General features: G+C 67.0%; 114 protein-coding genes and 1 pseudogene (2 of these 115 running past the window's edge). 54 read left to right on the top strand and 61 right to left on the bottom strand.

The genetic code is table 11. The annotated features are described in order from the left end of the window. A protein-coding gene (locus NRB20_RS06370) for an alpha/beta hydrolase family protein (protein ID WP_153408336.1) crosses the window boundary here: on the top strand, positions 1-694 show its 3' portion. 476 nt of this gene lie to the left of the window's left edge; only the last 694 of its 1170 coding nucleotides appear in the window; its start codon lies off the left edge, out of view; the stop codon is at positions 692-694. A 140-nt stretch (positions 695-834) separates the two neighbouring features. Beyond that, positions 835-1107, top strand: coding sequence for a hypothetical protein (locus NRB20_RS06365; protein ID WP_319944542.1), 273 nt, complete (start codon positions 835-837; stop codon positions 1105-1107). A 202-nt stretch (positions 1108-1309) separates the two neighbouring features. Here the strand turns inward: NRB20_RS06365 and NRB20_RS06360 are convergent, their stop codons facing one another. From NRB20_RS06360 to NRB20_RS06345, 4 genes are all read right to left on the bottom strand, one after another. Continuing rightward, a complete protein-coding gene (locus tag NRB20_RS06360; RefSeq protein ID WP_153408334.1) occupies positions 1310-2875 on the bottom strand; it encodes a bifunctional uroporphyrinogen-III C-methyltransferase/uroporphyrinogen-III synthase in 1566 nt (521 codons plus the stop codon). Further along, positions 2872-3891 carry a hydroxymethylbilane synthase gene (gene hemC / locus NRB20_RS06355; protein ID WP_153408784.1) on the bottom strand — a complete coding sequence of 340 codons (1020 nt, stop codon included), beginning with the start codon at positions 3889-3891 and terminating at the stop codon, positions 2872-2874. The genes NRB20_RS06360 and hemC overlap by 4 nt, the downstream gene beginning before the upstream one ends. A gap of 88 nt (positions 3892-3979) precedes the next feature. Further along, positions 3980-5344, bottom strand: coding sequence for a glutamyl-tRNA reductase (locus NRB20_RS06350; RefSeq protein ID WP_153408332.1), 1365 nt, complete (start codon positions 5342-5344; stop codon positions 3980-3982). Beyond that, entirely contained in the window at positions 5341-6189 is an 849-nt protein-coding gene (locus NRB20_RS06345; RefSeq protein ID WP_406603786.1) for a redox-sensing transcriptional repressor Rex, read from the bottom strand. Before NRB20_RS06345 ends, NRB20_RS06350 begins: the two co-directional genes overlap by 4 nt. An 891-nt stretch (positions 6190-7080) precedes the next feature. On the opposite strand from NRB20_RS06345, the gene NRB20_RS06340 reads away from it, so the two are divergent. Together NRB20_RS06340 and NRB20_RS06335 are read left to right on the top strand one after the other, a co-directional pair. Next, positions 7081-7338, top strand: a complete 258-nt coding sequence (locus NRB20_RS06340; protein WP_153408328.1) for a glutaredoxin family protein — start codon at positions 7081-7083, stop codon at positions 7336-7338. 94 nt (positions 7339-7432) lie between these two features. Beyond that, positions 7433-8473 (top strand): HAD family hydrolase, encoded by a 1041-nt coding sequence (locus NRB20_RS06335; protein ID WP_406603785.1) that lies wholly within the window; start codon positions 7433-7435, stop codon positions 8471-8473. Positions 8474-8484: 11 nt separating this feature from the next. Here NRB20_RS06335 and NRB20_RS06330 read toward each other — a convergent pair whose 3' ends face one another. The 9 genes from NRB20_RS06330 to NRB20_RS06290 all read right to left on the bottom strand — a co-directional run bounded on the left by NRB20_RS06330 (position 8485) and on the right by NRB20_RS06290 (position 17388). Further along, a complete protein-coding gene (locus tag NRB20_RS06330) occupies positions 8485-9501 on the bottom strand; it encodes a lysophospholipid acyltransferase family protein (protein ID WP_153408324.1) in 1017 nt (338 codons plus the stop codon). Further along, the gene (locus NRB20_RS06325; protein WP_319944541.1) at positions 9498-10565 is read right to left on the bottom strand and encodes an NAD-dependent epimerase/dehydratase family protein; all 1068 of its coding nucleotides are present in this window, start codon (positions 10563-10565) and stop codon (positions 9498-9500) included. The genes NRB20_RS06330 and NRB20_RS06325 overlap by 4 nt, the downstream gene beginning before the upstream one ends. A gap of 180 nt (positions 10566-10745) precedes the next feature. Beyond that, complete coding sequence (locus NRB20_RS06320; protein WP_003402602.1) at positions 10746-10847, bottom strand: 30S ribosomal protein bS22; 102 nt, start codon at positions 10845-10847, stop codon at positions 10746-10748. A 338-nt stretch (positions 10848-11185) separates the two neighbouring features. After that, the gene (locus NRB20_RS06315; RefSeq protein WP_051193761.1) at positions 11186-11410 is read right to left on the bottom strand and encodes a helix-turn-helix domain-containing protein; all 225 of its coding nucleotides are present in this window, start codon (positions 11408-11410) and stop codon (positions 11186-11188) included. 192 nt (positions 11411-11602) lie between these two features. After that, a complete protein-coding gene (gene proC / locus NRB20_RS06310) occupies positions 11603-12412 on the bottom strand; it encodes a pyrroline-5-carboxylate reductase (RefSeq protein ID WP_153408322.1) in 810 nt (269 codons plus the stop codon). 52 nt (positions 12413-12464) lie between these two features. Then, positions 12465-13289: a thioesterase family protein gene (locus NRB20_RS06305; RefSeq protein ID WP_406603790.1), complete on the bottom strand. Its 825-nt coding sequence runs from the start codon at positions 13287-13289 to the stop codon at positions 12465-12467. Between the two features lie 188 nt (positions 13290-13477). After that, complete coding sequence (locus NRB20_RS06300; protein WP_319944540.1) at positions 13478-14374, bottom strand: sugar phosphate isomerase/epimerase family protein; 897 nt, start codon at positions 14372-14374, stop codon at positions 13478-13480. A 15-nt stretch (positions 14375-14389) separates the two neighbouring features. Continuing rightward, complete coding sequence (locus NRB20_RS37910; protein WP_227833322.1) at positions 14390-16396, bottom strand: hypothetical protein; 2007 nt, start codon at positions 16394-16396, stop codon at positions 14390-14392. After that, positions 16393-17388 (bottom strand): Ppx/GppA phosphatase family protein, encoded by a 996-nt coding sequence (locus NRB20_RS06290; RefSeq protein ID WP_319944539.1) that lies wholly within the window; start codon positions 17386-17388, stop codon positions 16393-16395. Before NRB20_RS06290 ends, NRB20_RS37910 begins: the two co-directional genes overlap by 4 nt. Positions 17389-17491: 103 nt before the next feature. On the opposite strand from NRB20_RS06290, the gene NRB20_RS06285 reads away from it, so the two are divergent. The 5 genes from NRB20_RS06285 (at position 17492) to NRB20_RS06265 (ending at position 21696) form a co-directional block, all read left to right on the top strand. Next, positions 17492-18352, top strand: coding sequence for a hypothetical protein (locus tag NRB20_RS06285; RefSeq protein ID WP_319944538.1), 861 nt, complete (start codon positions 17492-17494; stop codon positions 18350-18352). A 201-nt stretch (positions 18353-18553) separates the two neighbouring features. Continuing rightward, positions 18554-18880 carry a hypothetical protein gene (locus NRB20_RS06280; RefSeq protein WP_153408316.1) on the top strand — a complete coding sequence of 109 codons (327 nt, stop codon included), beginning with the start codon at positions 18554-18556 and terminating at the stop codon, positions 18878-18880. Positions 18881-19095: 215 nt separating this feature from the next. Next, positions 19096-19449, top strand: a complete 354-nt coding sequence (locus NRB20_RS06275; RefSeq protein ID WP_153408315.1) for a hypothetical protein — start codon at positions 19096-19098, stop codon at positions 19447-19449. A gap of 13 nt (positions 19450-19462) precedes the next feature. Further along, complete coding sequence (locus tag NRB20_RS06270; RefSeq protein WP_153408313.1) at positions 19463-20395, top strand: SGNH/GDSL hydrolase family protein; 933 nt, start codon at positions 19463-19465, stop codon at positions 20393-20395. Further along, entirely contained in the window at positions 20392-21696 is a 1305-nt protein-coding gene (locus tag NRB20_RS06265; RefSeq protein WP_319944537.1) for an acyltransferase family protein, read from the top strand. Before NRB20_RS06270 ends, NRB20_RS06265 begins: the two co-directional genes overlap by 4 nt. Here the strand turns inward: NRB20_RS06265 and NRB20_RS06260 are convergent. Then, a complete protein-coding gene (locus NRB20_RS06260; protein WP_153408311.1) occupies positions 21685-22263 on the bottom strand; it encodes a TetR/AcrR family transcriptional regulator in 579 nt (192 codons plus the stop codon). The two genes, NRB20_RS06265 and NRB20_RS06260, sit on opposite strands and share 12 nt — an antisense overlap. Positions 22264-22374: 111 nt before the next feature. On the opposite strand from NRB20_RS06260, the gene NRB20_RS06255 reads away from it, so the two are divergent. Then, entirely contained in the window at positions 22375-23256 is an 882-nt protein-coding gene (locus tag NRB20_RS06255; protein WP_153408309.1) for an SDR family oxidoreductase, read from the top strand. Positions 23257-23325: 69 nt separating this feature from the next. On the opposite strand, the gene NRB20_RS06250 is transcribed toward NRB20_RS06255, so the two are convergent. The 5 genes from NRB20_RS06250 to NRB20_RS06230 all read right to left on the bottom strand — a co-directional run bounded on the left by NRB20_RS06250 (position 23326) and on the right by NRB20_RS06230 (position 29264). After that, on the bottom strand, positions 23326-24015 hold the full coding sequence (locus NRB20_RS06250; protein ID WP_153408305.1) for a response regulator transcription factor: 690 nt from the start codon (positions 24013-24015) through the stop codon (positions 23326-23328). Beyond that, positions 24012-25250: a sensor histidine kinase gene (locus tag NRB20_RS06245; RefSeq protein WP_319944536.1), complete on the bottom strand. Its 1239-nt coding sequence runs from the start codon at positions 25248-25250 to the stop codon at positions 24012-24014. Before NRB20_RS06245 ends, NRB20_RS06250 begins: the two co-directional genes overlap by 4 nt. Positions 25251-25567: 317 nt before the next feature. Next, positions 25568-27619: a CocE/NonD family hydrolase gene (locus NRB20_RS06240; protein WP_153408302.1), complete on the bottom strand. Its 2052-nt coding sequence runs from the start codon at positions 27617-27619 to the stop codon at positions 25568-25570. A gap of 115 nt (positions 27620-27734) precedes the next feature. Continuing rightward, a complete protein-coding gene (locus NRB20_RS06235; RefSeq protein ID WP_153408299.1) occupies positions 27735-28475 on the bottom strand; it encodes a phosphoglyceromutase in 741 nt (246 codons plus the stop codon). A gap of 42 nt (positions 28476-28517) precedes the next feature. Beyond that, the gene (locus NRB20_RS06230; protein ID WP_153408773.1) at positions 28518-29264 is read right to left on the bottom strand and encodes an SDR family NAD(P)-dependent oxidoreductase; all 747 of its coding nucleotides are present in this window, start codon (positions 29262-29264) and stop codon (positions 28518-28520) included. Between the two features lie 187 nt (positions 29265-29451). Between NRB20_RS06230 and NRB20_RS06225 the strand changes: the two genes are divergently transcribed. Continuing rightward, the gene (locus NRB20_RS06225; protein ID WP_153408297.1) at positions 29452-30303 is read left to right on the top strand and encodes a helix-turn-helix domain-containing protein; all 852 of its coding nucleotides are present in this window, start codon (positions 29452-29454) and stop codon (positions 30301-30303) included. 85 nt (positions 30304-30388) lie between these two features. On the opposite strand, the gene NRB20_RS06220 is transcribed toward NRB20_RS06225, so the two are convergent. The 8 genes from NRB20_RS06220 to NRB20_RS06185 form a co-directional block, all read right to left on the bottom strand. Continuing rightward, a complete protein-coding gene (locus tag NRB20_RS06220) occupies positions 30389-31282 on the bottom strand; it encodes an ROK family protein (protein ID WP_319944535.1) in 894 nt (297 codons plus the stop codon). Between the two features lie 57 nt (positions 31283-31339). Further along, positions 31340-32011, bottom strand: coding sequence for a nitroreductase family protein (locus NRB20_RS06215; protein ID WP_153408293.1), 672 nt, complete (start codon positions 32009-32011; stop codon positions 31340-31342). Between the two features lie 390 nt (positions 32012-32401). Beyond that, a complete protein-coding gene (locus tag NRB20_RS37905; RefSeq protein ID WP_227833232.1) occupies positions 32402-33076 on the bottom strand; it encodes a cupin domain-containing protein in 675 nt (224 codons plus the stop codon). A gap of 94 nt (positions 33077-33170) precedes the next feature. Further along, complete coding sequence (locus NRB20_RS06205; protein ID WP_319944534.1) at positions 33171-33677, bottom strand: type III secretion system chaperone family protein; 507 nt, start codon at positions 33675-33677, stop codon at positions 33171-33173. Further along, complete coding sequence (mshA, locus tag NRB20_RS06200) at positions 33674-35026, bottom strand: D-inositol-3-phosphate glycosyltransferase (protein ID WP_406603789.1); 1353 nt, start codon at positions 35024-35026, stop codon at positions 33674-33676. The genes NRB20_RS06205 and mshA overlap by 4 nt, the downstream gene beginning before the upstream one ends. A gap of 135 nt (positions 35027-35161) precedes the next feature. Then, the gene (locus NRB20_RS06195) at positions 35162-35986 is read right to left on the bottom strand and encodes an alpha/beta fold hydrolase (protein WP_153408290.1); all 825 of its coding nucleotides are present in this window, start codon (positions 35984-35986) and stop codon (positions 35162-35164) included. A gap of 355 nt (positions 35987-36341) precedes the next feature. Next, complete coding sequence (locus NRB20_RS06190) at positions 36342-37268, bottom strand: nucleotidyl transferase AbiEii/AbiGii toxin family protein (RefSeq protein WP_319944532.1); 927 nt, start codon at positions 37266-37268, stop codon at positions 36342-36344. Continuing rightward, the gene (locus NRB20_RS06185) at positions 37265-38002 is read right to left on the bottom strand and encodes a type IV toxin-antitoxin system AbiEi family antitoxin domain-containing protein (protein ID WP_153408288.1); all 738 of its coding nucleotides are present in this window, start codon (positions 38000-38002) and stop codon (positions 37265-37267) included. The genes NRB20_RS06190 and NRB20_RS06185 overlap by 4 nt, the downstream gene beginning before the upstream one ends. Positions 38003-38243: 241 nt before the next feature. On the opposite strand from NRB20_RS06185, the gene NRB20_RS06180 reads away from it, so the two are divergent. Then, positions 38244-38978 carry an SDR family NAD(P)-dependent oxidoreductase gene (locus NRB20_RS06180; RefSeq protein WP_153408286.1) on the top strand — a complete coding sequence of 245 codons (735 nt, stop codon included), beginning with the start codon at positions 38244-38246 and terminating at the stop codon, positions 38976-38978. 245 nt (positions 38979-39223) lie between these two features. Here NRB20_RS06180 and NRB20_RS06175 read toward each other — a convergent pair whose 3' ends face one another. The 3 genes from NRB20_RS06175 to NRB20_RS06165 all read right to left on the bottom strand — a co-directional run bounded on the left by NRB20_RS06175 (position 39224) and on the right by NRB20_RS06165 (position 41323). Continuing rightward, entirely contained in the window at positions 39224-39958 is a 735-nt protein-coding gene (locus NRB20_RS06175) for a class I SAM-dependent methyltransferase (protein ID WP_319944587.1), read from the bottom strand. Between the two features lie 335 nt (positions 39959-40293). After that, positions 40294-40809, bottom strand: coding sequence for a DUF2505 domain-containing protein (locus NRB20_RS06170; protein ID WP_153408284.1), 516 nt, complete (start codon positions 40807-40809; stop codon positions 40294-40296). A gap of 22 nt (positions 40810-40831) precedes the next feature. Beyond that, a complete protein-coding gene (locus tag NRB20_RS06165) occupies positions 40832-41323 on the bottom strand; it encodes a DUF2505 domain-containing protein (RefSeq protein ID WP_153408282.1) in 492 nt (163 codons plus the stop codon). A 41-nt stretch (positions 41324-41364) separates the two neighbouring features. On the opposite strand from NRB20_RS06165, the gene NRB20_RS06160 reads away from it, so the two are divergent. Further along, positions 41365-42456 carry a UDP-N-acetylmuramate dehydrogenase gene (locus tag NRB20_RS06160; RefSeq protein WP_319944586.1) on the top strand — a complete coding sequence of 364 codons (1092 nt, stop codon included), beginning with the start codon at positions 41365-41367 and terminating at the stop codon, positions 42454-42456. 110 nt (positions 42457-42566) lie between these two features. Further along, positions 42567-43763, top strand: a complete 1197-nt coding sequence (locus NRB20_RS06155) for a L,D-transpeptidase (RefSeq protein WP_153408760.1) — start codon at positions 42567-42569, stop codon at positions 43761-43763. Positions 43764-43847: 84 nt separating this feature from the next. On the opposite strand, the gene NRB20_RS06150 is transcribed toward NRB20_RS06155, so the two are convergent. Further along, positions 43848-45215 (bottom strand): helix-turn-helix domain-containing protein, encoded by a 1368-nt coding sequence (locus NRB20_RS06150; RefSeq protein WP_194289743.1) that lies wholly within the window; start codon positions 45213-45215, stop codon positions 43848-43850. Between the two features lie 197 nt (positions 45216-45412). Here NRB20_RS06150 and NRB20_RS06145 point away from each other — a divergent pair, with 197 nt between their 5' ends. From NRB20_RS06145 to NRB20_RS06130, 4 genes are all read left to right on the top strand, one after another. Then, complete coding sequence (locus NRB20_RS06145; RefSeq protein WP_153408278.1) at positions 45413-45871, top strand: DUF4254 domain-containing protein; 459 nt, start codon at positions 45413-45415, stop codon at positions 45869-45871. 78 nt (positions 45872-45949) lie between these two features. Then, complete coding sequence (locus NRB20_RS06140; protein WP_153408276.1) at positions 45950-46279, top strand: hypothetical protein; 330 nt, start codon at positions 45950-45952, stop codon at positions 46277-46279. Next, a complete protein-coding gene (locus NRB20_RS06135) occupies positions 46276-48642 on the top strand; it encodes a TPR repeat region-containing protein (RefSeq protein ID WP_153408274.1) in 2367 nt (788 codons plus the stop codon). The genes NRB20_RS06140 and NRB20_RS06135 overlap by 4 nt, the downstream gene beginning before the upstream one ends. A 296-nt stretch (positions 48643-48938) precedes the next feature. After that, the gene (locus NRB20_RS06130; protein WP_153408272.1) at positions 48939-49361 is read left to right on the top strand and encodes a hypothetical protein; all 423 of its coding nucleotides are present in this window, start codon (positions 48939-48941) and stop codon (positions 49359-49361) included. 18 nt (positions 49362-49379) lie between these two features. On the opposite strand, the gene NRB20_RS06125 is transcribed toward NRB20_RS06130, so the two are convergent. Both NRB20_RS06125 and NRB20_RS06120 read right to left on the bottom strand, forming a co-directional pair. After that, entirely contained in the window at positions 49380-49982 is a 603-nt protein-coding gene (locus tag NRB20_RS06125) for a DUF3558 domain-containing protein (RefSeq protein ID WP_153408270.1), read from the bottom strand. Next, complete coding sequence (locus tag NRB20_RS06120; protein WP_153408268.1) at positions 49979-50377, bottom strand: hypothetical protein; 399 nt, start codon at positions 50375-50377, stop codon at positions 49979-49981. Before NRB20_RS06120 ends, NRB20_RS06125 begins: the two co-directional genes overlap by 4 nt. Before the next feature lie 255 nt (positions 50378-50632). Between NRB20_RS06120 and NRB20_RS06115 the strand changes: the two genes are divergently transcribed. Both NRB20_RS06115 and NRB20_RS06110 read left to right on the top strand, forming a co-directional pair. Beyond that, positions 50633-52321, top strand: coding sequence for a hypothetical protein (locus tag NRB20_RS06115; RefSeq protein WP_153408266.1), 1689 nt, complete (start codon positions 50633-50635; stop codon positions 52319-52321). Next, the gene (locus NRB20_RS06110) at positions 52318-53061 is read left to right on the top strand and encodes an ESX secretion-associated protein EspG (protein WP_194289742.1); all 744 of its coding nucleotides are present in this window, start codon (positions 52318-52320) and stop codon (positions 53059-53061) included. Before NRB20_RS06115 ends, NRB20_RS06110 begins: the two co-directional genes overlap by 4 nt. 291 nt (positions 53062-53352) lie before the next feature. Here the strand turns inward: NRB20_RS06110 and NRB20_RS06105 are convergent, their stop codons facing one another. Next, the gene (locus tag NRB20_RS06105) at positions 53353-54036 is read right to left on the bottom strand and encodes a hypothetical protein (RefSeq protein WP_227833230.1); all 684 of its coding nucleotides are present in this window, start codon (positions 54034-54036) and stop codon (positions 53353-53355) included. Between the two features lie 115 nt (positions 54037-54151). Between NRB20_RS06105 and NRB20_RS06100 the strand changes: the two genes are divergently transcribed. Beyond that, positions 54152-54889, top strand: coding sequence for an LmeA family phospholipid-binding protein (locus NRB20_RS06100; protein ID WP_153408262.1), 738 nt, complete (start codon positions 54152-54154; stop codon positions 54887-54889). Positions 54890-54898: 9 nt separating this feature from the next. Here the strand turns inward: NRB20_RS06100 and deoC are convergent, their stop codons facing one another. Further along, positions 54899-55585, bottom strand: a complete 687-nt coding sequence (gene deoC, locus NRB20_RS06095) for a deoxyribose-phosphate aldolase (RefSeq protein ID WP_153408260.1) — start codon at positions 55583-55585, stop codon at positions 54899-54901. Positions 55586-56207: 622 nt separating this feature from the next. Here deoC and NRB20_RS06090 point away from each other — a divergent pair. The 3 genes and pseudogenes from NRB20_RS06090 to purU form a co-directional block, all read left to right on the top strand. After that, positions 56208-56633, top strand: a pseudogene (locus NRB20_RS06090) (GNAT family N-acetyltransferase); the annotation flags it as partial. A gap of 36 nt (positions 56634-56669) precedes the next feature. Beyond that, the gene (locus NRB20_RS06085) at positions 56670-57050 is read left to right on the top strand and encodes a hypothetical protein (protein WP_153408258.1); all 381 of its coding nucleotides are present in this window, start codon (positions 56670-56672) and stop codon (positions 57048-57050) included. Further along, positions 57047-57925 (top strand): formyltetrahydrofolate deformylase, encoded by an 879-nt coding sequence (gene purU, locus NRB20_RS06080; protein ID WP_319944531.1) that lies wholly within the window; start codon positions 57047-57049, stop codon positions 57923-57925. Before NRB20_RS06085 ends, purU begins: the two co-directional genes overlap by 4 nt. Before the next feature lie 476 nt (positions 57926-58401). On the opposite strand, the gene NRB20_RS06075 is transcribed toward purU, so the two are convergent. From NRB20_RS06075 to NRB20_RS06050, 6 genes are all read right to left on the bottom strand, one after another. Further along, positions 58402-59415: an alpha/beta fold hydrolase gene (locus tag NRB20_RS06075; protein WP_153408256.1), complete on the bottom strand. Its 1014-nt coding sequence runs from the start codon at positions 59413-59415 to the stop codon at positions 58402-58404. Between the two features lie 340 nt (positions 59416-59755). Then, on the bottom strand, positions 59756-60775 hold the full coding sequence (locus NRB20_RS06070; protein ID WP_153408254.1) for an alpha/beta fold hydrolase: 1020 nt from the start codon (positions 60773-60775) through the stop codon (positions 59756-59758). A gap of 95 nt (positions 60776-60870) precedes the next feature. Next, a complete protein-coding gene (locus tag NRB20_RS06065; protein WP_153408752.1) occupies positions 60871-61152 on the bottom strand; it encodes a DUF2516 family protein in 282 nt (93 codons plus the stop codon). A 94-nt stretch (positions 61153-61246) separates the two neighbouring features. After that, positions 61247-61921, bottom strand: a complete 675-nt coding sequence (locus NRB20_RS06060; protein ID WP_153408253.1) for a heparin-binding hemagglutinin — start codon at positions 61919-61921, stop codon at positions 61247-61249. Continuing rightward, positions 61918-62454 carry a helix-turn-helix domain-containing protein gene (locus NRB20_RS06055; protein ID WP_153408251.1) on the bottom strand — a complete coding sequence of 179 codons (537 nt, stop codon included), beginning with the start codon at positions 62452-62454 and terminating at the stop codon, positions 61918-61920. Before NRB20_RS06055 ends, NRB20_RS06060 begins: the two co-directional genes overlap by 4 nt. A 96-nt stretch (positions 62455-62550) precedes the next feature. Next, on the bottom strand, positions 62551-63813 hold the full coding sequence (locus NRB20_RS06050) for a DUF445 domain-containing protein (RefSeq protein ID WP_153408750.1): 1263 nt from the start codon (positions 63811-63813) through the stop codon (positions 62551-62553). 357 nt (positions 63814-64170) lie between these two features. Here NRB20_RS06050 and NRB20_RS06045 point away from each other — a divergent pair, with 357 nt between their 5' ends. The 8 genes from NRB20_RS06045 to NRB20_RS06010 all read left to right on the top strand — a co-directional run bounded on the left by NRB20_RS06045 (position 64171) and on the right by NRB20_RS06010 (position 72409). Beyond that, complete coding sequence (locus NRB20_RS06045; RefSeq protein ID WP_153408748.1) at positions 64171-64881, top strand: TetR/AcrR family transcriptional regulator; 711 nt, start codon at positions 64171-64173, stop codon at positions 64879-64881. A 268-nt stretch (positions 64882-65149) separates the two neighbouring features. Continuing rightward, the gene (locus tag NRB20_RS06040; protein ID WP_153408249.1) at positions 65150-66724 is read left to right on the top strand and encodes an ABC1 kinase family protein; all 1575 of its coding nucleotides are present in this window, start codon (positions 65150-65152) and stop codon (positions 66722-66724) included. 25 nt (positions 66725-66749) lie between these two features. Beyond that, positions 66750-68195 (top strand): saccharopine dehydrogenase family protein, encoded by a 1446-nt coding sequence (locus tag NRB20_RS06035; protein ID WP_227833229.1) that lies wholly within the window; start codon positions 66750-66752, stop codon positions 68193-68195. Between the two features lie 33 nt (positions 68196-68228). Continuing rightward, on the top strand, positions 68229-68861 hold the full coding sequence (locus NRB20_RS06030; RefSeq protein ID WP_153408247.1) for a class I SAM-dependent methyltransferase: 633 nt from the start codon (positions 68229-68231) through the stop codon (positions 68859-68861). Positions 68862-69035: 174 nt separating this feature from the next. Then, positions 69036-69704 (top strand): ESX secretion-associated protein EspG, encoded by a 669-nt coding sequence (locus NRB20_RS06025; protein ID WP_194289741.1) that lies wholly within the window; start codon positions 69036-69038, stop codon positions 69702-69704. A 333-nt stretch (positions 69705-70037) separates the two neighbouring features. Continuing rightward, the gene (locus tag NRB20_RS06020) at positions 70038-70886 is read left to right on the top strand and encodes a polyphosphate kinase 2 family protein (RefSeq protein WP_153408245.1); all 849 of its coding nucleotides are present in this window, start codon (positions 70038-70040) and stop codon (positions 70884-70886) included. Between the two features lie 171 nt (positions 70887-71057). Then, a complete protein-coding gene (locus tag NRB20_RS06015; protein WP_319944529.1) occupies positions 71058-71846 on the top strand; it encodes a DsbA family protein in 789 nt (262 codons plus the stop codon). After that, positions 71843-72409 (top strand): vitamin K epoxide reductase family protein, encoded by a 567-nt coding sequence (locus NRB20_RS06010; protein ID WP_319944528.1) that lies wholly within the window; start codon positions 71843-71845, stop codon positions 72407-72409. The genes NRB20_RS06015 and NRB20_RS06010 overlap by 4 nt, the downstream gene beginning before the upstream one ends. Before the next feature lie 19 nt (positions 72410-72428). On the opposite strand, the gene NRB20_RS06005 is transcribed toward NRB20_RS06010, so the two are convergent. Continuing rightward, the gene (locus NRB20_RS06005; protein ID WP_153408243.1) at positions 72429-73559 is read right to left on the bottom strand and encodes a S1C family serine protease; all 1131 of its coding nucleotides are present in this window, start codon (positions 73557-73559) and stop codon (positions 72429-72431) included. Positions 73560-73712: 153 nt separating this feature from the next. After that, the gene (locus NRB20_RS06000; RefSeq protein WP_153408241.1) at positions 73713-74447 is read right to left on the bottom strand and encodes a ZIP family metal transporter; all 735 of its coding nucleotides are present in this window, start codon (positions 74445-74447) and stop codon (positions 73713-73715) included. A 101-nt stretch (positions 74448-74548) separates the two neighbouring features. Between NRB20_RS06000 and NRB20_RS05995 the strand changes: the two genes are divergently transcribed. Together NRB20_RS05995 and NRB20_RS05990 are read left to right on the top strand one after the other, a co-directional pair. Beyond that, positions 74549-75601, top strand: a complete 1053-nt coding sequence (locus NRB20_RS05995) for an NAD(P)-dependent alcohol dehydrogenase (protein WP_153408239.1) — start codon at positions 74549-74551, stop codon at positions 75599-75601. A gap of 307 nt (positions 75602-75908) precedes the next feature. Beyond that, the gene (locus NRB20_RS05990) at positions 75909-76535 is read left to right on the top strand and encodes a hypothetical protein (RefSeq protein WP_153408237.1); all 627 of its coding nucleotides are present in this window, start codon (positions 75909-75911) and stop codon (positions 76533-76535) included. A 209-nt stretch (positions 76536-76744) separates the two neighbouring features. Here NRB20_RS05990 and NRB20_RS05985 read toward each other — a convergent pair whose 3' ends face one another. The 5 genes from NRB20_RS05985 to aceA form a co-directional block, all read right to left on the bottom strand. Continuing rightward, a complete protein-coding gene (locus tag NRB20_RS05985; RefSeq protein ID WP_153408235.1) occupies positions 76745-77650 on the bottom strand; it encodes an esterase/lipase family protein in 906 nt (301 codons plus the stop codon). 140 nt (positions 77651-77790) lie between these two features. Then, a complete protein-coding gene (locus NRB20_RS05980) occupies positions 77791-77988 on the bottom strand; it encodes an antitoxin (protein ID WP_153408233.1) in 198 nt (65 codons plus the stop codon). 97 nt (positions 77989-78085) lie between these two features. After that, entirely contained in the window at positions 78086-80413 is a 2328-nt protein-coding gene (gene metE / locus NRB20_RS05975) for a 5-methyltetrahydropteroyltriglutamate--homocysteine S-methyltransferase (RefSeq protein WP_153408231.1), read from the bottom strand. 378 nt (positions 80414-80791) lie between these two features. Continuing rightward, positions 80792-81655, bottom strand: coding sequence for a 3-hydroxybutyryl-CoA dehydrogenase (locus NRB20_RS05970; protein ID WP_319944527.1), 864 nt, complete (start codon positions 81653-81655; stop codon positions 80792-80794). A 385-nt stretch (positions 81656-82040) separates the two neighbouring features. Then, on the bottom strand, positions 82041-83333 hold the full coding sequence (gene aceA, locus NRB20_RS05965) for an isocitrate lyase (RefSeq protein ID WP_153408227.1): 1293 nt from the start codon (positions 83331-83333) through the stop codon (positions 82041-82043). Between the two features lie 527 nt (positions 83334-83860). Between aceA and NRB20_RS05960 the strand changes: the two genes are divergently transcribed. From NRB20_RS05960 to NRB20_RS05945, 4 genes are all read left to right on the top strand, one after another. Beyond that, a complete protein-coding gene (locus tag NRB20_RS05960) occupies positions 83861-84994 on the top strand; it encodes an alpha/beta hydrolase family protein (RefSeq protein ID WP_153408225.1) in 1134 nt (377 codons plus the stop codon). 137 nt (positions 84995-85131) lie between these two features. Next, a complete protein-coding gene (locus tag NRB20_RS05955) occupies positions 85132-85650 on the top strand; it encodes a hypothetical protein (protein WP_153408224.1) in 519 nt (172 codons plus the stop codon). 661 nt (positions 85651-86311) lie between these two features. Continuing rightward, positions 86312-86995, top strand: a complete 684-nt coding sequence (locus NRB20_RS05950) for a nucleotidyltransferase family protein (protein WP_319944526.1) — start codon at positions 86312-86314, stop codon at positions 86993-86995. Between the two features lie 13 nt (positions 86996-87008). Beyond that, positions 87009-88004 carry an XdhC family protein gene (locus tag NRB20_RS05945; protein WP_153408221.1) on the top strand — a complete coding sequence of 332 codons (996 nt, stop codon included), beginning with the start codon at positions 87009-87011 and terminating at the stop codon, positions 88002-88004. Between the two features lie 23 nt (positions 88005-88027). Here NRB20_RS05945 and NRB20_RS05940 read toward each other — a convergent pair whose 3' ends face one another. Then, on the bottom strand, positions 88028-88411 hold the full coding sequence (locus NRB20_RS05940; RefSeq protein ID WP_153408220.1) for a hypothetical protein: 384 nt from the start codon (positions 88409-88411) through the stop codon (positions 88028-88030). Between the two features lie 339 nt (positions 88412-88750). Here NRB20_RS05940 and NRB20_RS05935 point away from each other — a divergent pair, with 339 nt between their 5' ends. Further along, a complete protein-coding gene (locus tag NRB20_RS05935; RefSeq protein ID WP_153408738.1) occupies positions 88751-89587 on the top strand; it encodes a COG4705 family protein in 837 nt (278 codons plus the stop codon). A 207-nt stretch (positions 89588-89794) separates the two neighbouring features. On the opposite strand, the gene NRB20_RS05930 is transcribed toward NRB20_RS05935, so the two are convergent. The 5 genes from NRB20_RS05930 to NRB20_RS05910 form a co-directional block, all read right to left on the bottom strand. Then, positions 89795-90628: a class II fructose-bisphosphate aldolase gene (locus NRB20_RS05930; protein WP_153408218.1), complete on the bottom strand. Its 834-nt coding sequence runs from the start codon at positions 90626-90628 to the stop codon at positions 89795-89797. Beyond that, positions 90625-91560, bottom strand: coding sequence for a hexose kinase (locus NRB20_RS05925; RefSeq protein WP_319944525.1), 936 nt, complete (start codon positions 91558-91560; stop codon positions 90625-90627). The genes NRB20_RS05930 and NRB20_RS05925 overlap by 4 nt, the downstream gene beginning before the upstream one ends. A gap of 5 nt (positions 91561-91565) precedes the next feature. Then, entirely contained in the window at positions 91566-92717 is a 1152-nt protein-coding gene (locus NRB20_RS05920; protein WP_319944524.1) for an N-acetylglucosamine-6-phosphate deacetylase, read from the bottom strand. Positions 92718-92844: 127 nt separating this feature from the next. Then, positions 92845-93768, bottom strand: a complete 924-nt coding sequence (locus tag NRB20_RS05915; protein WP_319944523.1) for an ROK family protein — start codon at positions 93766-93768, stop codon at positions 92845-92847. 2 nt (positions 93769-93770) lie between these two features. Beyond that, positions 93771-94727 carry an SIS domain-containing protein gene (locus tag NRB20_RS05910; protein ID WP_153408214.1) on the bottom strand — a complete coding sequence of 319 codons (957 nt, stop codon included), beginning with the start codon at positions 94725-94727 and terminating at the stop codon, positions 93771-93773. Between the two features lie 123 nt (positions 94728-94850). Between NRB20_RS05910 and NRB20_RS05905 the strand changes: the two genes are divergently transcribed. The 5 genes from NRB20_RS05905 to NRB20_RS05885 all read left to right on the top strand — a co-directional run bounded on the left by NRB20_RS05905 (position 94851) and on the right by NRB20_RS05885 (position 99730). Further along, a complete protein-coding gene (locus NRB20_RS05905) occupies positions 94851-96095 on the top strand; it encodes an extracellular solute-binding protein (protein WP_319944522.1) in 1245 nt (414 codons plus the stop codon). Further along, a complete protein-coding gene (locus NRB20_RS05900; RefSeq protein ID WP_227833227.1) occupies positions 96092-97003 on the top strand; it encodes a carbohydrate ABC transporter permease in 912 nt (303 codons plus the stop codon). Before NRB20_RS05905 ends, NRB20_RS05900 begins: the two co-directional genes overlap by 4 nt. Next, positions 97000-97905 carry a carbohydrate ABC transporter permease gene (locus NRB20_RS05895; RefSeq protein ID WP_153408212.1) on the top strand — a complete coding sequence of 302 codons (906 nt, stop codon included), beginning with the start codon at positions 97000-97002 and terminating at the stop codon, positions 97903-97905. Before NRB20_RS05900 ends, NRB20_RS05895 begins: the two co-directional genes overlap by 4 nt. After that, entirely contained in the window at positions 97902-98693 is a 792-nt protein-coding gene (locus tag NRB20_RS05890; RefSeq protein ID WP_153408210.1) for a DeoR/GlpR family DNA-binding transcription regulator, read from the top strand. Before NRB20_RS05895 ends, NRB20_RS05890 begins: the two co-directional genes overlap by 4 nt. Before the next feature lie 593 nt (positions 98694-99286). After that, the gene (locus tag NRB20_RS05885) at positions 99287-99730 is read left to right on the top strand and encodes a DUF4254 domain-containing protein (RefSeq protein WP_319944521.1); all 444 of its coding nucleotides are present in this window, start codon (positions 99287-99289) and stop codon (positions 99728-99730) included. Between the two features lie 390 nt (positions 99731-100120). On the opposite strand, the gene NRB20_RS05880 is transcribed toward NRB20_RS05885, so the two are convergent. After that, positions 100121-101662 (bottom strand): ATP-dependent DNA ligase, encoded by a 1542-nt coding sequence (locus NRB20_RS05880; RefSeq protein WP_319944520.1) that lies wholly within the window; start codon positions 101660-101662, stop codon positions 100121-100123. A gap of 93 nt (positions 101663-101755) precedes the next feature. Between NRB20_RS05880 and ramB the strand changes: the two genes are divergently transcribed. The 4 genes from ramB to NRB20_RS05860 all read left to right on the top strand — a co-directional run bounded on the left by ramB (position 101756) and on the right by NRB20_RS05860 (position 107245). After that, on the top strand, positions 101756-103165 hold the full coding sequence (gene ramB / locus NRB20_RS05875; protein ID WP_153408204.1) for an acetate metabolism transcriptional regulator RamB: 1410 nt from the start codon (positions 101756-101758) through the stop codon (positions 103163-103165). 322 nt (positions 103166-103487) lie between these two features. After that, the gene (locus NRB20_RS05870; protein WP_153408202.1) at positions 103488-103946 is read left to right on the top strand and encodes a MarR family winged helix-turn-helix transcriptional regulator; all 459 of its coding nucleotides are present in this window, start codon (positions 103488-103490) and stop codon (positions 103944-103946) included. Between the two features lie 26 nt (positions 103947-103972). Beyond that, positions 103973-105385, top strand: coding sequence for an MFS transporter (locus tag NRB20_RS05865; RefSeq protein WP_319944519.1), 1413 nt, complete (start codon positions 103973-103975; stop codon positions 105383-105385). Positions 105386-105601: 216 nt separating this feature from the next. Next, positions 105602-107245 (top strand): serine/threonine-protein kinase, encoded by a 1644-nt coding sequence (locus tag NRB20_RS05860; protein ID WP_194289740.1) that lies wholly within the window; start codon positions 105602-105604, stop codon positions 107243-107245. Positions 107246-107258: 13 nt separating this feature from the next. Here NRB20_RS05860 and NRB20_RS05855 read toward each other — a convergent pair whose 3' ends face one another. From NRB20_RS05855 to NRB20_RS05845, 3 genes are read right to left on the bottom strand one after another with little or no spacing between them, the layout of a single operon-like run. Then, positions 107259-107708, bottom strand: coding sequence for a DUF4189 domain-containing protein (locus NRB20_RS05855; protein WP_194289739.1), 450 nt, complete (start codon positions 107706-107708; stop codon positions 107259-107261). A 20-nt stretch (positions 107709-107728) separates the two neighbouring features. Then, positions 107729-108184: a DUF4189 domain-containing protein gene (locus NRB20_RS05850; protein ID WP_194289738.1), complete on the bottom strand. Its 456-nt coding sequence runs from the start codon at positions 108182-108184 to the stop codon at positions 107729-107731. 11 nt (positions 108185-108195) lie between these two features. Continuing rightward, positions 108196-108645 carry a DUF4189 domain-containing protein gene (locus NRB20_RS05845; RefSeq protein ID WP_153408195.1) on the bottom strand — a complete coding sequence of 150 codons (450 nt, stop codon included), beginning with the start codon at positions 108643-108645 and terminating at the stop codon, positions 108196-108198. A 205-nt stretch (positions 108646-108850) separates the two neighbouring features. Between NRB20_RS05845 and NRB20_RS05840 the strand changes: the two genes are divergently transcribed. The 3 genes from NRB20_RS05840 to NRB20_RS05830 all read left to right on the top strand — a co-directional run bounded on the left by NRB20_RS05840 (position 108851) and on the right by NRB20_RS05830 (position 110285). Next, entirely contained in the window at positions 108851-109390 is a 540-nt protein-coding gene (locus NRB20_RS05840) for a carboxymuconolactone decarboxylase family protein (RefSeq protein WP_153408194.1), read from the top strand. A gap of 122 nt (positions 109391-109512) precedes the next feature. Then, the gene (locus NRB20_RS05835; protein ID WP_153408191.1) at positions 109513-109782 is read left to right on the top strand and encodes a type II toxin-antitoxin system TacA family antitoxin; all 270 of its coding nucleotides are present in this window, start codon (positions 109513-109515) and stop codon (positions 109780-109782) included. Next, the gene (locus NRB20_RS05830) at positions 109779-110285 is read left to right on the top strand and encodes a GNAT family N-acetyltransferase (protein ID WP_319944518.1); all 507 of its coding nucleotides are present in this window, start codon (positions 109779-109781) and stop codon (positions 110283-110285) included. Before NRB20_RS05835 ends, NRB20_RS05830 begins: the two co-directional genes overlap by 4 nt. Positions 110286-110361: 76 nt before the next feature. On the opposite strand, the gene NRB20_RS05825 is transcribed toward NRB20_RS05830, so the two are convergent. Next, entirely contained in the window at positions 110362-111219 is an 858-nt protein-coding gene (locus tag NRB20_RS05825) for an SDR family oxidoreductase (RefSeq protein ID WP_153408190.1), read from the bottom strand. A gap of 112 nt (positions 111220-111331) precedes the next feature. Here NRB20_RS05825 and NRB20_RS05820 point away from each other — a divergent pair, with 112 nt between their 5' ends. Beyond that, positions 111332-111739 (top strand): winged helix-turn-helix transcriptional regulator, encoded by a 408-nt coding sequence (locus NRB20_RS05820; protein WP_227833226.1) that lies wholly within the window; start codon positions 111332-111334, stop codon positions 111737-111739. Positions 111740-112046: 307 nt separating this feature from the next. Here the strand turns inward: NRB20_RS05820 and NRB20_RS05815 are convergent, their stop codons facing one another. Then, positions 112047-112706, bottom strand: coding sequence for a Uma2 family endonuclease (locus NRB20_RS05815; RefSeq protein ID WP_153408188.1), 660 nt, complete (start codon positions 112704-112706; stop codon positions 112047-112049). A gap of 197 nt (positions 112707-112903) precedes the next feature. Between NRB20_RS05815 and NRB20_RS05810 the strand changes: the two genes are divergently transcribed. Then, complete coding sequence (locus NRB20_RS05810; protein WP_153408186.1) at positions 112904-113095, top strand: hypothetical protein; 192 nt, start codon at positions 112904-112906, stop codon at positions 113093-113095. A 99-nt stretch (positions 113096-113194) separates the two neighbouring features. On the opposite strand, the gene lpdA is transcribed toward NRB20_RS05810, so the two are convergent. Next, a complete protein-coding gene (gene lpdA, locus NRB20_RS05805) occupies positions 113195-114598 on the bottom strand; it encodes a dihydrolipoyl dehydrogenase (protein WP_319944517.1) in 1404 nt (467 codons plus the stop codon). Between the two features lie 102 nt (positions 114599-114700). Here lpdA and NRB20_RS05800 point away from each other — a divergent pair, with 102 nt between their 5' ends. Beyond that, positions 114701-115343, top strand: the start of a protein-coding gene (locus NRB20_RS05800; RefSeq protein WP_406603784.1) for a prolyl oligopeptidase family serine peptidase. It continues 1439 nt past the right edge of the window; 643 of the gene's 2082 nt are visible here — the first part of the coding sequence; the start codon lies at positions 114701-114703; its stop codon lies off the right edge, out of view.

Raw genomic sequence — 115343 nt, 5'->3', positions numbered from 1 at the left:
CTCCACGCTGGAGGAGGACTACTTCGCGCTCGCCGCGGGCGCACTGCGGCGCGGCTATCACGTCCTGGCATTCGACGGGCCGGGCCAGGGCAGCACCGTGCGTGATCAGGGCCTGCACTTCCGGCCGGACTGGGAGGCCGTGGTCACGCCCGTCGTGGATTTCGCGCTCGGCCTGCCCGGGGTGGACGCCGACCGGCTCGCACTCGTCGGCACCAGCCTGGGCGGCTACCTCGCCGCGCGGGCCGCCGCCTTCGAACACCGGATCGCCGCCTGCGTCCTGCACGACGGGGTCTTCGAATGCCACGGCCCGTTCGCGGCCATCGACGAGATCGCGGCGCGGCTACCCGGCGGACTCGAGGCGCTCATGGCACAGAACACCCAGGCGCGCTGGATAATTCGCAACGGCCTGTGGACGTTCGGACTGTCCGCTCCCGAGGAGATGGGGAAGGCGATCGAGCCCTACACGATGGCGGGCCTCGCCGACCGGATCACCTGCCCGACCCTGGTCCTCGAGGCCGAGAACGACCAGTTCTTCACCGGCCAACCGCGGCAGATCTTCGACGCACTGACCTGCCCCAAGGAATTCATCACCTTCCGCGAGGACGAGGGCGGCGGCGAACACTGCCACGAGGGCGCGACCGCCCTGTTCCACCAGCGCACCTTCGACTGGCTGGACGGCATCCTGGGCCGCTGACCCGACACCCGCCGAACCGCCGGTCGCGCACCTCGCGCGACCGGCGGTTTCTGTCGGCGCCGGACGCTATAATCGAAGATGTGTTCGAGAGCGATTCGCGCCCTCGATCATTCGTTTCCACCACAGCCGGGGAGGGTCTCGTGGCCACCGATTCGCCGATCATCATCGACCAGCCGTACGTTCCGCTGCTCAAGCGCCGCCTGCCCGCGGGCCGCCCGCGCTCCTGGTACGTCACCCACAACCGCCGCCTCAAGGCGATGCGCCTGGCCATCGCCCTGCTCGACTCCGGCGTCTACCGAGCCGACCTGGCGGACAACGAAAAGATCCGCCGCACAGCCGATCTCGTGGGCATCCACCCGCCCTCGGACAAAACCTGCCGCCTCGTCCGAGACCTCATGCGCACCCGCCGCTGAGAAATCGAACCACGCCCTCAGCGTGACTCGTCCTCACCTCACCAAGGCGAAGACGAATCACGCTGAGGCACAAGCAATCTCAGACTCGCCAACCAGGCTCAGGCACAGACGAACCGCGCCGACACCCGGAAGGCCCCGTTCCAACACGTTGAACAACGCCCACCTGCTCGCGGCCCATCTCGCCGATGAGACGCGGAGGCAATCAAGCCCTGCCGCGGCGGCTCTTCTTGCGCGGCGGGGGCAGCAGGCCCTCGGCGCGGAGGTGGGCGGCGTGTTCGGCGAGGGCCTCGACCAGCGGGCCGACCTGGGCGAGTTCGGGCTGCACGTCCACGCGCAGGCCGAATTCGATGGCGGTTTCGGCGGTCTTGGGGCCGATGCAGGCGACGATGGTGCGGGCGTGGGGCTTGCCCGCGATGCCGACCAGGTTCCGCACCGTGGAGGAGGAGGTGAACAGGACCGCGTCGAAACCGCCGGTCTTGATCATCTCGCGGGTCTCCGCGGGCGGCGGCGAGGCGCGCACCGTGCGGTACGCGGTGACGTCGTCGATTTCCCAGCCGCGGTCGCGTAGACCCTCGGCGAGAGTTTCGGTCGCGATGTCCGCGCGCGGCAACAGGACCCGGTTGACCGGGTCGAACACGTCGTCGTAGGGCGGGAAGTCGGCCAGCAGACCTTCCGAGGACTGCTCACCGCTGGGCACCAGTTCCGGATTGATGCCGAACGACCGCACCCGCTCCGCGGTGGCCTCGCCGACGCAGGCGATCTTCACCCCGGAGAACGCCCGCGCGTCCAGACCGAACTCGGCGAACTTCTCCCACACCGCGCGCACCGCGTTCGTGGAGGTGAACACCACCCACTGGTACCGGCCGTCGACCAGGCCCTTCACCGCGCGCTCCATCTGCGCGGGACTGCGTGGCGGCTCGACCGCGATGGTCGGCACCTCCATCGGAATCGCGCCGTGCGTGACGAGCTTCTCGCTCATCTCACCGGCCTGCTCCTTGGTCCGCGGCACCAGCACCGTCCAGCCGTACAGCGACCGCGACTCCCACCAGGACATCTTCGACCGCTTCTCGACCTCCTTGCCGACCGTGACCACCAGCGGCCCGACCAGCTCGGACGCGGCGCTGTTCAACGTCGCCAGCGTCGCCTCGATGGTCCGCTGCTGCCGGGTCGTGCCGCGCACGGTGACCGCGACCGGCGTCTGCGGCGCGAGCCCGTGCTCGGTCAGCGCGCTGGCCGTCTCCGCCAGATGCCCGGACGTCGCGTGCAGCACCAGCGGACCGGGTGCGGCCGCGACCGACGCCCAATCCACCTCGCCGCGCACATCGACCTCGGTATGACTCGAGCCCAGCGCGATCCCCGCGTACGCGGGCACCGTCGCCCCGGACGGCAGCCCCGGCAGCACCTCGAACACCATGTGCGAGCGCGTCACCGCGCCGACCTCGGCGATCACCGAATCGGTGGTCAGCGGATCACCGGACACCAGCCGCACCACGTCGTGACCGTTCCGCGCCTCCGCGACCAGCGTCTTGGCCACCTCGGCGGGTTCGCCCAGGGCCGGACGCACGTCGACCGGACGTTCCCCGTCCGGGTTCGGCTCCACCTCGACACCGATCAGGGCGAGCACACCCTTGTCCACATCGGGGTCGGTGAACGCCAGCGTCGCCCGGCCGAGCACCTCGCGGGCCCGAACGGTCAGCAGCGCCGGGTCACCGGGGCCGGACCCGACAAAGAGAATCCGACCAGGATGCTTCTTAGTGGCTCGGCTCATTTATCGTTCTCCATTGGGCTGGGATGGGTGAAAGTCTGTGCGGCCTCGCGGTTGGCGCCGAGCAGCTCGCGCGCCCCCAGCTCCAGCAGCTCACGGGCCAGTGCACGGCCGAGTTCCTCGGCCCGGTCGGGCGAACCGACCACCGATGCCCGGAGCACGTCCGAGCCGTCGATCGCCGCCACGCAACCGCGCAGCGACAGTTCCTCTACCACCCGGCCGTCGTCGTCGAGCGATTCGACGACCTCGGCCAGCGCACCGATCGGAGCGGTGCAACCGGCCTCGAGATAGGCCAGCAACGCCCGTTCGGCGTCGATCGCGGCACGGGTGGCCGCATCGTCCAGGGCGGACAGGATGGTCACGAGATCCGGGTCGTCGGTGCGGCATTCGACCGCGAGCGCACCCTGGGCCGGGGCGGGCAGCATCTGCACCGGCTCGAGCGATTCGGTGACCTCGTCGAGGCGGTCGATGCGGGCCACACCGGCCCTCGCGATGACCACCGCGTCGAGTTCGCCATCGGCGACCTTACGAATTCGGGTGTCGATATTGCCACGCAACGGCAGGATCTCGAGGCCGAGACCGAGCGCGCGCAACTGTGCCGCGCGACGTGCGGCGGACGTGCCGACCCGCGACCCCGCGGGCAACTCGCCCAGCACCATGCCGTCGCGGGCGACGAGCGCGTCCCGCGGGTCCTCGCGCGGCGGAATGGCGGCGATGACGAACTGCGGATCCGGCGCGGTCGGCAGATCCTTGTAGGAGTGCACGGCGATGTCGACGGCGCCGATGGCGAGTTCGTGGCGCAACGCGGCGGTGAACACCCCGACGCCGATCTTCTCCACCGGCTCCGAGGATTTGTCCCCGGCGGTCTTCACCACGACGAGTTCGGCCTGCTGTCCGCCCGCGATCAACGCGTCCCGGATCGTGCCGGCCTGGGTCAGCGCCAGCAGGCTGCCGCGGGTGCCGATCCGCCACGGCGCGTCGGCGGTCCCCCGACGTGTCGTGTGATCCTCGTGCACCATGGCGTCGGTAGCGGTCACGCTGCGTCCTTTCGGGCATGAACGGGGCGCTCCGTGGTTACGCTCCGCTGCCGCCTACGCGCCTGGCCGTTCATGCCGACGCCCCTTCATTACCGGAAGTGAGGTCGTCACCGAGTCCGGCGACCTCCATGGGTGCCGCAACTGCTTGTGCCGCACCGGGTTTGAGTTCGAACAGTTCGCGCAGCGCCTCGGCGTAGGTGCCGCCGCCGGGCGCGGAGGCCAGCTGTTTGACCCGTACCGTCGGCGCGTGCAGCAGTTTGTCCACCACGCGGCGCACGGTGCGCGCGACCTCGGCGCGTTCGGGATCGGCCAGATCCGGCAGCCGCGACTCGAGCCGCATCAGCTCGGCCTCGACCACGTCCGCGGCGCGCTGCCGCAGCGCGGCGACGGTCGGGGTGACCTCCGCAACACGTTGGCTCGCAAGGTATTTGGAGAGTTCCTCGGCGACGATCGCACGCGCGGCAGTGGTGTCGTCGGCGGCCGCGCCGGCCGCCGGATCACGCTGCAAGGTCTCCATGTCGATCACCGTCACGTCGGGCAGTCCGGCGACGGCAGGATCCACATCGCGCGGCAACCCCAAGTCACAGACCACCATCCGGTGCCCGGCCGGAGCCGAGTTCAACGCCCGATGCGCGTCGGCGAGCGTCACGACCGCACCGACCGCACCCGTACTCGTGATCACGATGTCCGCGGCGGCCAGCGCACCGACCAGATCGGTCAGATCCCGCGCGCTCGCCGTGACACCGTGCATGCTCACGGCGGTGTTCGCCAGCCGCTGCGCGCGCTCGAGGGTCCGGTTCACCACGATGATGTGCCCGATCCCGGCGCGCGCCAGATGCGCCACCGACAGCCCGCCCATCGCGCCCGCGCCGACCACCACGGCCGTGCGGCCGGTCAGATCGCCGATCTCCGCGCGCGCCCGATCCAGCGCGACCGACACCACCGACGCGCCCGCGCGGTCGATCCCGGTCTCCGAATGCACCCGCTTGCCCACGCGCAACGCGTTCTGCGCCAGCTCGTGCAGGGTGCGTCCGGCGGCCTGCTGCGCGTCCGAGGCGGCGTAGGCGGCGCGGATCTGGCTCAGCACCTGCTGCTCGCCGACCACCATCGAATCCAGCCCGCTGGCCACCGCGAACAGGTGCTCGGCGGCGGCCTCGCTGTAGCGGACGTAGGCGTGCCGGGTGAGTTCGGGCAGCGACAGATCCGCGTGCGTGGCGAGCAGATCGCCGATCTCGGCCAGACCGCCGTGGAAGGCGTCGACCACCGCGTAGACCTCCACGCGGTTGCAGGTCGAGACGATCATGACCTCCGAGACGTGCTGGGACTTCAGCATCCGGTCCATCAGCTTGGGACGATCGTCCTCGGTGACCGCAACCTTCTCCAGCACCGCGACCGGAGCACTGCGATGCGAAATTCCGACTAGAAGGATGCTCATTGCGCGACCACCGATCCGTTGCTCATATGCGGTGCGTCCGAGGAGCCTGCGTGTTTACGCAGGCTGCCGCCCCCGGACCCGCCGCGGCTGGTTGGCTCCATTGCCGAAACCACGACCCCCGCTGGGCGGATCGCGGACGATGACGAGGTGTGCGGAGCCGACGCGCTGCGCGCCCGCTCGAACGAGAGCATCTGCATCTCCACCGCCAGATCGACCCGGCGCACGTCCACCGACGACGGCGCGTCCAGAGCGATCGGCGAGAAACTCAATACGCACCGCAACCCGGCGGCGACCAGTCGATCGCACACCGCCTGCGCGGCCTGATCCGGAACGGTGATGACCGCGATGGTCGGTTCGAGTTCGATGACGGCCGCGTCGAGCTCGGCGACGTCGCGTACCGGCAACCCGCTGACCATCGCGCCGATCACCTGCGGATCCCGGTCGAACACACCGACCATGGCGAACCCGCGCCGCCGGAAACCGCCGTATCCGGCCAGCGCACGACCCAGATTTCCGGCCCCGACCAGGATCACCCGATGTCCCTCGGACAATCCGAGCACATCCTCGATGCGGGCGCGCAACTTCGCCACGTCGTAGCCGACGCCGCGCACCCCGTTGGGCCCGAGGAAGGACAGGTCCTTGCGCAGTTTCGCGGAACCGACACCCGCCGCGACAGCCAGTTCCTCACTCGATACGATGAGCACGCCCTCGTCGGCCAGGATGGCGAGGACCCGGAGATAGGTCGCCAACCGCGTGACCGTAGCCTGCGGAATGTCCTTGTACGGTGCGTTCGACCGCAGAGCCCTGCCGGAGACGCCTTCGGGCGTCTCATGCTGCTCTGTCACGTCGTTCGGCTCCTCGTCCGGCCGGGGGTCAGGTATCCGGTTGCTCTCCGCTGCCAACACCCGGGGCCAGCGCCACCTGGCGTCCATCGGATTGTTGCTGCTCCCGCTACGGGAAAGCGAGCGGCTTGCGTGCCACCACCGTAACCGCTTGTGAAGCCCTGCACAAAGTCGGTGAATTCAGTCACTGTGTTCAATTGCCTCCGCTCCGCTCCGGCGGGGCCGGGGCCCCCTGAGGCTCGATTCTTCCCTCCTCCGCTCCTCCGCTTCGCTCCCCCGCTCCGTCAGTCCAGAATCGAGCCGGGCCCCGACCCTTGCTGTCGGCGTTATTTGGAGTTGGCGGAACTGGGTGACCTCGGAGTTGGCGTTATCGGTGGCTGGCGAAACTGGGTGACCTTGCTGTCGGCGTTATCGACGGCTGGCGGAACTAGGTGACCTCGGGGTTGGCGTTGTCGGTGGCTGGCGGAACCGGGTGACCTCGGGGTTGGCGTTGTCGGTGGCTGGCGGAACCGGGTGACCTCGGGGTTGGCGTTGTCGATGGTTGGCGGAACCAGGTGACCCTGATGTCGCCGTTATCCAGACTGGAAGAACCACGCGACCCCGGGCGTGGCGTCTCGCAAGGTCGGTACGCGATGCGACCTGCACCGATCCGCCGTACCAGCCCAACGCAACCACCAACGTGCCCAGCGGCGAATCGTCTCCGTCCCGCCGGAAATCGCCCGCGAAGCGAAAGGCTCAACAAGCCCAACCCCAAAGGTTTTCGGCGCGGCTCGTCGTTCAGCCCTCGAAGCGCATGGCCGAAGGCCGAGTCTCGAGGGGTGAACGACGAGCCACACGGGCGCCGAAAACCTGCCGGAGCGAAGCGGAGGCCAAAAATACAGCTTTAATGACCTCATGAGCGATCGACATGCGGTTACATTGCTGACTCGGGCGGGGTGCGGGTTGTGTGTCACGGCGTTGGAGCAGTTGCGTTCGATTTGTGCGGATTTCGGGATCGAGCCGGGGACCGTGGATGTGGATCAGGCCGCGGCGACGGATCCGGGGTTGCGGGCGGAATTCGGGGATCGGTTGCCGGTGGTGCTGCTCGACGGCAAGGAGCACAGCTACTTCGATGTGGACGAGAAGCGGTTGCGGGCCGACCTGACGCGGTGAGCGCGGGTGTGGGCAGCGCCTCGTCGTTCGCACGGCACCACCTGACCCCACTCGGTTAATGTTGGGATGTTCGCGCGACGGGCGGAGGTTAGCGGTGCCGGAACGATCCAAAGATGCGAGGACAGGTTTCATCGCGGGCAGATTCGGCGAGTTCCCGGCACGGTGGGGGCAGGGTCTGTCCGATCAGCTGACCCGCATCACGCGCAGCCCGTTCGGGCCCAGCGAGGAGGAACTGCGCGCCAATCTCGCCGGTGAGGCCAGCGCCGACGCGGCCCTCGCCCTGCACGATGCCGAACTCGCGGAATCCGTTGCGGCGGAAGATGATTCGCAAACTCCCGAACAGGCGCGCCCGCCCCGCGACCTGACCGCGGCGGCGTTCTTCGACGTGGACAACACCATGGTCCAGGGCGCGTCGATCGTGCACTTCGCCCGCGGCCTGGCGGCCCGCAAGTACTTCAAGACCTCGGATCTGGCCGATATGGCCTGGAAGCAGGTCAAGTTCCGGATCACCGGCAAGGAGAACCAGGGCGACATGGCCAGCGGCAAGGAGAAGGCCCTGGCCTTCATCGCGGGCCGCTCCACCGCCGAACTGGCCGAACTCGGCGAGGAGATCTACGACGAGATCATCGCCGACAAGATCTGGCCCGGCACCCGCGCGCTGGCGCAGATGCACCTGGACGCCGGTCAGCAGGTCTGGCTGGTCACCGCGACCCCGGTCGAACTCGCCCAGGTCATCGCGAAACGCCTCGGCCTGACCGGCGCGCTGGGCACCGTCGCCGAGAGCGAGGACGGCGTGTTCACCGGCCGCCTGGTCGGCGACATCCTGCACGGCCTCGGCAAGGCGCACGCGGTCCGCACCCTGGCCATCCGCGAGGGCCTGAACCTCAAGCGCTGCACGGCGTATTCCGACAGCCACAACGACGTCCCGATGCTCTCGCTCACCGGCACCGCCGTCGCCATCAACCCCGACTCGGACCTACGCGAGGTCGCGAAGAACCGCGGCTGGGAGATCCGCGACTTCCGCACCGGCCGCAAGGCCGCCAAGATCGGCGTCCCCACGGCGCTGGCCCTGGGCGCGGCCGGTGGCGCGGCCGCGGCGATACTCACCCGCAAACGCGACGCCGCCAAGCACTGACCGGAACGCGGCTACCCGCTGAAAGCGTTGCGCCGCTTGGCGAGCCGCTTGTACAGCGACTGCTGGATGTTCTCCCGCACCTGATCGGTGATGTCGAACATGGTCATCGCGTCGTCGGCGGCCTCGGGCTCGTACGCGCCGGTCTCGATCGGCTCGCCGAACTCGATGTACCACTTGGCGGGCAGCGGCACCATGCCCAGCAGCCCGAGATGCGGAAACAGCGGCGTCACAGGGAAATACGGCAATCCGAGTAGTCGCGCCAGCGGTTCGAGGTTGGCGAGCTTGGGGTAGATCTCCTCCGAACCCACGATCGAGCACGGAATGATCGGCACCCCGGTGCGCACCGCGGCGGACACGAAACCCCCGCGCCCGAACCGCTGCAACTTGTACCGATCCCCGTACGCCTTGCCGATTCCCTTGTAGCCCTCGGGAAACACCCCGGCCAGCTCCCCGGTCCGCAGCAGCCGCTCGGCGTCGGCGGGGCAGGCCAGGGTGTGCCCGGCCTTGCGCGCGAGCCCGCCGATGACGGGCGTCTCGAAGACCAGATCCGCGGCCAGCAGCCGCACCACGCGCTGCGCGCGATGCCGATCGTGCACCGCCAGCTGCAACATCAGCCCGTCCAGCGGCAGCACGCCCGCGTGATTGGCGACGATCAGCGCACCGCCGGATTCGGGCAGGTGCTCGAGCCCGTTGACCTCCACCCGGAACCACTGTTCGGCCAGCGGCCGCAGCGCGGGCAGCAGCACCGATTCCAGCAGGTGTTCGTCCAGGCCGAACTCGTCGACCTGGTAGTCGCCGGTGAGCCGCCGGCGCGCGAAATCGGCGGTGCCGCGGATGCCCTCGGCGACCGTGTCGCGCACCAGGTCACCCAGGCTGCGCGGCGGCGGCGGAGTGGTCTCGGCGAGCCGGTCGGTGAGCGAGGTCACCGGGCTCGCGGCGCTCTGTCCGGGCCAGCGCCGCGGGGCGGGCCGGGACCGGGCCTCGAAGTCGATGTCGTGTAGTTGGATGACCTTGGCCACGTCGTTCATCGATGTACTTCCTCTCCGGCCCCTACCAGGCCGAGAAGTCTCGTTTCGGCGGCGTCGATCCAGCGCGGATCGATGACGGGCCGCAACGCTGCGCCCCCGATGAAATCGTCGAAGGCCTGCATCGTGGTCCAGCGCGGCTCGAATCCGAGTTCGGCGCGCATTCGGGTGGTATCCAGGCCGCACCCGAAATGAAAGTAGTCGATCTGCTCGGACGTGAACTCCTGCATCACCGGGCCCATGAAACTCCGGCCCACGGTGCGGAACAGCGAGAACGGAATCGGCAACGCGACCCGCCCGGCGCGGCGGATCGCCTGGGACAGCGTCAACGCGCCGTCACCCGCGATATTGAACGTCCCGCCCGGTGCGACCAACGCGGCATGCACCAGCGCGGCGATCGAATCCTGTTCGTGCAACACCTGCATCCGCGGATCGCGGCCGAGCACCGTCGGCGTCACCGGGGATCGGAAATACTGCACACCACGTTCGGCGAGCCGGGATCCGACGATCGGCGGAAAACGCAGAATCGCCGTCGCGATATCCGGGCGGCGTCGCGCCAGCCCGCGCACATAACCTTCCATCTCGATCATGTCGCGCGCGAAACAACCGCTCGGCGGGGTCCGGGCGCCCATTTCCTCGGTGAATTTCGCCGGATCCTTCGCACTGCACCCGTAGACCGCCGAGGACGAACGCACCACCACCCGCCGCACGCTCGGCGACTTCTGGCACACCGCCAGCAGCTGCATCGCGCCCAGCACGTTGAAATCCTTCATCGCCGCGCGTCCACCACTGGACGGCGGCCGGGACAGCACTGCGGGATGCACCACGGTATCGACCTCGTTGCCGTCGACGACCTTGCGTATCAACGGATTTCGAATATCGGCCCGGACGAATTCGGCGCGGCCCATGCGCCGCAGCAGTTCCCGGTTGGGCTGGCGCGCGTCGACCGCGATGATCCGCTCGACGCTGGGCTCGGCGGCGAGGGCGGCAACCACGTTGCCGCCGAAGAATCGGCTGGCACCGGTGACCAGGACAACTCTCGGTCGGTGCCCGTCCCGCTCGTTCACGCCGAAAATCCCAACTGAACCCCTTTACCGGCTGTCCCCGCGGCTCCAGCGTAACGGGTCGCGCACGCACCTGGAGAGGCTATTTACCAGGTTCTAACGAGGACTTTCGTCACTGGCAACGCAAGAGCCCGTCACCGTGACGATGACGGGCCCCTCGACGGCTGCGGCTACCTGCCGGGCCTACTTGCCGAGTTTGCGCCGCTGCACCCGAGTACGACGAAGCAGCTTGCGGTGCTTCTTCTTCGACATCCGCTTACGACGCTTCTTGATCACAGAACCCATAGGGTTGTTCCTCGCGTTCTCTCTCTACTCGGCACGCACGCCGGTTCACGTACGCCTGGTGTTCTCCGGGTCGCCCGGCCCGCATGGCTCCCGGTTTCCGCGCTCCCAATGTTCGCGCGGTCGCCGCGGCGCGGAGCACCGCCTGGCGAAACACGACGGTCATCCATGTTACCGGGCTGCCACCCAGCAAACGAAACGGGGAGCTGGATCTTCGGCCTCCGCTTCGCTGCGGCGGTTCGCGGCCCCCGAAGCCTCACCGCTCGGCCCCGTGTCGGGCACTCGTTCCTCGCACCCGCCACGCGTCCGACCGGCGAGCCGGGCCGCGAACTCTGTTGTTCTCAGCCCGCGTCGAAATACGAGGTCTGCAGATAGTCGTGCACGGCTTTCGCGTGCACTCGGAACGATCTGCCGACTCGCACCGCGGGCAATTCACCCGAGTGCACCAACCGGTACACCGTCATCTTCGACACCCGCATCAGATTCGCCACTTCGGCGACGGTGAGGAACTGCGTCCCTCCACCAACCACGGGTCCCGTACTCGCAGAGCTGTTTCCAGACATCATTGCGTCACCGACCTCCGGCACGTCCGCGCCGCCGGCTTCCCCACCGGCGGAACAGACACGCACGTGCTCCTTGAAGCTTAGCGGGACCAGTGGGATTGCTGCGACGGGTGTGAGAAATCGGATTTGCCGGGCGGATAACCGGCCGGTCAGGCAACGGACGCGCGCCGTTCAATTACCGCCCGGATCGGAGCGTCACGCGTCGTGTGCCGCCGAACGGTCGCGCGCCGCGTTCAGACCCTCGATGAACGCCGAACGCACCCCGGCGCGTTCGAGCTCGCGCACCGCCGCGGCCGTGGTGCCCGCGGGCGAGGTCACCGCGGCGCGCAGTTCGGCCGCGTCCTGACCGGATTCGTCCAGCAGCGCCGCCGAACCGAGCATCGTCTGCACCACCAGCTTGGTGGCCACATCGCGGCTCAGGCCCAGCCCGACGCCCGCCTCGACCATGGCCTCGACCACCAGGAAGAAGTACGCCGGACCCGAACCGGACACCGCGGTCACCGCGTCCATCTGCGATTCGCGCACGGTGACCACCTTGCCGACCGAGGCGAGCAGTTCGGAGACCTGCTCGAGCTGCGCCGGATCGGCGTGGCGGCCGCCCGCGATCGCGCTCATCCCCTGGCCTACCAGCATCGGGGTATTCGGCATCACCCGCACCACCGGGAATCCGGCGGGCAGTTTGGCCTCCAGGCGCGCGGTGGTCACCCCGGCGGCCAGCGACACCAGCACGCGGTCGCGCGCGTCGTCCTGATCGACCTTGCTCACCTCGACGAGGACGGCGTCCACATCGCCCGGTTTGACGGCGACGACCAGCAGATCCGCACCCGTCGCGGCATCGGTGACGTCGTCGGTGACGCGGATGCCCAGGCGCTCGCTCAATACTTCCGCCCGCGCCGCCACCATCTCGACAACGACCAGATCCTTACTCGCCCAGCCGGATTCGAGCAGTCCGGCGAGCAACGCCTCACCGATCCGCCCGCCACCGATCACCGCAATTCTCGTCATGGTGTCCAAGGCTAACGGTGCGGCGCGGACGGGTTCACCGCACGCCGACCGATCAACGCGGGATGAGCGCGAGCTGGCGCGATTGCGCCACCACCGCACCGGTGGAGTCCAGCACCAACTGATCCTCGTCGAACATCCGCTCACCGATCTCGTGCGCGGTGGCGATCACGCGCAGCCAGCCCGGGGCCGGACGACGCCGCAGGTATGTGGTCATCTGCACGGTCGGGGCCCAGCCGAAGCGGCCCATGTTGGTCGGCACCGGCGGGCTCATGTCCCCGGCCATCATCGCGAAGTAGGCCGCGACGTCCGGGTCCTGCTGGTCGCCCTCGCGCGCCCGGATCCACAGCCGCAGCCGCGGTTCGCCCTGTTCCTGCTCGAGGAAGCGGGCCCAGCGCGGATCCAGCGCGACCGACGCGCCCTCGGAGACGTGCACGAGTTGACCCATCGGCGAGTCCGGGGTGTAGAACACGGCGTCGGCGGTGGGTTCGGCGGGCATGTCACCGGCGTTGTCGGCCGCGTAGGCGGGGGCCTGGTCGTTGAGGTGGCCGAAGGTGAACACGGTGTGCACCAGCGTCCGGCCGCCCTGCACCAGACCGGTGTCGATCAGGCAGATCTGACGGCCGGTCTTGCGGATGCGGACCTCGTACTCGACCTCGCCCGCCTCGGGCGCGCCGAGGAAATCGGTGCTCGCGGAGATCGGGAACATCCCGGCCAGCTCGGGCGCGGCGGCGCGCAACCGCCGGGACGCGGCCGCGGCGCTGCCGGCGACCATGGTGCCGCCGTGCAGTTTGTGCCCGATGGTCCAGGTCGGCTCGATCGTGCCGCGATAACGGCCGACCGCCGGATCCTCGCCGGGCAGTTCGGTCAGTGCGCACACCCGGGCGAAGGGTGCGTCGTCCGGTTCCGGCGCGGCTTCGCGCTCACCTGCTACCGCGTCATCGATGGCCAATTCCGTCACCGCCGCTCCTTCCTGCCGCATGGCTCGTACACCGTATAAGTGTTACCGCAGGCATCGCGATTCCCGAACCAGGTGTGACCAACGCACCATCCCGGACGAGATGTGGGTCAACTCCCGCCGACGCCCGACGGCTCCGGAGACGCCGGTTCGTGCCGATCCAGATGGGTGCGCGCGAACTCCAGCGCACGCGCCAGCATGGCCGCCCGCGCCATCGTGGTGCGGGCGTTCTGGGTGTTCGCCTCGATCACGACCTGACCGCGAAAACCGTTGCGCGCCAAGGATTCACAGACCTGCGCGCACGGCTGCGTACCGTCGCCCGGAATCAGGTGCTCATCGTGCGCGGCGCCGCGGCCGTCGGCCAGGTGCAGATGCGTCAGGCCCTCGCCCATGCGCGCGGCCAGCAGCGTCGCGTCCATCCCCGCGGTCGCGGTGTGCGACAGGTCGAGGGTGTAGTGCCGGAATCCGGTATCGGTCGGATCGTAGGACGGGCTGAACGCCGTCACCGACAATCCGGGCCCGCCGCGCCGCTCCAGCCGCCGCACCGCGCCCTCGTGCCGCCCGAACAGCGTGTCCGCGCGCATCGGGAACATGTTCTCCACCGCCACGGCCACCGGACTGTCCCGCTCCAACTCGGCGACCTGCGCGGCGAAACCGTCCGCGTACCGACGCTGCCAGCGGAACGGCGGATGCACCACCACGGTCGCCGCGCCCAGCGCCTCGGCGGTCCGCACGCTGCGCTCGAGTTTCGCGACCGGATCCGCGCCCCAGACCCGCTGCGAGATCAGCAGACACGGCGCGTGCACGGCCAGCACCGGCATCTCGTACCGTCGCGCATACTCCTGCACGGTGGCGATACTCTGACTGGCCGGTTCCGCCCAGACCATCAATTCCACACCGTCGTAACCGATTTCGGCCGCGTAGCGGAACGCCGCCTCGGTGTTCTCCGGATAGACCGACGCGCTCGACAGGCCGACCTTGATCTCCGCCGCGCCGATGTTCCCCACGTGCCCGCTCCCGGATCAGTTCGTACTGAGCAGGAACGCCAGTGGTCCGAGCGTCACGAAGATGCCGACGACGACCGCGATGACCGTGCTGTACATATCGTCGGTGCGGCGCAGCACCCGCACCAGCGCCACCAGACCCAGGATGACCACCACCGCCAGCGCCAGCGCGACGAACGGCAGCAGATCCCACATCTTCTCGAAGCCCTTGAACAGCAGCATGCCCGCCACCGCCGCGCCGACGACCTGACCGGCCAGCACCAGCCACTGCCGACGCCCGGTCTCCTGGCCACCGCCGAAACTCAGCCAGCTCGGGCGGTCGCTCTGCAACAGCGCCTTCGAGCGGGCGCTGATCGAGGTGTCGCGACCGGAACGCTTGGGGGCGCGGCGGTTCCGGCGGGCCGGGGGCTCGTCGAAATCGTCGTCGTCCTCGTCTTCGTCCTCGTCGAAGTCGAGCAGATCGTCGTCGTCCTCGTCGTAGTCCAGATCCAGGTCGTCCTGGTCGGGATCGAAATCGGGGCCGACGGCGGGATAGATCTCGGTGCGGCCGTTCACGTCCACGGCCAGCAGATCGGTGACCGGACGCGCGTCGCGGGACAGCATCGGATCCGAGGGCAGCGGGCGGCCGCCGCGGGGGTCGAGGTCGTCGCGCGGATCGCCGCCGGGAGCCGGGCCGGGCTTGCCCTGATTGCCCGGGGACCACATCGCGGTCGGGGGCTCCATGCCGTTGCGGGGTGGTTCCGCGCCGTTGCGTGGCGGTTCGGCAGCGTTGCGATCGGGTGCGCCCGGACCACGCCGACGCGCCGACCAGGCCGGAAGTCCACCGGGCGGCGGCGGACCGTCGGCACCGTTGCGGCGGCCCATCCGCGAGGGCGGGCCGTCGCCACGATCGGGATTCTGGGGACCGGGTTGCGCCATCGGCTCGGGGCCGCGCGGCGACCCCCACCCGGAGGGTCCGGCCGGATCCGGTCCCGGAGAGAACGAATTACCGCCCGGGGCAAGGGGATTCGGGGCGGGCATGAATGCGGTGGCACCCGCGCCGCGCGAATCCGCGCCGAAGGAATCCGCACCCGGCGCGCGAGTGCCCGACCCGAAGGGATTCGCACCCGGCCGACGGGAATCGGGTCCCGGCCCGAAACCGTTCGCACCACGCGAATCCGGCTCCGGCGCATAACCGTTCGCACCTCGGGAATCGACCCCGGGCTCGAAACCATTGGCACCGCGTGAATCGGGAGCGAAACCGTTGGCACCACGTGAATCGGGAGCGAAACCGTTGGCCCCGCGTGAATCGGGAGCGAAACCGTTGGCCCCGCGCGAATCGGGAGCGAAACCGTTGGCCCCGCGCGAATCGGGAGCGAAACCATTGGCACCACGCGAATCAGGGGCGAAACCGTTCGCGCCCCGCGAGTCTGGAGCGAAGCCGTTCGCGCCACGCGAATCCGGGCCCGGCGCGTAACTGTCCAGCCCCTGCGGCCGGAACGGCTGCACCTCGGTCATCTGCTCATCGGGGTCGCGGCGGCGTCTGCGCCCGCCCCCACCCGGCGACGGCACCTCCGGAACGGGTGCCGAACCGAACGGATCTGCGGCCGAATCATCTTGCGCGGCAAGCGATTCGGCAAGCTCACGCCGGGCCCGGCGACCACCCGAGGTCGGCGGCGCGCTCGGCGGACCGAAGGAATCCACCCCGGAACCGGACGACGCGTATCCGGGCGATTCGCTCGGCGAGGAACTCGGCGCGAGCGGGTTGTAGAACGTGATCGGCCCGGACAACGGCGAGTTGTCCGGCTCCGGCGCGGGCGAATAGGCCAGCGCGGGATCGGGAGCCGGGTCGTACCCGCTGGGCTCCTCGGGCGCGGCGTGTGACGAACCGCCCTCCCGCACCACGGGCATATCGCCGGTGAACTCGTTGACCGCGATACCGCGACCACTGCGCCGCCGCCGACCGCCGCCCCCGGACGCGGGCGCGCCCTGGCCGTTGCGGGCCAGCAGCTCGGCGACCGAGAGCTGAGTCGAATCTTCACTCATCGCAAAACCGTTTCCGTCGGGCCCGGCACACCCGAGGACCGGCCGTTACCGGTCGACGGATCGCTGTCCAGGTCGGTATCTAGTTTGCGCAGGATCAAGCCCTCCCGCAGCGCCCATGGGCAAATCTCGAGAGTATCCAGCGATAACGCACGCATACTCGCCTCCGCGACCAGTGCGCCGGCCACCAGTTGCTGGGACCGATCGGAACTGACGCCCTCCAACTCTGCCCGATCCGCGGCGGTCATTCTGGAAATGAACGCGATCAGTTGCCGCAGACCGGAGATGGTGAGGATACGCCGTTCGCGGGGTCCGGCGGCGGAGGGGGCCGCGCCGGTGAGCCGGGCCAGCGAGCGGAACGTCTTGGACGTGCCCACCGCCAGATCGGGGCGACCGGGCTCGAGCAGCTGTTTCGCCGGGGCCACCATCTCGGCCTCGAGCCAGTCGCGCAGCACCGCGACGCGGCGCTTGCCGGGCGGGTCCTCGCGCAGCCAGTCCCGGGTGAGCCGGCCCGCGCCCAGTTGCAGCGACAGCGCGGCATCGGGTGCCTCGTCCGCGCCGTTGCTCAGCTCCAGCGAGCCGCCGCCGATGTCGAGATTCAGGATCCGTCCGGCGCTCCAGCCGTACCAGCGGCGCACCGCCAGGAACGTCAGCCGGGCCTCGTCGACCCCCGAGAGCACCCGCAGTTCGACGCCGGTCTCCCGGCGCACCCGCGCGAGCACCTCCTCGGAGTTGGTCGCCTCGCGCACCGCCGAGGTGGCGAACGGCATCAGCTGGATGCATCCGGAAGTCTTTGCGATGCTGGCGAATTCGGCCACCGTGGCGATCAGCCGGTCCGACCCCTCGGTCGTGATCCGGCCGTTGTCGTCCATGCTCTCGGACAGGCGCAACGCCGCCTTCGTCGAGCTCATCGGCATCGGGTGCCCACCCCGATGAGCGTCCACCACTAGCAGGTGGACGGTATTACTTCCCACATCGAGCACACCGAGCCGCACAACAACACGGTACTGGGTGCCGCTGTGACGTGTTGGAATACGGTTCGTACTCACCGCGCGGCCGGTCCACTCCCCCGGTCGCGGGAGCAATACACTCGACGCTGTGACCGCAGGAGCTTCCGCGAGCGCCCCCACCGGGCTGCGACCAGCGACGAAGATCGATCCCAGCCCCGAGGTCGGGCTCGACTTCCCGCGTGAATGGATCGAGTTCGTCGATCCGGCGAACGACGAGCACACCATCTCCGCCGACCTGACGTGGCTGCTGTCCCGCTGGACGTGCGTTTTCGGCACCCCGGCCTGCCAGGGCATCATCGAGGGCCGCCCGGACGACGGCTGCTGTTCGCACGGCGCGTTCCTGTGCGACGACGACGACCGCAAGAAGCTCGCCAAGGCTGTGAAAAAACTCACACCGCAGGACTGGCAGCTGATGGGCGAGGCCACCGACGCCGAGGGCAAGGTGCGCAAGCGGCTGTACCTGGAAGAGGACGACCTGGACGACGAGCCCGCGCTGCGGACCCGCCGCTACGACGGCGCGTGCATCTTCCTGAACCGGCCCGGATTCGAGGGCGGCATCGGCTGCGCGCTGCATTCGATGGCGTTGCGCACGGGCCTCGAACCGCTCACGGTCAAGCCGGAAGTGTGCTGGCAGTTGCCGATTCGCCGCACCCAGGACTGGGTGGACCGCCCCGACGGCGTGCAGATCCTGCGCACCACGCTCACCGAATACGATCGGCGCGGCTGGGGTCCCGGCGGCGAGGATCTGAACTGGTACTGCTCCGGCTCCCCCGACGCGCACGTCGGTTCGCGGCCCGTATGGCAGTCGTACGCACCGGAATTGATCGAGTTGATCGGTCAGCCCGCGTACGACGAGCTGGCGCGGCACTGCAAGCGACGCGAGGGACTGGGCCTGATCGCGGTGCATCCGGCCACCGAGGCCGCGGAGCACAAGGCGCACACCTCCTGAGGCACGCGCGCGAATTGTGACCCACAACATCGAATCGGTCACAGTGCATCAGAGTGAGCAACCCATCAGCAAAACAGACCCGCTGAGCGGCCGATCAGCGGTTCCCACCCGCCGCGAGCCGATCCGCGAGGCCCGGAGCGAACCCTGCGCGACACCGGCTCGCCATGCGCGCGTCACCTTTCGATGTTAGAAACCACCGCCATGATGAGGAAACTGATCACCACCGCCATGCTGTCCGTTGCCGCCGCCGCGATCCTCGCCCCGGCCGCGCAAGCCGAGGACTTCCACGACTACAACGACGCCACCTCGAACTTCGTGCTCTACACCGATCCGGCCGCGATCAACGCCAAGACCAACGGCAAGCAGGTCGTCGCGAGCATCTACGGGACCACCCACCCGATCTACTGCAAGGGCGCGACCCCCAAGGGCCCCTTCACCGACTGCATGCAGCACGACGACTTCGGCTGGTTCCACCTGAGCCAGACCCAGCTGCCGCAGATCGGCACCGTCTGGGTCCACCTGACCTAGGACGCCGCCGCACCGGACAGCTCCGCGCCGGACGGACACCATCGCGCGATATGTGAACACCCGACGGTCCCCGTGGTCCGGGAACGCCGGGTGTTTGCGTATCGCCCCGGCTCGAATCAGCGTTACCGACAACACATTCCATGATCGAACGAGGTCGCGAACCATGGAACCGCCGTCTTGTAGCGATCATGGTTCTGAGCTTCGATATATGGACTATGAGCACGTTGAAAAAGGTTTCCGGCGCATTGTCGTGCGCTACTGCGGTCGCGATCGGACTGGGTGCGCTCACAGGTTGCGACAACTCCGGTAGCGGCGCCACCACCACGTCGAGCAGCACGACGACCGCGGCCCCGACCACGACCGCGACGCCCACCAACGACACCGCGACCACCACGCCCGCACCCCCGGCCACCTCGGCTCCGGCCGTCGCGCCGCCGCCGCAGGTCACCCAGGCACCGCAGCCGCCGGTGACGCAATACCAAGCGCCGCAGACGCATCCGCAGACCACCGCGCCGAAACCCGCACCGACACTGTCGGATCCCGGCTTCACCCCGCGTGCCGGTTACTGAGGTACCAGCCAGGATGCGAACGAATATTCTCACCGCGGCCCGGAGCCGCCTGGCAGGTGTCGTAGTGGCCGCCTGCGCGACGTTGCTCACCGTCACCGTGACCGGTCCGGCCCACGCCGACAACCCCCAGCGATCGGGCAGCGAACTGGTCGTCCTGGGCGACTCGTACACCGCGAACGGCATTCGGCTGGACGGTGATTCGCGGGACTGCAATCACGGCCCGACCGCGTGGCCGGTGCAGCTGAGCAAGCTGTTGAAGATCGCGGGCACCTCGGATTTCGAGGACGTCTCGTGTTCCGGCGCGTCCCTGGAGAGCCACACCGCGTACGACATCGTGTCCGAGGCCCGGATCGCCGCCGTCGCGGGCGCGTTCGGCCCGCGCACGAAGACCGTGGCCCTCCAGTTCGGCATGAACGACACCTGGGGCGACAGCAAGACGATGCTGTGGACCTCGTTGGGCCCGTGCGTGTTCAACTTCCGCGACGGCTGCGGACCCGAGGCCGCGGCGCAGGGGCGGCTCGCGGACTTCCGGGCGCTGACCGGGCAGGCGTACGCCGATCGGCTCCGCGAGGTGGTCGACTACGTCCGCTACTACGCGCCGAACGCGCGCATCGTCCTGGTCGGCTATCCCGAACTGTTCCCGGCGCATTCGTCGACGGTCTGCACCAGCGTGCTCGGTGTGGGAAATATCATCCAGGACCGCGGCGCGGGTCTGGTGGACTACCTCGATCGGTTGCAGCAGGCGCAGATCGAGGCGGCGAAACTGCTGGATCTGCACTTCTTCGACCTGCGCGCGCTCACCGCCGGGCACGGACTGTGCTCGTCGCAGCCCTGGCTGAACGGGTTCTTCGACCCGCGCGCGGATTTCGCCGGCATCCCGTTCCACCCCAGCGCGCAAGGGGATTCGGTGACGGCGCAGGCGCTGAATCGCTGGATCTCGCAGTGACACAAGTGCACTCGCCGCCCTCGCGCAGCCCGGAGACGCCGGACACCCCGGCGGCGGATCAGCGACGGCATTCGGGGCGTCTGCCGTCGCTGACCGCCGCCCGGTGGTGGGCCGCGCTCGCGGTGTTCGCGACGCACGCGCTGATCCTGTTGCCCGTCTACCCCTTCCAGAAGTCCGAGCTGTTCCGGCGGATCCATCAGGACTTCGTGCCGATGCAGTTCGGCGCGGCCGGGGTGACGTTCTTCTTCGTGCTGTCCGGCTTCATCATCTACTGGTCCGCCGGACGCGGCGGGTCGGCGCTGGGCTTCTACCGCCGCCGGGTGCTCAAGATCTATCCGACGCATCTGGTCGCCGCGGCGGTGTTCGTCCTGGCCGCGAGCGTGCCGCTGCACCGGCTAGTGGTGTGGTTGCCGAACCTGCTGCTGATCCACAACTGGGTGCCGAAGTGGAGTACGGTCGGCGGGCTCAACGTGCCGTCCTGGTCGCTGTGCTCGGAAATGCTGTTCTACCTGAGCTTTCCGCTGCTGTTGCCGCTGGTGCGGCGGATTCCCGGGGCGCGGCTGCTGTGGTGGATCGCGGGTCTGCTGGTGCTCGTGCTCGGGCTGCACGCGGCGTATCTGATCGCCTTCGACGGTCCGACCGCGATCGGCAATGCCTTCGCGCCGCGGCTGGTCGGCGGTGACGTGTCGCCGCACGCGGAACTGCACGCGGCGCGAATCTGGTTCGAGCAGAGCGATATTCCGGTGTTGCGTTCGTACTGGTTCAGTTACGACTTTCCGCTCTCGCGGCTGCCCGAGTTCTACGTCGGCGTGCTGACCGCTCGCATGGTGATCGAGAAACGTTGGCGCAACACGCGTTTGACGCTGCCGGTGCTCGCGGTGGCGCTGTCCTACCTGGCGACCTGGGTGGTGCCGGTGGACTTCAAGATGTCGGCGCTGGAGGTCGGTCCGATGGCGGCGTTGATCGCCACGATGGCCGTGCGCGATCAACGCGGATCGCCCGCGCGCACACCGTCCAGGCCGATGGTGTGGCTCGGCGAGATCTCGTACGCGTTCTATCTGATCCAGTTTCCGATCATGGTGCTGGTGACGCGATTCGTGATCGGCGGGCATCAGTTCGGGTTCTGGGGATGGCTGGGGTGTTCGGCGCTGTGCCTGGTCGGTGCGGTGCTCGCGGCCGCGGCGATCTATCAGCTGGTCGATCTGCCGTTGATGCGGCGTTTCGCGCGGCCGCGGCCGAAGACCTCGGCCCGTTCCGCCGAACCGGACTCGCCCGAGGAGCCATCGCACCTAGCGCAATAACGTTGCCGCCGTGCGCAATTCGTCGAGGGCGGCCAGCATGTGCGGGGCGAGACCGTCGTCATCCCGGCGGTCCTGTCCGCACCACGCCGCGTAGCCGCGCTTGAACGCGAGCAGTCCGATCTCGGCGGCGAGGTGCGCGCTCGGATCCTCGATACCGCGCTCGATCAGCGCGGTTCGCATCGCGGCGGCGAGGCCGACGCTCTTGAGCGCGTCCCGTTCCTGAAGTTCACTGCTGGCGGCCACGGCCGCCTTGAGGCGCGGGCCCAGTTCGCGATTCAGCGGCCCCATCTCGTCCGCCGCGCGCGCCAGCCCGGCGGCGACCGCGTCGAGCGGGCCCACCCCCTCCGGGGCCTGCGCGATGCCCTCGGCCAGCAACCGGCTCAACGTCTCCTGCCCGGCGACCAGCACCTCACGTTTGTCGGTGAAGTGCCGGAAGAACGTGCTCCGGGTGACTCCGGCCCGGGCGGCGATCTCGGCGACGGTGGTGTCGTCGTAGCCCTGCTCGGTGAACAGGTCGACCGCGGCCACGACGAGCCGTTCGCGCGCGCCGGGTTCCCATCGAGCCATGGCTGCACGATACCAGGTGATGCGACACTTATCCCGACGTGATGCGACACTTGTCCCGTTACCGTGTTACGGTGATGAGACACTTATCCCATCACTGTGGAGGACAGCCACATGCAGGTCTTCGTCACCGGAGGCACCGGCACCATCGGATCCGCCGTCGTCGCCGAACTGTCGGCCAACGGTCACAAGGTTCTCGCGCTCGCCCGCTCGGAGGATTCGGCGCGCACCCTCGCCGACGCCGGAGCCGAACCACTCCGGGGCGGACTCGACGACCTCGACGTCCTACGCGCCGGGGCCGCGCGATCCGACGGGGTGATCAGCCTGGCCTTCAGCCACGACTTCGGCGGCCCCGACGGGCTCGCGACGGCCATCGCGCAGGAGAGCGCCGCGATGGCGACACTCGGCGACGCACTGCTCGGCTCGGACCGGCCCATCGTCACGGTCTCCGGCACGCCCTGGGTGGCGGGCCGCGCCGCCACCGAACAGGACCCGCTGCCCCTCGAAGGACCGGTGGCCGGTCGAGCCCGCTCGGTCAACGCACTGCTCGCGCTGGCCGCCCAGGGCGTGCGGGCCACCGCCGTGCGCATGCCCCGCACCGTCCACAACCAGGGCAGGGGCGGCTTCGCCGGAATGCTGACCGAACGCGCGCGCAGCAGCGGCATCGCGGGCTACCCGGGCGACGGCAGCCAGCGCTGGCCCGCCGTGCACGCCGTCGACGCGGCCGTACTCTTCCGGCTGGCACTGGAATCGGCCCCGGCCGGAACGGCCTGGCACGCCGTCGCCGACGAAGGCGACCGGGTGCGCGATATCGCCGCCGTCATCGGCCGCCGCCTGGACCTGCCGGTCGAACAGGTCCCGGTCGAGAACTTCGGCCCCTTCGGCCCCGTCTTCGTCACCGACCAGCCCGCCTCCAGCGCCCACACCCGCGAAACCCTCGGCTGGACGCCCACCCACCCCGGACTCCTGGCCGACCTGGAGAACATCGGTAAATGAGACACCGCACCCGGCGCTCCCGAACCCTCGGGAACGCCGGGTGCCGCTGTGTCACAACCTGATTCGAGCTCAGGCTTCGAGCTTGTACCCCAACCCGCGCACGGTCACCAGATGTTCCGGCTTGGCCGGATCCATCTCGATCTTCGACCGCAGCCGCTTGACGTGCACGTCCAGCGTCTTGGTGTCGCCGACGTAGTCCGCACCCCACACCCGGTCGATGAGCTGCCCGCGGGTGAGCACGCGACCGGAGTTGCGCAGCAGGTACTCCAGCAGATCGAATTCCTTGAGCGGCAACGTGACCGGCTTGCCGTTGACCTGCACCGTGTGCCGATCCACATCCATCCGCACCGGACCCGCCTCGAGTACGGCGTTCTCGCTGTTGCCGTCCATCTCCTCGCCCGCGCCGCGCCGCAGCACCGCACGGATCCGGGCGATCAACTCCCGGGACGAATACGGCTTGGTCACATAGTCGTCCGCGCCCAGCTCGAGACCGACGACCTTGTCGATCTCACTGTCCCGCGCGGTCACCATGATCACCGGCACGCTGCTGCGGATGCGCAACTGCTTGCAGACGTCGGTGCCGCTCATCCCGGGCAGCATCAGATCCAGCAGGACGATATCCGCACCGGAACGGTCGAACTCGGCCAGCGCGGAGGGACCGTCGCCGACCACGGTGACCTCGAACCCCTCCTTACGCAGCAGAAAGGCGAGCGGATCGGCCAGCGACTCCTCGTCCTCGACGATCAGCACACTCGTCATCGGGTTGCCTCCACACCGTTTGGTCTGGCCCGCCCCGCGGGGCGTGAGCCGTTTTCCTTCTTACCCACCGGAGTTCCGGGGGGTGTTCTCTTGTCCGGATCCTCGGTCTCGACCGCGGGTATGCGCAGCGTGAACGTCGAACCCGTGCCCAGTTTGCTCCACAGGGTGATCTCGCCGTTGTGGTTGGCGGCCACGTGCTTGACGATAGCCAAGCCCAGCCCGGTGCCGCCCGTGGCGCGCGAACGGGCCTTGTCGGCGCGGAAGAACCGCTCGAAGACCCGTTCCTGATCCTCCTTGGCGATGCCGATGCCGCGATCGGTGACCGCGATGTTGACATGCCCGTTGCGCACCGCGCGGCTCACCGATACGTGCGAGCCGCGCGGGGAGTAGTTGATGGCGTTCTCCACCAGGTTCGACAGCGCCGTGACCAGCAGCGGTTCGTCGCCGAAGATCTCCAGGCCGCTGTTGGAGTCGGTGCTGACGGTGATTCCGGCGGCCTCGGCGGCGGTGCGGGAACGTTCGATCGCGGCGTTCACCACGACGTCCACCTCCACGGCCTCGAGCTGCGGCAGCTTCTCCGCGCCCTGCAGCCGCGAGAGCGCGATCAGCTCGGTCACCATCTTGCCCATCCGCCCGGATTCGGCCAGCAGCCGATTACCGAAGTGCCGCACCGAATCCGGATCGTCGGCCGATTCCAGCAATGCCTCGGCGAGCAGGCTCATCGCGCCGACGGGAGTTTTGAGTTCGTGACTCACATTCGCCACGAAATCCCGGCGGGTGGCCTCCATGCGGGCGGTTTCGGAATCGTCGTCGGCGAACAGCACGACGAAATTGGATTCCCCGCGCGAAAGCGGCCGGGCCACGCCGCGCACGGCGATGCGGCCGCGGCCGGGCACCGGATTCTTCAGCGTCAGATCGAATTCGACGTCCTCGCCCTCGGCGATGACCTTCTCCACCGCCGCCCAGGCACGCTCGTCCAGCAGGCGATTGCGAACCACACCCAATTCCTCGGCGCGCGGATTCACCAACACCACGTCGCGATATTCGTCCACGACCGCGATACCGCTCTCGGAGGTGAGCACGATCAGATCGAGCACCTGGGACATGGTCAGGCCGCTCTCGGCCTCTCGCCGCTGGGCCTGGCGCGCATTCACGTACGGAATGAGCAACCCGCCCACGGCCAACCCGACGATGGCCGCGAGAACTGCCAGCAGCACGGCCTGGGGAACGCTCACACGTGAATCGTACGATCGCAAACCGACGGAACGAGTGTCGGACGGCGAAGTTTCACGCAGGTCGCAGGCCATTACGACGGTGTTATCCGGGTGTTTACGCGTTGTTCGTCGTAGCGCCCGCTATCACCGGGCAGGCGGGTTCCCGGGCGTGTTCGACGATCCCGCGCGCACATTGCGTTGCGGCACCGCACATCTGGAGAACACGCGAAACCCGCGTGAACTCGTCCGGCGGTGGCGACACCGCTGTGACAAGTTCCGCGCGGGCCGTCGGCTGTGAGGTCTACCGCAATTTTTCCGCGTGGTCCGGGGACCTCGGATCACCAGCCGTCGTCGCCGCGCACCGGGATGTTCACGAAACTCGGATTCCGCGGATCGAGCTGCACGTGTTCGGGCCGGAGACCGGTGTCGACCAGCATCGGCAGGATCGGCAGGCCCTTGGGGAAGTTACCGGCGAATACGTCCACGCGCAGGCGATGGCCCGGGGCCAGCACCGCGCGGGTGGCGGGCAGGGCGATGTCCAGGGTGGTCGGGACGCCCGGCACGGTCGGCTGTCGACGGTCCAGCGAGGTGTAGGCGCGGGGGTCGGTGTAGTCGCCGTTGGCCGAACGGGAGCTGTGCGCGTCGTCGATCTGGCGGAGCGAGGCCATCAGCTGGCCCGAGGACAGCACCGTCGATTGGCCGTCGGGGGCGACGTCGTTCACCGTCGCGACCCAGTAGCCGTCGGCGGCGTCCTGCACGGTCTCGAGGTGGATCGCGATCGGACCGGAGATCGTGGTCTGCCCCGGAACCGGCGCGCTGGTGAAGGTCAGCGCGTTGGTCTCGGCGATCCGGGAATCCTTGCCGCACGCGTCGATGACCGCCAGCACGCCCGCGGTGGCCTGGGCGGCGTCGTTGGAACAGAGCGTGGTCAGGCCGGGCGCGACGCTCATTCGCGTGGTCTCGCCGGTGAGTGTCCCGCTCAGCGAGCCGTCCCACACACTCGACGCGGTGCCGCTTCGCCTGGCGGACAAGTACATTCGGCGATACTTCGACCTCTCGTCGGCCGGCGCCGACGGGCCGAAACCGCCCTGGGTGACCCAGCCGCCGCCCTGTTCGCGCAACGTCACCGGACCGTAGCGATCGATGCCGTTGTCGATTCCCTTGAGCCACTTGTCGAACCACGCGCGCTGCAACACGTCCAGGCGCGGCGGCAGGCCTGGCTTACCGGATTCGCTGCCCGAGTTGAGGTGGTAGGTGTTGCCCATCAGTAGCTGTTTGTGTCCCGGCGCGACCGGAATCTCGTTGTATATCTTGGATTCCGAGTAGGTGAACAGGTCGTGCCAGCCGCCGGTGACGAAGGTCGGGATCTGGATCCGGCCCGGATCGCCAAGCCACGCTCGACGTTCGGAGGAGAAGTCCGTGAGCATCTGGCGCACACGGGGATCCAGGTCCTGCATGCGGGTCCGGCTGTAGGCGCTGAGCAGTACGTCCATGTAGGTGTACGGGTCGCCGACGCGGTCGTTCAACCAGCGGGTGTCGAACTTTCCGGTCAGCAGCGACTGCACGTCCGGCACCCATTTGAGGCCGTTGATCGCGCTGAGCCACAACGGAATGAAGTTGAAACCGAAGCCGCCGCCGGGCGCGAGGACGTCGTCCACGAGGTCGCTGCCCGGCACCACCGGGAAGATCGCCTTCAACGCGGGCGGATGCTTCTCCGCGGCCTGCACCTGGTTGATACCCGAATAGGACAGGCCGTTCATGCCGACCTTGCCGTCGGACCAGGGTTGGCGCGCGGCCCAATCGATCGTCTCGACGGTGTCCTGCTGCTCGCGTTGACGCAGCATGTCCCAATCCCCTTGGGAGAAACCGGTTCCGCGCACGTCGACCACGACCTGCGTGTAGCCGCTCTCCACCAGTTTGCGGTCCACCGCGAAGTCGCGCAGTTCGCCGCCGCCGAACGCCTTGGTCAGATCGGTGACGCCGGACAGCGGGGTGCCGGACAGATCGATCTGCCGAAACAGATTCAGCAGCGCGTCGGACAGTCCCGGAATCGACCCCGCGTGGTCGGCCAGATTCGACACCAGCTTGGTGTACGGAGTCATGTTGAGCACGACCGGAGTTCGCGTATCGATCGGATGTCCGGCCGGGTCGGCGGGGCGGTACACATTGCCCTTCAGCACCGTGCCGTCACTCATGGTGATCGGCACATCCCAGTCGATGTGGATGTTCGGGTACTGCTGCGGACCGTCCTCGGCGGCCGTCCAGGCGACACCCGCGGCGCCACCGTCGGGTCCGGTGGGTTCGGGTGTCGCCGAGGACGTTCCGGCGAAGAAGGGCAGGGCGACGATGGCCGCAGTCACCACGACTGCGGCACGGAACGCGTACGGCATCGGACGTGATCCACCTCTCGATCGAACCAAACGAGCGAGAGTTTAACTACCAGTGAGTAAGTTGCAAACCACCGGCTATTGATACGTGTTGCCGCGCCGGTTCACGGGTTGCCGATTATTTGTTGCCGCCCTGGTTGGCCACCGCCGCCGCACCCGCCGCAGCGGCCTCCGGGTCCAGGTACTCGCCCGGACCGGTCGGACGCAGGTTCTCGTCCAGTTCGTAGCGCAGCGGGATGCCGGTCGGGATGTTCAGTCCGGCGATGTCCTCGTCCGAGATGTCCTCCAGGTGCTTGACCAGCGCGCGCAGCGAATTACCGTGCGCGGCAACGAGAACCGTCTTGCCGGTGCGCAGCTCCGGGGCGATGTCGGATTCCCAGTACGGCACCATCCGGGCCACGACATCCTTGAGACACTCGGTGGCCGGGGCATCGATACCGGCGTAGCGCGGATCGCCGTCCTGGCTGAATTCGGTGCCCGCCTCGATCGGCGGCGGCGGTGTGTCGTAACTGCGCCGCCACAGCATGAACTGCTCGTCGCCGTACTTGTCCCGGATCTCGGCCTTGTTCTTGCCCTGCAACGCGCCGTAGTGCCGCTCGTTGAGCCGCCAGTCCCGGATCACCGGAATCCAGTGCCGATCCGCGGCGTCCAGCGCCAGATTCGCGGTGCCGATCGCGCGCCGCAGCAGCGAGGTGAACACGATGTCCGGCAGAATCCCCTGCTCGGCCAGCAGTTCCCCGGCCCGCCGCCCCTCGGCCACACCCTTGTCGGTCAGGTGCACATCGACCCAGCCGGTGAACAGATTCAGGGCATTCCATTCGCTCTCGCCGTGGCGCAGCAACACGAGGGTGTACGTCATGCGGCCATCGTAGCGGGGGGCGTTTCCCCGCTACTCCACTCCTCAGGCGGCGGTGCGGCCCGCGTCGGCCGCGATCACCGCACCGGTGAGATAGCTCGAGCGGTCGTCGGCCAGGAACAGGATCACTTCGGCGATCTCGCTCGGCTCGGCCATGCGCCCGAACAGGGTGAGTGCGCCCAGCCGTGCTTCGCCGTCCTCGCCGAACGCCGCGGCCGCACCCGACAGCACCGTCTCGGTGCGGGTGGGCCCGGGAGCCACGGCGTTCACCCGGACGCCGGTCGGGCCGAACTCGGCGGCCCAGCTGCGGGTCAACGCCTCCAGCGCGGCCTTGGTGGCGGTGTAGGCCGAAACCCCCGCCATCGCCGTGGTGGCGGTCATCGAACTGACATTGACGATGCTGCCCGAACCGCGCGCGATCATCGCCGGGGCGAGAGCGGCGGTGAGGAAATACGGGGCCCGCAGATTCACCGCGACGGCGATGTCGAAACTCTCGATATCCTGGGATATGGCCGGTGAAAGCGGTTGCACCGCAGCATTGTTGACCAGCACGTCGACCGGGCCCGCCGCTTCCGCCAGACCTCGCAGCGAGCCGAGATCGGTGAGGTCGGCCGCCACGAAACGCGCCCGGCCGCCGTCGTCGATGATCTCCGCGACCGTGTCGTTCCCGCGGTCGGCGTCGCGCCCGGACACGATCACGGTGGCTCCGGCGGCGGCCAGCAGCAGGGCGGTCGCCCGGCCGATTCCGGCGGTGGAGCCGGTGACGAGTGCGGTTTGTCCGGTCAGGTTCATCGGCATGGTGGTCCTCGTTCGTCTGTGTGTGGTTCCGAATCAGCCTGTGCCGCTGCGGAACCACCAGCCAGGGCCGAGTTGTCCCACCCGGGTACGACCGGCGCGCGCCGTGCATCGGCTGTGCCGTCACACTGGAAACGAGCTGCACGCCGGCGCAACGACCTTCGCGTGACCGGAACGGACTGACATGGCAACCGACAACTCCCGACACCTGGGCCCACTGCTGCGCAAGTATCGCGATCGTCTCGCGCCCGCGGAGGTGGGCTTGGTGTTGCCGCGGGGCGCGCGCCGCACGCCCGGTCTGCGACGCGAGGAGCTCGCTGAAATGGCCGGAGTCTCAGAGGATTACATCAAACGCCTCGAGCAGGGGCGCAGTCATCCGTCGGCGTCTGTCGTCAACGCGCTGTCCCGGGCGTTGCGGCTGTCCCGGGCCGAATACGAACAGCTGTCGGCATTGTCGGGGTATGCGCCGGCCGTGCCGGGCGATGTGGACCGCACCATCGGCGCGACCACCCAGCTGCTGCTCGAACGGCTCGACGAGGTGGCGGTCGGCGTCTACGACACCGGCTGGACACTGCTCGCCTACAACGGTCTCGGCACGCGCGTCTTCGGCGAGCCCGCCGAGGATTTCCGCCAGCGCAACATGGCTTGGCGATTCTTCATGGAGCCGGCCAATTTCACCTGGAAATCCGATGCCCAGGAAAAGAGTTTCAAGACCGCACTGGTCGCCGATCTGCGAGACGCCGCGAACCGCTATCCGCACGACGAGAATCTCGCGAAACTCGTCGCCGAACTGCGCGCCACGCACGGCGGATTCGACGATCTGTGGCGCGAGGGCGCGGCCGCGAAATTCGTCGGCACCACCGGCGTGACGCACCATCCCGCCGTCGGGACGATCACGCTGGACGCGAACGCGCTCGCCGTGCCCGACGGCGATCTCAAGATGGTCGTCTTCACCGCCCAACCGAAAACCCGTGACGCCCACCGGCTCTCGGCTCTCGGCGGGGAGAGCTCTCGGACGCCGCACTATCCACAGTGACCGTTTCGCCGCCGGCGAAGCCACGTGACCCGCAAATGCTGACACGGCGGTGTTCGAGACCGTGAATACGATTCCGGCCTGGAGTTCACTCCGGCGTTACTTCGGTGGCCAGCACCGCCGCGCCGACAAGTGTTGCGCCGTCGGCGATTTGGGAGTGGACGACGCGGAGGTCGTGCAGGAAGCCGAGGCGGGCGTGTTCGGCGATCGCGGCGCGCATCGGATTCCACAGGGGCTCACCGGAATTGGCGAAACCGCCGCCGATGACGACCCGGTCGATGTCCAGGAGGGCGGCGGCCGAGGAAATCGCTTGCCCCAGAGCGGTTCCGGCGCGGTCGAGGGCGGCCAGGGCAATCGCGTCGCCGGAGTGGGCGGACTGGGCCAGTTCGATGCCCGAGCGTCCGGTCCAGCCGTGGTCGCGGGCCCAGCGCACCGACGACATGCCGCTGGCGACCGCCTCGACGCAGCCGATACCGCCGCAGCCGCAGCGTTCCAGCGAACCGGGGACCACGATGTGGCCGACGTGTCCGGCGTTTCCAGTGCGGCCGAGGGCGAGTTTGCCGTCGGCGATGATGCCGCCGCCGATTCCGGACGACACCGTCATCGCCAGCCCGTCCCGCACCCCGCGCAAGCCGCCGATGTGGTGTTCGGCCAACGCCAGGCACGCCCCGTCCACCGCGAGCCGCACCGCGGCCCCCGGGAACAGTTCCCGCACCGCGTCCACCAGCGCGAACCCGGAACTCCATTCCGGAATATTCAGCGGCGAAGTGGTCCCCGACCGCACGTCCACCGGCCCGGCCGCCCCGATCCCGACGGCCTCGATCCGCTCGTCCCCCACCACGCCGCGCAACAGTTCCCGGCACGCGTCCCACACCCCCGCGGTCGGCACCGCGATCTGCCGCACCTCCCGCACCTGTCGTCCCTCGCCGACAACCCCCGCCGCGAACTTCGTCGCCCCGATATCCAACGCCACACTGATCACAGCCCGAAATCCTCGCATCCCGAACCCGCCCGCAGCACCGAAACAGCACTTCGCAAATCAGGCGGTGAACTCCGGGCCGTCGAAACGGTCGAGGGTGGTGAAGTTCTCGACGGCGGCGCGGCGGAGTTTGGTCGGCCGGCGAACCGGGTGCCCGAGCGCCAGCGCGGCGGCGACCGCGTACTCGTCCGGAATGTCGAGCAGCGCGCGGACCTGGGCTTCCTGCCGGGTCAACATGGTCGTCATGACACCGCCGAGGCCGCGATCACGGGCGGCCAACAGGATGTTCCAGGCGAACGGGTAGATCGACGCCCCGCCGGTCAGGGTGTACCGCCCAAGATCCCGATCCGGAGCCGCGAGGGCGCGCAGATCCGCCAGCAGCACGATCAACACCGGCACCTCGTGCAACCGTTCCGCGAACGCCCCCCGCTTCCCCGCACCCGCATCCCGCAACGCCTCCGCCTCGGCCTCCCGATCGGTCACCGGCGCCCACGCCACCAATCCCGCCCGCCCCATCGCCAGATACTCGTCCCACCCCGGCAGATACAGATCCCGCAACCCCAACCGCACCTGCGGATCCCGCACCACGACTGCCCGCCACCCCTGCCGATTCCCACCACTCGGCGCGAACCGAGCGTCATCGAGAATCTCGTACACCGTCCCGTCCGCCACCGCCTCATCGGTGAACTCCCGCACCGCCCCGGTACTCCGCATCGCATCCCTCAACTCCATCCCCCCATTCTCGACGCCACCACTCCACTCGCAACCTCACCGAACCGCGTTTCACAACCCCGATCCCACAAGAACATGAGCAACCACCCGGACCGCCGAGCCCCGAGTGCCTCGCCAACCGTCGGCCCGACATCCGAGGCCAGCGCGCCTGCACCTGACGACACACCGAAGTCACCGGCCACCGAAAGAGCCCGCGGGCAGTTCCGGAGAACACCAGCGGCTCGACCAACACCTCCGAACCGCAAAGCTCCCTATGATGGATGCACGCACAGGAAGTCGGGGCGAGCGCACGGGGACCCGAACTCCGGGCACATTGTCGACCGGTTCGGCCCGGCGATCGAGGGCGTTCGGCACCCGACGCCAGGCTCACATCGCAAACACCGAACGCGCCTAACCGCGTTTCGCGTACCCGCCCGCGCTGGCCCAATCGATCAGCACGCACGCCTCGTCGCCCAGTACCCAGGCATCGTGACCGGGTGGGCAGAACATGTAATCGCCTGGGCCGATGTCATTTTCGGCGCCGTCGTCCATATGGATCCGCATCCGGCCGGACAGGCAGTACGCCGCGTGCAGGGCCTGGCAACTGTCGGTTCCGGCGATCGGGGCGACGTGTTGTGACCAGCGCCAGCCCGGTTCGAATACGGCACGGCCGACCGGGCCGTACGGTGTCTCGACCAGATCCATCCGGCCGCTGTCCGCTTCGAAGGGGCGGGTTTCGTCGGGGCTGTCCAGACTGCGCACGACGAGGGTGAGTGCCCGGCCGTCGGACATGTCGTCCTCGCGCAGCAGATCGAGATTGCGGAAGACCGCCGGGCCCTCGCACAACTCCGCCAATTCGGCTGCGAATCGCGACGTTTCGGGAAGATCGGAATTGCGCATCGCCTCGGCGTAGGAAGGGAATTCGACCATCTGCATATACGTGTTCGCCCGATCGCGATCCTTGGTCTCCATACCGTGCATCGCTGTGCGTTTGCCCGCCGTCGCGGCGAGCCAGGCGTCGAGTTTCTCGTTGAACTCGTCGATATGCATGGTCGTGAACTCGATTGCCTGAACAAACCTGCTCATTGCTGGGGCTCCTTTGCGAAAAGGCACCCCGTCCAGGATGTTACTCCGGATCAGCTGGTCGAATGCCAGAAATTATGCCGCGCGATCGGTCCGATCACGACTCCCAGGATTCCTCGGCGTCCACGAGATGCTCGAAAGCTCGCAGGTTCTTCAACGACTCCCCCCGCGACACCCGCCATTTCCATTCTCGCCGAATGGATTCCGCGAAACCGAGTTCGAGCAGGACGTTGAAGTCCGCGTCGACGGCCTCGAGGATCTGCCCGAAGATGCGGTCCAGTTCATCGTCGGTGACGGCGTGCGTGGACATGCGGCCGACGAGGTAGATGTCGCCGACGCGGTCGAGGGTGTAGGCGACGCCGTAGAGGCGGCGGTTGCGGCGCAGCAGGAATTTGTAGACGCCCTCGAAGTTCTCGTCCGGTTTGCGGCAGACGAAGGATTCGACGCGCAGACCGTGTTTGCCGACGGTCAGCATGACGGTGGTCTTCAGTTTGCGTTCACCGGGCAGCACCACGACGAACGTCAGTTCACCGTCGCGGGTGTACTCGACCTCGCGTTCGCGCAGGGTCCGTTCGATCAGTTCCGCCGTCTCGGCCGCGCTCACCTGCGCACCACTCCCATCCGTCGCCGCCACAACACCCGCGACCTGGTCTGATAACCGTCGGTCAGCACCGTACCCGCCAGCCGCGAACGCACGCCGCGATGGCTCGACAGCGCGTCGGCGTAACTGTCCAGCAGACCCTCGGCGGTGTGCTCCCAGGAGAATTCGGCGGCGTGTTCGGCCGCGGCGACGCCCATGGTGCGGAGTCGTTCGGGATCGTCCAGCATCACGCGCAGCGACGCGGCCCAGTGATCGGTCCGGTGGCCGGAGACCAGCAGACCCGAAATCCCGTCGCGCACAGCGGTTCCCAGTCCGCCGACGTTCGCCGCGAGCACCGGCGTCCCACTGGCCTGCGCCTCGATCGCGACCAGCCCGAACGATTCGTTGTGACTGGGCACCGCGACCACATCCGCGGCCCGGTACACCTGCACCAGATGCTCCGGGGCCTGCGGCGGTAGGAATGTCACGCGGTCGGCGATGCCCAGCGAGGCCGCGAGTTCGATCAACGCGTCGGGCCGTTCGAGTCCGCTGCCGGACGGGCCACCCACGATCAGCACCCGCAACGCGCGGCCGGGCTCGTCACGCAGCACCTGCGCGGCGGCGTGCACCAGCACATCGGGAGCCTTGAGCGGCTGGATCCGGCCGACGAACGCGACCACCTGCTCATCGGGCGAAATCCCCAGTTCGGCCCGCGCCGCGGCCTTGTCGCCGGGCCGATAACGCGCCAGATCCGCCCCCGGCAGCACCACATCGATGCGCTCGGGATCCGCGCCGTACAGCTCGACCAGCTGCCGGGCCTCGTCGGCGGTATTGGCGATCAGCCGATCGGTCTCCTCGACCAGCTGCCGTTCACCGATCTCCCGCGCCTTGGGTTCGGGTGCGTCGCCCTCGGCGAGAAAACGGTTCTTCACCGCGGCGAGGGTGTGCGCGGTGTGCACCTGCGGCACCCGCCAGCGGTCCCGCGCCAGCCAGCCGACCTGCCCCGACAACCAGTAGTGCGAATGGATCAGGTCGTAGTGACCGGGCAGCTGGCGCGCCTCCTGCCGCAGCACCTCGGCCGCGAACGGGCACAGCTGCGTGGGCAGATCATGTTTGTCCAGCCCCTCGAACGGCCCCGCGACCACATTGCGCACCAGCACCCCCGGCGCGGCCTCGACCACCGGCTCGTCACCCGACGAGGTCGCCCGCGTGAAGATCTCCACCTCGACCCCGCGCCGCGCCAGCTGGATCGCGGTCTGCAACACGTAGACGTTCATCCCCCCGGCGTCCCCGGTCCCCGGTTGCGCCAGCGGCGAGGTGTGCACCGACAACACGGCTATCCGATTCGGCCGTACATCCGCGCGTTGACTCACCACTGTTCCAGTGTGCACGTCCCGCGTCGGCCGCCGACGCGACCCGGACCCGCAAGTGAGAGTCGTCACAGGACGTTCACTGTCATTTCCGCGTTCGGTACCGGCCGGGGAGTCGACGCTACGAACCCGGAGATCTCACTCGAGCGATTCGATGAATTCGCCGACCTCGGCGACGAACCGATCCGGATCCTCGATGAACAGACCGTGCTGCGCACCCTCCCAGTAGGAAGTGCGCACGTCGGAGGCGGCTTCGGCGATATAGCGACCGTTCTCGACGGGCACCACCGGATCCGCGGTCCCGTGCAGCACCAACACCGGAACATCCAACGCCCGCAGCATCGCGGTGTTGTCCACGGTGCGATAGAACAGCGCCTTCCGCACCCGCGGCGGCGTCGACAGACTCCCGCCGAACAGCCGCTGCGCGTCACCCCCCTTGTCGCGCGCGGCCCCGGTATTCGCATTCCCGAACGCCGCGAACCCCCGCATCGCCCGCCCCGCGCTCTCCTCGAACACATCCGGAATCGCCTGCTGCATGGCAGGCCCGGGTTCCGCCCCCGGCACTCCCCGCCCGATCCCCGCCTGCGACCCGCAGTACACCACCCCCGCCACGGCCCCCGTCCCGTTCACGGCGAGATAGTCACTCATCACGATCCCCCCGTAGGACCACCCCAACAACACCGCCCCCGTCTCGACCCCCTCCGCGGCCAACACCGCCGCCACATCCCCCGCCCAATTCTCCGGCTCGTCATACCCACCCTCGGGCGCATCGGAATACCCATGCCCCCGCAGATCCACCGCGATCACCCGATACCGCTGCGCCAGTTCCTCCCCCGCCCGCCCCCAATTCCGCAGATTCCCCGCCCACCCGTGCAACAGCACCAAAACCCGCCCACCCTCGGGCCCACTGACCCGATAAACGATCCCGACCCCATCCACCCCGACAACTTCCCGAATACCCATCCCGCGAGACTAACCACGTCCCTCCCGGTCGCGGTCGCCACCGCCACGCGTAGGCCGGACCGGAAGCAGAAGCCATGCGAGCCAAAGGTTTTCGCGTCCTGCGGAGGCGGCACACGAACGAACCGGGCAGCTACTCTGAACAAAGAGAAGCCCCGAAGCACCTGGCTCCGAGGCGTTCCCATGTAAAAGCGAGAACTCCTGGTTCTCGTATCGAGGTCAGAATACCTGTCTGCGTACTTCGTCGATTGTCTGAACCTGCTCGGCTGCACCTCTTCACAGACGCGGGCACTGATGTGCACACATCAGCACGTCACCGAAGTCAACAACGGTCGGCCCTGAACTGGCGGCAAGTACATCAAAGGTCTTCGCGGACATCGCGATCCCAGGCTCGACGATCGTGGTTCCATACCGCACCCACGCTGGCGGCGGGGAGTGAGCCGAGTACGCGGTTGTAGCAGAGGCCCGCAGCGGTGAGAGCAGAAGTCAGCTCGTGATAGTCGGTCGGCAGCGGGCTCTTGCGCGCATTGGGGGCCCATTGAGCTGTCCACGCCGGACCAGGACTTCGAAGCGAACCAGGTAGCGCGGGAATGCTGCGGATCACTCTCTCCCGCTCGACGGCATCAACAGTGGACATGAGATCGATCGGTAGGAACATGCTGATCAGCAGCAAATCCACGAGGTCGCGGAATCTGCCCGATGGTGCACCTGCCGGGCCGTGAGTCTCGTACATCGCGCAGATTTTGTCGGCGATCTGGTCGGCGAGTGGGTAGAGCTGCACACTGGCTTCTTGCGGAAAGTCATCGGTGTCCACGAGCCGCGGAAGCCGATGCCGCTCAACTGGCCCCACGAGTTCGCGGCGACGGTCGACGATGTCGATCGAGAAGCCGTCGAACCTATGCCCTCCGATCGAAGCGACAACGTTGACCTTCGCCCCTCTTCCACCGATCAGCGCGATAGCCGGCCCAACCTCGAAACGAAAGTGGTCGAGGTGATGGTCCCGGACAATGCGGCGGAGTTCGTCGATAGGGTCCGAGGCGCTGGTCGCGACGAGCAGGTCGATGTCCTTGCTGTAGCGAGCTTCCGGAAGACGCACCATCATTCCAACCCCGCCCTCGAGGATCCACCCCTCGGGATCAGCATCGAACACCCGGGCAAGAAACCGGGCTATGACGAACCGCCGCCGGACCAACGTGGCGTGCTGCCCGTTCTCCTCGGCCAGGCGTTTGATGCGGTCGGCGACGCTGTTCCGGACTGCGTGCGGTGGACGCGACGTGGGGCTCACCGCTTGTTCTCGCGTGTGCGGTCTGTGGCGTCGGCACGCGTGAGCTGCCTGCTGGCAATCGCCGCCACCTCCAACGTGGTTGCCGGTACGCCAGCTTCCTCGATGAGCGCGTCGAGAAATACCTTCCCACCGAGCGGACGGTGCCCGTACTCGAAGGCATAGGGGGCCAGTACCGAGGCAACCCCGTCGGTCGTGACGAGATCGTGGGTGAGAGCTTCCCGGACAACGGTTGCCAGGTGACCCGAGTCGGTGGACGCGGCAGCAAGGTCGCCGATGGTGCGAATCGGAGTCGTCACCGGTAGTCCATCGATGGTCTGCCAGTCGTCACGGCTGAGATTCCCGCGGTGGACGACGACATCGGGGAGCGTAAGCCGGATTCGCCGGGGCGCGGTCAGTTCCACTTCGTCAGCGTCGAGGTCGCCCAGGTGATGCATCTCGGCCGCGGTGCGATGAGACAGCACGCCGGTCGGTACATCCTGATCCAGACGCTCCCAGGTCACGTGTTCTTGATCCAGTGCGATCCAGGCGAGACGCTTCTCCAGGTGCTCGTCGTGTGGAATATGGGCAAGTCTGTAAATGCCGTGGTGGAGCCGTTGCAGCTGTCCGGAATCGACCATGCGCTTGAGCTGCTGCGGAGTCACCGAGGCAGCCGCACGTGCCTGCCGACTGGTGACCAGACCCGACTGCTCAGCAGCCAGATCAATCACAATCTCGGCACGACTATCGCTGTCCATGGCGCAATAATACCGATCATCAGAGAATTATTCTGACACCTTTGGTAATTATCTCGCCACCTACCTCGGCCCTCATCGGCATCGATCCGGCGTTGATCTCGATGCCGCGCCGCTTCGACCGAAGCACCTCGTGACAGCCGGACTACACCCCGAGGCCCGAACTGGCGGCGGGCAAACAGATGCCGGAGCGCCAACCGCGACTGGTACTGCCGGGCAAACGGGCCGCACATAAGCTCTGGGTATGAGTACTCGTAGTGCTGTTGTTACCGGGGCCAGTTCGGGGATTGGGGAGGCTACCGCGCGGGAGCTGGCGAAACAGGGGTATCACGTGTATTTGGGGGCGCGGCGCGTGGATCGGTTGGAGCGGCTGGCGAAGGAGATCGGGGGGACGGCGGTGGGGTTGGATGTGACCGATGACGAGTCGGTGCGGGCGTTCTGCGCGGCCGTGGAGCGGGTCGATGTGCTGGTCAACAATGCGGGTGGGGCGAAGGGGTTGGCGAGTGTCGCCGAGGCGGATCTGGACGACTGGCGTTGGATGTGGGAGACCAATGTGTTGGGCACGCTGCGGCTCACCAAGGGGCTGCTGCCCAAGCTGATCGAGTCGGGCGACGGCCTGATCGTCACCGTGACCTCGATCGCCGCCTTCGAAGCCTACGACAACGGTTCCGGCTACACCTCCGCCAAACACGCCCAGGGCGTCCTGCACCGCACCCTGCGCGGCGAACTGCTCGGCCAGCCGGTCCGCCTCACCGAAATCGCCCCTGGCGCAGTCGAAACCGAATTCTCCCTGGTCCGCTTCGACGGTGACGCCGACCGCGCCGCCAAGGTCTACGAGGGCATCGATCCGCTGCTGGCCCAGGACATCGCCGAGATCATCGCCTTCGCCGCCAGCCGCCCACCCCACGTCGACCTGGACACCATCGTGGTCAAACCCCGCGACCAGGCGGGGCCGGGACGTTTCTCCCGGCGCTCCTGAATTTCACAGCAGCACAACTGAATTCACCTCGGTCCGGCCCGCGATTCCACGATGATTCGCGGGCCGCGTCTTGTCCGTGCCGCACGAACTCCACAAGTACTCACGGCACCCGAACACAGCATCATGACTTGCCCGAGACGGTCCGCCGATCACGAAATCATCGTTGCTACAGAGGAATAGCTCAAATGAATTGCGCGACTACGACTTTGCACATCCGATGAGTCATTCGCGAATACTGTTGCGGCTCAGCGTATTACGGGCGCGACGACATCCCATGGAACCGACAGGACACAGTCGCGCATGCGCCGCCGGTACCGCCGAACAGGAAATCCGTTGTCGCGCAGTATTTCTGCGGTGTGTCGCCACCGAATACGAGGCCCGTAAGGTGCCAGCGGGGCAGCGTGAGACCAGGCGCGGTCCGCGGCAGTCAGCAGGGTGTGGATTCGTTCGCCGGGAACGTTGCGGTGGATGAGAGCTTTCGGTAGACGTTCGGCCAGGTCGGAGGGCCGGTCGACGGTGAAGGGATCCCAGGACAAGGTGAGAGACAGCGGACCGGAACGGTCCAGCAGGATCCATGCGCAGCGGCGGCCGAGTTCGTCGCAGGTGCCCTCGAGCAGCAGCCCCTCGGGCGCCAGACCGTCGAGGATCGTGGCCCAAGCCGACGCCACGGCCTCCTCCGGATACTGCCGCAACACATTGAACGCACGAACCAGCACCGGCCGCAGACCCGCGAGTTCGAAACCGCCACGGGCGAATTGGACCCCGTCCCGTCCGGGAACGACCCGTGCGGGATCGATCTCGAGCCCCACCACCCGCACATCACCCCGCACCCGCCGCAGCCGCGCCGCCAACTCCAACGTCGTCACCGGACTGGCCCCGTAACCGAGATCCACCACCAACGGATCCACAGCCCCACCCAGCCGCGCCCCCACCAACTCGTCGTGAACCAGCCACCGATCACTCCGGCGCAACCGGTTGATCCCGGTCGTCCCCCGCGTGATCGCGCCAACCGGCTTACTGGATGTTCCCAGCGCTCTGCCCGACGAATTGACCGACTTACCGGATACCCCAATCGGCCTGCCCGATGACTTGGCCGGCGTGCCGAGCGGTCCGCCGGACGCATCGCCCACCCCACTCGGCCCACTGGACGTTCTGCGCTGCTTGCCCGCAGCCTTGACAGATTCGCCTGCCGCGCTTGGCGATTCGCCCGCTGCCGGGTGCGATTCGGCGGATCGATCGACCGGCTTGCCGGCCCTACCCGATGCCCCACCGACCGATCCATCGGGCACAAGCGAACCAGACGCCCCCGACCCGCTCAACTCGTCGGGTTCTGCTCTTCCAACCACTGCTGAGTGAATTCCGCCTCGGCGCGCAGCAGATCGACCAGGTTGATCAGCATCAGTTGTTCGAGCCGGGGACCGAGCAGGGGGATGGTGACGCGGGCGGTCGTGGTGGTGCGCAGGGTGCAACCGGTGTCGGTGGGGAACAGGTGCATCGTGCCGCCGAGGGTGCCGGGGGCGGTGGGGATGGTCGCGTCGAATTCGCCGGTGACCTCGGGGGCGTAGGGGCCGTAGGTTTCGGCGCGGGTGATGAGCATGTCCTTGCGCATCACCGTCTGGGCCAGATCGGGGAGCATGTGCCGCGGTAGCACGTGTTCCAGGACGACCTCGATGCCGCCGTCGCCCGCCTCCAGCGAGATCACCTCGTTGGGTGAGTACTCGCGCATCTTCGCCATCCGCGCGTCCCAGTAGGCACGGTCGCACAGCGCCGCGTACACCTCCTTGGTGGTGTGCAGCGGATAACGGGCGGAGTAGGAGAGTCGACGGGGCATGAGGAGTTAGGTTACTGGTCGATCAGTGGTTCGCGATCCAGGTGCTGGTGAACTCGGCTTCGGCGGCGAGCAGCTCCAGCAACTTCTCAGCGACCACAGCTTCGATCTTCTTGCCGAACAGCGGGACGCTCACCGCGACGCTGCCCTCGACCACCACGCGCACCTGGCTGTCGTCACCGCTGAGGGTGACCGTGCCCCGCACCTCCGCGGGCGCCCCCTCCACATGGGCCTCGAAAACGCCCGTCTCCTGCGATTCGGAGTAGGTCTCGGTGCGCGGGATGACCAAATTGCCGGGGCGGACCGAGGTCAGCGCGCTGGGCAGGTCGGCCTCGGCGATCGACTGCACCATCGCGACACGTAGCCGCTCACCGTCGTATTCGAAGGATTCCAGGCGCGCGTCCGGGCCGCCGACCTCGGCGAGCCGGTCCTTCCAGTACTGCTCGTCCGCGAACGCCGCGCGTACGGCCGCGGTGGAGAATTGGTAGTTCGCGGTGAAGGCCAGAGGTGTCGCCATGGTCGAACAGGCTACCGTCTGTGACTGTGCGTACATCTCACGTGGTGCCGTTCCAGGACGTGACCGAACTGCTGGCCGCAACCGGTGCGCGGGTGCGCAATTCGGTCCCGCTGGCCGGGTTGACCACGCTGCGGGTCGGCGGACCGGCGACGGTCGCGGATTGCGAGAGCGTCGAGGCGCTGGTCGCGACGGTGCGCACCCTGGACGCGGCCGGAATCCCGGTGCTGCTGCTGGCGGGCGGTTCGAATCTGCTGATCTCGGATGCCGGATTCGGCGGCGTCGTGGTCCGGATCGCCACGCGCGGAATCGAATTCAGCGAGGCCGGGGTGACGGCCGAGGCGGGCGCGGCGTGGGACGAGGTGGTCGCGGCGAGTGTGGCGTCGGGATTCGGTGGGCTGGAATGCCTTTCGGGAATTCCGGGGTCGGCGGGCGCGACGCCGGTGCAGAACGTCGGGGCGTACGGCGTGGAGGTGGCGCAGTTGCTGCGGCGGGTGCGGCTGCTGGATCGCAAGTCGGGCGAAATCCGTTGGGCCACACCGGATGAGCTCGGTTTCGGATATCGCACCTCGGTGCTCAAACACAGTGACCGGTCGGTGGTGCTGGCCGTGGAATTCGCGCTGCGTCCCGACGGCCGCAGCGCGCCGCTGAACTATCGCGAGCTGGCCGCCGCCCTCGACGCTGCCGAGGGCGAGACCCGTCCGGCCGGGCAGGTGCGCGAGGCGGTGCTGCGGTTGCGCGCGGGCAAGGGCATGGTCCTGGACGCCGAGGATCACGACACCTGGAGCGCCGGATCGTTCTTCACCAATCCGGTGGTGCCGACCGAGCGGGAGGCCGAGGTTCGTGCCGCGATCGCGAAGTATGTGGGGGATGTCACAGTTCCCGCGTACCCGTCGGTAGCAGGGGTGAAGTTCTCCGCGGGCTGGCTGATCGAACGAGCCGGTTTCGGCAAGGGATTTCCGGGTACTCCAGCGCCCGCGCGACTGTCCACCAAACACACGTTGGCACTGACCAACAGGGGTGCGGCCACCGCCGAGGACATGCTCGCACTGGCCCGCACCGTGCGCGACGGCGTCGCCGAACGCTTCGGAATCCGGCTCGAACCCGAACCGGTGATAGTGGGCTCGACACTCTGAGCGCGTGGTGCGCACCACCGGAAACCCACTCGGAGCCGTAAAACTTACCCGGTAGATTCGCGGAAGTGAGCATTCGAAGAGTTACCAGCCGCCGCGCCGCGCTCGCGGGGATGGCACAGCTGGCGGCGGCCGCGTTCGTGGCGGGATGTTCGAGCGACGGCGGCGGGGGTAGTTCCCCGCAGCAGAAGGCTCCGCTGGCGAAGCTGACCTTCGAACCAGGTGCGGGTAGCGCCGATGTGAGTCCGGTCGCGCCGATCTCGGTCAAGGTCGCGAACGGGACGATCAGTCAGGTCGCGTTGAGCAATGCCGCCGGGAAACAGGTCACCGGGAAGCTCTCGGCCGACAAGACCTCGTTCACGGTCGGCGAACCGCTCGGATACGGGGTTACTTACACCTGGTCCGGCAGCGCGGTCGGCACCGACGGGAAGCCCGTCGCGATCGACGGCAGGTTCACGACGTTGTCGCCGAAGGACACCGTGCCCGCGACCGTGAACGTCGGCGACGGCCAGGAGGTCGGCATCGCCGCGCCGATCATGCTGCAGTTCAAGGACCACGTCGAGGACAAGGCCGCCACCGAGAGGGCGCTCACCGTCACCACCACCCCCGCCACCGAGGGCGGCTGGGCGTGGCTGCCCGACGACAACGGCGGCTCGCGGGCGCACTGGCGGCCCAAGGAGTACTGGGCTCCCGGGACGACGGTCGATTTCGTCGCCAAGCTGTACGGGCTGAACATGGGCGGCGGCAAGTTCGGCGACTCCGATCTGACCTCCTCGTTCAAGATCGGCCGCAGCCAGATCGTCAAGGGGGCCGCGCATACGCACCGGGTGCAGGTGATCCGCGACGGTGCGACGCTGTTCGATTTCGCGTGCAGTTACGGCGAGGGCAATCAGACCCGCAACGTGACCCGCTCGGGTATCCACGTGGTGACCGAGAAGTACGAGGATTTCACGATGTCGAATCCGCCGTTCTACACCAACGCTCGCGAACGCTGGGCCGTACGCATCTCGAACAACGGCGAATTCATCCACGCCAACCCGATGTCCGCTGGCGCGCAAGGCAATTCGAACGTCACCAACGGATGCATCAACCTCAGCACCGCCGACGCGCAACAGTATTTCCCGACCGCACTGTACGGCGACCCGGTCGAGGTCACCGGTACGTCGATCGATCTCTCGGCGGCCGACGGAGATATCTACGACTGGACGATTTCCTGGGACAAATGGAAGACGATGTCGGCGTTGCACGGGCAGCCCGCACCAGTTGTCTCCGCGACGCCGGTTGCGCCCGGGCCGCCCGGAGGGAACTGAGTCCGGATTACCGTGACTGCGGATAATGTTGCCTACCAACAGCATTCGCAGTCCGTCCGGGATCGGGGGCGCGCCTCCCGGTGATCAACTGGCGGCCACCAACCCCAGGAACTCACGCACCTCCGGCACCTTGGCGTGCGGGCGGACGTCGGCGACGACAGCGTCGAGCTTCTGCTGAATCCACGTGGATGCGACCTGTTTGATGCCTCCGAAATTCTCACCGAGAACGTGGCAGCCTTCAGCGATCGCGCCGGATGCGACCAGGTTTCGACCGAGCTGAACACGCCATTCAGCTTGTTCGCGCGGCCAAGCCGCCGACCCATCGATCGCAACGCGCATCTGCTTCGAAGCCGCCTCGTGCTCACCGAGATACATCTGCATGAGTCCGGTCATGCCGTTCAGCATCGCCCGCGGCAGGTAGACCCAGTCGGGATCGGATCCCCGACTCGATTCGTAAGCTCGGTGCGCCCGGTTCAGAGCGTCGGTCACCGCCGACTTGTTGCCGCCGGGGTCCTGCATTCCCAGCGCGTCCGCCTCTCGAATTGCCATGAGCGCCCGCAGCTTCGGCCCGCCACAACCCATCGCGACGCGGGATGCGGACTGAGCGTATTGGACCGCTTGCCGCATCCCCGCCGGTGTACCACCCTGCCATTCGGAAAGCAGCACACTGGAATTCCCCAATGCATGCGCGGCCGCGATTCCATCGTCAGCGGCAGTCGCGGCTTGGGCGGCATCGGCGTAGTAACGCCGCGCCTCCACCGGTCGCCCCGCGTCGTAATGCACCCACCCGGCCGCGGTCATCATCTCCGCGGCAGCGCTCGTCAGCGCGGACCCCACCTCCCCGGAGTACACGGCGTTGTCCAGCAGATGCTCGACATAACGCACCTCGTTGGCCGCCACCCGGCACAGCCGATCACCACCGACGAGCAGGTCCAATTCGTGAATCTGGTTGGTACCAGCGACAATTTCGACCACATCGGCGGCACCGATCTGCATCGAACCCGACGCGGACGCTCGCCCCACACCCCCGGCCGCGAGAACAGCACCGGCACCGAACGCTCCAGCACGTAGGAAATTGCGACGATCCACGTCAGCCTCCTCGTCCGACTCCACCACCAGTATGGCAAGCGGAACACGCAGCGCGGTAGCAATGCGCCGCAAGACCCGAACGTCGTGGACCGCCCCACTGTTGTGTTCCAATTGGGAGACAACCGATTGGGTATATCCTAAAAGCACACCCAATTCGGATTGAGTCATTCCGAGCGATTTACGAATCCGACGAATGACCTCACCGGTAGTCACATGCATACCGCCACCCCACTCTCCATTGATCCGAACATCCGCAGGAACAGGCGAACCACCCGGAACACCTGCCGGACAACAGAATTCCCCTGCACCTTCCACGATATACAGCTTGCCGAATATTTCACCGGTTTCCCCGATATCCAGCAACGGACAGCACATTCCCCGCCTTACGGTCCTCCTGGCACACAGCGACGGATGCCGCCGCAACCCGAGCTCGACCAGCGGCGTATCGGATTGAGTGAGCTCTTTCCGGTAGCGAAAGCCTCCGGCGCTGAGTGCCTTACATCCGCAAAACCTGAACACCCTTGCCGCACATACACTTCGAACAACCGGAGCTACCCCCGATGCGAGTGACACTCCCGTCGAGAGATCGACTGCTCGAAGCATGCACCGGCTCGACACCGATCACACATCCGGTCCTGCGCGCCGCCCGGGACCTGGCACACCTGCACCGGCAGCGACGGGAAGCAACCACCGAGATCCATGAAATCGATTGTGCCCGCGCAGATCTGATACACACCATCGATTGCTGGGTAGCAGCGAACATGCCCCAGCCCTTCGGCGCGGCGTACATGAACTCCGAATCCGTGGGCATGATCATCGACCGAATCGCCCAGTACTGCATCGAAGCTCACACCACCCTGACCGAATCCACCACCGAACCCGACCGCCACTTCCTGTGGCAACGCCTCGCCGAACTCACCCTCGCCTACACCGACCTCGCCATCGAGCTCACCGCCGGCCTCCGAAAGCTCCCTAGTTGCACGTACCGGCACCCCACCACATCCGGCCGCGCCCCCTGACAGTCCTCGACGCTCCGACCGCCGGTGCGATAGCGTCGGGCTGTAGCCGTGCACGAAATGTCACACCAAGGGGGGCTTATGACCTTCACTGTCGATCTCGAAAACCTGAACAAGCTCGCGAAAACGCTGCACAACCTGGCGAACGACGCGGCGAACGTCAAGGGGAAGAACCCACCCGACCCGAACGCGAACGACCCACTACTGTCGGCGACCGCCGCCGCCCAGATCACCCGAGATCTCATCACCGGCGCACTGCTACCCACCGCGAAAGTCCGCCTGAACGAGACCGGCGACGTCATGACTTCCGTTGCCGCACAGTTCAAGTCGCAGGACGACAAAGCCGCGGACGCCCTCATCACCCTGTACAAGAACGCCACTGGCGACTGGACCCCGGATGTGTCGAAATGACCGGCCCCGCTTCGCCCCTGGAATGGGTGCGCAAAGCCAACCCCGCCACGCTCAACAGCTGGGCCGACGAGTGGGATCAGCTCGGTTCCGCCCTCGAGGGTGTTTTTCAGCATTACGTCGACGCCGTCACGAAGGTCGACGGTGCGTACTGGGACGGCAAGACCGCCCGGGCCGCACACGACCGCGCGACCGGCGACCTCAGGGCGGTGCAACAGTTGGTGGACAAGCTCGGTGCGGTAGCCAAGCTGGCACGCCAGGGCGTCGGCACGATCGACGCACCCCTACGACGTGCGCGCGGCCTGCTGGCCGAATGTGACCACAACGGCTGGACAGTCAGCGAGATCAGCCTGACCGTCGGCCGGAGCGGCAACATCAGCAACGACGAGCTGGTGCGAATGGGCAAGATGAACAGCGACTTGCAGAGCGCGATCCACGACGCCCTGGTCGCGGACATCGGCGTCCGAGACGCGTTGAATAACGCCCGAAACGGTCTCGCGATCGCCTTCGCCTCCCCCGCCGCACTCGGCACGGACCAGGCCAAGAAAGACGCGGCCCAACTGCTCAAAGACCCACAACACATGTCCGAGGACGAGATTCAACGCCTGATCGACGCCGGCCACCTCACCCCCGAACAAACCGCCGCACTCCACAGCGGAAACGCCGTAACCATCCCCGCAGCCCAAATGGAGTACATCAACCAGATCAGCCGATCCCTGGACGGCAAGAGCCCCCAGGAAATCCAGCAGATCATGGACAAACTCCCACCCGACGCCCAAAAGGGCCTCGCGAACTCCCTCCAACTGATCTCCACCGACAACATCACCTCGGGCATCAAGAACAACCCCGCCGTCCCCGAGAAGGGCGGAAGCAACCTGATGCCGAAGAAGATTCTCCAGTCCCTCGACCGCAAAGACCTGGTCACCTCCGCAAATCCCGGAACTTCCAACACGATCAGCCTCAATGGCGTAGCCGACAACCAGGCAATCGCAAAAATCGCCGGAACCGCCGATCCCAGCGTCCGATACAACACCGAACTCGACAAAAAGATCCTCAACGACGGAGCCAAGTACCTGAGCGCACAAACCGCGTGGGAACAGAACCCCAGCAAGAATGCAATTACGTTCCAGGTAGACGGCAAGGGCGCGGGTGACCATCAGGCGATCACCGAACGCTTCTTCAGCAGCGTCGGCGACGACAAACCCGCAGTCCAACAACTCGTAGCCCCCGACGGCAAACCGAACGAGCAGTTCTACCACGACGCACTGACCCACAAGTGGTCCGACCAGGGCAAATCAGTCTCCACCCTCTTCAACTTCGCTGACCACTCGAATCCGCACAATCCGGTCGACGCCGATGCCGCACGCCATCAATCCGCAATCATGAACTCGTTTGCACGGTTCGCGGCCAGCGACAACACTCCGAACCATTTCGCCGGTGGCGACGACAAATGGAAGCTCTACGACATTCCAGACACCAACCACAGCACCGTTGGTCAACTCAATCCCGAACTCATGCGGTCGCTCTCAACCGGCCTCAGCCCGTACATCAACGATCTCACCAACACCACAAATCAGTCCAAGGATGGATTCGACGTAACCATTCCACCCGATAAGAGCTGGACGGACCCCTCCGGAAAGAATTATTTTTCCGGGTCGAAGAATATTTTCTCACTGATGAACACGGACTCTGTGGCCGGTCAGAACTTCAACGCACATGCATTGGCTGCGTCGCTGCAACAACAAGTAGAATATGGTCATGATCCGAATGCCCATAACGCACGCGCCCACCTGTACAACTCCGGCATACTACAGGGCTTGGTAGACAGTGGATTACGAGATGAGATCAGCGCACAAACCAAAGATACGAATCAGATTGCACAGGACGCATACAGCCAAAAGAAACAGGCGTTCGAACTAGTCAAAAGTCTGGTCACCACCAGCGTACCGATTGGCAGTGGTGACGACAAGATCACCGCGCAGCTTCCTTACAGTGACGGAGTATCCAAAATCCTCGGTCTGGGCGGCGATCCGCTCAAAGATGCGATAATTGGACCCGCACCCACCGCGTCGAGCGACGATATCGGCTTGAATCCGCCGAACTTCGATCAACAAGCCTACGCCGTTCTGGCCAATACCCAGATCCCCGACAACCTCCGGTCGAACTACTCTGAACTCTTCGATGCCAACGGGAATTTGAAGTCATGGTCGGAGATCAGATCAATGCCGTACGATCCATCGAATCCAAGCGAAACGAACCCTGCCAGCGCGGTCACAACTCTGTTCAACCAGCTCGGATATAACGATAATCACGCTAACTCGATGAGAGACGGATACAGCGACGTCACCATGAGTCACCGGAGATGATGGAGGTCAATAATCACACGATTAGCGACTATCTGCCGAATCTGCGACACTATCGAAGCCGTTGAACGAGATCGAAGTAACCGGACGGAGAAGGAGGACGGGCCATCAAGCGGTACGCCATAGAGCACACGGTAGAGATACTATGCGGCCTTTTCGCATCGATCGGAATAATCGTCGTACTAGTCGTTTTCAACCGTAGTAACGCCTACACAACGCCCGCTGTCGATAAGCCACTCAGCCTTGAGCAGAAATACGCCAAAGTCGCATGCATCAAGGAGCAGGAAGACATTCGGTGGATGTACTCTGAGCTATATCAGGGTGATCATCTGAAACCACTCGATGAAATCAAGTCCATCTCACCGGACAAAGCATTTTCGAGTACACCGATCGACGATCTGAATACGGTGTATGACACCCTGATAGACCGCTACGGCCATACACCCTCTTGCGGCGCACCGTACCCTACGGGTTACCGCGGCGAGATGAACAAACTAGCGTTGCAGCATAAGGAATTGAGCTGCACGAACATCCCGGAAGATCTGAAGAAATTCCATTTTCTACTATTCGACGCTAACGGCAACCTCAAGAGCTTGAAAGAAATCAGAAATACCACCGACACCAACACCGATTCCCCCGTTGACACAACGAGCGAAATTTCACTACTCCACTACCAGGTCGTCGCCCGTCTTGGTCATCCAATTTCATGCCCCAGTCATTGAATTAGTGTGCGCCGTACTCTATTTAGGTACGGCGGCTTGAATCACGCCTGCAATAGCGATAGCTCGATCGCAAGGATTCTCGGTAGAGTGCGGATCCAATACACCGAACTGAAAATTAAGCGTACCGTCAGGTCCCGGGATATCCAGGAAGCACGTCTCTGCACCATCTTTACGCATCAGCGCATCTTGTCCATTAACCTTGACCGTAGTCAATTTTCCAGCATCGCGTTTACGGAATTCATCCAGTGTAATATTAGAAGAATCAATTCTCAGTTCGTGGGTATTCATGACGCTTCCATCAACCGTACCATTTTGGTCGAATAGACACCCAATGAACGAGTAGTCTTCGTCTATGTAGTCGTCCCGCTTTCTCGTGCGAGGGTCGAACCCTATTTTTTCAATAACCGAATCGCCGATTCCAGTACACGGATCAAACATAACCGCACTCCGACCATGGTTATGCTGCGCGGGGGCCGGATCAAGAGACGCAGTAATGCTCGGAGCCTGGCTTACAACAGTAGTGGCGGCATTGTCAGGCTTGGGGTCACTGCCTTTCGCGCAGGCAGTCCCCAGAAGTACTAGCGGTAGCACGGCGGTTACTGTTAATTGAAAAACTTTCAAGATGCATCACCGTTGTCTTGGGTAGTATTCGCCAGCCTTCTCAGGCGGTCGGCGTTGACCTGATCTGCTTCCTCGAACTGTTTTCCTGCACGCAGATACGCGATTTGCACTTGTCGCACAGCATCGGACAGCTGATCAACTACCGCAACCCCGTCCGTCGCCTTATTGGCAAAGCCCGCCTGTAGCTCCTGCGCGGACTGAAAACCTCCGAACCCGGTGACATGTGTGGCACGGTTTACCTGCTGCCGGACACGAGCAATCTCCGTGAGCATCACGTCGTATTGATGCTTCGCCTCGTGCGCGGCCTCGGCCGTGATCGAGAAGCTGCCGTTGGCTACCGCCTCGTTCAGCGCCTTGATCTCCGCGTTGCCGAAGTCGATCTGTGGTATGCCCATCTCACGCCCCCTTGTAGCGGTCTCGGCAGCAGACTACCCGATCCAGGCTCTCCTACCCGGTGCGTCGGCAACGACGTAGGGGCTGCGGACCGGCCGGGCATGCGGCACCGGGAGCGGGCTTGGGCGCTGGCCGAGCGCTGGTGATGTCCACTGCGGTTGCTCCGCACTGGACAGTTCCGGCTGACTGCGTGTTAATCTGCGAGAGCCAAGAAGAAGGCCGTGTATTCCCGGCCGAGGCCAGCCAGGGGGACCAGCATGGGTGATTCGAACGATCCGCAGTCACCTGCACCTTTTCTGCCGAACTCGCCGATCACGACGTTCCAGAGCGGGATTCCGGGCGTGATGAGTGCGCAGGACATCCAGAAGGTTCAGGATGCGCAGCGGAAGGTCGCTGAATCCGCGGCGCAGGCCAAGGCGCAGAACAGTCAACTGAGCAGTCTCGGGGCGGGGACCGATCCGGATTACGCGAAGACCGATGAGCACTTCGCGAAGATGAGCCATGAAGAGATCTATGCCGCGGTGCACGGTAAGGCGGATGGCTCGGGCGGTATGGATGTAGCTGGTTTGCAGCAGTTGCGGAAGAACTGGTTCGATGCCGCGAGCGATCTGGAGAACCTTTCGACGTTCAATCTGCTGGGGATGAACAACATCTTCAATCACGGGTTGTGGGACGGTGTCAGCGGCACTGCGGCGCATGCGGCTTCGGAGCGAGTTGCCAACGCCGCCAATCAGATCGGGCAGGTGTTCGCGGCGGTGAGCCAACGACTGGACTCGATGGCGTGGGCGGCGGAGGCGATCAAACTCGCCGTGCAGCCCCCACCAGCCGGTGCGGCGAACGTGACGGTGAATCCGGATGATCCGAATCAGTCGATCTTGCCGGGCCTGATCAATCCGGCCTATGCCGACAAGCTCGAGACGCAGCGCAAGGCCGCGCGGGATGCGGCTGTGCACGCCATGGAGATGCTGTATACGCCCAGCTATCCGCCTGCCGGAAGTGGGATCGCATCCTATGTCGATGTGCCGAAGGTGACCCACATCGGTTCCGACACAACAACTTCCGCACCTTCGAATACCACTTCGGCACCGAACAACGCCAACTCTCAGCACGGCACGGAACCTGCTGCGGCCAAGCCTGATTCGCAGCAGCAGGACCAGCAGCCCTCTTCCGATCCCACCAACTCGCATTCGACGGGAACGACGCCGGCCGGGTTGAACTCGGCGACGACACCGCAGAGCACCAGCCAATCGCCGACGTCCACGACGACCGCCGGATATTCGCCGAGCACACAGGCGCCAGGCAGCGCGAACGCGGCCGCATCGGACGGATTCTTCAGTCCCGGTGGCGGTTCGAAGTCATCGACGGGTGGCGGCGCGGGGAAGTCGCTGCCAGGCGTACCCGGCAACGCGACGGCCGCCGGAGCCGCACGCGCCGCCTCGGCCGCCGCTGCGGGAGTCAATGCGGCCCGGATGCCAACCGGATCGATGGCACCGCACGCGGGCAAATCAGATAAGCAGGACGAGAAGGAACATTTCAGTCCTGATTATTTGCGGCGGGTAGCACCGGACTGGACAGCGGGGTTGGAGACTCCGGCTGCGGTTATCGGTCCAGATTCCGTTGCCGCACAGGAAGATTCCGCTGCGGAGACATCTCAGGCGTCAGCAGCGGCCCCGCGACGGCAGGCCCCGGCATTCACCGAAGTAGCCAGCGCCGCGCCCACCAGTGATAGTCCGCCGCCCCGAACACCGGATACCCCAACGGAATCCACCACGGCAGAGCCTCCCCAGCCCGCCAAGATCGATCCCGCGCTGAGCAGTCTCTTCTCCGAATATGGTTGGGGCACAGACTCTTCCAAAAAGACCACCGATACCGACTCGAATTCGACGGACCGGGAGAAGCCCGCAGAGGCGAACACCGCCGACAAGACGCCGGAAACCGGTCGGTGAGCACACAGACTCGTTGGCAATTCACTCCCGACGAATTCGCCTACGTGTGGGATGCCGAGACCGGCTCCGACGACACTCCGTATCCGATCAGCGTCGCCCAAACTCCAACCACGAGTACGGAATACGCGAGACTCCGCGCGGAGATCAGCACTCGCTACCCGCGTCACGGCGACCCTGACCTCACCGGACCACTTCGCGCACTGGCCAACCCCGAAGTGCGGATCGTCGTCTGGGGAAAGTTCCACCAGTCGAATCTGCGGATTCGCACACTGGCGGCAGCCGTCGGCAACCACGGCATCGTGCTATGTCAAAAGCCCACGGAATCAGCAGATTTCGGTGGTGATGTCATTCTCATCGTCACCCAGCGCGCACAGCTCGGACGCAACGTCGCCGCCACTCTGCCGCCTGCCGAAGCTGGCAAGGTCAAACAGCTGATCGGCTACACCCCACGTGTCCGAGGTGAGCTGCCGCCCAGCACATGGCTGCCGGACAACCGTGGACGCAAACCGGTCGAGGAACGAATCCGGGCGCTATTGCGAGCCCCTCGCACGGCAGAGGGCTTCCTGCGCATCGAACGCCGCATCTCCCGGGAACCGCAATACGTCAGCTGGTTCGATGTCGATCCCGAACGCCGCGCCGCCGGTCGCTACCTCGTCTCCGTCGAGAACGACGAAGCCACCATCGCCCCGGCATCGTTCGAAGTGATCGCCCAACACATTCACCGTAATGTCATGCCATAGCGGTGACTCCGAGTTGTCCATTCCGACGCCATTCCCGTGCGGCACTCCGATACCTCGAGCGCAACAGGATCACGGGCCGATCCGGTCACAGCAATATTGAGACGCGCTCAGTGAACGACGCAGACAGAACCTGACGCGATCAACGAAAGCCAGTGCAACACTCAGGCGCGGTCGACCGAGCGACGCAAACAGACTGCGGCTCGATCCGCGAAACCAGTGCAACAGTCAGGCACGATCCACCGAACGACGCGGGACAGACCATGGCACGATCCGCGAAAGCCACTGCAACAGTCAGGCGCGGTCGACCGAGCGACGTAGGCGGACCGTGGCACGATCCGCGAGAGTTGCTGCGGCGGTGAAGATTTCGTCGGGGTTGCAGCGGTCGATGGCGACGGCGTCGGCTACTACCTCGTCCAGGGCTATCTGGCCGATGCCGGATTCGGCGAGGTCCAGGATGGTGCGTAGGGGGGTGGTTACCAGGAAGGCGCCTGCGGATTCGACGTCGGTGCGGCGGAGGGCGCGGCGGAGTACGACGAGGCCGGGTGAGCTGGGGAGGCGGCCGCCGCTGGCGGACATGTGGACGAAGCGGGGGCGGAGGCGGCCGATGCCGTGTAACTCGGCGGCGCTGTGGTGGGAGACCGCGGCCGCGCCGTCGAACCAGGCCGACCATTTCGCGTAGTCGTCCAGCGGGCCGGCGGGCCAATCGCCCAGGCGCATCAGACCGACGCCGACCCGGACGACGCGGCCGTCGTCCACCGCGGGGCGGATCAGCTCCTCGCAACCGGCCCGGACCACCGTGCGGGTGGTGAAGTATCCGGCGTAGCGGCCCGCGAGCCGCTGCAAGACCGACCACGCCTGCTCCGGATCGCGTAATCGCCCGGCCACACCCGTCTGCCGACGCGCGCGCGGCCCGGCCTGATTACGCGGATTACGGCCGCCGGGCCCCCCGCTGGCGGCACCGGCTTCCCTGGACATGTGATCCAGGCTACGCCCGGAGCTTGTGCGGTATGTCACATTCGGGCGCGACTCGCAATCGTGGCTTCATCGGTTCCACAGAACGGGCTCAGAAATTTCGGGAAGAATCGCAGACATGAGCCTTCCAGACACCGCGACCGCCGCGCCGCGCCGCGGCCGGAACGTGCGCCGAATCGTGCTGATCGTCGGAATCGTGATCGTGCTGGCCATCGTCGGCACCGCGGTCGGCCTCGAAACCTATGCCCGCAAACACTTCTCGCAATGTATCGCGACCCAGCTGGAAAAGAGCCTGGGCAGCAAGGTTTCGGTGAGCTTCGGCGCGAAACCGTTGCTGCTCACCTACTTCGACCACAAGGTCGGCTCGGTCACCGTGACCAGTGACGACGCCAAATTCGGCCCGGCCGTCGGCATGAAGGTGCGCGCCACGCTCAACGACATCGGCATGAGCGGCAACAACGCCACCGTCGCCAGCTCCAGCGCCGACGCCACCTGGAGCGACGACGGCATCACCCAGACACTCCAGGGCCTGGTCTCGGGCGTGACCTCGGATCCGAGCGCGGGCACCCTGGATGTGAAGGTGCTCGGCGGCCTGGCGGATCTGCAACTGACCCCGCACATCGTGAACGACCAGATCCAGGTCGACACGAACAAGGCCACCCTGCTCGGCGTGATCGGCATCCCCAACGACCTGGTCGACAACATCGTGAAGTCGATGACGCAGAGCCTGAAGAACTACCCGCTCGACATGCACCCGAGCCAGGTCACCGTCACCGACACCGGTATCGAGGTGAAGCTCACCGGCGGCGCGAGCACGTTGCAGGGCAACGACTCTCAGACCCAGGTCAGCTGCTGAGTATCGGGCCTACCCCGGAAACCCTTGCAGCACAGCGCGAGACGCGGACATACCGAGCCTGGTCGCCCCCGCGGCGATCAGCTCGGCCGCGAACTCGGCGGTGCGGATACCGCCGCTGGCCTTGATCCCCAGCCGCCCGCCGACCGTGTCGGCCATGATCCGCACCGCGCGCACCTCGGCACCCCCGGCGGGATGAAATCCGGTGGAGGTCTTCACGAAATTCGCACCGGCGTTCTCGGCGACGCGGCACACCTCGGCGATGGTGGCATCGGGGAGCGCCGCGGATTCGATGATCACCTTCAGTACCGTGTCGTCGCCGACGGCCTCGCGCACGGTGATGATGTCGGCGAGCACCGCGTTGTAATCCGCCGCCAGCGCCGCCCCGACATCGATGACCATGTCGACCTCGGCCGCGCCCTGCTCCACCGCGAGCCGCGCCTCACTGCCCTTGATCAGCGAATGATGTTTGCCCGACGGGAACCCCGCGACCGTGGCGACGACCAGCCCGGGCGCCCGGACCGGCAGCATCGACGGCGACAGGCACACCGCGTAGACGCCCAGCTCCCGCGCCTCGTCGATGGTCGCGGCGACATCGGCCGCGGTGGCGCCCGGCGCGAGCAGGGTGTGGTCGATCATCGCCGCCACCTCCCCGCGGGTGCGCGCGCGAACTCCGGTCTGCGACGAGATATCGGCCATGAACACAGAGTCTGGCACACCCCACCGACACGTTTCGCGCGCGCGGTTTCACGGGCGCGGGGACATGTATCTCGTTGCGCCGGAGCCGGTTCGTCCCGCACACTCGTGATGCCGGTCGTGCGGGCATCATTCACGGATGCGGCCGGGCTCGGTCGAAGGGGAGGAGACGGTCACCGTGCTGATCCGTCGTGAACGGGACGGCGACATATCCGCGATCGATGCCGTGCATCGAGCCGCGTTCGCCCGCGCCGAGGACGCCGCCGAACCTGCAGAGGTCGCCGCCACGCCCGCCGAAGTCGCCGCCACACCCGGCCAGGCCGCCGCCGCGCACGCCCAAGTCGCCACCACACCCGGCCAGGCCACCGCCACACCCGCCCAAGTCGCCACCGCACCCGCCGAGAACCCCACCGCACCCGCCGAGAACCCCGCCACACCAGCCGAAGTCGCCACCGCACCCCGCCAGAACGCCACCGCACCCGGCCAGGTCGCCGCCGCACACGCCCAAGTCGCCACCACACCCGGCCAGAACGCCGCCGCACACGCCCAAGTCGCCACCACACCCGGCCAGAACGCCGCCGCACACGCCCAAGTCGCCACCACACCCGGTCAGGAAGCCGCCGAACCCGCCGAGGTCGCTCTGGTCCATCAGCTGCGCGCCGATGCCGCCTGGATGCCGACATTGTCGCTGGTCGCCGAGGTCCTGGGCCGCGTCGTCGGACACGTCTGCCTCACCCGCGCCGGTGTCGGCCCGTATCCGGTGCTCGCTCTGGGCCCGATCGGCGTGCTGCCCGAACATCAGCGCGCCGGCGTCGGCTCGGCCCTGATGCACGCCGCCCTCGGCGCGGCCGACGCCCTGGACGAACCCCTGGTCGCCCTGCTCGGCAGCCTGGAGTACTACCCGCGCTTCGGTTTTCAGCCCGGCCCCCGCCTCGGCATCTTCCCGGACAACCCCGCCTGGACCTCCCACTTCCAGGTCCGCCCCCTCACCACCTACGAGCCCGGCCTCACCGGCGAATTCCGCTACGCGGACCCGTTCTACGCACTCTGAAGCAGCAGCACCTTCGTCACCTGCGAGGATGAGGGCATGAACGTGCGTCCGAGTAAGCCACCCGAGCGATGGGCACAGATCTACCGCAACCGACCGGCAGCCCTCGAACGGGTACTCACCGAGGCCGATCGTTCGGGCAACGCGAATTCCTCGGCACGGAAACTGTTGACACCGAACACAGTTGACGATGTCGAGCGCACCGACGCCCCGCGCGAAACAGCACCGGAGAGGTATCCGGCAGCCACCGGCCGCGACTCCGTACGCAGCCAGGCAGCGCGCCCCATGCTCATGACGGCCGATGTGCGGAACTCCTCCGAGTACGACCGGTCGAGCGCGCATTTCGGAGCCGAACATCCGCGCGGGTCATCGTCGTCCGCTGTTGCGTGCGCCCCCGGAACCAGGCTGGTCGCGGCGTGAGCGCGGGTGAGGATCGGCGGTTCGTGCTGACGCTCGGATGCCCGGACCGGCCGGGGATCATCGCGCGGATCACCTCGTTCATCGCGGGATTCGGCGGATCGATCATGGAGGCCGGGTATCACTCGGATATCGACTCCGGGTGGTTCTTCACGCGGCAGGCGATCACGGCCTCGACGGTGCCGTTCGGGCTGGACGAATTGCGGGCACGGTTCGGACAGGTCGCGGCGGAGTTCGGGGCGGACACCGAATGGCAGCTGCTCGATTCGGGGGTGCGGCGGCGGGCGGTGCTGCTGGTCAGCCGGGATGCGCACTGCCTGCACGATCTGCTCGGCCGAGCCGCCAGCGGGGAACTGCCCGCGACCATCGAGGCGGTGATCGGCAACCATCCCGATCTCGCCGAGGTGACCCGCGCGCACGGCATCGAATTCCACCACGTGCCGTTCCCGAAGGACCCGGCCGAGCGCGGACCGGCCTTCGCCCGGATGCGCGAACTGGTCGACGCACACGATCCGCACGCCGTGGTGCTGGCCCGATTCATGCAGGTCATGCCCGCTGATCTGTGCGAGCACTGGGCGGGCCGGGCGATCAACATCCACCACAGCTTCCTGCCCTCGTTCGTCGGCGCGCGCCCCTACCATCAGGCGTTCGCGCGCGGCGTCAAACTGATCGGCGCGACCTGCCACTACGTCACCGCGGAACTCGACGCGGGCCCGATCATCGAACAGGACGTCATCCGGATCGATCACGGTGACGAGGTCCGCGACATGGTCCGTCAGGGCCGCGACATCGAACGCGTCGTCCTGGCACGCGGCTTGCGCTGGCACCTCGAGGGGCGCGTGCTCGTACACGGACATCGCACAGTCGTCTTCAACTGAGCAAACCGAGCCGCAACGGTTCCGCTCCGCACCCAACCGCTGAATACACTGCCCCCCAATACAATTCGTGTCAGAACGGCATACTCCGCAACTACTCGAGCCCGGGTCCGCTCCGCGCCCGAATCCGCTGAATACGGTGCCCCTCAATATAATTCGTGTCAGAACAGGCAAACTCTGCAACTACCCCCGAGCCGAGGTCCTCTCCGCGCCCAAATCCGCTGAATACGGTGCTCCCCAACATAATTCGTGTCAGAACAGGCAAACTCTGCAACTACCCCGAGCCCGAGGCGGAGATCCACACGGCCGACAACGCACGGGTCGACACCCTGACCGAACAGATACCGGCCGCATCCACCATCAACGGATCGCCGCCCATCCTCAGGGCCAAGACCGGGCGCCCTTGACCGGCCTTGGCGGGTGGAGACTCACGTCCCCACCGGCTTTTCCTGCGGGGCCGTCGAAAGTCGACGGCGGGTCTAGCTGGCGACCGCCGTGCTGCGGCGGGCGACATGGGTCATGCGGCGGAGTTCGGCGTTGAATTCCGCGGGGGCCTCCAGGTTGATCAGGTGGCCGGTGGGGAGGGTGAGGAGGCGATCGAGGCTGCCCGTCTCGGACAGCAGGTCGGCGATTTCGACCGAGTGCACGGTGGGGAGGAGTTTGTCGTGTTCACCGGCGACGACGCTGGTGGGGACGGTGATGTTGGACGCTGCGGCACCCAGGTCGAGGGTGGCCAGGTCGCGTGCCACCGCGCCGCGGACGGTGGGGCGGCAGGACCGGGTGATGGAGAGGGCGAAATCGGCCACCTCCGGATCGCAGTCGGGGGTCATGATGCGCGATTGCAGCAGTTTGCGGGTGAGGGCGATGCCCGGAATCGGCACCGGGGCACCGAAAATTGTCTGCGCGATCCAGACCGGAGTCGGGAGATGCTCGCCGATGATCGGGATGATGGTGGCGCGGCCGGGAATCTGCCGGGCGGCGGTGGTGGCCAGCAGCACCGCCGAGGCGCGCTGAGCGACCTGCTCCGGATAACGCTGCGCCCACGCCTGGATCGTCATCCCGCCCATGCTGTGCCCGACGAGCACGGCCCGCTGGCCGGGACGCAACACCGCGTCCAACACCGCGGACAGATCCTCGGCGAGTTGCTCGGCGCCGAATGCCCTTGTGCCCCACTCGCTCTCACCGTGCCCGCGCTGATCGTAGGCGACCACGCGGAACTCGTCGGCGAAGGCGTTGATCTGCGGATTCCAGTACTCGAGGCAGCAGGACCAACCGTGGATCAGCACGATCACATCGCCCTGTTCGGGACCGTAGGCGTGCACCCGCAGCCGGGCGCCGTCCGCGGTGACCACGGGAACGACCTCGGGCGAGGGGTGCGGATCCAGCGAGGCTGTCCGGTACTTGCGCGAACGCAGACGTCCGCGATGGGCCTCGACCAGCGCATCGGCACCGGAACGCAGTCCGGTCACCGTCTGGGGCAGCTTCGCCAGCATGAGCACTCCTTTGTGTCCTCTCGCACACTACCGCGCTAACCGTAGTGCTTGCTAGTGCAAGCAGTGATCGAATTCTCCGAGCCTCACCGTCGAGTCCCGCGATCACCACGCGCAGTTCGCAATGAACGGATACCCATTCCGCCGCAACATGATTCATATCGATTTCGCACCGTCACGGTGGCACTGCCACCCGGGCGAAACGATCGAGTTCCGGCGTCCAACCCCTTTCTGCCCTACATATCGCCGCCGATCCGGCAAGCGCTACCGGTACCACCGATAACGAATTGCACACGAACCGATCACCGGACCAACTTCCCCGCTCAGGGGGTCGACGGTTCGCTCACGCGGTCGCCTCCCGAGCCGGGAACGCACCGCCGACCACCCGGCCGAGCTCGGCATTGAACGCCTCGAAAGCCTCGACATTGCCCAGATGCCCGGTCGGCAACACCTCGAGCCGATCCAGCGACCCGGTTTCGGCGAGCATCCCCGCGATCCGCTCGGCATGCACCAGCGGGGTCAGATCATCGGCGCTACCGGCGATGACCGTGGTCGGCACGGTCAACGCGGTCGCCGCGCGCCCCAGCGCCAGATCCGCGAGCAACGCCCCGAACAGCGACCGCACCCGCACCGGACAGGACCGCACGATCGACAACGCGAATTCGGCGACGTCACCGGTCGAGGCCAGGCTCATCACCTGCCGCCGGAAGATCCACCGCACCGGCGCGATCGGCGGGAACGCCAGCGGCGCGCTCAACAGGAATTTCCCGACCGGCAGCAGCAGCGGCAACGGCAGCCCGCGCAACGGCGGCACCACACTCGTCTCGGCGATCAGATCCCCCGCGGCGGTATTGGTCAGCACAACCGCGGCCGCGCGCGCACCGACCTGTTCGGGATACCGTCCGGCCCACGCCTGGATGGTCATCCCGCCGAGGCTGTGCCCGACAAGCACGGCCCGCTGTCCGGGCCGCAACACCGCGCTCAACACCGTGGACAGATCCTCGGCGAGCAGATCGGTGGTCAGCGGGCTGCGGCCCAGTTCGCTCCCGCCGTGCCCGCGCAGATCGTAGGCGATCACCCGGTACTCGTCGGCGAACGCGTTGATCTGCGGATTCCAGTACTCGATACAGCAGGTCCAGCCGTGCACGAGCACGATGACATCGCCGCTGTCGGGCCCGTAGGCATGCACCCGCAGCGCGGTCCCGTCCGGCGCGGTGACCGGGACGACCGCGCACGGAACGCTGGGCGGATCGAAGACGTGATCGGCATAGGTCCGGGTGCGCAGGCCGCCGCGATGGGTGCGCAGCAGGCCGCGGACGAGATCCGCCAGACCCGCGATCGGAGAAGGCAACGTTGCCCGCATCGGAACACTCCCTTGTGTGTTACTTACCGATACAGTAACTCCACCAAGGGGGTGCTAGCTAGTGCAAGCACCGAAAAATTTCCGAATCAGGCGCTCTACCAGCGCGGACCGCGCTGCACCTCGTCCACCTTGGGCCGCACGTCGGCCAGATAGACACCGGTGGCCACCAGACCCGCGATGAGCCCGAACATCCCCAGACTGAACCAGCCGAGCAACTGCAACCCGATCACGGCCGTGGCGACGGCCAGAATCGAGACCCAGATCGGCTTGGTGAGCTTGTCGACCGCCGTGAACGCGTCACGACGCTGACGGATGGCGTGGACCAACGCGAACAGGCAGGCACCCAGTGCGGCGATCTCGATCACCAACATGGTCATGCCGATCAGGGAGTACACCCCACCAATGATAGGAGAAACGCCCCCGCGCAGTCGGATCGTGCGCGGGGGCGTACTCGGGGAACAGCCGGAACGATTACTTCTCGGCGGCGGCGGTGGCCTTCTTGACCGGCGCCTTCTTGGCCGGAGCCTTCTTCGCGGGAGCCTTCTTGGCGGTCTCCTCGACGGGAGACTCGGCGGCCTCCGGCGCGACGGCGGGCTCGTGCGTCACCTGGACGACCTCGGCGTCGACGACCGGCTCGGCCTCGGCCTCCTCGGTGCTGCCCAGCAGGCCGCGGGCCTGGTCGGACACCTTGCCGATGACATCCTCGGCGCGGGTCACGACGTCGGTGTACAGGCCCTCGACCTTCTCGATACGTCCCTCGAAGGCCGGGTTGGCGCGCAGCCGGTCCACGGTCTCCTCGCCGCGCGAGGCCAGATCCTGGTACAGATCCACCAGCTGGCGGTAGTACTGGTCGGCGACCTTGCGCAGCTCCTCGGGGCTGAGGCGCTCACGCAGCTCGGCCAGATCCTCGGGCAGCTCGGTGGGCAGGTTGGTCACCCGCTGACGCAGCGTCTCGAACTGCTCCTGCGCGTCGGCGGGGAGGTTCGCGATGCGCTCGCGGGCCTCGTCCACGCGGCCGGTGACATCGACGGTGGCGGCGCGCTCGCGCACCTTGCCGACCAGGTCGTTGACGGCGGTGTAGAGGGCATCCCCTGCACCGACGGTCGCGTAGAGCGGTGTGGTCACGGTCAGTGTTGCTTCGGTCATGTTTCGTTCTCCTGGCGTGGCGGAACGTCGGTGGTAGTGCTCGGAACGGCGTTGTCCCTGGTCCCCCCGGGAACGCCCCCCTCGGATTCCGTTGCGTCCCCTGCGAATTCGCTCCCCGCGTTCTCACGGCGGAACGATTCGTAGATATCCAGCAGCACCTGCTTCTGCCGCTCGGTGATCACCGAATCGGCCAGCAGGGCATCCCGGACCGGGCTGTGCGGCCTCTGCTCGAGGTAGCCGGCCCGGATGTACAAGACCTCCGAGGACACCCGCAGACCCTTGGCGATCTGCGCGAGTACCTCGGCGGACGGGTTCCGCAGTCCGCGCTCGATCTGACTGAGATACGGATTGCTGACCCCCGCCAGTTGAGCGAGTTGTCGCAGCGAAACCTGCGCGGCCTCGCGCTGCGACCGGATGAAGCTCCCGATGTCGTGGGCCGCGCTGGCTACGCGGGCCACCTTCTCGCCGAGATCCGCGGACGTCTCCGTGGACTGTGCGGCGTTCTGCTCCGGACCCTCGGGACCCTGTGCCATCACTCAACCTTCCGGCGGTTGTGTCGTCGATTCTAGGACAGGGTGCTAACTCTTGCAAGCACTCTTGTTAGCACTCGATCATGACCACGGTCGGAGCTATCCCGACCAGCCGGGGAACAGTAGATGCGAGACGGCGTAAATCACCAATCCCGCCAGCGATCCGACCACCGTTCCGTTGATCCGGATGAACTGCAGATCGCGGCCGGCCTGCAATTCGATCTTGCGGCTCGCCTCCTCGGCGTCCCACCGCGCCACCGTATCGCTGATCAGCGTCGCGATCTCGGAACCGTAGTTCGACACCAGATAACGCACCCCGCGCTCGAGCCAGCCGTCCACCTTCTCGCGCATCCCCTGCTCGCCCGCCAGCCGCTGCCCGAGCTGCTGCACGTTCTCGGTGACCTTGCGCCGCAACGTGCTGTTCGGATCGTCGGCGGACTCCAGGATCAGCCGCTTCGCCGCGCGCCACGTCGCCTGGGCCATGCCGGTGATCTCCTCGCGGCCCATGATCTCGGCCTTGATCCGCTCGGCCTTGGCGATCATCGCCTCGTCGTGTTGCAGATCGTCGGCGAACTGCTCGAGGAAGCGGTTGGCCGCCAGCCGCACCTCGTGATCGGGCTGCGAACGGATCTTCCAGGTGAACTCGACCAGCTCCCGGTAGACCCGCTCGGCCAGCATATCGTTCACGAATTTCGGTGCCCACGAAGGTGATTCGGTCGCCACGATCCGATCCAGGGTCTCCTGGCTGCCCAGCGCCCACTGGTGCGCGCGCTCGGCGAGCAGATCCAGCAGCGGGGCCTGGCGGTTCTCGGCGAGCAGTTCGGCCAGCACCCGGCCGATCGGCGGACCCCACTGCGGATCGGCGATGCGTTTGACGATGGTCTGGTCGATGATCTGCTCGACGTCCTCGTCGCGCAGCCCGTCGATGGCCGCGCGCAGGATCGTCGCGGATTCCTCGGACACCCGCGCGGCGTGCGCCGGATCGGCCATCCAGCGCCCCACCCGCAGCGAGATCTGCGCCGAATTCACCTTCTCCACCACGGTTTCCGGGGACAGGAAGTTGGTCCGCACGAAATTGCCGAGGCTCTCGCCGAGCTGATCCTTCTTCTTGCGGATGATCGCGGTGTGCGGGATGGGCAGGCCGAGCGGATGGCGGAACAGCGCGGTCACCGCGAACCAGTCCGCGAGCGCGCCGACCATGCCCGCCTCCGAGGCCGCGCGCACATAGCCGACCCAGTTGCCGCCCGCGCCGCGCGAACCGATCCAGCAGCACAGCAGATAGACGACCGTCGCCCCGGCCAGGAACGCCGTGGCGACGATCTTCATCCGCCGCAGATCGCGACGTTTGCCGGAGTCGTCCATCAGCTCCGCGAACGAGCCGGGCGCATCCCGGTGGTCGGGCCCGGATGTGGTATTTCCCACTCCCCGAATCGCTCGGGAGGGGCCGCCGGAACCGTTCGGAACGGTGTTCGGGGACGGTGCGAGCGAGGTGCCGGTGACGCCCGTCCGCACCGGATCGGGGCCCGTGGACACTGCATCGGCCCCGCGTGAGGCACTGCCGGGAGATTGCTCCATATTTCCATTCTGGTCCGCTCATCCGACTCGCACGGTTCGGGCCGCACTCCGGTACCTGTCCGAAGTGGCCTCCGCGAACCTGGAACACGGCAGATCGGAAGGACCTAAGCTGGAGTGGCCCCGTACCCGACACGAGGAGTCACCCTGTCCACCGAAGCCGCCCTCAACTCCAGCCCGGCGCGTACGGTCCGGGTGGATGGCCGCAAGCGGCGCTGGCACCAGCACAAGATCGACCGCCGCGAGGAATTGGTCGACGGCACCCTGGCAGCGATTCGCAAACGGGGTGGCGATGTCGGCATGGACGAGATCGCGAGCGAGATCGGTGTCTCGAAAACCGTTCTGTACCGGTACTTCTCGGACAAGAACGATCTGACCCGCGCCACCATGGAGCGGTTCATCGAGACCACCCTGATGCCGCGCATCTACGACGCGATCAGCGACGACCTCGAGGAATACCAGCTGGTCCGCAACACCCTCGCCGCCTACGTGCACACCGTGGACGCCGATACCGACGTGTACCGGTTCATCCTGGGTTACGGCTCCTCCACCGACAAGTCCACGCTCGCGGACTTCGAGAAACTCTTCGCCGACATCGTCGCGGCGGTCCTACGCGACAAGGCATTCGGGCGCGACATCGACACCGAAGGCGTCGAGCTGTACGCGTACGTCCTGGTCGGCGGCGTCCAGCTGGCGACGGACTGGTGGATCGGCAATCGCGGCATGTCCGCGGACACCATGCTCGATCACATGACCATGATGGCCTGGAGCGCGATCGAGGGGATGGTCCGCGCCGGCGGCTCCCCCGCCCGCTTCAATTCCGCCCCGCACAGCCTGCCCGAACCCGGCGACGCTTGACCCGTCACCCGACATCGGTGAATCTGATGTCGGGTGACGGCGCGGAGCAACCCGCCGAGGCATACGGGGAACCCCTGGAGCATCGGCGGCACCGCACGCGGCCCCGGCGGGCGAACTCGCCGCGTCCCGTTCGCACCGGCGAAGATCCACGGTGCCCGGCGACCACGGTTCCGGCCGCCGACTCGACGCACGACAACCGAACACCGCCTCGACGTGACTCCCCAGCGCATCACAGCCCGCAGCAGCTCTGAAGGACAGGCCGACACATATGGCTAAATCACCCGGTAAACCCGAGGATCAGGCGGAGACCACAGCCCCTGCGCAGGAGGTCGATCCCCCTGCGGCCAAGGCTCCCAAAGCCCGCAAACGCGCCAAGGAGATCCCGACCTCCAGAATCGCCCGGGGTACCAAACTGGGTGTCGCCGTCGCGGGAAATGTGTTGCGCGCGCAGAAGACTCGTCGTTCCATGCGCGGGCGCTCGGAAGAGGTGCGCGCCCGCATGGCCGAGGAGTCCACGATCCGCGCGACCGAGCAGATGGTCATCGTGCTGGGCACCATGAAGGGTGTCGCGATGAAACTCGGGCAGATCCTGTCGGTGCTGGACATGGACGTCGTGCCGACCGAACACCGGGAACGTTTCCAGCATCGTCTCGCGGTGCTGCGCGACAGCGCGCCCGAGGTGTCCTTCGAGACCATGCGCGAACTCATCGAAACCGATTTCGGCCGCCCGCTGACCGAACTGTTCGCCGAATTCGATCCCGAACCGATCGCGGCGGCCTCGATCGGCCAGGTGTATCGCGCGAAACTGCACGACGGGCGCGATGTCGCGGTGAAGGTGCAGTACCCGGGCATCGACGCCGCGGTCCGCGCGGATCTGAAGAATCTGGCCATGTTCCGGCGCATCCTGGCCGCGGCCATGCCGTGGGTGACCCCGGCCGTGCTGGACGAGTTGCGCCTGCACCTGGAGAGCGAGCTCGACTACACCACCGAGGCCCTCACCCAGCGGCAGATCGCCGAGCTCTACGCCGATCATCCGTTCATCGCGGTCCCGGCCAGCATGCCGGAACTGTCCAGCACCCACGTGCTGGTGACGGAGTTCTTCCCGGGCCGGGGTTTCACCGAGATCCGGGAACTGCCTGCGGCCGAACGCAATCGGATCGGCGAGATCATCTACCGCTTCTACGTGGGCTCGCTCTACACCTTCAACGAGTTCTGCGGCGACCCGCATCCGGGCAACATCCTGCTCGGCGAGGACGGCCGGGTGGCGTTCCTGGACTTCGGGCTCTACAACCGGATGCGCCCGGCCGACGTGGAGTTCGAGCTGGAGTGCATCCGGGCCGCGGCCGAGGACCGCGCGGAGGATCTGCGTACGCTGATGATCGAGCACGGCATCATCGATTCGCCGGAGGAGGTGACGGCCGAGGAATGTCTGGAGTACTGCCTGTCCGCGATCGAGTGGGCGCTGCTGGACGAGGATCTGACCATCACCCCCGAACTGGCCAGCGGTGCGGCCGTGCTGGCGATCGACCCGCGCGCCACCGAGCACGCCGGGATGAAACAGCAGACCCTGCCCCCGGAGCATCTGTTCTCCCGGCGCGCGGATTTCATGACATTCGGGGTGCTGGGCCAGTTGCGGGCCACGAACAACTGGCATCGCATCGCGCGGGAATGGGTCTACGGCGACGCCCCGGTCACCGAATTGGGCAAGGCGCATCAGGCCTGGCTCGCCCAGCGGGCCGAGGCAACGCCGGGCGCGAAGACAGCGGCGTCTGCCACCGCGAAATCCGCGCCGACCACAGAAACGACCACGCCCAAGTCCGGCAAACGACGCGGCAAGGCGTGATCCCCAGCATCGAACGGGAGATCCCATGACCTCGCAGAGCAGCGAATCACCGGACGACTCCGCGCCTTCGGAGAGCAGCATGTCATCGCAGGACGCCGCGTCCCCGGCGAACAGCACATCGGGCGCGAGCAGCGCCGCACAGCAGGACACCACGTCCCCGGCGGTCAGTCCAGCATCGACAAGCACCGAGTCCTCGGAGAACGCCGAGTCACCCGCGAGCATCGCGCGGAACACGGCGCGAGAATTCGACTTGGTGCTGTACGGCGCAACGGGTTTCGTCGGCACGCTGACCGCGCGGTACGTGCTCGGGGCGGCGCCGGCGGGCGCGCGCATCGCGCTGGCCGGGCGTTCGGCGGAGAAGTTGGCCGCGGTACGTGCCGAACTCGGGCCCGAGGCCGCGAATTGGCAACTGCTGGTTGCGGATTCGTCCGATCAGAATGCGCTGGACGAGTTGGCCGCGCGCACCAAGGTCGTGGTCACCACTGTCGGCCCGTACCTGCGCTACGGCATGGGCATGGTCCGCGCGTGCGCCGCGGCGGGCACGCACTACGCCGATCTGACCGGTGAGCCGCTGTTCATTCGCGACTGCATCGACCAATTCCACGACACCGCAGCGGAATCCGGCGCGAAAATCGTGAATTCCTGTGGCTACGACTCGATTCCGTCGGATCTGAGTGTGTACCGGCTGTACCGGCGCACCGTCGAGGACAACACCGGCGAACTCACCGACACCACCCTGGTCGCCTGGTTGAAGGGCGGCGCGAGCGGCGGCACCATCGATTCCGGGCGCGCGATGATGGAGGACGTCGCGGCGAACCCGTCGCGCGGATCGGTTCTGGCACACCCGTATTCGCTGAGTCCGGACAAGTCGATGGATCCGGATGTGGGGCGGCAGACCGATCAGGCGTGGCAGCGCGCCTCGGCGATCGATCCGAGCCTGCGGGGCTGGGTCGCGACGTTCGTCATGGCCAGCCACAACACCAAGATCGTGCGGCGCACCAACGGCCTGCTGGGCTGGGTGTACGGCAAGAACTTCCGGTATCGCGAGGTGATGAGCGCGGGCAGCTCACCGCTGTCCCCGCTGGTGGCGGCCGGTATCTCCGGCGGCATGGTGGCGATGATGACGGCCGGTGCGCTGCTGTCGCGCGTCCCGCTGGGGCGGCGGCTGCTGGATCGCCTGCTGCCCGCGCCGGGCACCGGGCCGGACGAGCAGACCCGCAACAGCGGCTGGTTCACCATGAAGACGTTCGCGAACACCACCTCCGGCACGAAGTACGTGTGTACCTTTGCCGGACAAGGGGATCCGGGTTATCAGGCGACCGCGGTGATGCTGGGTCAGGCCGGTCTGTGCCTGGCGTTCGACGAACTGCCCGAGATCGCGGGCGTGCTGACGCCCGGTTCGGCGATGGGCGATCCGCTCACCGAGCGGCTGCGGGCCGCGGGCATCACGATCGACGTCACCACCGCCTGACGCACAGTTTCCGAGTTCCGAAAGAGTCCCCCGATGAACCTGGCCCGACGCACCATGAACCATCCGGCCTTCGCGATGATCTACGAGCGGGCCTGGCGTCCGGCCGGATTCTTCATCGCCACCGGGCGGACCATGCAGGCCGACCGCGTCGACGCCGCCCGCACACTGCATCTGGACCGCGCCCACTCGGTACTCGACATCGCTTGCGGCCCAGGCAATTTCACGCACTACCTGAGTGAGCAGCTGGCCCCGGGAGGTCAGGCGGTCGGCATCGACTTCTCGGTGCCGATGCTGCGCCGCGCTCGCGCCGACAACGCCGGACCGCACGTCGGCTACGTGCGCGGCGACGCCCGCCGGCTCCCGTTCCCGGACGGCAGTTTCGACGCGGTCTGCTGTTTCGGCGCGCTGTATCTGATCCCCGATCCGCTGACCGCCGCGCAGGAGATGATCCGGGTGCTCGCGCCGGGCGGCCGCATCGCGATCAGCACCAGCCACCGCGACGAGAACTGGTTCGGCCGCGCCGGCACGGTGATCGGCGGCATCAGCGGACTGCGGTTGTTCGACCTGGATCTGTTCCCCGCACTGTTCGCCCAGGCCGGGCTGGTGGAGGTGGAACAGCGGGTGCACGGCCTGCTGCAATATCTCAGCGCGACACGTCCGGAGTGAAAGATATTCCGCGGCAGCGGGATTGGACATGTCATAGATCACATCCGCGAGCTGTTCGCGGTACGATTACCCTCCGGTAGTGTCGCGGTGGACCCGCCTGAGCTCCGCGGAGGCAGCCATCATTCACATCGGACCACGTCACCGTGCACACGGAGGCCGCGGCTAGTGCGGTGGGTGCTCACGACGGACGAGTTCGCGCACGTCTGGACCAGCGAAACCGGCGTGGATTTCCGGCCCTATCCCGTCAACGCGGCCATCCCGACCACGCCCGCCCCCGGTCTGCGGCAGCAGTACGCCCGCAACACCGATCCCGATCTGGCCGCGGCCCTGCTGCTGTGCGCACGCACCGATCTGACCACGCTCACCGTCTCCGGTGAACGTTCCGCCCCCGGTTCCGCGCCCGAACGCATCCTGGCCTGCGCCGCGGTCACGCTCACCCACGCCGCGATCCTGATCGCGCGCGGCGATTCGATCGTGGTGATGCTCGCGCCCGCCCCGGCGATCGGCGAACGTCTCGTCGAGGTGATCGGTTCGGCTCCGGCCGGGCGCACCGCGGTCATGCGCGAGGCGCAGCGCGCGGTCCTGGTCAGCGGGCGTCATCCGATACCGGCCGGACCAGCGGCTTTCCAGCGCGCACTGCGGGCGCCGGTCGATTCGCGCGGCATCGTCACCGTGACCACCGCCCCGTCGAATCCGGCCCCGCCCCCGACCTGGCACCGCACCTGGCTCGACGTCGCGGGCGACGGCCGCTACCTGCTCACCACCGCCGACCAGCTCACCCTGACCCCGGTCGACGACGACGCGTTCGCCGCACAACTGCGGCTACTCGCCGGCGTCCACTGAGCGAACCACCGCACCCGCACCGGGCAAACGTCTACGCTGCCCCAGCAAACGTCTACGCTGCCCCAGCAAACGTCTACGCTGCCCCAGCAAACGCCGACGCTGCCCCAGCAAACGCCGACGCTGCCCCACGCGAACGCCGACGCTCCCCGCACACACGCCGGACGCTGCCCCGGACTAAAGGCCGACACTGCTCGCACGCACGCCGACCCTCTCTCCCCGCACAAACTTCGACGCTGCCCCGGACTAAAACGCCGACGCTTCCCCAGGCAAACGCCGACGCTGACACGCACCCGCCTCGAACACCCCTCCTCCGAACGCGGCCATACTGCCTGTATGCCCAAATCGCCCTGGTCCGTTCCGGTCACCGAAGCACTGCACGCCAGCGGGGTGCGGGTCGCCGACCTGGACACCAATGCCACTCCGGGATTCCGCGGCGACAAGAAGGCCGGTGAACTACTGCTCGAAGAGCGTCGCGCGGTGCTGTCCGGCCTCCAGGAGAAGCTCTACGCCAACGGCCGCTCCGGCGACCCCCGCAACATCCTGCTGGTGTTGCAGGGGATGGACACCGCGGGCAAGGGCGGCATCGTGCGGCACGTGATCGGCTCGGTGGATCCGCAGGGCGTGGATCACGCCGCCTTCGGCGTGCCCAGCGCGCAGGAACGCCGCCACCACTACCTGTGGCGAATCCGCAGACAACTGCCGCGCGGCGGGCAGATCGGGGTGTTCGACCGTTCGCACTACGAGGACGTCCTGGTCGTGCGGGTGCACGATCTGGTCCCGCCGGACGTCTGGGGCAAGCGCTACGACGAGATCAACCGTTTCGAACGCACGGCCGCCAACGCGGGCACCACCATCATCAAGGTCGCCATGTTCGTCTCCCTCGACGAGCAGCGCAAACGCCTCACCCAGCGGCTCGACCGCCCCGACAAGTACTGGAAATTCGATCCCGCCGATATCGACGAGCGCGCCTACTGGCCCGCCTATCAGGAGGCGTACCAGGCGGTCCTGGACCGCACCTGCACCGAGTACGCGCCCTGGTACGTCATCCCGTCGGACCGCAAGTGGTACTCCCGGCTCGCGGTCACCGAGTTGCTCATCGATGCCTTGGGGAAATTGGATCTGGACTGGCCGCCGGCCCGGTTCGATATCGCCGAACAGCGGCGTCGCCTCGCCGATCTCTAGATTTCGTCACCGGAAATCCCGGTCGGATACCGAGAGTTCACACATCCGGGGACGGAAATCTCGAGGTGCTCTCAGGTTCACCCGCAATCATGTGGTCCGAACACCCCGTGACGGCCGACGGCCCGTACCATCGGGGCGGCACGACAGTCGGACCAACACAGGAAAGGCGTGGTGAACTCCGAGGTGAGCAAGAATCCGCGTGGTAAGAACTCACTCGCCGCGGTGAAGGGTGGCGATCGTTCCCGCACGATCCTGATCCAGGTCGCCGTCGCGGTCGTCCTGCTCGCGCTCATCGCCGCCATCGGCATCAGCATCGCGGTCAAACATTCGAACAATGTGAAGCGCGACGCCGCCAACCGCCCGACCGTCACCGCGGCCGCCACCGCCGACGGCCTGACCGGTTCGATCACCGACAAGGGCGCGATCCGCATCGCCAAGCCCGGCGCCAAGGCCACCGTCCGCGTGGTCGCCGATATGCAGTGCCCGGTCTGCAAGCAGTTCGAGGCATCCAACGGCCAGGTCCTCACCGACGAGGTGAACAGCGGCAACATCGCCGTCGAATACAACGTCATCTCCTTCCTGGACCAGAATTCCGGCGGCTCCCGCTACTCCTCGCGCGGCGCGAACGCCGCCTACTGCGTCGCCGACGCCGACCCGTCCAAGTTCCAGGCGTGGCTCAGCGCGATGTACCAGCAGCAGCCCGAGGAGGGCGCGGGCGGCCTGCCGGACAGCAAGATCATCCAGATCGCCACGGCCGCCGGAATCACCGATCCGTCGGTGGCCAAATGCATCACCGATGACAAATACGACGCCTACGTGCAGAAGACCACCCAGGCGGTGTTCGCCACCGGCATCAACGGCACCCCGACCGTCTTCGTGAACGACACCAAGGTGCAGACCCAGAACGCGCTGTTCACCACCGACGGGATGAAGGCCCCGATCGAGGCCGCGCTCAAGTGACCGCCGTACCCCCGCGCACCGCGTGGCTGCTGCTGGTCGGCACCGTCGCGGGCTGGATCTCCTCGATCGTGCTGACGATCGACGATTTCAAGCTGCTGATGAATCCGGCCTACGTGCCGTCCTGCAACATCAACCCGATCATCGCGTGCGGATCGGTGATGGCGTCCAAGGAAGCGCACGTGTTCGGATTCCCGAATCCGATCATCGGCGTGGTCGGGTTCTCGGTCGCGGTGACCATGGCCGTGCTCGCGGTCGCGGGTGTGGCGCTGCCGCGCTGGTTCTGGGGCGGGCTGTGGCTCGGCCTGGTCGCGGGCGTGGTGTTCATCTGCTGGCTGATCTTCCACACGCTGTACCGGATCGGCGCGCTGTGCCCGTACTGCATGGTGGTGTGGGCGTTCACGCCGATTCTGCTGGCCGCGGTCACCAAACAGATCTGGGGTAACGCGCGGGGTGCGGTGCGCATCCTGGTCGAATGGCGTTGGACGTTCGTGATCGTGTTCTACGCGGTCGTGCTGGTGATGGTGTTCCTGCGTTTCCAGACGTACTGGACCTCGCTGCTGTGAGCTTGTCCCGCAACGACTTTCAGTTGGGCGGGCCCGAGGCCAGCACGACGGCGACCTCACGTCGCGAGCCGTCCGGTTCGGTCAGCGCCAGGCGCACCGTATCCGCCGGTTTGCGGACGTTGAGCACGGATTTCAGGGTTTTCGCCGAGGAGATCGGGCGGCCGTCGACGGCGGTGATCACCTCGCCCGCGGTGAGTCCGGCCGCGTAGGCGGGCATACCGTAGACGCTCACGTCGACGCGGGCGCCGCCGGTGGCCGCGTCCGAGGTCAGCACGCCCAGGGTCGCGGTCGGGCCGATGTGCACGGTGTCGGTCGGAGTGCCCGAACGGATCTGCCGCACGATCTCCATCGCCCGATCGATCGGCACCGCATAACCGGTGGCGCGCCCGTCGGTTCTGGTCGGCTCCCCCGACGCCGCGGTCACCACCCCGACGACCGCGCCGGTCCGATCCACCACCGCGCCGCCGGACTGCCCGGACGCCACGGGCGCGTCGAGTTCGAGCATTCCGGTGAGTGCCTTGCGGCTCAGATCGGCGGCGTCCCGCGCGACGATCGAGGTGTTCAGCGAGGTCACGGTGCCCGGTTCGGCGGTGGGATGTCCGGTGCCGCCGGCATTTCCGATGGCCATGATCTGATCGCCGGGCCGCAGCGCGGACGAGTTGCCCAGCCGGACGCTCGGCAGTCCCCCGGCCCCGGTCAGCGAGAGCAGGGCGATATCGGCGCTGCTGTCGTAACCCAGCACGGTCGCCGGGAACTGCCCGCCGGTGCCCACATCGGCGACGGTGATGACCTCGGCGCCCTTCACCACGTGATGGCTGGTCAGCACCTCGCCTGCGGCGGACAGCACGATGCCCGAACCCGCCGCGCCCATGCCGGTCGGCTCGATCGAGACGTTGATGTTCACCAGTTCCGGTTCGACCGTGCGGGCTATCGCGACCGGATCCAGCGGCGGCAGCGGCGGCGAGACCTCGGTTGTCTCGGTAGCGGTCGAACCGGTCAGCCAGTGCGGCAGCCCGCCCTGCAAGCCCAGCACGACGGCCACCGCGAGCAGCACGACCAGCACCCCCGCGGCGGTGCGGCCGGTCCTGCCGACCCGCGTGGAGGCATCGAAATTCCCGGAACCATCGTCCTGCGGCCGCTCGTCGGACATCGACACTCCCGCCTCGTGCGCGCCCGTGAGGCGTCGGCGTTTGTATCAGTATATTTTCGCCGCCGGTTCCACGGCGCGGCTTCGCTGCGGCCCAACCGGATTCGGGCCGGGAAACCTCCGATCACCGGTGATTCGGCTCATCGGTGATCGGGCTCATTGGTGATTCAGCACCGCGACGCCGAACATGAAACCCGTGCCCGCGACGGTGCACAGCAGCGTCAGGCGGGACGGATGCCCGGCGTGCGCCTCGGGCAGGATGTCGGCGGTGGCCAGGTAGAGCAGGAATCCGGCGAAGTAGCCGAGATACAGGCCGGTCGCCTCCTGCGGGACGTGGACGAGGGTGCCGATGGTCGCGCCGACCACGGGAGCCAGCGCATCCAGGGCGAGCAGCAGCAGGGCGCGGCGGCGGGCGTTGCCGTAGAGGGTGGTGATGGTGAAGGTGTTGAAGCCGTCGGCGAAATCGTGGCAGATCACCGCGATCGCCACCGCGGTCCCCACGCCGGTTCCGGCCTGGAAACTCAGGCCGATGCCGAGGCCGTCCAGGGTGCTGTGGAAGACCAGTCCGCCCGCCGCGAGCAACCCCACCGACTCGAAACCGTGTGTGTGCGTACCGAATTCGACCTCGTGCGCGGTGTGGATGGCCACCGCGCGCTCGATGATGTGGATGGTCAGGAAGCCGACCACGGCGGCCACCAGCGCGATCGGCACGCCCGCGACGGACTGCGGGGTCTGTTCGAGCGCCTCGGGCAGCAGATCGAACGGCACCACCCCCAGCATGACGCCCGCCGCGAGCCCCAGAATCGCGTGTTTGCGATCGCCGATCCGCACCGCGACCAGGCCGCCGATCAGCGTCGAACACATCGATATCAACGCCACCAGGATCGCCATCGGTCCAGCATGTGGCATGTGTGAGCGGGGCGCGCGCAGATGCTACCGGCGAGTTCGGCGACGTTTTGCAAAGCTAAGAATGCAGGAGTAGGCATACATTCATGACCACTGCCGCGGCATACGCTTTGACCACCCCCGACGGTCGGTTCGAGAAGACCTCGATCGAACGACGTGACCTGGGCCCGCACGATGTGCTCATCGACATCAAATACGCGGGCATCTGCCACTCGGACATCCACACCGCCCGCAACGAATGGCATCGCACCCGCTACCCCTGCGTCCCCGGACACGAGATCGCGGGCATCGTCGCCGCGGTCGGGTCCGCGGTGACCAAGCACCGGGTCGGCGACCGCGTCGGCGTCGGCTGCATGGTCGACTCCTGCGGGAAGTGCGCGTCGTGCCTGGCCGGTGAGGAGCAGTACTGCACCGGCGGCGGCACCATGACCTACAACACCGGCGTCACCGAGGAGTTCCAGCCCGGCGGCACCACCTACGGCGGATATTCCACGCAGGTCGTGGTGACCGAGAATTTCGTGCTCGCCATTCCCGAGGGCATCGGCCTGGACGTGGCCGCGCCGCTGCTGTGCGCCGGGATCACGCTCTACTCGCCGCTGCGGCACTGGAACGCCGGTCCGGGCAAACAGGTGGCCATCATCGGCATGGGCGGCCTGGGACACGTCGGGGTGAAAATCGCCGCGGCGCTCGGGGCCGAGGTGACGGTGCTGAGCCAGTCGCTGAGCAAACAGGAGGACGGCCGCCGCTTCGGCGCCCAGCACTACTACGCGACCTCCGACCGGCAGACCTTCAAGGATCTGCGTGCGCGTTTCGATCTGATCGTCAACACCGTCTCGGCGAATCTGCCGATCGACGACTACATGCGGCTGCTGAATCTGGACGGCACCCTGGTCATCCTGGGCCTGCCCGACAAGCCGCTGTCGGTCCAGCCCTTCACGCTGGCGAATTTCCGGCGTTCACTGGCCGGTTCGATGATCGGCGGCATCGCCCAGACCCAGGAGATGCTGAATTTCTGCGCCGAACACGGCATCGGCGCGGATATCGAGGTGATCTCCGCCGACGGCATCGACGCGGCCTACGAACGCGTCCTGGCCAGCGACGTCCGCTACCGCTTCGTCATCGACGCCGCCACCATGTGATGTCCGGACCGGTCGAATTCCGCGCCGCGCGGATTCGGCCGGTCCGCATTCCCGCTGCCGCCTATTGCAACTCCGCAGCTATCCCTCGCGCGCGTTTCCGCTCGTTTCCGCACTCGCGCGATAACCGATCACGGCCCGGTAATTCAATACCGATGTGACGCTCATCACTGGGTTTGCGCCCGCCCGATTCCTGCACTACTAATTAATGCGTTCGATTCGCACACAGCAGCTGACTGGCGATTCGCATGGGGGAGCCTTAGATCTTGGGGAATCCGTGGGGTGTCGCTGCGTCGGGAGGGAAATCAGCATGAAATTCGGAAAGTTCACCGGAATCGTTCTCATGGCGATCAGCGCCGTCGGCATTGCCGCGGGCACCGCGAATGCCGCGCCGGCCGTCACGCAGCCCGCGCCCGCCGTGGTGGCGCACAATGACGCGACCTCGGGCGTCGACCACGGAATCAACTACAAGACCTCGGTCTCGCCGGTGAACCGGGCCATCACCGCCACCGTCGACGCCGGCCGTTTCGTGGTCGCGGCGGACGGTTCCTCGGTCGCCCTGAAGTCCAGCACCGGCGCCACGCTGGATCAGATCTCGCTGCACGGGAACCTGGGCGGCCACGCCTTCAGCGCCGCGCAGCGGATCAGCGCCGACGGCCACACCCTGACCCTGACCCCGCAGGTCGCCGCGGCGGAGATCGGGCAGGTCAAGGACGTCAACGCGATCAACAACCTGATCCCGATCCTGATGAAGAACGCCCTGGGCATCTGGCTCGGCGGCGCCATCGGCGGCACCCTGGGCGCCCTGCTGGGCTTCGGCATCTTCAGCATCATCACCGCGCCGGTGGGCGCCATCATCGGCGCCGGTATCGGTGGGTACGCGATGGGCGGCCAGGAGTTCCTGAACGCGGTCAAGGCCGCCGCCGGCATCCGGTAACCACTGATCACACGATATGAACGGGCCCGCGTATTCGATACGCGGGCCCGGTTCGTGCGTCAACCGGAAATGTGAAAATCAGATAATTCGCTATGGTTGAGATTCCATCTTTCCCGAAATTCCGGTATGGAAATTCCGCTACGGACCGTCCGGACCGGACAGCAATTCCGTGTCCGGACCGGACAGCGAAATCACCTCTGAAAATCGCACTATCGATGTCCGCAGACCCGGCCGCGATACGACGGATCCAATGCCCGCAGCACGAGTTGGATCGCAATCGGCGAGCGGGGAAATCCGACGTGCGTGACAGCCGCTCCGGCGCATGCGGTCTGCACCCAGATATTGTCGACCGCCGCTTCGGGGCCCGCGCGCAGGAACGTCGATTCCGGGGGCGTGGTCGTATCGTCCATGCGGGTCGCAATGACCGTGTAATCGACGCCGGGCACGGTATCGCCGCCCGCGTTGAGGCGGGTCAGGAATTTACTGCCGGTGATCTGCTGCACCGCCGAGATGCCGAGCACGCTGCTCACCGCACCGGCCACCGGGCCCGCCGCACTCGCGGTGTCCAGCGGATAACCCAGCAGGACCGAGGTCGAACCGTGGTTGGTCGCGCCCAGGGTCACCAGTCGGCGCACCACGTCGCGGCGCGGATCGGCCGCGTCGGCGCCACCGGCGAACCGCAAATACTGCCGGGCCACCACCCCGCCCTGCGAATGCGCCACCAGATCCACGTGTGCCGCCGACGTCGCGGCCCGGACCCGACCGACGAAATTCGCCAGCTGCACCGCTGAACGACCGATATCGCCGGTGCCGTAGATCCCCGGCATCCGGCCGAGCAAACTCGTGGCGTCCTTGCCGTAGTTGAGGGCGTACACGCAGTAGCCCTGGGCCTTCAGGGCCGGTGCGAGCCGGTTCCAGTTGTCCTGGTTACCCCAGGTGCCGTGGATCAGGACGACCGGATCGGGATGCGCCGCCGAGGGCCTGCACCGCCAGTCGTTCGCGCCGGGCGGTGCCACACTGCCGTCGAGTACAGGTGCCGCGTTCGCGGCCGGTCCACCGAATCCGAGCATCGCATACAGAACCAGAACGGCCAGGAAGACACCGGATGAGCGCATCCGATGCTTCCTCCGCGGCGGTGCGAAGTCACAGGACATCCCACAGATCGTAGGGCCGGACCCGCCGAATTTCGCGGAGGCGACCGCTGACACAGCTGTGGGGCGATGCCGCGCATCGCCCCACAGCCCAGGTCGAAAGCCTATTCGCCGGCCTTCTCGCGCAGTGCCTTCTTCGCCGCCTCCTGGGCCGCGTCGACCTGACCGGAGAACTTGCCACCGGTCTTCTGATCGACGGCGTCACCGGCCTTCTCGATCAGCGGATCGAGCTTGTCGGCGTGCTGTCCGGCCGCATCCACGGCCTTCTCGGCCACATCCTTGAACTTGTCGAACATTCCCATGGGATCTCCTGGTCTGAAAACAGTAGTTCCCACACAGCTAACCCGACCGGGCGAGCGAACGGAACCCGGGGGCGGCCGATGCGGGCAACCCCGCAGCTCACCCCTGCGCTTCGGCCCGCCGACGGACACGGCGCGCCGCGGCGACCATATTGCGCAGCGCGGGTTCGAGCTGCCAGCCGTGCCGGGTCTTGAGGCCGCCGTCCGGATTCGCCCACAGGCGTTCGGGGGTGACGGCCGCCGCGGCCGCGGTGAGGAGTTCGTCCAGTTCGTCGATGTCGGGGATACGAGCCGAACGGCTTTCGTACACACCGGGTCCCACGCCGTGCGAGAGGCCGTGGCCCTCCTCGGTGTCGTCGGCCAGCGCCTTGAGCACCCATTCGATCGAACGGGTGGCGACGACCGCCGTGACGTCCGCGTCCAGTTCCTCGATCGCCCGGACGATCTCGGCGCGACCGGAATACGCGATGTGCGTGTGGATCTGGGTTTCCGCCCGCACACCCGAGGTCGCCAGCCGGAACGCGTTCACCGCCCAGCGCAGGTACTCCCGGCTCTGGGTCCCCTCGCGCAGCGGCAGCAGCTCCCGGATGGACGGCTCGTCGACCTGGATGATCGACACTCCGGCATTCTCCAGATCGGCCAGCTCGTCCCGAATGGCAAGGGCCACTTGGTCGGCCGTCTCGTACAGCGGCTGATCCTGCCGCACGAACGAGCGCGCCACCATCGTAACCGGCCCTGTCACAATGCCTTTCACCGGTTTGTCGGTGAGCGACTGGGCGTAGGTGGTCCACTCCACCGACATCGGCTTGGGCCGCGCGACGTCGCCGTACAGCACCGGCGGGCGCACGCAGCGCGAACCGTAGACCTGCACCCAGCCGAAATGCGTGGTGGCGAAACCGTCCAGCAGTTCGGCGAAGTACTGGATCATGTCGTTGCGTTCGTGCTCGCCGTGCACGAGCACGTCCAGGCCGATGTCCTCCTGCAACCGGATGGTCGACTCGATCTCCGATTCGATCCGCTTGCGGTACTCGTCGTAGGACAGTTTGCCCTGGCCCAGGTCGTAACGCGCCTGACGCACGGCATCGGTCTGCGGGAAGGAGCCCAGTGTCGTGGAGGGCACCGGCGGCAGATTCAGCTTGTCGCGCTGGGCATCTCGGCGCACCTCGTACGGCTCACGCTCTCGCATTTCCGGCGTGATCGCGTAAACCCGTTGCCGCACAGCGTGTTTCTGCTTGAAGTGCACTTCACGCGGACGACCCTGCCACTTCGCAGCCTCGCCTCCCGCAAGCCCGCCCCCGCCTTCGGTGAGCGCCTTCGCGAGCGAAACGACTTCCAGCACTTTCTGTTTCGCGAAGGCGAGCCGATCCGCGACCGGGCCGTCGATGTCGTATTCGACCAGCAGGTCGTAGGGCACGTGCAGCAGTGTGGTCCCGGTGGACACCACCAGATCCGGACACACCTGCGACAGCGCGTTCAGATAATCCAGCGTGACCCGACGGTCCGCGCGCCACACATTGGTGCCGCCGATCACGCCCGCGTACAGCCGCTTGCGCTTGATCCCCGGAATCTTCGCCAGTTCCTCGGGCCGCACCCGATGACTGGCCAGGTCCAGCCCGATCGCCTCCACCTGGGTCTGCGCCAGGATCGCGGTCGCCTCACCGAAATCGCCGTACTGGCCGGTGACCAGGATGCGCGGGCGCAACGGCGCGGTGGACAGTCGCTGATACGTGTGCAGGAACGCGGCCAACTCGGCCGGGCTGCGATCGCCGGTGAAGCACGGCTCGTCCAACTGCACGCAGGTCGACCCGCGCTTGGCGAGCATCTCGAACAGTTCCTCGTACACCGGCAGCAGCTTGTCCAGCAGGCTCAGCCGATCGAATTCGGTCTCGCCCGGCACCTGCCCCGCCTTGGACAGCAGCAGCAGCGACATCGGACCCAGCACCACCGGCCGCAGTTCGATACCGCGCGCCATCGCCCGGTCGAATTCGTCCAGCAGGGCCTCGGGGTGCAGCGAGAATTCGGTGTCGGCGTCGAGTTCGGGCTGCCGGTAGTGGTAGTTGGTGCCGAAGAAACGCACCAGCTCGAGCGGCGGCAGATCCGGTCGGCCGCGAGCCATCAGGAAGTAGAAGTCCAAGGGGTGCAAGGCTTCTCGATACGGCTCGAACCGCTGGGGCACCGCGCCGAACAGCAGCGCGTTGTCCAGCACGTGGTCGTAGAAGGAGAAGGTGTTGCCCGGAACCTGCGTCAGCCCCGCCGCCGCCAGCTCACTGAACTGCGTCTCCTGGATCTCCCGGCCGACGGCCAGCAAACTCTCCCGAGACAGACTCCCGTGCCAGTACGACTCGAGCGCACGTTTCAGTTCACGGTGCGGCCCGATCCTCGGATACCCGAGAATGCTCGACCCGAAGCCATCGGTGACATTGACCATGAGCTGGACTCCTCTCCGAGCTGCGGTCCCCGCGACCTGAATGCAGCTTACGGCTGGTGAAGCAGAATGCCGACGCACCGGACGCCGACGGATAAGTCGAGAGACGGAATTTGATCATTCGCACCGCACCGCACCGCACAACCCGCCTACCAGGCCGAACATCACAGCAACAGGCACTACATCGAAAGCATCGGGCACTACGTCAACCGTCGGCCCGCAACCTCGCGCGCTCTCCCGGCCCCGCACGAAGCGAGCCTTCGAGCGACGAGTTCGCGGCCGACTCACCGTTGCGCACTCGAAGCGCATGGGCGAGGCCCGAGTCTCGAGTGCGCGACGGCGAGCCTCGGTGGCCGCGAACACGCCGGAGCGGAGGCCGAATTACACAGCCTTGTACTGGTAGAAGCCCGCGCCGGACTTCTTGCCGAGCAACCCCGCCTCGACCATGCGCATCAGCAGCGGCGGCGCGGAGTACAACGGCTCCTTGAACTCGGCGTACATCGAATCCGCGATGGACTTCACCGTGTCCAGGCCGACCAGGTCGGTCAGCGCCAGCGGACCCATCGGGTGCGCACAGCCCAGCACCATCGCCTTGTCGACGTCTTCCTTTGTGGCGAAACCGGATTCGACCATCCGGATGGACGAGAGCAGGTACGGCACCAGCAGCGCGTTCACCACGAAACCGGAGCGGTCCGCGGAACGCACGACCTGCTTGCCCAGCACCTCCGACGCGAACGCCTCGGCCCGCTCGGCGACCGCGGCACTGGTCTTGAGCGTGGTCACCAGCTCGACCAGCGGCAGCACCGGCACCGGGTTGAAGAAGTGCATGCCGACCACGCGCTCGGGCTGGGTGGTGGCCACGGCGATCTTCATGATCGGAATCGAGGAGGTGTTGGACGCGAGCACCGCGTCCGGATCGGTGACGACCTTGTCGAGTTCGGCGAAGATCGAGGTCTTGACCTCCTCGCTCTCCAGCACGGCCTCCACGACCAGCTGCCGGTCCGCGAAATCGCCGAGATCGGAGGTGAACCGCAGCCGCCAGGCCGCCTGCTCGCGCTCCCGCTCGGTGATCTTGCCGCTGCTCACGCCGCGATCCAGCGACCGCAGGATGCGGGCGCGACCGGCGGCGGCGAGTTCCCGGGTCTGCTCGAACACGAGCACGTCGACGTGCGCACGAGCACACACTTCCGCGATTCCCGCGCCCATCTGTCCGGCGCCGATGACACCAACGCGCTGAATCTTCACTGTTCCGCCTCTCCGAGAATTTTGCGGGCACCCTGAGTGCCCCATCAGTCGTGCGCTCCCCCGCCTCTCCGCGACCTCAGCGTGTCGTCGAGTACGTGAAGACTTGCGCTTCGGGCCGAGGTTCGGGACGCGGTCGAGACTTGGACGTCCCCGGCAAGTTACCCATGTTCTTACGAAATCAGTTGTCGCGTACCGAAAATCCATTGGGTGTGTCGGCATTGGTTGGTGCTTTTAGGTAAAAACCCTTCCCGCCGGGGCTGTTCGGACGGGAAGGGTCGGTGGGCACTCGTTGCAGGAGTGCCCGTGTCGGGTGGTGGGAAACCGACGGCGAGCAGGTCGCCGCCGGTTCACCGCACTGCCGCCCGTTACGGGCGACCGGTACAACTCAGTGGAACTGGCCCTCTTCGGTGGAGCCCTTCAGCGCCGCGGTGGAGGTGTTGGGGTCCACGGTGGTCGCGATGGTGTCGAAGTAGCCGGCGCCGACCTCACGCTGGTGCTTCACGGCGGTGAAGCCACGCTCGGCGGCGGCCTTGAACTCGCGCTCCTGCAGGTCGACGAAGGCGGTCATGCCCTCGCGGGCGTAGCCGTAGGCCAGGTCGAACGCGGCGTAGTTGAGCGAGTGGAAGCCCGCCAGGGTGATGAACTGGAACTTGAAGCCCATCGACGACAGCTCCTTCTGGAACTTCGCGATGGTGGCGTCGTCCAGGTGCGCCTTCCAGTTGAAGGACGGCGAGCAGTTGTAGGCCAGCAGCTGGTCGGGGAACTCCGACTTGACGCCCTCGGCGAACTTCCGCGCGACCTCGAGGTCCGGGATACCGGTCTCCATCCAGATCAGGTCGGAGTAGGGGGCGTACGCCTTGGCCCGCGCGATGCAGGGCTCGATGCCGTTCTTGACGTGGTAGAAGCCCTCGGAGGTGCGGTCACCGGTGATGAACGGACGGTCGCGCTCGTCGACGTCCGAGGTGATCAGGGTGGCGGCCTCGGCGTCGGTGCGGGCGATCACGACGGTCGGGGTGTCGGCGACATCAGCCGCGAGCCGGGCAGAGGTAAGAGTGCGGATGTGCTGCTGGGTGGGGATCAGCACCTTGCCACCGAGGTGGCCGCACTTCTTCTCCGACGCCAGCTGGTCCTCCCAGTGGGTGCCGGCGGCGCCCGCGGCGATCATGGCCTTCTGGAGTTCGTAGACGTTCAGCGCGCCACCGAAGCCGGCCTCACCGTCGGCGACGATCGGCACGACCCAGTTGTCGACCGAGTTGTCGCCCTCGACCTTGGCGATCTCGTCGGCGCGCAGCAACGCGTTGTTGATGCGGCGCACGACCGACGGCACCGAGTTGGCCGGGTACAGCGACTGGTCGGGGTAGGTGTGTCCGGACAGGTTCGCGTCACCGGCGACCTGCCAACCGGACAGGTAGATGGCCTTGAGGCCGGCACGCACGGCCTGCACGGCCTGGTTACCGGTCAGCGCGCCCAGCGAGTGGATGTACTCGCCCTCGGTGTTCACGCCCTCCCAGAGGATCTCGGCACCGCGACGCGCGAGCGTGTGCTCTTCGACGACGCTGCCCTGCAGCTTCACGACCTGATCGGCCGAGTAATCGCGGGTGATGCCCTTCCAACGGGGGTTGGTGTCCCAGTCCTGCTGGATCTCCGCAGCGGTTTTCGGGGTGCCGGTGGTCGACATCTCTTACTCCACTTCCTAGTTCGGGTCGAGTGCCCCATGTGCGGACTCCGTCGGGTTCCGACTGCGCTTTCGGCGGTCGGGGCCCTGCGATGTCCGAACACTGCTGGAGCGGTGATTTGCAGGCTTGCTATGCCCATCGGGTGTACTTCAACACGATGGCACACCAGAAAAGTGCCGTCTACCTGTTGCTACTGTAAATCTCGGCTAGCTTTCCCGGCACGTTTGCTAACTCTGCGAAATTTGCGAGCGAATTGCGGGCCTGCTATCTACCAGCGAGTAGGTCTGACATGCGGATTTACGTAACGCCCGTACTGTTAGCGTGACCCTTACCACCGGCCGGATTTCCGCGCCCGCATTGCCGACTGTGACTACGTTCACAGGGCAGCGGACCGTCGATTCGTGGCGGCGGTCACCGACACCGATCACATTCGGTGTCCCGGAACGTTCGGACCGGTTCGGACTGCCAGACTGATCCAGCCGAATCCCGCCGGAATCCACCGGTCCGAATCCATCAGCCGAGGAGCACGATGCGGAAACTCTCGATCGCCGCCGCCGCACTGGCCGTCGCCGCGGCCGCGCTGGTACAGCAGCCACCGGCCCAGGCCGTGCCCGCCACGGGCGTCTTCGAATCGGCCGGGCCGCTGTCCGCCGCGGCGACACTGCCCGGTTCGGTGGGGTCGCAGCGGTTCTTCTACGGCACCACCACGGTCGGCGACGCGCCGACCACGGCGAGTGCGGCGGTCTACTTCCCGCCGGGCGCGCCGCCCGCCGGGGGCTGGCCGGTGATCGCGTGGGCGCACGGGACCGTCGGCATCGGTGACGACTGCGCCTACAGCGTGGCCGGGCCCGCCGCGGTGCAGCGCGACTGGTCCTATCTGGGGACCTGGTTGCAGCAGGGTTATGCGATCGTCGCGGCCGACTATGCCGGGATGGGGTCGCCCGGTGAACATCCGTATCTGGATGGGCGGGTCGAGGCGCACAACGTCGTGGACGCGGTGCGGGCGGCGAGCGGGCACTATCGGACGCTGGCCCGCAAGTGGGTCGTCGTCGGTCAGTCGCAGGGTGCGGGCGCGGCGGTCTCCACCGCCCGGTACGCGACCGCCTTCGGTCCGGGGCTGGACTATCGCGGCGCGGTCGCGACCGGCACTCCCGCCTATATCGAAGATGTGATCAGCCTGCTCGGTCCGGGTGTTCCGCCGGTGAAACTCAGCGGCGACACCACCGCGTACGCGCTCTACATCATCGATGGGCTGCGCACCGCGCATCCGGAACTGCACATCGAGTCGTATCTGACGCCCGCCGGCCGCTACTGGGCCGACCGCGCTCGCACCGAATGCCTGACCCCGCTCGGCGCGGCGACCACCGCGCAGAAGGTGATCGGCGGCAACCTGTTCGCCCGGCCGCTCTCGGACATCCCCGATTTCCACGGCCTGCTGCACAACTACCTCGGCCTGCCCGAGTCCGGGTACGACCGGCCGCTGTTCATGGGGCAGGGTTTGACGGACACCGACGTCATCACGCCGGAGACGCTCCGCTTCGCGGCCGTCCTGACCGCCAACCACCAGCCCCTCACCTTCCACACCTACCCGACCGATCACAGCGGCACGGTGCTGGCTTCCCAGCCGGACTCACTCCCGTTCGTGCGCAAGCTGTTCGGCTGAGTTCGCGCCGACCGCAGTCGAGGCGGTGTGTGCCGGATGTCCGGTGCGCACCGCCTTTTTCGTTGTGTCACAAGACTTTCATGTACGCTTGGCAATCACATTACCTACTCTTTACCAAAGTTGATATCGAGGCGGCCATGACACGATCAGCAACACTCACCTTCTCGGCCATCACCGCCCTGGCAGCAGGCGGTCTCGCCCTCGGGACCGGCACCGCCGAAGCCGCGGAACGCACACCGGCATCGCGATCCGCGAGCTGCCTGTGGGCCGGCACCGCCCACGACCGGGGCGCGAACATCCACGCGGGCGGCTGGACCTTCCGCTGCGGCACCGACAACCGCGGCGCACCGAGCTGGTCCCGCACCGCGAGAACAACCCTGCCCAGCACGGTCGCCAACCCGGGAGCCCACGCCGACCCCACCGACACCTTCAGCCCCGGCGCCCACCAACCCGGCACCAGCTACACCGACCACTGCGTAGGCAACCAACTCATCGAAGGCACCGAAGACATATTTCAAGCAGTCCGCCACAACGACGGCCGCACCTACTGGAAAGCCATCTCCCCCATCACCGACTGGACCTTCCACCCCCTCGAAACCCGCCCCGCCCCCACCTGGCGCTCCAGCGGCAGCTGCCACGACGGCAGCCTCATCTGACCCTCGACCAGCGGCGGCGGGTACGCGGTCACCCACCCTCCGAGCGCGGGCAGGCTCCGCACATCGCCTTCGGTCAGGAGCGGACAAGAACGTCGAGAGCGACGCTCGTCGTGGACTGCCCACAACGACGGAACCAACCGCGACACGGCATCGACGTTGTGCGCCGACCAGGCACGGAGACAGTGGAGGGGCGCGTTGGCGATTCGACGCCGGGACCGCACGCCTCGGTCGCACCCATGGTGACGGGATCCGGCGGCAGGAGCCGCGAAGATGTTCGCGGCGATACCCCGGGACCGTGCCCACGACAGCGACTCCGCTGCCGATATGGCATCGGCGTTGTGAGCCGACCATGGGTGGCGGCGGAGGTTGTGGTGGCGGTCCGGGCTCGGATCGCGCCGTAACTGCTGAAGCAGCCTGGGCATGACGGCGGTGCTGTGGGCCGACCGGATTCGGGGCTGCGGAGGTGGTGTTGGACGCACGCGGCGGTTGTGTTCGCGGAGTGGGTTCCTGGCGCGGCGGTGGAGGTTGTGGCGGCGGTCCGGGCTCGGATTGCGCCGTAGTGGTGTGGGTATGGCGGTGGTGCTGTGAGCCGACCGCGCTCGGGGTGCCGAGGGGGATCCGGGGTTCGGAACGCACGTAGCGGTTGTATTCGGGGTTCTGGGTGGAGGCTGTGGGGTGGTTGTGTTCGGGGCGGCGGAGAGGCGGGGGCGAGGTTACTCTCGGCGGGGTGAGTGAAGGGCGGTGTGACGGGATTCTGCTGGCGGGTGGGGCCGGGCGGCGGTATGGACGGCCGAAGGTGTTGGCGGAGGGTGGGGAGTGGTTGCGGGGGGCCGTGGCGGCGTTGGCGGAGGGGGGATGTGGGCGGGTGTATGTGGTGTTGGGGGCTACGGGGCCGGCGCGGCGAGATGCGAGTGGGTGGTGGGTGTGCGAATCTCCGGCTATTGCCATACCCGAAGGCGCGCAACCGGTTTGGGCCGCGGACTGGGCGGTGGGGGTGGGGGCTTCGCTGCGGGCGGGATTGCGGGCGGTGGCGGATGCGGAGGATGCGGCCGAGTATGTGGCGATCATGCCGGTCGATACTCCGGACGTCGGTGCGGATGTCGTCGCGCGGGTGTTGGGGGCCGCGCGGAGGGCGCCTAGTGGGTTGGCGCGCGCGACCTTTCACGACCGGCCCGGTCATCCGGTTGTGCTATATCACAAGCACTGGGCGGCGGTGATCAAGGCCGCACAAGGAAATTCCGGAGCCAGGGAGTTTCTGGTCAGTAGACCGGATATTGTGGCCGTCAGGTGTGACGATCTGGCGACGGGACGTGACCACGACTATCCGCCCACTCGCGCACGCTGATCGGGAGCTTGTGATGCGCGACATCGTCGATGACCTACTGCGGGTGTGGCATTCCGGGCGTATCGGTGCCATGGCGACCCTGGTCCGGACGTTCGGTCCGGCGCCCATGCCGATCGGTTCGGCGATGCTCGTGGATCCGGACGGACGCGTCTTCGGTTCGGTCTCCGACGGCTGTTACGAGAGCGCCATCTACGACGCGGCGATCCATTCGGCGCGTTCCGGCCGCAAGGAATTACAGCGTTTCGACCCGAACACCGGCATGGACAGCGCCGACTGCGGCACCATCGATGTGTTCGTGGAACCGTTCTCCCGCAACGACTTTCCCGAATTTCCGGCCGTCGCACAGGATCTCGCCGGGTTCAAACCGGTGACGGTGTTCACGGTGGTGTGGCATTCGGATCCGACGGTGATCGGTCAGCATCTGGTGACCGACCGGCGGCACAACACCGAACTGGTCGCACTGCCCGAATCCGATGTGTTCTGCTGCTCGTTCGCCGCCGCGCCACGCCTGATCATCTTCGGCGCCAACGCATTCGCCGCCGCGCTGTGCGTTCAGGGCAGACAGCTGGGCTACCGCGTCACGGTGTGCGACGCCCGGCAGCGGTTCGCCGCCGATCAGTCCTTCCCGGGTGCCGAGGTGATCGTCGACTGGCCGCACCGCTACCTCGAGGCGCAGGCCGCGGCCGGGTTGATCGACTACCGCACGGCCCTGGTCACGGTCACGCAGGATCCGAAATTCGAGATCCCGCTGCTCACCTCCGCACTCCAGCTCCCCGAATTCGGTTATCTGGGCGCGCTCGGCGTCGGCCCCGCGCACGATCAGCGGCTGGCGGCCCTGCACTCGGAGGGTTTCGACACCGACACCCTCACCAGGCTGTACACCCCCGCGGGCCTGGATCTGGGTGCGAGTACGCCGATGGAGACGGCCGTCGCGATCGCCGCCGAAATCCTGGCCGTGCGCGCCCGCACCCCGTCGCATCACACCGGCCCGTTTCCCGCGCTGACCTGATCCCGAACACCTGATATCGCGGCTCACTGCCCGGTGAACCAGGCCCGCGCCGACCGCCGGAACAGCAGTACCACCAGCACGATCGCACTCAGCGGCCCCAGCCACCCGGGCGGATGCCCCGCCGGAATCGACGGCACGGTCCACAGCATGTTCAGCACGGCCAGCAGCACCGCGCAGATCCGAATCCCGTCCCCCACCGCCCCGAACGCGAAGGCCAGCAACCCCAGCAGCCAACTCGGCACGAAGTACACCGCCGTGATCCCCGCCGACCGCGCCCCGAACAGCCACCCCGCCGAGGCCACACACACCAGCCCGATCACCGCCATCCCCCACGCCACCACCCGCGCCACCCGCACGGTCCCCGGCATCGAAAACCCCTCCCCCGCCGCAATCCCCTTGTCGGACATCATCTCTCCCATCCAGCAGGATCGACTCTCACCACAGCGAATCCGAGGCGAACCCTACCGCCGCACCCCAGCGACATCCGAGCGACGCGCCATCAACCTCCCGGCACACAGCCGATTCGACGCTCCCGCACAACTGCTCGCCCACCGTACGCATCTTCGACGCTGCGAGTCGTGGTGATCGATCACATCCCGCGGCGCCTTCGCGCTGCCGTGCGATCTCGTTGCCGCAGGAACAGCGATTTCACCGAACCGAGGCGGAGTCGTCGACCATTCCTGGGAACTCCACCCAGGGCGCTCTCAGTGAAATCTCAGTGCTGGTGGGGCACGGTGCGGGGTGTGATGAATCCTGTGCCGGTTGGCATTTCGCCCGCGCGGGCGCTCGCAACCAAGGTTCCCGAGATCACCGTGTTGTTCTGGGTGATCAAGGTGCTCTCGACGGGGATGGGTGAGACGTTCTCCGATTTCCTGGTTTCGAAGCTGCCGCCGGAGCTCGCGGTGGGCGGGGCCGGGGTGGCGCTGATCGTCGCGCTGGTGGTGCAGTTCCGCAGTAGGCGTTATGTCGCGTGGATCTATTGGACGGCCGTGGTGATGGTCAGCATCTTCGGGACGATGGTGGCCGATATCGTCGATTTCGGCTTGGGCGTGCCGTTGCAGGTCACCACGATCGGGTTCCTGGTGCTGCTCGGGGTGATCTTCGCGGTCTGGTACGGGTGCGAGAAGACGCTGTCGGTGCACAGCATCACCACCCGGCGGCGGGAGGCGTTCTACTGGGCGACGGTCATGATCACCTTCGCCCTGGGCACCGCAGCCGGAGACCTCACCGCGGGCAAACTGCACTTCGGCTACCTCGCGTCGACCGTGCTGTTCGCGGTGGTCATCGCGATACCCGCGGTCGCGCACCGCTGGGCCGGACTCGGCGCGATCCCGGCCTTCTGGGCGTCCTACATCGTGACCAGGCCGCTGGGCGCCTCGGCCACCGACTGGCTCGCCTCCGACCGCTCGGACGGCCTGCGCCTGGGCACCGGCTGGGTCACCCTGGCGGTGACGATCCCGATGGTCGCGCTGATCGCCGTCGCCGCTCGGCGTCCCGACAGCTCATCGAACGTGCCCGATGATGCGGATCTACTCGGCGACAAGGATATTCGCGCACTGGATGGTCTCGGCGAGAGTCGATGATCCCCGCCGCCGCCCAGTTGTACCGACCACAACCACCGGCGCTTTCCCGAGGCGGCCACACCAAGCGGCGGGGGCATGGGTGATTTCGGGCCGCTGATCCTCCGGCGGCAACGGACCACCCTGGCCAACGCGGGAGCATGGTGATTTCGGGCCGCTGATCCTCCGGCGACAACCACCCTGCCCGACCTGGGACTTCGATCTCCCGGATCAGGACACCGGACCGAGCACGCGCAGCAGATGTTCGATCTCCTGCTGCACGGCGTGACGGCCGGGGCCGAGGTAGCGGCGCGGGTCGGACAACTCCGGGTTCGCCGAGAGTTCCGCTCGAACCGACTGTGCCAGCACGATATTCAGCCGGGTCGCGATATTGAGCTTGCGCATGCCCGCGCGCACCGCGGAACGCAATCCGGCGTCGGGCACTCCTGACGAGCCGTGCAGCACAAGGGGCACAGGCACTTTCGCGGCCAGCCGGGCGATCAGCTCGTCGTCGAGCACCGCGTCCCTGGTGTGCATGGCATGCGAGGACCCCACCGCGACGGCCAGCGCGTCCACCCCGGTGGCCGCGACGAATTCCACCGCCTCGTCCGGATCGGTGCGCACGCCCGGCGCGTGCGCACCGTCCTTACCGCCCACCTCGCCCAGTTCCGCCTCGGCGAAAACCCCGCGCTCCCGGCACCAGGCCGCGATTTCCGCTGTGCTGCGGACATTTTCGTCGTAATCCAGCCGCGACCCGTCGTACATCACCGACCGCACACCGACTTCGACCGCGGCCCTGATCAATTCGTGTGAGGTCGCGTGATCCAGATGCACCGCGAGCGCGGCCGTACTGTCCTGCGCGATCTGCAAGCACGCGCGCGTCAACGGCCGCAATCCACCGTGATAACGCACGGTGTTCTCCGAAATCTGTAGTATCGCAGGACGTTCCGCCGCCTCGGCCGCCGCCGCGATCGCCTCGGCGTGCTCCAGCGCGATCACGTTGAACGCACCCAACCCACCCGGTTCGGCAGCGGCGAGCAGTTCCGGAACAGTGGTCAGGCTCATGACTCGTCCTTGATCTCGGTGACGACGATGTCCGGCGCGAGCCGCTCCCGCAACGCCCGATCGATCTCCCCGGCGACCGGAATCACCACGGCCGCAGCGGAAGTCGCGACGGCGTCGGCCACCAGCGCGGCCCAGTCGGGTTCGGCCGCGGCGGCGAGTCCGGCGATCACGGCGGCCGCCGCGGCATCACCCGCGCCGGTGGGATTACCCGCCATGGGCTCGGGCGACGCCGCCGCCCAGGCCCCGGACGCGGTCACCGCCACCAGGCCCTCGACACCGCGGGTGGCGACCACCGCCCGCACCCCGCTCTCGATCAGCGGCCGCACCGCGGCCACCACCTCCTCCGGACTGCCCGCGGGCGATCCGGTCAGGCGCTCGAGCTCGTCCCGATTGGGCATGAGCACGATGCCGGGCACCTCGGCGGCCAACTCCAGCGCCCGCCCGTCCACATCGCAGATGGTGGGCACCCCGGCCGCGAGCGCGACCCGCGCCAACTCCGCCGGAATCCCGTCCGACACGCCGCCGGGCAGCGATCCGGACACCACCATCCCGCCGGAATCGTTCAGCATGCCCGCGACCCGGACCTTCAACTGGTCGACCGCATACGGTTCGTTCAGCCGCGCGCCCGGCTCCCACAGCGAGGTGGCCGTCCCGTCCCCGGATTCGCTGATGACCACGGTCCGCCGGATCCAGGGCAGCGCGTGCACGAAATCCACCGGCAGTTCCAGCTCGGCCGTCGCGGAGAACATGTGATCGGCGAAACCCGTTGCCCGCGAATACTTTCCCAGCTGATTGAGCACCCGCGAGACGTTGATCCCCTTACCGCCGATGCGCTGCTCGACCGACAGCACACGATGCTCCCGGCCCCGCTCGAAACGCTCCACGCGATAGGTCATGTCGTAGGCGGGGTTCATGGTCACGGTCAGGATCACGTCAACTACCTTCCTCGTCGCAGGGTTCGACGCAACCCCATGTCCTCGTCGAGTATCAGGATGTCGGCATTACATCCGGGACGCAGATCACCCACATCGTCCAGGCCCGCCGCCGCGGCCGGGGTGGCGGTCGCCGCCCGCACCGCATCGGGCAGCGCGACGCCACACTCCCGCACCGCCCATCGCACACAGTCCAACAGCGTCGACGTCCCCCCGGCGATCGATCCGCTCGCCACCCGCGCCACCCCGTCGCGCACCCGTACCGCCTGCGGGCCGAGCCGGTACTCCCCGTCGGGCAGTCCGGCCGCCTGCATCGCGTCGGTGATCAACGCCACACTCCCGCGCGCGGTCGCGAAGGCCAGCGCGCCGAATCCGACGTCCACGTGCACTCCGTCGCCGATCAATTCCACCACCGCGTCACCGTGTGCGGCGGCCACCAGCGCGGCGGCGACGGGGCCCGGGGTGCGGTGGTGCAGTGGCGGCATACCGTTCGCCAGATGCGTGACGAGTGTGCCGAATCCCTTGGGCGACAATGCTTCCCGGAATTCTCGGTAGCCCGCGTCACTGTGCCCCAATGCGACGACGACACCGTTCGCGGCGAGTTGCGCGGCCGCCGCAGCGAATCCGGGACGTTCCGGAGCCAGCGTCATCACCCGCAGGCGCCCGTCCGCGGCCGCGAGCAGCCGATCGATCAGCACCGGATCCGGATCCAGCAGATACCGCGGATCCTGTGCACCGCACCGCATCTCCGACAGGAACGGCCCCTCGGCGTGCACACCCGCGATCACCCCGTCGGCGGCCAGCCCGCTCAGCGTCGCGGTCTGCGCGACCATATCCTCCGGCGCGGCCGTGACGATCCCGGCCAGCACCGTCGTCGTCCCGTTGCGCAGGTGGTATTCGGCCGCGCCGCGCGCCTCGCCGGGATCGGTGGTATCGAAGCGGTGCCCGAATCCGCCGTGATTGTGGATATCGACGAGCCCGGGAATCAGCGTCCCGGCGAAGGGCGGCGGCGCGAGGTCCGGATGGGCGGCGGTCCAGGACGCGAAGGATTCCACCGCGACGATCCGCTCGCCTCGGAACGTGACAACGCCGTCGTCGAAAGTATTCGACGCCGCGACGATCCGGCCCCGCAGCCGGGTCTGCGGCTCTCGGTTCACACCATCACCTCGTCCATCACGCACTCGCGCACCCGCTGTCTCGATGCCCGCGCTCGAACCGTACCCGCCCGGACTCCCCATGCCGCAACCATTCGGCAAATTCAACCGGGACAACCGCGCCGGTCGTTCATTCCAGCGTGCCGGATCGGGCGTATCGGGCGGCCCCGACCAGCCCGGCGCGCACCCCGAATTCGCCGAGGACCACTCGTGGAGCCGGTGCCACGTACAGCAGTTCGTGCAGCCGATCCTGGAGCGCGTCGCTGAGCACCGCGCCCGCGCGCGCCAGGCCGCCGCCGAGCACGATCAGTTCCGGACAGGTCGCGTGGATGACGCCGAACAGCCCTTCGGCGAGCGCGTCGATGGCGTCCGCGATCACCGCCCGCGCCTCCGGATCACGGTCCATGACCTCGAAAACCGTTTCCGCGCCGGGTATTTCGCGGCCGGTGCGCGCGGTGTAGGCGCGCGCGATCGCCGCACCCGAGGCGATCGTCTCCACACAGCCGACATTCCCGCACGGACAACGCAACCCGTCGCGGTGCCGCACCGGGATATGCCCGTACTCCCCGGACTGACCGGCCGCACCGCGCACCAGCCGCCCGCCGACCGACAGCGTGCCGCTGATTCCCGTCCCGAGAATCAGCACGCACACGTCGTCACAGCCGCGTCCGGCGCCGAACCGCCATTCGGCCCAGCCCGCCACCGCGACGTCGTGTTCGATCAGCACCGGCATATTCCAGCGATCGCGAAACCGGTTGCCCACCTTCACATCCCGCCACCCGACGTTACTGCTGAACACCGCCAGCGAACGCACCGGATCCACGATGCCGGGCAGGATCACCGCGGCCCGCATCATCCGATCACGCTGTGCCGCAGGGAGTTCCGCGAGCAGCCGAGCACCCAACTCACCCACCGCGTCGAACGCCGCCGCACCCGGCGGCGTCGGGACGCTACCGCTGCCGAGCACGTCGCCCGCGGCATCGGTGATCTCGGCCTTGATCGTCGTCCCGCCGACATCCACGGCGAGGACCGGATCGGCCCCGGAAGCGCGCACCGTCAGCCCAGGATGACCGAACGGTTCAGGCTGCGCGGATGATCCGGATCCAACCCCAGATCCGCCGCCCGCACCTGACACAACCGGTGCACCCGGAGCAGATCGGCCATCGGATCGATGGCGCGGTGCTCGAAATGCGCACCGGTGGCCGCGACATCCTGCGCCAAACCCGGCGGCACCGCGCCGAACGCCCACACCACGCGCCCCGGCGCGGCGATGCTGACCGGGCCGTGCCGCCATTCGGTGGCCAGATATCCCTCGGTCCACGCCTGACAGGATTCGCGCAACTTCAGCCCGGCCTCGTCGGCGATGGCGGCCGCGAAACCCATTCCGACGAAACTGATCTGCTCGGCCGACCGCACCGAGGCCAGCGCCGTGGCGGGATCCTCGGCGAGCACCTCGCGCCCCTGCGCGATCACCGGCGCGAGATCCTCGCCCAGATGCCAGCGCAGGATCGCCAGCACCGTGGTCGCGAAACGGGTCTGCACCACCGACTGCTCGTCCACGTCGGCGATCAGGATCGGATCGGCCAGCTCGAGCACCGGTGTGCCCGGACTCGAGCAGATCACCGCGCGCGGCACGCCCTCGGGCAGCGCACGCATCGCCTCGATCACCTCCGTGGTGGTGCCCGAACGGCAGATCACCAGGTAGCGGTCGTACTCGCGGCTGCGCACCTGCCCGGCGGGCCAGGCGTCGGTGACGCCGTGACCCGCGGACTCGCGCAATTCGGCGATCGCGCGGGACATGAAATACGAAGTGCCGCAACCGATCACGGCCACCCGCTCACCTGGCGGCGGCAGCCTGGCGGCGTGGTCGGCGGCGATCCGGGCGGCGCGGGCCCAGTCGTCGGGCTGGGTGGCCACCTCGGCGGCCAGATGGGTCTCGGGGAGTGGACGGATTTCGGGGAGGCGATCGGCGGAGGTCGGCACGCCACCAGAATCACCCCGATGATCGTTCATGTCAACTTTACATTCGAAACAGTCACATTCGATCACCGAGTGAGCTAGATTCGGACCAATCGACCCGTTCGCTTCATCATCCGCGTTCGTCCCGCCGGGTGTGCAGCATTGAAAGGTTCTCTCGTGAAACGTCCACTCCGCGGCGCGATGTCCGCGCTCGCGCTGGCCACCGGCCTGGCGCTGACCGTCTCGTCCTGTGGGTTCGGCGGCGGCAAGTCCAACGCCGACGACCCCAATACGATCACCTTCCTGGCCCCGATCTACAGCGACGGTACGAAGGCCGAATGGGATTCGATCATCGCCGACTTCGAGAAGCAGAACCCGGGCATCAAGGTCGATCTGCAGATGGAGTCCTGGAAGCAGATCCCCGATGTCGTCCGCACCGATCTGCAATCGGAGTCCAGCACCCCCGATCTGCTCAACATCGACGCGTACTCCACCTACGCCTCGGACGGAAAGCTCTATCCCGCAAGCGATATCGCCGACGCCTCGGTGCTGGGCGATCTCCAGCACAGCTTCGTGGAGAACGCGTCGATGAACGGCACCCAGTGGGCCATGCCGCTGTTCGCCTCCACCCGCACGCTGTTCTACAACACCGATCTGTTCGCCAAGGCCGGTATCGCCGCACCCCCGAAGACCTGGGCCGAGCTCACCGACGACGCGAAGAAGATCCAGGCCCTCGGCGGCGGCGTCTCCGGATACGGCCTGCCGCTGGGCCAGGAGGAGACCCAGGCCGAGACGTCGCTGTGGACGTTCGGCGCGGGCGGCAACTGGTCCGCGGGCAACAACCTCACCATCGACACCCCGCAGAACCTCGAGGGCGTGCAGGCGATCAAGGCGATCGCCGAAGCCGGTGCGACACAACCGAATCCGGGCGCGACCGATCGCACCCCGCTGATCAACGTCTTCATCCAGGGCAAGATCGGCATGATCGAGGGCCTGCCGCCGGTGATCAGCATGATCCAGCAGAAGAACCCGGGCCTGAAGTACGCCACCGCGCCGACCCCGACCAAGGACGGCGCCCCGGTCACCCTCGGCGTGGCCGATCATCTGATGGCGTTCAAGAAGAAGGTCGACAAGCGCGCGGCGATCAAGAAGTTCGTCGATTTCTTCTACCAGTCCAAGACCTACGCCACCTTCGTCAAGGCCGAGCACTTCATCCCCGTGACCACCAGCGGCGCGCAGGCGATGGCCGATGATCCGGTCGTGAAGGCGTTCGGCGCGACGCTTCCGGTGGCGAAGTTCTACCCGAGCAACAACCCGAAGTGGGCCGAGGTCGAGGGCGCGATGAAGCAGCAGCTCGGCACCGTCACCCAGGGCAGCGATCCGGCGGCAGTCCTGAAAACCATTGCGCAGGCGGCGAGTTGACCACCGCCCCCGCGGTGAGCACTCCGCGTCGATCCACGGCAACGCTGCGCGCGTTGCCGTGGATCGGCCCGGCGCTGGTGCTGATCGCCGCGATCGTGGCGTTCCCCGCCGCGTACATGATCTGGACCTCGACCCGCACCCTCACCTCGTACGGTCAGGACGAGGGTTCGGCCGGAATCGCCAACTACCGCACGCTGTTCGGGCGCAGTGAGCTGCCCAGCGTGCTCGTGCACACGGTGGTGTGGGTGGTCGCGGTCGTGCTGATCACACTGGTGCTGTCCGCGGCGCTGGCGCAGTTCCTGAACAAAGATTTCCCGGGCCGCACGGCGGTGCGCCTCGCGGTGCTGGTGCCGTGGGCGGCCTCGGTGGTGATGACCACGACGGTGTTCGCGTACATGCTCGATCCGGATGTCGGGATCGCCAATCGGTTCCTGGTCGACATCGGCGTGCTGCACCGGGGTTTCGGGTTCACCAAGGAGGCGGGTCCGGCGTTCCTGGTCGCGATCGGGGTCGCGGTGTTCGTGTCCATCCCGTTCACCACGTACACGATTCTGGCCGGGCTGCAATCGATTCCGGCGGAGTTGCACGAGGCGGGCCGGGTGGACGGCGCGGGCGCGTGGCAACGCTACCGGTATCTGACGCTGCCGCAACTGCGTCCGGCGATCGCGGTCGCGGCGATCATCAACATCATCAACGTGTTCAACTCGCTGCCCATCCTGCAGGTGCTGACCGGCAGCATCGCCGGATTCGCCGCCGACACCACGACGACGTTGACCTTCAAGCTGATTCAGCAGGATCAACGGCTCGACACCGCCGCGGCGCTGAGCGTGCTGAACTTCGTCCTGATCGCGGTGATCATCGTGATCTACGTGAAACTCGTCCGCCCGGCCGGGGAGGAGGCCCGATGAGCGCACCCACCGCCACGACCGCGTCCGACCCCACCGAATCGCCTGCCGCACAAGCTGTTCCACCGGTACGCACCAAACGCGCAAGGCGGCGTTGGGATCTCACGCTCGTCGGCATCGTGATCGCGGTGATCTTCCTGATCCCCTACATCGTGATGGTGCTCGGATCGCTCAAACCGCGTTCGGAGATCCTGCGCATCCCCGCGACTTATCTACCGCACCAATGGAGTCCGGGTAACTACGCCAGCATGTGGCAGACCCCGGAGACGCCGCTGCCGTTCAACATGGTCAGCACCATCGTGATCTCGGTGTGCGCCACGCTGATCGTGCTCGCGGTGGCCATCCCCGCCGCGTATTACACTGCGCGACGCCGCTTTCCGGGCAAACTCGCCTTCCTCGGCCTGGTGCTGGTCACCCAGATGCTGCAACCCGTGGTGCTGGTGACGGGCCTGATCCGGGAGTTCTTCGCACTCGGCATCAACGACACCTGGCTGGCCATGATCCTGGTCAACGCCGCGTTCAACCTGTCCTTCGCGGTGTGGATCCTGCACAGCTTCTTCGCCTCGGTGCCGGTGGAGATCGAGGAGGCCGCACAACTGGACGGGCTCAACAGAATTCAGATCCTGACCCGGGTCAGCCTGCCGCTGGTGTGGCCGGGCATCGTCACCGCGACCATCTTCGCGTTCGTCTCCTGCTGGAACGAATTCGCCGCCAGCCTGGTCATACTCCGCACGCCGGAGAATCAGCCGCTGTCGGTGGCGCTGACCAAGTTCATCGGGCAGTACGACACGGCTTGGCAGTACGTGTTCGCCATCTCTACTGTCGGCGTCGTGCCCGTTGTCATCCTGTTCGCGTTCATCGAGAAACGTCTGGTCGCGGGTCTGACCGCGGGAAGCGTGAAATGACCGCCGCGGCAGATCGTTCGCAGCGCTGGAATCGCCTGCTGGAGTTGCTGTCCGAGTCCGGGCGGCTGACGGTGGAGGAGGCCGCGGCGATCCTGTCGGTCTCCCCCGCCACCATCCGCCGCGACTTCACCTCCCTGGCCGATCAGCAGCTGGCCACCCGCACGCACGGCGGCATCGTGGCGACCTCGGTCGCCTACGATCTGCCCGCGCGGTATCGCGGCACCGGCGACGAACCCAAACAGCGCGTCGCGGAATACGCTGCGGCACTGGTGAATCCGACCGAGGTGGTGGGCCTGAACGGCGGCACCACCACAACCGCGGTGGCGCGTGCCCTGGCGGGCCGCCCGGACCTGCCGACCTCGGCGGACAACCCCATGACCATCGTCACCAACGCGCTCAACATCGCGGGCGAACTGGTGCTGCGCCCGCACCTGCGCACCATCTGCATCGGCGGCCAGGCCCGCCGCGAATCCTACGAACTGCACGGCCCCCTCGCCGAACGCGCCATGGCCCAACTTCATCTGGACACCCTGATCCTCGGCGTCAACGCGATCACCGCCGCGGGCGGCGCCCAGGGCCGCCACCTGGACGAATCCGGCATCAACGCCGAAATGGTCCGGCGCGCCGACCGCGTCATCGTGGTCGCCACCGCCGAGAAACTCGAAACCACCGCGCTGGCCCGCATCTGCCCCATCGAGGACATCGACATCCTGGTCATCGACACCGCCGCCGACCCCGAAGCCATCGACGCCATCCGCGAAACCGGCGTCCGGGTCGATCTGGTGTAACCACCCCCTGTCGCACCACACGACAGACCGAGTCCCACGACCGCGAGATACCCGCGAACACAACCACGTCCCGACGTGCCCAGCGGCGAATCGTCTCTGTCCCGCTGGAAATCGCCCGCGAAGCGAAAGGCTCAACAAGCCCAACCCCAAAGGTTTTCGGCGCGGCTCGTCGTTCAGCCCTCGAAGCGCAAGACCCAAGGCCGAGTCCCGAGGGCTGAACGACGAGCCAGCAAGCCACCGAGCCAACCCAACGCAACAACCAACGCGCCCAGCGGCGAACCGTCTCCGTCCGGCTGGAAGTTGCCCGCGAAGCGAAAGGCTCAACAAGCCCAACCTCAAGGGTTTTCGGCGCGGCTCGTCGTTCAGCCCTCGAAGCGCATGGCCGGAGGCCGAGTCTCGAGGGGTGAACGACGAGCCACACGGGCGCCGAAAACCTGCCGGAGCGGAGGCCAAAGACACAGCGCATGGCCGAAGGCCGAGTCTCGAGGGCTGAACGACGAGCCACACCAGCGCCGAAAACCCGCCGCAGCGAAGCGGAGGCCAAAATTACAGCCGTTGCTGATCGGAAATATTTGGGGGGCAATATATCCGGCGTGGAACCACTCCCACCCAAGAATCTGCTGCTGGATGCCTGCCGGGGGCTGCCGCACGGGGAAAATCTCGTGTTGCGGTCCGCGTGTCGACTGGCCGAGTTGCACGAGCAGCGGCTCGACGCGAGTCCCGGGGTCACTGTCGACATCGATCGGCGCAGGGCGCACCTGGTGCACGAGATCGATCGCTGGGTGGCGCGGGAGCTACCGCACGCCCATCGCGGGGTGCGGCTGCACACCGAGACGGTGGGCACCGTCGTGGATCGGCTGGCGCAGTTCTCGGCGCTGGCCTATCTGACCCTGACCACCGCACCCGAATGGGTGATCAGCGATGCCTGGCGACGGCTGAGTCAGCTGGCCGTGGCCTATGACGATCTGGCGGCCGAGGTCGTCGCGGGCCGCTGCCGCCTGCCGGACCTGAGCGACCACCACGAATACGAACCGTAGAAGATTCGACACCGAAAAGTTGCTGCCGGTGCCGCGGCCAAGGTTCAACGGCACCGGCAGCGGGAAAATGGTTCAACCCCCATCAGTGATTCTGCCCCGGTCAACGCCGACAAACCAGGGCGTGCGCCTGAGAAGACACTGATAAGTTGCCAACAAGTGGCCGAAAAAGCCGAACGGCGGCGCTGGCGAGGGATGTGCAGCGCCGCCGATGGCGGGGATGACGGATCAGGGCAGTTGATCCGCGCCGGTCGAACCCGACAACTACTGATCCTGCGCCCGTTACCTCGAGAACCACCGCGAGAAATCTGTGAATACCCTGGCAGTGCATACCGCCAGGTCAACCCGGTAGTTGCGGCTACATATCAGCCATCGCTACGGGCCGCGCCGAAGTTACAGCAGCGCCCGCACCGCATCGATGGTGTCGGCGTCGGCGGCTTCCTTGTCGGGTCGGTACCGGACGACGCGCGCGAACCGCAACGCCGCCCCACCGGGATACCGCGAGCTGACCTGCACCCCGTCCAGCGCGATCTCCACCACCAGTTCGGGCCGCAGGTAGACGGTGTGATCGTCGCGCGTACGCTCGTGCCGGGGGAATTCCTCGGTCTGCCAGCGCAGCAGCGCGTCGGTGAGCCCCTTGAACGTCTTGCCGACCATGATCGGCTCGCCACCGTCCGGATCCCGCGCGCCCAGATGCAGGTTGGACAGATAGCCGGTGCGGCGGCCGTAACCCCACTCTGCGCCGAGCACGATCAGGTCCAACGTGTGCGTCGGCTTGATCTTCTGCCAGGCCCGGCCGCGCCGTCCGGCGGCGTAGGGCGCGGTGAGGGATTTGATCACGATGCCCTCGTGCCCGGCGGCCAGCGCGGTGTCGAAATAGTCGGCGGCGGCTTCGGCGGCGGGCCGTACGAGTGCCGGAATACTGTGCGCGGCAGCTACTTTCGACAACGCATCACGACGTTCGGATAGCGGCGCGTCGAGCAGGTCCACGCCGTCGAGGTGCAGGCAGTCGAAGAAGTACGGGTGCAGCAGCAGATCGCGCGTCGAGGTGATCGGCCGATCCGCGATCACCGGCGTGGCCTCCGAGGTCGCGAATCGGCTCATCGTCTGCTGGAACGGCCGCGGGCGGCCCGCATCGTCCAGCGCGAGCGTCTCCCCGTCGAGAACCACGCTGTCGCACGGTAATTCGGTGACCAGTTGCACCAGCTCGGGCACCCCGGCGGTGATGTCGCGCAACGTCCTGGTGAACACCCACACCCGAGTTCCCTTGCGATGCACCTGAATTCGCGCGCCGTCGAGCTTGTACTCCACACTCACCTCACCCCCGAACTCGCCGAGGGCCCCGTCGAGCGTCGCACCGGGCGAGGCGAGCATGGGCCGGATCGGCCGCCCGACCTCGAGACCGAACTCCGCGAGCGCCGCCACACCGCCCGTCATGGCCGCCACCGCGGTCACCGGCAGCCGCCCGGACAGCATGTACGCGCGACGCACCCGATCCACCGGTACCTCGGCCGCCCGCGCCACCGCCTCGGCGACGAGTGCGGCCAACGCGCCCTGACGCAGCTCACCGGTCAGCAGCCGCACCAGGAACTCGCGTTCGGGTTCGGTGGCGGCGCGCAACAACCCGGTCAGCAGTTCCTGCCGCCGCCCCGCGGACCCCTTGCCCGACGCGCTCGCCAACTCGCCGAGCACCCGCTCCACCTCGACGACCGGCAGCGTCGACACCGCCGCCGGAGCGGCCTCGATCGCGGACAGCGTGCGCCACCCCGCACCGATCCGCCCCTGCGTCGGCTCACCCGACACCCACGCGACGACCGACGCGAGTTCGTCGACACCCGCCCGGCCGAGCAAACCGGCCAGCGTCTCGATCTTGAGTTTGCGCGAGGAAGTGGCCCGCACGGCCTGCGAGGCTGCCACGACATCCGAGAGCAACACGAGTCCGACCGTAACCCGAGGCTGTGACATATTGCTCAGCAGATTTGTTAATTCACTATTGGCAAGGCTGCGAAGGCTCCCTAAGCTGGACATATGGCCAAGACTTATGTCGGGTCGCGCCTTCGTCAGCTACGAGCCGAGCGGGGCATGAGCCAGGTGTCGCTCGCCAAGAAGCTGGAGATCTCGGCGAGCTACCTCAACCAGATCGAACACGACGTGCGCCCGCTGACGGTCCCGGTACTGCTGCGGATCAGCGAGGTCTTCGGCGTCGACACCAGCTTCTTCTCCTCCCAGGACGATACCCGGCTGATCGCCGAGCTGCAGGAGGTGGTGATGGACCAGGAGCTCGCGATCGAGGCCGACGCGCAGGAGATCGCCGATATGGTCTCCGCGCATCCGAGCCTGGCGCGCGCGATGGTCAACATGCACCGCCGCTACCGCAACACCACCGCCCAGCTCGCCGCGGCCACCGAGGACCGGTTCTCCGACGGCAGCGGTTCGGGCGCGATCTCCCGACCGCACGAGGAGGTCCGCGACTTCTTCTATCAGCGGCAGAACTACATCCACGAATTGGACACCGCCGCAGAGGAACTCACCAACCGGATGCGCTTCCACGGCGGAGATCTCAAGCGCGAGATAGCCCGTCGCCTCAGCAGCGTGCACGGCGTGCAGATCATCGAGCGAATCGACCTGGGCGAGGGCGTATTACACCGTTTCGACGCCGAGGCCGGGCGGCTCGAGATCGCCCCGCACCTCTCGGGCGGGCAGCGGGTGTTCAAACTCGCCGCCGAACTGGCCTATCTGGAGTGCGGCGAGTTGATCGACAAACTTGTCGAGGAGGGCAACTTCGCCTCCGAGGACACCCGGATCCTGGCGAAACTGGGGCTGGCCAACTACTTCGCCGCCGCCACCGTGCTGCCGTATTCGCATTTCCACGAGATCGCCGAGGACTTCCGCTACGACATCGAGCGTCTCTCAGCGCATTTCACGCAGAGCTACGAAACCATCTGCCATCGCCTCTCCACCCTGCAACGCCCGAAACTGCGCGGCGTGCCGTTCTCCTTCGTCCGGGTGGATCGCGCGGGCAACATGTCGAAACGCCAGTCCGCCACCGGTTTTCACTTCTCCTCCTCCGGCGGCACCTGCCCGCTCTGGAACGTTTACGAGACCTTCGCCTCCCCCGGCCGCATCATGACCCAGATCGCGCAGATGCCCGACGGCCGCCGCTACCTGTGGATCGCCCGCACCGTGGAACGCCGCGCCACCCGCTACGGCGAACCCAGCAAAACCTTCGCCATCGGCCTGGGCTGCGAACTCCGCCACGCCGCCCGCGTCGTCTACGCCGACGGCCTCGACCTCAACGACCCCCAGGTCACCCCCATCGGCGCGGGCTGCCGGGTCTGCGAACGCGCCAACTGCCCCCAACGCGCCTTCCCACCCCTCGGCAAATCCCTCGACATCAGCGAACACCGCAGCTCGATTTCGCCATACGTGTTGCGGTAGAGCATTTTTCGGGACGACGCCGCCCGATCCGGCGGATACGACCCGCAGGGCAATCGTGATAGCCACCACGCGTCACCACTGAATGATGACCCGACAGGACGCAGGCCCGATGGAGGCCACACCTGGACGTGACGGCAGCGCACCTGACCACACACTCATCGAGCGATTGCGGATATCCACACCGCACACAGGCGCGGCTATGACCGTTTCGATTCGGCCGCAGCACTTCCCGGCTCAGCGCACTGCCGACGCATCCACGACTGCGCCGAAGATCGGAAGCCCAAGTTTGCAAACCTAAGTTTATAAATCTAGGCTTACAATCATGAGCGACGGCGAAGCGCGGACGAGCGAGACACCGGGGACCCGCGAGACGGCCAATCGTCTCCGCATCGCCATCGGCGCGTTCAAACGTCGTGTGCAGGAGACGGCCAAGAGCGGTGAGCTGAGCAATCCGCAGATCACGGCCCTGTCCCGGCTCGATCGCCTGGGGCCGATGACCGCCGCCGGGCTGGCCCGGCGCGAGCAGATCACCCCGCAGGCGATGGGGACCACGGTCGCGAGCCTGGAGAAGCTCGGGCTGGTGATGCGCAAAACCGACCCGCAGGATGCGCGGCGAGCGATCCTGCGGCTGACTCCGGAGGGGTTGGCGGCCGTCCATTCTGGCCGCAATGCCGTGGTCGACAAGGTCACCGCCGCCCTCGAGGATTCGTTCACCGACGCGGAGATCGAAACCCTTTCCGCCGCAGCGCCATTGATCGAGCGACTCGCGGAACTGCTGTAACCGATCCCCCACGCGAGGAGGTACCCGTGCCCGCCCAGTCCACATCGGCGGTTCCGGCCGACGCGACCGCGCAGAGCCCGTTCACGTGGCGTTTTCTGTCCCCGCTGTACCTCGCGTCGATCCTCAATCCGGTCAACACGTCGCTGATCGCCACGGCGCTGGTTCCGATCGCGCACGGGCTCGGGATCCCGATCGGGCAGACCGCTGCGCTGGTGACGGCGCTCTACCTGGCCAGCGCGGTGGCGCAACCCACGGCGGGGAAGGCCGCGGAGGTGTTCGGGCCGCGTCGTGTGCTGATCGCGGGGGCCTTCGCGCTGGGCGTGGGTGGGTTGATCGGATGGATCGCTCCCGATCTACTCACTCTGCTGATCAGCCGGGTCCTGATCGGACTGGGCACCTCGTGCGCGTATCCGACCGCAATGTTGTTGATACGCAAGCGCGCTCGCGAGGCCGGTATGGCACAGCCGCCGGGCGGTGTGCTCGGCGGATTGCAGATCACCGGCGTCGCGACCGCATCGCTGGGCCTGCCCATCGGCGGGTTGCTGGTCGGCGCGCTGGGGTGGCGGTCGGTCTTCTTCGTCAATCTGCCGCTCGCGCTGATCACGCTCGTCGCGACGCTGATCTGGGTCGAAGCGGACGGGCCGTCGGCGCGGCGGGGAGTGCGGGAGATCGCCTCGCGCCTGGACCTGGCGGGAATCGCCGGATTCGCCGTGGCCATGCTGGCACTGCTGATCTTCCTGTTCGAGCTGCCCACGGCGCACTGGTGGATCCTGATCGCCTCGATCGTGTTGTGGGCCGGCGTGATCGGCTGGGAGTTGCGTGCGGCGAGCCCGTTCCTCGACGTGCGGCTGCTGGCCGCGCGGCCCGCGCTGACCAATACCTATGTGCTGTTCGGACTGGTCATGCTGTGCCAGTACATCGTGCTGTACGGGCTCACCCAGTGGGTCGAGACCGTGCGCGGTTACGGCGGGTCGTCCGCCGGTCTGCTGCTGCTTCCGATGACGCTGATCTCCGGTGTCGCGATCGCGGTGATCTCGCGCCGCAACCTGATCAGGGGTCCGGTCATCGCCGCGGCCGTGATCTCCCTGACCGGATCCGCCGGGGTGCTGCTGCTCGACGCCGGCGCGTGGATCGGCCTCGTCGCCGTCATCACCCTGTTGTTCGGTGCCGCAACGGGTTTCGCGGTCGCGGGGTATCAAACCGCGCTGTACACCCACGCGCCCGCCGAACAGCTCGGTACCGCCGCCGGGCTGTTGCGGACCTTCGGTTACATCGGTTCGATCGCGTCCTCGGCCATCACCGGGATGGTGTTCCACCGGCAGGTCACCGATCACGGCCTGCATCTGATCGCCTGGATCATGGTCGGCATCAGCCTCGTACTGACCGCTCTGACCTTGGCCGACCGGTCCCTGCGCACCGCTCCGGCCCACACGGACTGAGCCGCAACATATTTCACGCATCCACGTCACGCGACTCACGCCCCCGCGAAGATGCGTACGGCGATGCCGTTGGCCGAGCGGACGAAGTCGGCGCAGTTCACCGCGGCCGTCGGCCCGTAATTGCTGGGGACAGTGCCCGGTCGGTTGCGCTAGATTCCCTCTGAGCCGCAGCGCGATTCACCGGGCGGCCGACGTATGCGCCGGGGAGGATCGGTCGTGGGTTTGCAGCCGGGGGCTGTGTTCAACGAGTTCGCCATCGAGCGGCTGCTCGGTTCCGGCGGGATGGGCACGGTCTACCTGGCCAGGCATCCGCGGCTGCGGCGGCGGGTCGCGCTGAAGGTCCTCACCGACACCTTCACCCTGGATTCGAAGGCGCGCGCGGCCTTCGACCGCGAGGCCAATCTCGCCGCCGGGCTCGATCATCCGAACATCGTCCCCGTCTACGACCGCAACGCCGCCGACGATCCGGATCTGTGGCTGGCGATGCGCTACATCGACGGCGGTGACGCCGCCGCCCTGCTCGACGACCACCCGGACGGCCTGACCCCCGAACGCAGCGTGCGCCTGCTCGCCGACGCCGCCCGCGCCCTGGACTACGCGCACGGCCGCGGTGTCCTGCACCGCGACGTGAAACCCGCGAACCTGCTCATCGAGACCGATCACAAGCGCAACGAACGCGCGGTCCTCACCGATTTCGGCATCGCCCGCACCCTCGACGACACCGTCACCATGTCCGGGATCGCCGCCAGCTTCGCCTACGCCGCCCCCGAACGTTTCACCGACTCGCCCGCCGACCACCGCGCCGACATCTACTCCCTCGGCTGCACCCTCTACCAACTCCTGACCGGCCGTCCCCCGTTCCCCCGCAAGGACCAGGCCGCGGTGATCGGCGCTCACCTGACCGCACCGCCACCCGCACCCCGTGCCCTCCGCCCCGACCTCCCCGCCGAACTGGACGTCATCATCGCCACGGCCCTGGCCAAATCCCCCGGGGACCGCTACCCCAACTGCACCGCCCTCGCCGAGGCCGCGACCCGCTGCCTGATTCCGGCCGAAGCGACCGTGCGATGGGGGCCACCGGCGGCGAACCCGGCACGCGTCGTACCGACGCCGCCGGTTGGCACATCGATGTCGCAGCCGCCGCTCACCGAGTCGACGCCACCCGCCGCTGCCCCGATTCCCCGCTCTTCGATTGCCGACCATCCGTTCGCTGATCCGCTGTCCTCGGCACCGGCCGTCGCTGCCACACCTCCGCACCCCGCCCACCATCCGTTCGCCGATCCGGAGCCCTCGGCACCGGCCACCGCTACGGCACCTCCGCACCCCGCCGACACTCCGTTCGCCGATCAACTGCCCTCGGCACCGGCCGTCGCTGCCACACCTCCGCACCTCGCCGACACCCCGACGCCGCACCCGGTCATCGGCGAGCATTCACCGTCGGTAGCCACTCCGCACTCGGCATCGGTCGACCGGAGCGTCGAGTCGCCAGCAGCGTCGAGTGTCTCCCGAATCGCGACGGAACCGAACGTCGAGCGCTCGTCCCGGGGCCGGAGGCTGGCGCTCGCGGCGGGCGCGGGCGTTCTGGTCGCGGCAATCGGGGTGGCGGGGGTCCTCTACACCACCCGCGACACCGCGAACACGCCCACCACGCCGACATCTTCGGTTGTCCCACAACAAGTTACGACGACGGTCACACCATCCCCGACCACCACACAACCCCCGACCACCCCGCCCGCAGCGACCACACTCGCCACGGCCGACGCACCCACCGAACCAGCACAACCCACAGCACCGGCGGTCCAGGAGCACACCTACACACCCGCGGTCCCGCAGGTGGTCCCCCGCTCGAAGTCGTACTAGCCGACCGGCCGATTCACCCGGCGTTACTGGTGCACACGGTGTCCACCACGAACGGCGGCCTGATGGTCCGCAGGGCCCACGGCTCATCGAGCCGATTGCTCGCGGCTCGCGCCTTCTGCTCCGCGGCAGCGCGCGTCGGACCGGTTCTCGTGTAGAACATGCGCTGAGTGTCCGAGACGACGAAGGGCCCCACGGCGTTCTTCACGTCCTCCTCGACCAGGGAGCCGCATTCGTTGTGCATCCGGGTCAGCACAACGCACGCGAGCCCACCCGTCCGGGAACAAGCGGCCAGCGCGGCCTTGTCCGCAGCAGCCTGGTTGGGGTAGTCGACCGCCGAACCGGCGTGGCCCATTCCGGTCGCGATCGCGCCGTACAGATCCCCGGCCGCATTCGCGGTTCCCGCGCCAACCACGACAAGCGTTCCGCTGGCCGCAATCATCATGGCCACCAACGACTTTCCCATCAATGACATATTGTCCCCACTCACCCGGCGTTCGCGGTGCACAGAGTGTCCAGTATGAAGGCCGGTCTGGTGATGCGCATGATCCCGGTACCGCCATCAGGCCCCGCGAGTGATCTCGCCTTCCGCTCCGCTGCAGCGCGGGAGGGGCCGTTTCCGCTGAAATACATAGGCTGGACGGGCGCCTGGAGTGTGAAGAAGTATATCTGCGCATCGCGCTCGATCACCGCACCGCAGTCGTTGTGGATCCGGGTCTGGATTATGCACTGGGTCCCGCTCACTCGCGCACACGCGGCCAGCGCGGCCCGGTCCGCGGCGGGCTGACTCGAATAGTCCACCGCCGAACCGGCGTGGGAGGCCCCCGCCGCGATCGCGCCGTACAGATCTCCGGTCGCGTGCGCGGCCCCGGCCCCGGTCACTCCGAGGAGTGCGGCTGCGGCAATCATCGTGGCCAGCAAGGACTTCGACGAAAATGACATGGAATCGAACCTCATCCTGCGTTGGCGGTGCACACGGTGTCCCGGATGAAAGCGGGCGAGATTACCGAACTGCCGAATGCCAGACTCATGGCTGTACCGAAGGGAGTCACCGGCGGCGCTTGCGACAACGCCATCCGCCGTGCTTCGGCGGCCGTCTCACCGGTTCCGTAGTAGTACGCGGGCACACGACCCCAGAGCCCGTTTTCATCGAATTCGGCAACCGCACCGCAGTCGCCCTTCAAGCGCAGCTGCACCGTGCATACGACCCCGCCGCACGCGGCCAGCGCCGCCCGATCCGCGGCGGCCTGGGTCGGACCGACCGCGTGGGCGAGCGTATAGGGGCCGGTGGCGATGCTGCCGTACTCCCCACCGGCGGCATTCGCGGTCCCGGCCCCGTTCGCGACCGACACCCCGGCGACCGCAACCACCATGGCCGCCAACGACTTTCCCAACAATGACATGTAATCAACCCCGGAATCGACAGCAGTACCGGGCGATCATCGCGGCATTCACAGTGATTGTCCAGCCACTATTTCCATGCCGTGGTGGGCCGCAACGCATTCCGGATCGGGCGATCGCGCGGACTCGTGTCGCATGATGAATATCTACGAACGTCGCTGTACATCACTACTCGCCACCGATCCGGGCCACCTGTTAGCGTGAGGCATGGTGACGACGAAGCCGCGTATCGAACCGGGCCGCCTGCGTGAACTCGGGCCGGTGAACTGGGTTGCCTGGCAAGTACTTTCGCGGGCGGCGGGCACCCCCGACGCCCACCTGTTCAGCACGCTGGGCCGCACCGGCGGCCTGTTCCGCGGCTGGCTGCACTTCTCCGGCCGCCTCATGCCCGGCGGCAAACTCCGCCGCTACGACACCGAACTGGTCATCCTGCGCGTGGCCCACCTCCGCAACTGCGAATACGAGACCGACCACCACATCCGCCTCGGCAAACGCGCGGGCGTCACCCGCGAAATCCTCGACCGCCTCCGCGAGGGCCCCGAAGCCCCCGGCTGGTCCGACAAGGAACGCGCCCTCCTCACCGCCGTAGACCAACTCGTACAAACCCGAGACATAGACGACCCCACCTGGACCACCCTGTCCACCCACTACGACGAACAACGCCTCATCGAAATCATCCTCCTCACAAACCAATACGAGGGCCTGGCCAGCACCATAACCACCCTCCGCATCCAAACCGACCACTGAGGTTTACCACTGGCAGTGTACGGACAATGTCCGTACACTGAGGTCACAGTCCGGATGAGCAGCCGGAAACCAGACGATCGCGGCTCGCAAGCGATCGTCGGAACCTAGGCGAGGTCACTGCGATGAGCACCAAAACCGAAAGATTCGAGATCAGACTGGCCGAGGAAGGCCGCAATCAGATCGAGGAGGCAGCGGGCACTGTCGGCGAGTCCCTGACCGAGTTCGTACGAAATGCGGCCATCCAACGCGCCGACCGCGTCTTGGCGCTCTCCAGTCGCACACTGATGCCGGCCGAACAGTTCGACGCGATGATCGAATCGCTCGACGTCGCCGACGATGCACCGGCGATGACCAGGCTGGCAGAGCGCGCCCGGAGGTACGTACGCAAGTGACACTGTTCTCGACAGCTCTCACCGCACAGCATGATCTGTCGCAATTCGATTGTGGCAAACCAGTTTTGGATGAGTGGCTACGAACCAAGGCACTTGCGGCCGATCGGGGTATGACGAGCCGGACCTACGTCTGGATCTTCGACGCGGATCCGACCGTCAAGGCGTTCTACACGATCGCCCCCACGATGGTCGACCGCGCCGAGGACGGCATCTCGAACAAACTGGCAGCGGGACTACGGTCCGTACCGGGCTTTCTGCTCGCCAAGTTCGCGTTGGACAAATCGCTGCACGGGCAGGGATTCGGTGCCGACCTGCTGCATGACGCGATTACGAAGATCATGGGCGCTGCCCTCGTGTCGGGCGGGCGGCTGATCGTGGTCGACGCGATCGATGACGGAGCTGCGAGCTTCTATGAGAAGCACGGTTTCACGCCGGTCCTGAACACCCCGCATCGTTTGGTGCTCAAGATGTCGACCGCACTGAAAGCGTTCGGCATCGGCTGAAGTACAGCGCCACCGGACTCCGAGTCGTCCCACACGACCGGCACGGGATGGCTCAGAGTCCGACATCGGGACGTAATTACTTCGCGAGGGCGGAACGGAAGACCTCGGTGGGGGAGGCGGCGGGGCGGCCGATGAGGTCGGTGAGGTCGGTGGTGGCTACCTCGAGCCAGCCGTCGCGGACGCCGGTGTCGGCGTTGGCGAGGATCTGGGCTACCGGGGCGGGGAGGCCGTTCTGTTCCAGGACTGCGGCGTAGTCGGCTTCGGGGACGTCCGAGTAGGCGACCGGTTTGCCGGAGAGTTCCGAAATCACCTGTGCCAGTGCGGGATACGTGATGGCGTCGCCGCCGAGTTCGTAGCTGCGGCCGGCGTGGCCGTCGGTGGTGAGTACCGCGGCGGCGGCTTCGGCGTAGTCGGCGCGGGCGGCGGCGGAGACGCGGCCTCCACCCGCGGCACCGGCCAGCGCGCCGTATTCGGCGGCCGCGGCCACGCGGTCGGCGTAGTTCTCCCAGTACCAGCCGTTGCGCAGGAAGACGTGCGGCACAGGCGATTCGGCGAGGACGGCCTCGGTGCCGCGATGTTCCTGCGCGAGGGCCATCGGGTTCACATCGGCCCGGGGAATGCTGGTGTAGGCGACCAGTTTCACCCCGGCGCGCTCGGCGGCCCGGATGACGGCGGTGTGCTGGGCGACCCGATCACCGAAGTCGGTGCCGGAGATGAGCAGCAGCCGGTCGACGCCCGCCAGCGCGCGATCGAACGCCTCGTCATCACCGTAGGACGCCTCCCGGACGTCCACTCCCCGCTCGGCCAGATCGGCCACCTTGGCGGGGTTCCGGACGATCGCGACGATCGGCCCGGCATTGCGACGCAACAACGCCTCGACCACGAGACGCCCGAGCTGCCCACTGGCCCCGGTGACGGCGACGGTCTCAGTCATATCTACCTCCTGGATGGCTACGATTCATCATGCACTAACTAATAGTAAGTACCCAGCATTCCACAACTACTGTGCTTCATGTCACTACCATGCCGATCGGTAGTATCGGAGCATGACCATGCGGGATCCTCAGCCGACCGACAGCGCCGACGACGCGCTGGATTCGCTGGAACCCGACGTCTTCGCCCGCAACTGCACCTCCCGCCCCGTCCTCCAGAACGTCGCGAGCCGCTGGGGCATCCTGGCCCTGGCCGCCCTCCTGGAGGGCCCCTACCGCTTCAACGCCCTGCGCCGCCGCGTCGACGGCGTCAGCGAACGCATGCTCTCCCAAACCCTGCAAACCCTGGAACGCGACGGCCTTGTCCACCGCGAGGCCCACCACACCATCCCCCCGCACGTCGAATACACCCTCACCCCCCTCGGCACCCGGGTAGCCGAGAAGATCCGCGACCTCATCCACATCCTGGAAGGCAATATGGACACCGTCCGCGCCGCCCAGGCCGCCTACCACCGCGAGTGAATCCCCCAGCGCCGCCACCTTGTCCGTGCCGATGGACTACGCGCACCCGAACGGCCGACAGATCCGACTGACGGTCAGCCGCGTTCCGGCGACCGACCAGGCGCATCGGCGCGGCGCGCTGTTCGGCAACCCGGGCGGCCCGGGAGCCGACGCGCTCACCATGTGGACCACGCTGAGCGAACACCTGCCCACCCACCGGCGAATTCACAAGCGGCACAACACCATTTACCGATCCCGAGGATTCTGCTTCCGCACCCACCTCACAATCGGCCCGGTTGCGGCAGCTCGCGAACCTCGGCGAGCGCCGTCAATCCCATGGAGTCCACTCGTCGGTGCGGATCGAGACGCCGAACGGCTCCGGTAGATCGATCCGCTCGCCGAACTTCCAGTTCACCGACTCGCGGTAGCGGCCGGATTCGCGGTCCGGGGCGGTGAACAGGGTCGTGACAGCTACTTTCGGGTCGCGGTCGACGATCAGGTAGTACTCGATGCCGACTCGCGCGTATCCGTTCCACTTGCTCGGGCGAACGCGACGACTGCCCGGTTGGCGGTCTTCGGCGGCGGTGGACGGTGAGGTGACCTCGACGGCGAGTGCCACCTGATGCGGCAGCAGTTTGTGTACGTCGTCGAGGCGGGCTCGGCGTGCGATATCCCTGTCCATCACGCACAGATCGGGGATGTACCCGTCGTGGATATCGCTGAGATTCAGATCCTGGGTCTGCACACACAACCAGCGGAATTCTGCATCGGCCGCTCTGGCCACCGCGATCGCTTCGTGAATATCGCTGACGATGAGGCTGTGCGCGAGCTTCGGCCCCGGTGCCACGACGATCTCTCCCCCGATGATCTCGGCCCGCGTGCCATCGTACGGCAGGTCGAGCACGCCTGTCAGTTCATCACGCATCCACAAGTCGTAAGGCTCGCCGGGTAATTCGCTGTGGCGATGGACCACTGCCATGACACTCATAACATCCCTCCCTGGTTCCGAGTAGGGCCATGGTAAGCCCGAAATCTCGGAAAACGCCAGCTCAGAATGGTTCCCGCACCCTTTGCAGGGCGACACACCGGACACACGCCGCGCACGCCCTCCACAACGCGCACCGGCGAATCCACAAGCGGCACAACACCGTTTACCGATCCCGCGGATTCTGCTTCACTGAAGTGATGGTCACCGTTGTGATTGTGCTGTTCTTCGTGTTCGTCGTCGCGCTGATTCTCGTGTTGCTGTTCGCGCTCAACACCGCGAGCAACAAGCCCTCGCAGCGCCGGAAACGGGGGTCGAGCACGCAGTGGATGGTCATTCGGTCGGAGTTCCGGAACAACAATCCGCCGGGCTCGGGCGGTTCGGGGAACTGAGCGGACCGATACCGCTGGGCCGCAGCCGATCGCGGCGTACGAAAATGCCCTCCGGTTCGAAAACCGAAGGGCAGCTTCGCGATAACGTTCGGGCGGAGACTAGAAGTTGATCATGTGGCCCGCGAGGCCGTGGATCGCTTCCTGCAGCGCCTCGCTCAACGTCGGGTGGGTGTGGACGTTGCGGGCCAGTTCGTTGACGGTCAGGTCCCACTTCTGCGCGAGGGTCAGCTCGGGCAGCAGTTCGGAGACGTCGGGGCCGATCAGGTGGCCGCCGAGCAGTTCGCCGTACTTGGCGTCGGCGATCAGCTTGACGAAACCGGTCGGGTCGCCCAGGCCGTGTGCCTTGCCGTTCGCGGTGAACGGGAAGTTCGCGACCTTGACGTCGTAGCCCTCGGCGCGCGCCTGCTCCTCGGTGAGGCCGAAACTGGCGACCTGCGGCTGACAGAACGTCGCGCGCGGCATCATCCGGTAGTCGCCCAGCGTGAGGGTCTCCGCACCGCCGATGGTCTCGGCCGCGACCACGCCCTGCGCCTCGGCGACGTGCGCGAGCTGCAACTTCGCGGTCACATCACCGATTGCGTAGATGTGCGGGACGTTGGTGCGCATGTAGTCGTCGATCGCGATGGCGCCGCGATCGGTGAGCTGCACGCCGGTGTTCTCCAGGCCGTAGCCCTGCACCCGCGGCGCGAAACCGACGGCCTGCAACACCTTGTCGACCGTCACGGTCTCGATCGCACCGGACTTGTTGTCCTTGATCGACACCGAGACCTTGGAGCCGTTGTCCTCGATGGACTGCACCGACGCGCCGGTGCTGATGGTGACGCCCAGCTTCTTGTATGCCTTGGTGATCTCCTTGGAGACGTCCGCGTCCTCGTTCGGCAGCGCGCGATCCAGGAACTCCACGATCCGCACGTCGACGCCGTAGTTCTTCAGAACATAGGCGAACTCCATGCCGATCGCGCCCGCGCCGACGATCAGGATCGACCCCGGCAGGTCGCGGGTGAGGATCTGCTCCTCGTAGGTGACCACGTTCTTCGACAGCGACGTGCCCGGCAGCAGTTTGGTGGCGGTGCCGGTGGCGATGATCGCGTTGTCGAACGTGATCGTCTCGCTGCCGCCCTTGCTCAGCGCGACCGAGAGCGTGTGGGCGTCGGTGAACGTACCGGCCCCGTCGTACTCATCGATCTTGTTCTTCTTCATCAGGAAGTGCACGCCCTTGACGCGCCCGTCGGCGACCTTGCGGCTGCGGTCGAACGCCGCGCCGAAGTCGAAGCTCGCCTCCCCCGAGATCCCGAACGTCTTGGCTTCCTTGGTGAAGACATGCGCGAGCTCCGCATTGCGCAGCAGGGCCTTGGACGGAATGCACCCGACGTTCAGGCACACCCCACCCCAGTATTTCTGCTCGACGATCGCTGTTCGCAATCCGAGCTGTGCGGCGCGGATCGCGGCGACGTAACCGCCGGGCCCGGCGCCGAGAACGACGACATCGTAGTGGGAAGTCACGGCGACGAGTCTAGTCACGACGTGCGATCTCGCAGCCGTGGGTGGCCCGACCGCGACCTCCGTTGGCCGCGAGCGCCGCGATCCTCGGTAAGAATGTCAATCATGAGTGGCGCGCAGGAGCAGCAGACCGATCCTTACCTCTGGCTCGAGGAGGTCACCGGCGACCGGGCACTGGATTTCGCCCGCGCGCACAACGACGTGGTCGTCGAGCGGTTCGCCACCACGGACCGGTTCAACGAGCTCGAACATCGCATCCTGGACATGCTGGACACCGACACCCGCATCCCGTACCCGACCCGGCGCGCGCAGTGGCTCTACAACTTCTGGCGCGACGCCGAACATCCCAAGGGCCTGTGGCGGCGCACCACCTTCGCCGAATACGCCACGCCCACACCGGATTGGGAGGTGCTGATCGATCTGGACGCGCTGGCCGCGGCCGAGGAGGAGAACTGGGTGTGGGGCGGCGCGGCGGTGCTGCGCCCGAGCCAGTCCCTCGCGTTGATCAGCCTGTCCCGGGGCGGCGCGGATGCCAAGGTGATACGCGAATTCGATATGCGCACCAAGCAGTTTCGGGCGCCCGAGGACGGCGGTTTCCAGCTGCCCGAGGCGAAATCGCAGTTGAGCTGGATCGATGCCGATTCGGTCTATGTCGGAACGGATTTCGGCCCCGATTCGCTGACCGATTCCGGATATCCGCGGATCGCCAAGCGCTGGCGGCGCGGCACCCCGTTGGACGACGCGCAGA

Origin of the sequence: Nocardia macrotermitis, assembly GCF_009604405.1 — a bacterium.
Taxonomy (GTDB): domain Bacteria; phylum Actinomycetota; class Actinomycetes; order Mycobacteriales; family Mycobacteriaceae; genus Nocardia; species Nocardia macrotermitis.
This window is presented reverse-complemented; position numbering and strand designations above follow the sequence as displayed.

Bases quoted from the DNA above. Each gene is read 5' to 3' on its own strand.
- NRB20_RS06360 (WP_153408334.1), bottom strand. From the start codon at position 2,875: ATGAGCCGAGCCACTAAGAAGCATCCTGGTCGGATTCTCTTTGTCGGG.
- hemC (WP_153408784.1), bottom strand. From the start codon at position 3,891: ATGGTGCACGAGGATCACACGACACGTCGGGGGACCGCCGACGCGCCG.
- NRB20_RS06350 (WP_153408332.1), bottom strand. From the start codon at position 5,344: ATGAGCATCCTTCTAGTCGGAATTTCGCATCGCAGTGCTCCGGTCGCG.
- NRB20_RS06340 (WP_153408328.1), top strand. From the start codon at position 7,081: ATGAGCGATCGACATGCGGTTACATTGCTGACTCGGGCGGGGTGCGGG.
- NRB20_RS06330 (WP_153408324.1), bottom strand. From the start codon at position 9,501: ATGAACGACGTGGCCAAGGTCATCCAACTACACGACATCGACTTCGAG.
- NRB20_RS06320 (WP_003402602.1), bottom strand. From the start codon at position 10,847: ATGGGTTCTGTGATCAAGAAGCGTCGTAAGCGGATGTCGAAGAAGAAG.
- NRB20_RS06315 (WP_051193761.1), bottom strand. From the start codon at position 11,410: ATGATGTCTGGAAACAGCTCTGCGAGTACGGGACCCGTGGTTGGTGGA.
- proC (WP_153408322.1), bottom strand. From the start codon at position 12,412: ATGACGAGAATTGCGGTGATCGGTGGCGGGCGGATCGGTGAGGCGTTG.
- NRB20_RS37910 (WP_227833322.1), bottom strand. From the start codon at position 16,396: ATGAGTGAAGATTCGACTCAGCTCTCGGTCGCCGAGCTGCTGGCCCGC.
- NRB20_RS06280 (WP_153408316.1), top strand. From the start codon at position 18,554: ATGATGAGGAAACTGATCACCACCGCCATGCTGTCCGTTGCCGCCGCC.
- NRB20_RS06275 (WP_153408315.1), top strand. From the start codon at position 19,096: ATGAGCACGTTGAAAAAGGTTTCCGGCGCATTGTCGTGCGCTACTGCG.
- NRB20_RS06270 (WP_153408313.1), top strand. From the start codon at position 19,463: ATGCGAACGAATATTCTCACCGCGGCCCGGAGCCGCCTGGCAGGTGTC.
- NRB20_RS06260 (WP_153408311.1), bottom strand. From the start codon at position 22,263: ATGGCTCGATGGGAACCCGGCGCGCGCGAACGGCTCGTCGTGGCCGCG.
- NRB20_RS06255 (WP_153408309.1), top strand. From the start codon at position 22,375: ATGCAGGTCTTCGTCACCGGAGGCACCGGCACCATCGGATCCGCCGTC.
- NRB20_RS06250 (WP_153408305.1), bottom strand. From the start codon at position 24,015: ATGACGAGTGTGCTGATCGTCGAGGACGAGGAGTCGCTGGCCGATCCG.
- NRB20_RS06240 (WP_153408302.1), bottom strand. From the start codon at position 27,619: ATGCCGTACGCGTTCCGTGCCGCAGTCGTGGTGACTGCGGCCATCGTC.
- NRB20_RS06235 (WP_153408299.1), bottom strand. From the start codon at position 28,475: ATGACGTACACCCTCGTGTTGCTGCGCCACGGCGAGAGCGAATGGAAT.
- NRB20_RS06230 (WP_153408773.1), bottom strand. From the start codon at position 29,264: ATGAACCTGACCGGACAAACCGCACTCGTCACCGGCTCCACCGCCGGA.
- NRB20_RS06225 (WP_153408297.1), top strand. From the start codon at position 29,452: ATGGCAACCGACAACTCCCGACACCTGGGCCCACTGCTGCGCAAGTAT.
- NRB20_RS06215 (WP_153408293.1), bottom strand. From the start codon at position 32,011: ATGGAGTTGAGGGATGCGATGCGGAGTACCGGGGCGGTGCGGGAGTTC.
- NRB20_RS37905 (WP_227833232.1), bottom strand. From the start codon at position 33,076: ATGAGCAGGTTTGTTCAGGCAATCGAGTTCACGACCATGCATATCGAC.
- NRB20_RS06195 (WP_153408290.1), bottom strand. From the start codon at position 35,986: ATGGGTATTCGGGAAGTTGTCGGGGTGGATGGGGTCGGGATCGTTTAT.
- NRB20_RS06185 (WP_153408288.1), bottom strand. From the start codon at position 38,002: ATGGACAGCGATAGTCGTGCCGAGATTGTGATTGATCTGGCTGCTGAG.
- NRB20_RS06180 (WP_153408286.1), top strand. From the start codon at position 38,244: ATGAGTACTCGTAGTGCTGTTGTTACCGGGGCCAGTTCGGGGATTGGG.
- NRB20_RS06170 (WP_153408284.1), bottom strand. From the start codon at position 40,809: ATGCCCCGTCGACTCTCCTACTCCGCCCGTTATCCGCTGCACACCACC.
- NRB20_RS06165 (WP_153408282.1), bottom strand. From the start codon at position 41,323: ATGGCGACACCTCTGGCCTTCACCGCGAACTACCAATTCTCCACCGCG.
- NRB20_RS06155 (WP_153408760.1), top strand. From the start codon at position 42,567: ATGGCACAGCTGGCGGCGGCCGCGTTCGTGGCGGGATGTTCGAGCGAC.
- NRB20_RS06145 (WP_153408278.1), top strand. From the start codon at position 45,413: ATGCGAGTGACACTCCCGTCGAGAGATCGACTGCTCGAAGCATGCACC.
- NRB20_RS06140 (WP_153408276.1), top strand. From the start codon at position 45,950: ATGACCTTCACTGTCGATCTCGAAAACCTGAACAAGCTCGCGAAAACG.
- NRB20_RS06135 (WP_153408274.1), top strand. From the start codon at position 46,276: ATGACCGGCCCCGCTTCGCCCCTGGAATGGGTGCGCAAAGCCAACCCC.
- NRB20_RS06130 (WP_153408272.1), top strand. From the start codon at position 48,939: ATGTACTCTGAGCTATATCAGGGTGATCATCTGAAACCACTCGATGAA.
- NRB20_RS06120 (WP_153408268.1), bottom strand. From the start codon at position 50,377: ATGGGCATACCACAGATCGACTTCGGCAACGCGGAGATCAAGGCGCTG.
- NRB20_RS06115 (WP_153408266.1), top strand. From the start codon at position 50,633: ATGGGTGATTCGAACGATCCGCAGTCACCTGCACCTTTTCTGCCGAAC.
- NRB20_RS06105 (WP_227833230.1), bottom strand. From the start codon at position 54,036: ATGTCCAGGGAAGCCGGTGCCGCCAGCGGGGGGCCCGGCGGCCGTAAT.
- NRB20_RS06100 (WP_153408262.1), top strand. From the start codon at position 54,152: ATGAGCCTTCCAGACACCGCGACCGCCGCGCCGCGCCGCGGCCGGAAC.
- deoC (WP_153408260.1), bottom strand. From the start codon at position 55,585: ATGGCCGATATCTCGTCGCAGACCGGAGTTCGCGCGCGCACCCGCGGG.
- NRB20_RS06085 (WP_153408258.1), top strand. From the start codon at position 56,670: ATGAACGTGCGTCCGAGTAAGCCACCCGAGCGATGGGCACAGATCTAC.
- NRB20_RS06075 (WP_153408256.1), bottom strand. From the start codon at position 59,415: ATGCTGGCGAAGCTGCCCCAGACGGTGACCGGACTGCGTTCCGGTGCC.
- NRB20_RS06070 (WP_153408254.1), bottom strand. From the start codon at position 60,775: ATGCGGGCAACGTTGCCTTCTCCGATCGCGGGTCTGGCGGATCTCGTC.
- NRB20_RS06065 (WP_153408752.1), bottom strand. From the start codon at position 61,152: ATGACCATGTTGGTGATCGAGATCGCCGCACTGGGTGCCTGCCTGTTC.
- NRB20_RS06060 (WP_153408253.1), bottom strand. From the start codon at position 61,921: ATGACCGAAGCAACACTGACCGTGACCACACCGCTCTACGCGACCGTC.
- NRB20_RS06055 (WP_153408251.1), bottom strand. From the start codon at position 62,454: ATGGCACAGGGTCCCGAGGGTCCGGAGCAGAACGCCGCACAGTCCACG.
- NRB20_RS06050 (WP_153408750.1), bottom strand. From the start codon at position 63,813: ATGGACGACTCCGGCAAACGTCGCGATCTGCGGCGGATGAAGATCGTC.
- NRB20_RS06040 (WP_153408249.1), top strand. From the start codon at position 65,150: ATGGCTAAATCACCCGGTAAACCCGAGGATCAGGCGGAGACCACAGCC.
- NRB20_RS06035 (WP_227833229.1), top strand. From the start codon at position 66,750: ATGACCTCGCAGAGCAGCGAATCACCGGACGACTCCGCGCCTTCGGAG.
- NRB20_RS06030 (WP_153408247.1), top strand. From the start codon at position 68,229: ATGAACCTGGCCCGACGCACCATGAACCATCCGGCCTTCGCGATGATC.
- NRB20_RS06020 (WP_153408245.1), top strand. From the start codon at position 70,038: ATGCCCAAATCGCCCTGGTCCGTTCCGGTCACCGAAGCACTGCACGCC.
- NRB20_RS06005 (WP_153408243.1), bottom strand. From the start codon at position 73,559: ATGTCCGACGAGCGGCCGCAGGACGATGGTTCCGGGAATTTCGATGCC.
- NRB20_RS06000 (WP_153408241.1), bottom strand. From the start codon at position 74,447: ATGGCGATCCTGGTGGCGTTGATATCGATGTGTTCGACGCTGATCGGC.
- NRB20_RS05995 (WP_153408239.1), top strand. From the start codon at position 74,549: ATGACCACTGCCGCGGCATACGCTTTGACCACCCCCGACGGTCGGTTC.
- NRB20_RS05990 (WP_153408237.1), top strand. From the start codon at position 75,909: ATGAAATTCGGAAAGTTCACCGGAATCGTTCTCATGGCGATCAGCGCC.
- NRB20_RS05985 (WP_153408235.1), bottom strand. From the start codon at position 77,650: ATGCGCTCATCCGGTGTCTTCCTGGCCGTTCTGGTTCTGTATGCGATG.
- NRB20_RS05980 (WP_153408233.1), bottom strand. From the start codon at position 77,988: ATGGGAATGTTCGACAAGTTCAAGGATGTGGCCGAGAAGGCCGTGGAT.
- metE (WP_153408231.1), bottom strand. From the start codon at position 80,413: ATGGTCAATGTCACCGATGGCTTCGGGTCGAGCATTCTCGGGTATCCG.
- aceA (WP_153408227.1), bottom strand. From the start codon at position 83,333: ATGTCGACCACCGGCACCCCGAAAACCGCTGCGGAGATCCAGCAGGAC.
- NRB20_RS05960 (WP_153408225.1), top strand. From the start codon at position 83,861: ATGCGGAAACTCTCGATCGCCGCCGCCGCACTGGCCGTCGCCGCGGCC.
- NRB20_RS05955 (WP_153408224.1), top strand. From the start codon at position 85,132: ATGACACGATCAGCAACACTCACCTTCTCGGCCATCACCGCCCTGGCA.
- NRB20_RS05945 (WP_153408221.1), top strand. From the start codon at position 87,009: ATGCGCGACATCGTCGATGACCTACTGCGGGTGTGGCATTCCGGGCGT.
- NRB20_RS05940 (WP_153408220.1), bottom strand. From the start codon at position 88,411: ATGTCCGACAAGGGGATTGCGGCGGGGGAGGGGTTTTCGATGCCGGGG.
- NRB20_RS05935 (WP_153408738.1), top strand. From the start codon at position 88,751: ATGAATCCTGTGCCGGTTGGCATTTCGCCCGCGCGGGCGCTCGCAACC.
- NRB20_RS05930 (WP_153408218.1), bottom strand. From the start codon at position 90,628: ATGAGCCTGACCACTGTTCCGGAACTGCTCGCCGCTGCCGAACCGGGT.
- NRB20_RS05910 (WP_153408214.1), bottom strand. From the start codon at position 94,727: ATGAACGATCATCGGGGTGATTCTGGTGGCGTGCCGACCTCCGCCGAT.
- NRB20_RS05895 (WP_153408212.1), top strand. From the start codon at position 97,000: ATGAGCGCACCCACCGCCACGACCGCGTCCGACCCCACCGAATCGCCT.
- NRB20_RS05890 (WP_153408210.1), top strand. From the start codon at position 97,902: ATGACCGCCGCGGCAGATCGTTCGCAGCGCTGGAATCGCCTGCTGGAG.
- ramB (WP_153408204.1), top strand. From the start codon at position 101,756: ATGGCCAAGACTTATGTCGGGTCGCGCCTTCGTCAGCTACGAGCCGAG.
- NRB20_RS05870 (WP_153408202.1), top strand. From the start codon at position 103,488: ATGAGCGACGGCGAAGCGCGGACGAGCGAGACACCGGGGACCCGCGAG.
- NRB20_RS05855 (WP_194289739.1), bottom strand. From the start codon at position 107,708: ATGGGAAAGTCGTTGGTGGCCATGATGATTGCGGCCAGCGGAACGCTT.
- NRB20_RS05850 (WP_194289738.1), bottom strand. From the start codon at position 108,184: ATGTCATTTTCGTCGAAGTCCTTGCTGGCCACGATGATTGCCGCAGCC.
- NRB20_RS05845 (WP_153408195.1), bottom strand. From the start codon at position 108,645: ATGTCATTGTTGGGAAAGTCGTTGGCGGCCATGGTGGTTGCGGTCGCC.
- NRB20_RS05840 (WP_153408194.1), top strand. From the start codon at position 108,851: ATGGTGACGACGAAGCCGCGTATCGAACCGGGCCGCCTGCGTGAACTC.
- NRB20_RS05835 (WP_153408191.1), top strand. From the start codon at position 109,513: ATGAGCACCAAAACCGAAAGATTCGAGATCAGACTGGCCGAGGAAGGC.
- NRB20_RS05825 (WP_153408190.1), bottom strand. From the start codon at position 111,219: ATGACTGAGACCGTCGCCGTCACCGGGGCCAGTGGGCAGCTCGGGCGT.
- NRB20_RS05820 (WP_227833226.1), top strand. From the start codon at position 111,332: ATGACCATGCGGGATCCTCAGCCGACCGACAGCGCCGACGACGCGCTG.
- NRB20_RS05815 (WP_153408188.1), bottom strand. From the start codon at position 112,706: ATGAGTGTCATGGCAGTGGTCCATCGCCACAGCGAATTACCCGGCGAG.
- NRB20_RS05810 (WP_153408186.1), top strand. From the start codon at position 112,904: ATGGTCACCGTTGTGATTGTGCTGTTCTTCGTGTTCGTCGTCGCGCTG.